Raw genomic sequence first — 113,028 nt, 5'->3', positions numbered from 1 at the left:
CTTTCACGCAGTCGAATACCTCATCGCGCAGCTCCGGCAGCTCCTTGGCGCGGTAGTCGCTGCCAAGCCTGCCGAGCGCATCACACATGCCTTCAAGACGACCGTCGACAGCCTGCAAATGGTCAAGCAACTGGCCAATGGCGCGCGCGACCGGATCAGGCATATCTGCACTGACACCGTAGGCATCAAAGCCGAGCTTCTCGGCCATGGCTTTGCGCCTGGCCTCAACCTCGTCGTCCGACTTGACGATGATCCGCCCCGGGATGCCCACTGCGGTTGCGCCCGCAGGCACAGCCTTGGTGACCACTGCATTGGAGCCGATCTTGGCGCCCGCCCCCACCGTGAATGGCCCGAGCACCTTGGCACCCGCCCCGACCACTACACCATCTTCCAGCGTCGGATGGCGCTTGCCGGCATTCCAGCTGGTGCCACCCAAGGTCACGCCCTGGTAGAGGGTGACGTCATTGCCGATCTCGGCGGTTTCACCGATCACGATGCCCATACCGTGATCGATGAAAAAACGGCGACCTATACGCGCACCTGGATGGATCTCGATACCGGTCATCCAGCGGCCGAAGTTCGACACCACACGCGCCGGCCATTTCCAGCCGGTGCGCCACAGGATATGGGCGAAGCGGTGCAGCCAGATGGCGTGCATCCCCGGATAGCAGGTCAGGACTTCAAAGGCATTGCGCGCCGCAGGATCGCGGTGGAATACGCTTTGAATGTCTTCTCGCAGACGCTCGAACATCACTGATCCTTTCGCTTGTAGGGTTCACCACGTGCGGCTTTCTGGGTTTCGGTGAGCACACCGCGCAGAATACTCAGCTCGGATCGCTCGACTTCGCTACGCCCGTATAGCCTGCGCAGCCGGGCCATCAGATGCCGCGGCTTTTCCGGATCAAGAAAGCCGATGGCCACAAGCGTGGCCTCAAGATGGGTATAGAAACCTTCCATTTCGTCCATCGTCGCCAGCTCGGCATTGTGCGCCGACGCAGGCCTGGAAGCCTCGCCCTGCTCCGTGGCAGCCAGCCAGGCCACGCGCACCTCATAACTGAGCACCTGTACGGCAGCCGCCAGATTGAGCGAGCTAAACGCAGGGTCTGACGGGATGTGCACATGGAAGTGGCAGCGCTGCAGCTCTTCGTTGGTCAGGCCCGCATGTTCGCGACCGAACACCAGCGCCACCTCGGCACCCTCGCCGGCCTGCTCGATGACTTTTTCACCCGAGGCACGCGGATCCAGCATAGGCCACGGCAGGCTTCGATCCCGCGCGCTGGTGCCCAGCACCAGACGGCAGCCGACCAGCGCTTCTTCAAGGGTCGCCACCACCTGCGCGCCCTCGAGAATGTCGGTAGCCCCGGACGCACGCGCATCGGCATCGGGCGAAGGGAAAATGCGCGGATCAACCAGCACCAGACGCGAAAGCCCCATGTTTTTCATGGCGCGAGCAGCCCCGCCGATATTTCCGGGATGGGTAGTGCCGACCAGGACAACACGAATGTTCTGCAACAAAGCGAACGCTCACTGACACGAATTAGGGGGGCAAATCTTACAGAAACGGCTCGGCTAACGCTATGAAGCTGTGCGGAGCGCAACCGCAGAAGCGACCGCACCGGACGCAAAAAAACACACACGAACCCGACAACCGTAACAACGCAAGGCTGGAAATAATTCGAATCAGCCCATAGAATGCCCGGCTCTCTTTAACAACCTTAGGTGAATTATCCATGCAGCCCATGCTGAATATCGCGCTGCGCGCCGCCCGCAGCGCCAGCGAATTGATTTTCCGCTCCATCGAGCGCCTGGATACCATCAAGGTTGACGAAAAAGAAGCCAAAGACTACGTCACAGAGATCGACCGCGCTGCCGAGCAGAGCATCATCACCGCTCTGCGCAAGGCCTACCCGACTCACGGCATTCTCGGCGAAGAAAGCGGCCTGCACGAAGGCAGCGGCGAGGGTACTGACTACCTGTGGATCATCGACCCACTGGACGGCACCACCAACTTCGTTCGCGGCATCCCGCACTTTGCCGTCAGCATCGCCTGCAAATACCGCGGCCGCCTCGAGCACGCCGTGGTTCTCGACCCGGTCCGCCAAGAAGAATTCACCGCCAGCCGTGGTCGTGGCGCAGCCTTGAACGGTCGCCGTCTGCGCGTCAGCCAGCGCAAGAGCCTGGAAGGCGCCCTGCTCGGCACCGGCTTCCCGTTTCGTGACAACCAGATGGACAACATCGAGAACTACCTGGGCATGTTCCGCAGCCTGGTAGGCCAGACCGCCGGCATCCGCCGTGCAGGCGCTGCGAGCCTCGACCTGGCTTATGTCGCTGCCGGCCGCTTCGATGCGTTCTGGGAGTCAGGCCTGTCCGAGTGGGACATGGCTGCAGGCGCCCTGCTGATTCAGGAAGCAGGCGGTTTGGTCAGCGATTTCACCGGTGGTCACGACTTCCTTGAGAAAGGCCACATCGTTGCTGGCAACACCAAGTGCTTCAAGGCGGTACTGACCGCGATCGCACCGCACCTGCCAGCTTCACTCAAGCGTTAAGCTGCAGGCATAAAAAAACCGGCGCAAGCCGGTTTTTTTATGTCTTGTGAAGCCCAGCGGCTGGCGTTACTGCGCCTGACCCAATATCAGCTGACCGTTCTTGTCGACCGGAATCTGGCTACCCGGATCACGCTCCATACGAACCTGACCCACTTTCTCGTTCAACTTGTATTTGACGTTGTAGCCCACAACCTTGTCGCTCACATCGTTGACCGTTGTGCAGCGGTTCTGCGTAGTGGTGTAGGTGTCACGCTCCTGCATGCCTTCCTGAACCTTGTTACCGGCATAACCACCGCCGAGCGCGCCTGCGACCGTTGCGATTTTCTTGCCATTACCACCACCAACCTGATTGCCGAGCAAACCACCGGCAACCGCGCCAATAACGCTACCGACGATCTGATGCTGGTCCTTGACCGGCGCCTGACGGGTAACGGTTACGTCCTTGCAAACTTCACGGGGGGTTTTGATCTGCTGGTTGATCGGCTCTACCGCCAATACATCCGCATACTCAGGACCACCCTTGACCAGGCTATAGGTGGCAACGGCGCCGCCAGCAGTCACGACAGCAGCACCTAACACAGCACCAACAAGCATAGACTTGTTCACTTGAACCTCCTGACCAATCGAAACGCAGCATGGCTGCGCAATGCCTAGCCTTGGAGCATAAAAAAAGGCGCGAGTTCAGCACTCGCGCCTTTTTTATGATGGCCGGACCTACGGGAGGTCGTCAGCCTTCTCGACGACCACTGGAGGAATCAAATCCTCGGTGGTCAGGTTCAGCCAGATCAGCACTACGTTGGCGATGTAGATGGACGAGTAGGTACCCGCCAGTACACCGATGAACAACGCGATGGAGAAGCCTTCCAGGCTGTCGCCGCCAAACACCCACAATGCCACGATCGCCAACAGGGTCGAAACCGAGGTGGCAATGGTGCGCAGCAGCGTCTGCGTGGTGGAGATGTTGATGTTCTCGATCAGCGAAGCCTTGCGCAGCAGGCGGAAGTTTTCACGTACCCGGTCGAAGACCACGATGGTGTCGTTCAGCGAGTAACCGATGATCGCCAGCACCGCCGCCAACACCGTCAGGTCGAAGGTGATCTGGAAGAACGACAGGATACCCATCGTCACCACCACGTCGTGGATCAGCGAGATGATCGCCCCGACTGCGAATTTCCACTGGAAGCGGAATGCCAGGTAGATCAGAACACCGCCCAGCGCCATCAGCATGCCGAGGCCGCCCTGATCGCGCAGCTCTTCACCGACCTGCGGGCCGACGAACTCGACACGCTTGACCACTGCCGGGTTATCGGCACCGGCCTTGCGCAGCGCCTCGGCAACCTGAGTGCCCAGTTGCGGGTCTTCACCCGGCATGCGCACCAAAAGGTCAGTGGTAGCGCCGAAGCTCTGTACAACGGCTTCGTGATAGCCCGCCGAAACCAGCTCCTGACGGACCTTGCCGAGGTCGGCGGGACGTTCGTAGGTCAGCTCGATGAGCGTACCGCCGGTGAAGTCCAGACCAAAGTTGAGCCCTTTATGGAACCAGCTGAACAACGCCAGTGCGGTAAGGAGCATCGTGATGGCGAACGCAACATTGCGAACGCCCATGAAGTTGATGGTACGTAACATGGCAGCCCCTTAAATCCACAACTTCTTGAAGTCACGACCGCCGTAGATCAGGTTGACCATAGCGCGGGTCACCATGATGGCCGTGAACATCGAGGTAAAGATCCCGAGCGACATGGTCACCGCAAACCCTTTGACCGGGCCGGTGCCCATCGCAAAGAGAATGCCGCCGACCAGCAGCGTCGTCAGGTTGGCGTCGAGGATCGCCGTGTAGGCACGATCGAAACCTTCGTTGATAGCACGCTGAACCGTCATGCCGTTGGCGATCTCTTCACGAATCCGCGAGAAGATCAGCACGTTGGCGTCCACCGCCATACCCATGGTCAACACGATACCGGCGATACCCGGCAGGGTCAGTGTGGCCCCCAGCAAGGACATCAGTGCCAGCAGCATGACCATGTTCAGGGCCAGTGCCACGGTCGCGATCAGACCGAAGAAGCGGTAGATCGCCATGATGAACAGCGAGACGAACAGCATGCCCCACAGGGATGCGTCGATACCCTTGGTGATGTTGTCGGCACCCAGGCTAGGACCGATGGTGCGCTCTTCAGCGAAGTACATCGGCGCCGCCAGACCACCGGCACGCAACAGCAGCGCCAGCTCGGAAGACTCACCCTGACCATTCAGACCGGTAATCCGGAACTGACTGCCCAGTGGCGACTGAATGGTCGCCAGGCTGATGATTTTCTTGTCTTCCTTGAAGGTCTGGACCGGCACGTCTTTTTCGACGCCGTTGACCATCTGTTTGGTGTAGGTGGTGGTCGGACGCTGTTCGATGAAGATCACCGCCATGCTGCGTCCCACATTGCTGCGGGTTGCACGGCTCATCAGTTCGCCACCGTGACCATCGAGGTTGATGTTCACCTGTGGACGACCATGCTCGTCGAAGCTGGCCTTGGCGTCAGTCACCTGATCACCGGTAATGATCAGACCACGCTCCACCGCCGCTGCCGGACGACCGCCTTCGCGGAATTCGAACATCTCGGTAGTGCCTTTCGAATCATCCGGGCCTGCACCCAGACGGAATTCGAGGTTGGCGGTCTTGCCCAGAATACGCTTGGCTTCGGCCGTGTCCTGCACACCCGGCAACTCGACCACGATGCGGTTGGCACCCTGGCGCTGAACCAGCGGCTCGGCAACACCCAGCTCGTTGACCCGGTTACGCACGGTGGTCAGGTTCTGCTTGATCGAGTATTCGCGAATCTCGGCCAGCTTGGCCGGCGTCAACGCCATGCGCAGCACCGGGATACCGTTCAGCTCGGCAGGCGTGATTTCGAAATCGGTAAAGGTCTTGCGTACCAGTGCACGCGCCTGTTCACGCTCTGCGTCGTCGGTGAAGCCCAGCTGAATCACATTGCCCAGCTGCGGCAGACTGCGATAACGCACCTTTTCCTTGCGCAACAGGGATTTGACTTCGCCTTCGTAGACTTTCAGACGTGCATCGATCGCCTTGTCCATGTCGACTTCCAGCAGGAAGTGCACGCCGCCGGACAGGTCGAGGCCGAGCTTCATCGGGCTTGCACCCAGCTTACGCAACCAGGTCGGCGTGGTACGCGCCAGGTTCAGTGCGACGACATAATCGTCACCCAACGCCTTGCGCACGACATCCTTGGCTGGCAACTGGTCTTCCTGCTTGCTCAGACGCAACAAACCGCCCTTGCCATTCTCGGCCAGAGAAGAAGCCTTGACCGAGATGCCGGCATCGGCAAGCGCCTTGGCTGCACGATCCACGTCCGCCTGATTGACTTGCAGCGCAGTGCTTGCGCCGCTGATCTGGATGGCAGAATCATCAGGGTAGAGATTGGGTGCGGAATAAATAAAACCGACCACCAGCACCGCCAGGATCAGTACGTATTTCCACAGAGGGTATTTGTTCAGCATCATGCCGCCCGCTTAAAACGCGGGGCGCCTTGCGCGCCCCGTCGATGGGTAAAAAGTTGTTGCTCAGATCGCTTTCAGGGTGCCTTTAGGCAGAGTGGCCGCGATGGCGCCCTTCTGGATTTTCAGCTCAACGGTGTCAGACACTTCGATGACCACGAAGTCATCGGTCACTTTGTTGATCTTGCCCGCGATACCGCCACTGGTGACAACTTCATCGCCTTTCTGCAGGTTGCCCAGCAGGTTTTTCTGCTCTTTGGCGCGCTTGGCCTGTGGACGCCAGATCATCAGGTAGAAGATGACCAGGAAGCCGACCAGGAAGATCCACTCGAAACCACTGCCCGCAGGACCGGCAGCCGGTGCAGCAGCATCCGCAAAAGCGGGAGAGATGAAAAAGCTCATTTGTCGCTCCAGTTACATAATTAGTATAAAAAGCAGGAAAAACTCGTTCTGTTTCAACCCAGAGGCGGCGTTGGAAGGCCGCGTTTGGCATAGAAGGCATCGACGAAGGCGGCCAATGTACCCTGTTGAATAGCCTCGCGCAAACCAGCCATAAGCAGCTGGTAGTGCCGCAAATTGTGGATTGTATTGAGCATGCTCCCCAGCATTTCCCCGCACTTGTCCAGGTGATGCAGATAAGCGCGCGAGAAGTTCTGGCAGGTGTAGCAATCGCAGGTCGGATCCAGCGGCGTATTGTCGTGGCGATGGAACGCGTTACGGATTTTCAATACGCCGGTATCGGTGAACAGATGGCCGTTGCGGGCATTGCGGGTCGGCATCACGCAGTCGAACATGTCGACGCCACGGCGCACACCTTCGACCAGATCTTCCGGCTTGCCTACACCCATCAGGTAACGAGGTTTGTCTGCCGGCATGAGGCCTGGCAGGTAGTCCAGCACCTTGATCATCTCGTGCTTGGGTTCGCCCACCGACAGACCGCCAATCGCCAGACCGTCGAAACCGATTTCGTCCAGGCCTTCCAGCGAGCGCTTGCGCAGGTTCTCGTGCATGCCACCCTGAACGATGCCGAACAGCGCGGCGGTGTTTTCGCCGTGGGCGATCTTGGAACGCTTGGCCCAACGCAGCGACAGCTCCATGGAGACCCGCGCCACCTCTTCGTCGGCCGGGTACGGTGTGCATTCGTCGAAGATCATCACAACGTCCGAACCCAGATCACGCTGGACCTGCATGGACTCTTCCGGCCCCATGAACACCTTGGCACCATCAACCGGCGAGGCGAACGTCACGCCCTCCTCCTTGATCTTGCGCATGGCGCCCAGGCTGAACACCTGAAAGCCGCCGGAGTCGGTCAGAATCGGCCCCTTCCACTGCATGAAATCGTGCAGGTCGCCGTGACCCTTGATGACTTCGGTACCCGGACGCAGCCACAGGTGAAACGTATTGCCCAGAATCATCTGCGCGCCGGTCGCCTCGATATCACGGGGCAGCATGCCCTTGACCGTGCCATAGGTGCCCACCGGCATGAACGCCGGGGTCTCCACCACACCACGCGGAAAGGTCAGCCGACCGCGACGGGCCTTGCCATCGGTGGCCAACAACTCGAAAGACATACGACAGGTGCGACTCATGCGTGATCCTCTGGTGCCGATTCCTGTGGGGCCGTCGGCGCGGGATTGCGGGTGATGAACATCGCATCACCGTAACTGAAGAAGCGGTAGCCGTGCTCGATGGCCGCCGCGTAGGCCGCCATCGTCTCGGGATAACCGGCGAACGCCGAAACCAGCATCAACAGCGTGGATTCAGGCAAATGGAAATTGGTCACCAGGGCATCGACCACGTGAAACGGCCGGCCTGGATAGATGAAGATGTCGGTATCGCCGCTGAACGGTTTCAGTTCGCCATCACGCGCGGCACTCTCCAGCGAGCGCACGCTGGTGGTCCCGACGGCAATCACCCGCCCGCCCCGTGCACGGCACGCGGCGACGGCGTCGACCACGTCCTGGCCAACTTCCAGCCATTCGCTGTGCATGTGATGATCTTCGATCTGCTCGACGCGCACCGGCTGGAACGTCCCTGCGCCGACATGCAGGGTGACGAACGCGGTTTCTACACCCTTGGCGGCAATCGCCTCGAGCAGCGGCTGATCGAAATGCAGGCCGGCAGTCGGCGCAGCCACCGCACCGGCACGCTGCGCGTAAACGGTCTGATAGCGCTCGCGATCAGCGCCTTCATCCGGACGGTCTATATAAGGAGGCAACGGCATGTGGCCGACACGCTCCAGCAACGGCAGCACCTCTTCGGCGAAACGCAGCTCGAACAGCGCATCGTGCCGAGCGATCATCTCGGCCTCGCCACCGCCATCGATCAGAATCGACGACCCAGGCTTGGGCGACTTGCTCGAGCGAACATGCGCCAGCACCCGATGGCTGTCCAGCACGCGCTCGACCAGAATCTCCAGCTTGCCGCCGGAGGCTTTCTGCCCGAACAGGCGTGCGGGAATGACCCGGGTATTGTTGAACACCATCAAGTCGCCCGGGCGCAAATGCTCGAGCAAATCGGTGAATTGACGATGTGCCAGCGCGCCCGTCGGCCCATCGAGGGTCAACAGACGACTGCTGCGACGCTCGGCCAGCGGATGGCGAGCAATCAGGGAATCGGGGAGTTCGAAGGTAAAGTCAGCGACGCGCATGATCGGGTTCGTTTAGCAGGGCCGGGAAGTTTATCCGGTTTGACGGCATTAGTAAAAAACCTGCGTAAATCCCTGTTGACCAACAGAAAACTCATCCTTATACTTCGCCGCCATTGAGCCCTGATGGCGGAATTGGTAGACGCGGCGGATTCAAAATCCGTTTTCGAAAGAAGTGGGAGTTCGATTCTCCCTCGGGGCACCACCAAATTGAAGAAAGACCTTGATTTTCAAGGTCTTTTTTTTCGTCTGGCGTAAATTTGGCGTAAGCACGTTTCATACTACCGAGCAATCTCAGCCTGATCAGCCCCGCAGCCATCCCCCATCACGCCGGCGACCGGGTGCTCGGTGACTACAGATCAAGGACATTGCGGAATGGACTACAAAAAACTCGGCCTGATTTTCTCATCGATAATCCTGCCAATCGTACTCTTCGTCGTCAGCCCTTTGTGGGGCTCCTTGTTCACTGATAAAAAAGAGCTCAGCTATAAGACCCTTTCTAAGCGCGACATATCTACCAGCAGCTCGTTATCTGAACAGTGGCCTGATATTCAGATCTCATATCTTGGAAAAGATGTAAGCAAAGGATCCTTTTTAACGATCGCCATTGTAAATACTGGTAAAATACCTATCAAAAGCGAAGACTTTGAACGCCCTATCACGATCCATTTATCGAATAGCGCTTCTGTTATTTCATCTAAGGTTGTCGAACTCAACCCTACAAACCTTGAAGTCAAAATTCGTGCAACAGATGAAGGCATATCAATTGAAAAACTGCTTTTAAATCCCGACGATGGCTTTGCAATTCAAATATTTTCAAGCGCACCTTTAAAAGTTTTGGACGTCACTACACGAGCTTCTGGACTTTCAAAGCTCGTAGAGCTAATACCGGAAGATCGCAGTGGTTTCTACGTAAAGTACTCATCGCTACTCGATATGGGTAAAACTCTGGAACAAAATATTTTCGTTATTCCGCTGCCTGTAACCATTTTATTTACATTAATCTTGGAAATAGTTTTCCTATTTAACTTATTAAACTCTCTCCTCTCCACTACCAAATTAGGCAAAGCGATCTATGGTTGCTTCAGCGCAGCACTTTACGTATTGACGCTTGGCGGACTTAAAATGACTATAATTTATATTCGAGACTATACTGACTCCAATAAATACGCACTAGTCACGCTGCTTGTTGTTGTAGTATCACTCATCGGGTGGTTAGCTGCGATCCTAAGAAAACGACTCAACCTAACATAGTAGTGGCAGAGCGCACTGCCGCACTCGGGTGACTCCAGTAACTCTAATTATCTGTGACGCCTTAAGGGCGCACAGAACGAATTAATCAATCGTCTTAGCTTAATCACATTTCACAGTCCAAAGTTGATCCAGTCTTGTCGTATAGCTTTGGCTCAACATGTCTCGCCGCATTGCCCATTCTGGCTCCGCAGGTACACTTCCAGATCGAAGAGTCCCCCTCCCCCAGCGCGTATTGATCTGATCCAGCACGCCCATAACCTTCTCGGCCGCGACCGGCTGCGAGGCCGCGAAAAGATCATCTGTAAACTCACCTGGCTGACGAAGATCCAGTAGCAGCACCTCCGCTTTGCTGTACTTGAAGCCCGGCCGGAACAGGCGACTGACAGCCTCGGTCGCAGCTTTCGTCATCAAGCGCACGTCATTTGTGGGATACGGCAGTTCGACCAGCGCGCCATTGGCGTACTTGGCTTCTTCAGGGTTAAACATGCCAGTGCGGATGCTGACCCGGATCTTCTTGCATAGGGAACTCTGGGAGCGAAGCTTCTCCGCAGCACGTTGCATGTAGGTGGCCACCGCTTCCTTGATTGGCTCAATCGCAGTCAGCCGCTGACCAAACATCCGGCTGCAGCAGATCTCCTGCTTGGGAGGCGCGGCCTCGCCCAGCCCCAGGCATGAAGTACCGGCCAACTCACGAGCCGTCTTTTCAATGACAACACTGAACCGGTCGCGCAAGGTACGAGGATCGGCGTTGGCCAGGTCCATTGCGGTGCAGATGTTCATGGCTTCCAGGTGTGCTTTCATCTTCCTGCCTACACCCCAAACCTCGGACACTGCCGTGTTGCGCAGCACCCAGTTCCGTTTGTGCAGATCGCAGATATCAACGACCCCGCCTGTTTGAGCGAGGAGACGCTTGGCTGTGTGATTCGCAAGTTTGGCCAGGGTTTTCGTCGGTGCGATGCCGACCCCTACAGGTATGCCCGTGCACTTGAGAACGGAAGCCCGTATGCGACGACCGAGTGCTGTGAGATCCCCAGGGATACCGGTCAAGTCCGCGAACGCTTCGTCGATACTGTAAACCTCAGTGGCGGGCACCATGGACTCGATGATCGACATCACGCGCTCGCTCATGTCGCCGTAAAGCGCGTAGTTGCTGCTGAACACCTTGATGCCATTGCGGCGCAGCACATCTTTTATCTGGAAATACGGAGCCCCCATTTTCACAAATGGCTTGGCGTCGTAGCTGCGGGCGATAACGCATCCGTCGTTGTTGCTAAGGACCACGATAGGGGTCTTTTCCAAGTCAGGACGGAAGACGCGCTCGCAGCTCGCATAAAAGCAGTTGCAGTCAATCAGCGCGAAAACCGACTCACGCTTTTCCATGACGGCGCATGCTGTAATTCACCACGCCCCAAATGACCAGGTTGTCACCTTCCAGAATATGCCGAGCTGGATATGCGGCATTTTCAGACTGGAGCTTGACGACGCCATCCATCATGAAGAGCCGTTTGCAGATCGGCTCAGAGTTATTCAGCGCCGCAACGACAATCTCCCCGTGCTCTGCGTCTCGGCTGCGGTCGACGACGATCAAATCCCTATCGAAAATGCCAGCGCCTATCATGCTGTCACCGAGGATTTTCGCAAGGTACACATGGGGCGCACGAACCTCAGCCATTTCATCCAGTGAGACGTGCTTCTCAATGTAATCGACAGCGGGCGAAGCAAATCCTGCAGGCACCTGGAATGAGTAAAGTGGGAGCTTGATGCCACCTTCAGACAAAGGGCCGAGAATAACTACGCTCATGTGGGAAACCTTTCGATTGAGATTGCTGTATGCATATACAGTTAACTCTTCAGCCCGCGTGCGGTCAATCGTATAGGCAGGCATTTTCGACGAGTGACATTACGGGTGACATCATGTGCGGACGCTACTCGATCTACGAATCCATGGACCATTACCTCAAAGAGCTTGCGCCAGAGCAGATGGTGATCAATGGCTATGACCTTTGGCCGATAGAGCGATACAACGTCGCACCGACCACCCGCGTAGAGATCATTCGACCGACGGAGGCCGGACTCAGTGTCGACAAGGTTCGCTGGGGATGGGCTCCTTTCTGGGCACAGGGTAAACGCCCCGCACCAATCAATGCACGAGTGGAAACCGTCATGACAGGTAAGTTTTTCAAGGAGCTTTGGCCGAACGGCCGTGCTCTTGCACCTGCAAACGGCTGGTTTGAATGGGTAAAAGATCCGTCGGCCCCAAAAAAGAAGCAGCCGTACTTCATCCGCCTCAAAAGCCAGAGACCTATGTTCTTTGCAGCTCTTGCCCAGGTTCATCCAGGTCTTGAGCCCCACGAGGGCGACGGATTCGTGATCATAACCGCCGCCAGTGATCAGGGGATGGTCGACATCCATGACAGACGACCTTTAGTGCTCAGTCCGGAGCTGGCCCGCGAGTGGACGGACTCGTCAATTGACCCCGCGCGCGCAGCCGAAATTGCTCGGGAGTGTTGCACGCCAGTTGACGAATTCGAGTGGTACAAGGTTGGCAAGGCTGTGGGCAACGTGCGGAATCAAGGGCAGGATCTCATTTGTCCTGACAGCGACGCGGCCTAAATGAAACGGACTATTTGCAGTTAAATCGGCGGGCGCTGGTTTAAACCGGGCTGGCAGTCGGTGGGCTCCGTAAGCTAGGCTAAGCACTTCATTTTTTAAAGCAGGAAGCTGATATGTCTTTTGACGCATTTATGCAGGTGGACGGTGTAGAGGGCGAATCTCTTGATGATGGCCACAAGGGCTGGGTAGAGCTGCTGTCCTATCATTACGACGCGGTGCAGTCGATCAGTACAACTGCTTCTTCTAGCGGTGGCGCGACTGCAGGGGGCGTGACCCTCGGCGACTTTAGAGTGAGTAAATATATAGATAGAGCGACACCAAAACTGTTTGAACTTTGTTGCCGTGGCTCGCACATCAAAAAAGTAACTATTCGTGTACACCGTGCAGGTACGGAAAAATTTAAATATTTAGACATCGTTCTTGAGGAAGTCTTGATATCAACCGTCAGCGGTAATGGCGCGGAGCATGCCGGTTTCCCCGTAGAAATGATCACACTCAACTATGGTCGTATAAAATTCGAATATTCTCAGCAACGGCGTGCTGATGGGGGAAATGCTGGTATCGTCTCAGGGGGATGGGACCGGACCGCAAACAAACCATTTGCGTAATCCAAAACATTAGAAGTTCAGCGGTCATGCTTAACAGATAAAAGCCCGCTCAAAGGAAAGGCGGGCTTCGGAGTTACCTGAACAGCACTAAAGTAGCACCAAGCAAAATAACTGTAACTATTGCTTCTTTTCGAGAAAAGAAAAAGAAAATAGCCAACTGCACAACGATAGATATAGTTACGATCAAGCCCCGAAAAACCGCTCTATCATTAGACTCATCGTGAATCGGTAAGGATAAATTATCAGGTGATGGCGCGAGTCCAGGTGGTGAAGCGAGCATACTAGGATCCATCCAATCATATTCAGACCCCTGAAAGAGTACATACATTAGCAGACAGAAAAAAAATATACCGTACAAAAAAATTCGCAAAAATACACTTTTAATTTTCATATTCATCACATCGTAAGCTGTTTGAGGTGAGACCAAGAATTGACGATAAAATTACCGTAACTCAGATCTTTTTTAAGCTCATCTAAAGACCGACTTGTACCCCAATTATACCGAGCACCGATAATTCGTACCTCCTCCATTCCAATGGTAGAAAAATGATCATAATCAGCAAGCATACGTAGGTGCTTTGCCGCAATATCGATATTATAAATATCAGTTTCAATACAGTTAGCCAAACTCCGAAGCTGACTAATATTCATCTCATCGGGATTCATCCCCAAAGTAACAGCTGCTGTGCGAAGCTGGATGCTCACCCAACCAAAACTGGTTTTAAGTGGGGGGCTAGTAATTAGATGTGGCCGATTACCCAAACGGTCAAAAGCTCTAACTTCAAAGCCAAGCCTGTCCACAAAATTTGGGTCGCCGCCAACCTCAATCCAACATACGCCAGCCAACAATTCAATAGGAAGAGAATACTTGGCCGCCGCCGCCTTTATATATAATTTATTATGAATCAGCCAAGCATCTTTAAATCGTTGCAAATAACCGGGGCCGCCGCCTAGACGCTCCGGCCATGCTTTCCAAATGACTACATCAAGCAGGGTCCAAGTGGGGCTGTTGTTTGACTCTGGCGTGCAAAATTCGTCCATATGTTCATCCATGACCTGCTTGCAAAACCACACTCTAACATTAACCTTCGCCGTAAGTGCAGTCACTAGTGGCCAGCCTCGGACAAAAATCAGAATAACCCTCCCAGCGCAGCAGGCTCCCAATTCATGATAATCAGCTCACCACTGACATCAGCCTTTCCCTGTCTCTGGTTGGCCGTGCTGTAGCGAATGTCCACTGTCTCAAAATGAAAACCGTCAAACACTCCTCGGATATCAGGATGGTCGTTGATGCTGACCATCACCTTCCCTTTGCACGTCCGCATGAAATCAGCCATGCGCTCGTAGTTCTCAAACGGAAAATCCACACCATACCCAGCCGTCTGCCAGTACGGCGGGTCCATGTAGTGGAACGTGTGAGGCCGGTCGTAGCGCTCGGCACATTCGAGCCACGGCAGATTCTCCACGTACGTACCTGACAACCGCTGCCAGGCCGCAGAAAGATTCTCCTCGATTCTCAGCAGGTTGATAGCTGGTCCCGTCGTGGCGGTCCCGAACGTCTGGCCGCTGACCTTGCCCGCGAAGGCATGGTGCTGCAGGTAGAAGAACCGGGCGGCGCGCTGGATGTCGGTGAGGGTTTCGGGGCGGGTCATCTTCTGCCACTCAAACACCTGGCGCGAGCTGAGTGCCCATTTGAACTGGCGGACGAATTCTTCAAGGTGGTTTTGGACGACGCGATACAGCGTCACCAGATCTCCGTTGATGTCGTTCAAGACTTCAACGGGAGCGGCTTGGGGACGCATGAAGTAGAGGGCCGCACCGCCAGCGAACACTTCGACGTAGCATTCATGGGGTGGGAAAAGCGGGATGAGGCGGTCGGCCAGGCGGCGTTTGCCGCCCATCCAAGGGACGATGGGTGTGGACATAAATAGCAAGACCTTTACTGTATATATAAACAGGTGCTAGGCTCGCTCCGCTTTGTGCACGAAGCGGGAGCCTTGGCTGGACTTGCAGGGGTAATCTGCGGGAACAGTGACCAGTCGCGATGTTGGCGCATCTCGACTGGTCGCTCTTTTTCAATCTGCTGCGTTATCTCTTCAGCTCAATCAGACCAGTACCTTCAGGGCCCGCTCGTAAAGCGCCTGACGGTCGGCAAGGCCATTTGTGCCACCGTTGATCCGCTTGGTAATTGTCAGGAAGTCGCCTCTATCTGCGAAGGTATTAAGCCCAGCACGGTGCCAGAACCAAGCAGCTGACATGGCGGCATGCTCCGGACGCTCGAGGAGTTCAGGTTGCTGTAGCAGATCCAGGCCCAATGCCTCGCCGCACTCCGCGTAGTTCGCCCGTCCGGTAATTTGAATAAGCCCCCTGCCCCGATATAACTGACCGTCGCCGTCGTCCTCTGGCGTGTTGCCCAAGCGTTCGGCGAGCCGTCCGGTATCGTATTTTTCGAGGTAGGCATCACTGCCTAATTCCCGCACGTAACGAAGCTGGCCAGACTCATGGCCCACCTGCGCCAGGAAGGCCGCCATACGCAGCTTCGTGACGATGCCATATTTGCTCATCGCAACGTTTAAGACAGGAACAAAAACGCCAGCTCGGGAGCTGGCGTTGGGGAGGATCTGCAGCAATTGCTGCACAGTAATCGACATTCAGATATCTCCTGAATAGGGGTGATTTGTGATGGAGGTAATGGTCAGAGCTGCACGACCTTGACTGGTTTTTTCTCTTTCTTTTTGCCTTTGGCTTTTGCCTTGCCCTTGTTGCCACCATTGCACTCGGCCGTGGTGGACCAGCCAGCTTGGGTAAATACCTGTTCGACCGAATCGGTCAGGTACTCGCCATCAAGCCCCTCCTTGAACCCCTGCACGCTGATCATGCGCTCCGCGAAAAGGTCAGTACGCCCGACCATTTCAAGACGGATGCCTGCAGTGCTGCGATTGAAAGCAGCGAGACGCGCTTTCGCGGCCTGCTCAGCTGCAGATTTGTTGGGGTAGATATGCCGGTCGGTATGAACGGGAGGGAGACCATCCGGGGCCGTGTCGTTATTGAGGGTCACGATCTGGAGCTTCCCGGTCTTTTTGTCCTGATGCTTCGTTGACACGGCTTTGTGTGTCGAACGATCACCCAATCTGAACTGCCATCGACTGACGTCTTGGCGCGTGATGGCCAGAACGTCAAACGCTTTCCCGGACGCGCTGACTCCCTCTTGCCTGGGCATAACGAGCAACTTGCCGTCGGCGACCTTGGCCGTGCAGTCGTACTTTTTTGCCAGCCGTGTAATGAAGTGGTAATCCGACTCGTTGAGCTGGTCAGCACGTGGGACCTTTGTCGCTACGTTGCAGGCTGGAGCCCAGCCATTGCGTGCGGCAATGTCGCTGACAATCTTCGACAACGGCACATGCTCCCAGCTACCGCTGCGCGTGGTCTTACCACTTCCACGCATGCTGCTGGCCTTGCCTTTGATGACCATAGTGTCCGGAGGACCAGACACCTCGATCTCATCAATGGTGTACAGACCGATCTTGGTCAGCTTCTGGCCGTCATAGCCCAGATAAACCTCAACATCGGCCCCTCTCGATGGCAACGCCACTGCACCGTCGCGATCATCAATGCGAAGTTCGAATTCATCTGAGTCCATGTCGGGCTTGTCAGTGGTACGCAGCTGGATCAATCGGTCGTTGATGAGCGCCGTAATGTCGGTGCCGTCGGCAACGATCCGGAAAGTGGGTTTCATGCGCAGATACCAAAAGAAAGCCCCGCACTTGACGGGGCTGGGCAAAAGGAAAAATTCGTTACACGTAACGTCTAGGTCAGCCCCAGAGCATCACGGTTTCATCAGAGGATGCGGGAAGGTCCGGCAGAATGATTATCAGCCCCACCCGGAAGGGTTGAGCCTCATCGGCCAGGCCCTGATTGGCATCAAGCACGGCCTCCACAGAGCCGTTCAAATGGCCGTAATGGTTGAAACAAAGGGTATCGAGGATATCCCCGTCAGACGTTCTGCATATCGTCGCCATAGCGTGTGAACTCCAGCGTGAACGCCTGCTTGCGAGGGATACCCCCTTGCATCAGAGCGCTCTGATCTTCCTGAATTTTCTTCAAGCACCAGTTACCCAAAACTGCCCCATACCCCGTGGTTAGGGCCAGAGGCACGCCCAGACCCGCGATGCCACGCAAGGTATCGAGCTGTTTGATCCCGCCTTTGACGTTGGGGAATACCGCTCCCTTGAGCGTCAGTGACTCATCACCCAGACCGATGTTCTGCTGTGCCGGCCGACGCGTGAGACGCTCTTGCGACGCCCAGCGGAACTCACTGGAACGGCTCAGTTCGTCAAACGCAGCGGTGTCCAGATTGAAGTAGTACGGCTCGGCTTTCGCGTTTAGCGGCTGCAAGATCAGCAGATGTTCAAACGGTTTGACCGCTTCCACAGCCGGGGTTTTCTGCGCGGCAAATGACGAACTGGGCACCACGTTGGCCAGCGCGGGACTGATACTGCCAGCCACCTTGTTGATGGCCGTCCCGGCTTTTGCTGCCTGCTCTTTGAGCACTCCCAAGCGCTCGTCAATCTGCGTCGCCGCCCTTGATGCACGGCTGTACGTCGACACCACAGCTCCGACCTTCGCCTGGGCCGCATTGACACCCCGCATCACGCGTTGAAGCTTGGCCCCGATGGCGGGACCCACGATGGGCAGGCCCTCAAGCTCGGCGGTCGCACCACTGATTTCGCTGATCGCGCCATTGACCGGCGAGAGCATGCCGTCCAGATCGCGACGACCTGACTCGCCTGCAGCCACCAGGTACTTCATACCCGACTGCAGTTGTTCCATGTAAGCCATGTATCCCCCTACTCGACGTGCGGAGCATCAAACAGATTCGACCGTTGCGACTGCTGCGCCGAGTCACGCATAGCTCGCTGAATCATCGGCTCCAGATCTCGCATCAGTTGCTGCGGATCTTTCACATCACCTTGAACGGTCAGTGTTATTGGCGCATTTATCGAAACCTGCTGTTCGTACTTGGGTGTCGGCATCTTGGGTGCCTCGGGCTTGATGACAATCGGCGCGGTAGGACTCGCTGCAGGCTTTTCCGTCATGGCCCGACCTACATCCCCCATCAGCGGCCCGGTAGGAGCCAGCGCTGCAGCTGGTCCCCGAGCCATCAGTGGCACCCGGTCGTTATCGAAAGCCTTGGCCGTCGCACCCAGCGTGGGCACTACTGGGCCGGGCAGTGCGACCGGAACCGGAGGCGCAGCCAGCAACGACACCGGCTTGTTCTCTTTCTCCGGCGTGCCAAACAGCTCTTTGCCCAACAAGCCGCCGACCTCACCGCCGCCCCAAGACCCCAGGGCACCGCCAATGGCCGCGCCTATCGCCGTGCCTACGACCGGCAAAATCATTGTGCCAATCGCCGCACCCGCCGCCGCACCACCCCAGCCACCCAGTGCAGTGCCCGCAACCTCGGTAGCCCCTTCCAGTTTTTTCTCGATAGGGTCATCCGACTGATACAGCTCGACCGCTTTCAGGCCAGCGCTGATTACCGCTTCGCCAGGCAAAACCTTGGCCTTGCCTGCCATCTTGCCCAGTAAAGGCATAATGCTACGTTCAGCAGCCGCAGGAAGCGGCGGCACAGGGATGGGCATACGTGAGGCCGGACGAATACGAGGAGCATCGGTCGGACGCGGTGGCATCGGGCGAATACGCGATTCACCGGCCGGGCTTGGCGGTACCGGGCGGATGCGCGGCTCACCGGGCGGGCCTGGTGGTATCGGACGGATGCGCGGCTCACCGGGCGGGCTTGGTGGTACCGGGCGGATGCGCGGCTCACCGACCGGACGCGGCGGAAAAGGCCTGGTACGCGGTTCACCAGTTGGGCGCGGTGAAACGACGGGCGGACGAGACGCAGCGCCTGCACGACGACGCGCACGGGCTGATCGCCGTCCTCTACGTGATGTCTCGCGCTGGCCCGGCAAACCCGATCCCGCACCTATCTCCGAGGCGTTCACCACGAAGACGCGCTGCAGGCCGCCCCCTTCGCCAGAACCATTGGAGCCACCATCTGAATCGGCACCAGCCTCCAGCGTTTCGCGGTAAGCCTCTAACGCGGTGAACCCAACCCCGAGCAACCCTTTAGGCCTTTTGGTCTCACTGTCTGCATCAGCGCTTTTGGCCTCCGCGTCCTTGGCATCATCACCTTTGGCGTCATCCGGTTTGTCCTTGTCGACCAGCTTCGCACCTGCTTTGGACGCCACTGTCAGGCCAACGCCCAGCAGCGCAGCGACACGCGCTTTGCGCCCAGCGGCTGCAGCCCCAGGCGCGGCCCGTGCGGTACTGCCAACACCTGCAGCTTTTGAGTTGGTGACAAAAACTTGCTGGACCTTCCCAGCTCCGCCGCCGACCGCCCCTCTGGCAAGGTTCATCAGGCCCTTGCCGATTTTGAATGCACCGAAGGCTGACTTTGCAACCAGCAGAGCCCCGATAGCCCCCGTCAGTCCCATAGCCAGGTTCGGCATCTTGTCACTGACTGTGGTGATGCCTTGGGCAACGGTCGTCAAACCTTGAGCCACGGCATCGGTTGCCGGGCGGATCGCATCGCCCACGCTGCGCATGGCATCGTTGGCCGCCTGCGACAGCTCGGCCCACTTCTGCGACGAGCCTTCCCGGCGCTCGGCCAGGTTCTTGTCGAGAATGCCCGACGCGTTGCGGGACTGCGATTTCAGATCGTTGTACAGCTGCTTGTTCTGCAGGTACGCGGTAAGCGCCGCCTTGACCTGCATATCCGCAAAAATGTCGCCGGTTTTCAAAGCCTGCGACAGTGATTCCATCATGGCCTTGGCCTTGGCCGGATCTGTTTCCTTGCTGATTTTGGCCGTGGCGGCCGCCATTGCTTCGGCCTTTTTCGGGTCCGTCTTCTGGATGTACTGCTGGGCCAACGCCATGCTGGACTCCAGCGTGGACATACCTTTCTGCAGGCCGGTTTGCATCGAGCCTTCGTAATCGATACCGGCCTTTTTGTAGGCATCGACCGTATCCGAAGCACCGATTTTGCCCATCCAGTTTTTCAGGTTGTTGGCCGCCTCGTCAGAGCTGCCCGCCGTCTTCATCTGGACCTGCAGCATTGCACCGAGCTGCGTCACCGCGTCCATGCCGGTGATACCGATACTGCCCATGTTGGCCAGCAGTTCGGGAAACCACTTTGCCATGTCGGAGGCTTCGAAGCTGCCCGCCTGCCCTTGATAGGCGATGGCCTCCAGAGCCTGCTGCATTTCCTTGGCGTCGGTGATCTTGGCGTTTTGCCCCAGGGCGTTGATCATCTTCGCTGTGTCGGTCCCTTCGGAACCCTGACCGACCACGAATTTGGCGGCAACCGGCGCGTACTCCAGCGCCTTGCTCAGTTCCATACCGGCACCGACCAGCTGATTGACTACGTCAGCGACCTGATTGCGCTCCATGCCGGTATCACGGGCGGTCGTGATGATGGTTCGAGACATCTCCGCTTCTTGCGGTTTATTGGCAATGCCTGCCTTGATGGCGATGTCGCGAACAATCGCCCCGAAGTCCGCGCTGACTTTCGTCGGAATCGCCAAGGCTCCCGCCGCTACTACGGCCTGGCCAACCGAGCTTTTGACCGTCTCCCGGCCCTCGCTCATTTGCCGTCGGCCTTTGGCCTGCAACTCAGCAGAACGGGCCGTGCGCCCCATTTCCTTGTAGGCTTTGCTCAGCCGCCCGATTTCGACGCCCTGCGCTTTGAGGCTGTCGAGGTTTGAATTCAAACGTGACAGTAGCGCGGTCGCGCCGGCCTGCCCCGTTGCATGGGCTTTACGCCACTCATCGCGCAACTTGATCGTTTCGCCAATCGTGCTCTGCAGGACGCGAGCCTTGGCACCTTTGTCGTCCAGCGCCTTGATACGGCTCTCAACGTCCTTGAAGGCCTTGCCTACAGTTGCACTGACCGCGCCTCCGATGACAAGGCCCAGCTTCAAACTATCACTCATAGACCACCCGAGGCGTTCAAAGGGGGATCAATCCATGATCCACCACAACATTCGATTGAAAGGCATCGCCTCGATCTCAGCAGCGGAAAAGCCCGTCTCCGCTGCCAACTTGCGCGCCGCCTGTCTCATGGTCTCGGGATTACAATTCATCCTCTTCGACCAGGCGAAAATAGCCTTCCTGCAAGCGGCGATAATCGCGCTGTTTCATCCGGTCCAGATCGTCCCTGCCTGCCTCGATCAGGCTGCAGAACAAGTGGAGTTCGTGGGCCTCGGGGCTGCCGTTGGCTGCGGCCGCTGCAGCGCGGGTATCCCTGACGCAAGGTGCGCGCATTGTTACCTTGTCGACTTTCACGGTGTTGATTTCCACCGGGTACTTCAGCGTGATGATCGCGCCTGAATCCGTCAGGACGATCCACGACGGCAGCGGAGTGGGTTCGTTGTTGCCAGTTACTTGAGTCATGTTCGTTCCTTAAAGGCCGAGGGCGGCGCGTTCTGCTGCGAGTTGGTCCACGCCATCGATCACGCGCACCATGTTCACCATGTCGATCTCGTAAACAACACGACCGTCGACTTCCAGCTTGTAGTAGGAGACGGCGAGGCTGTGCTTGATCTCCGCCACGGTGGCGGGCTTCCACTCGCCCGGATCGACTTCTTTCAGCATGCCGCGCAAGGTGGCCACCACCGGTGTGACAACGCCTTTCAGACCCTTGAAAGAGCCTCTGAATGTACCGTTGAAGGCGGTCTGATCAGACAGGCCGAAAAATTTCAGCGACTCGCGGCGCACGCCATTGGTCGTGAAGCTGGCTTCCATCTTTTCCAGGCCCATGTCGACCTCGACCGGACCGGCCATGCCGCCGCCGCGGTACTCCTCGGTCTTGAGCGTCATTTTGGGAAGCGTCAGCCCCGGCACGTCACCGCTGAAATTGATACCGTCGACGAACAGGTTCGTGTTGGAGAGGGTTTGCGGAATCATGTAGAGCGCTCCTTAAGCGGCTTCGAGGACTTCGGTCAGCCACTGATTGGTGACTTCAACGCGGAAATTCGGGTTTTCGGCAGGCGGCACATCGGTGAAACGGATGTTCCAGTACACCTTGCCCTGCTCCAGCTGGCTGGCAGTGTTCAACTCGGTGTCCGCGTAGACCTCGAAATTGATGATCGCCCCTTGGTTTTTCAGGTCGCGCATGAAGGCTTGCAGGCCTTCTGTCACGTCCTTGACGTAGGTTTTGGTGATCGAGCGGTCGACTGCCCACTTGTGCCCTGCCTGGATCGCATCCATGACGATGTCGAGCGTGCGGACCCGCGTCACGAATGCCCACTTCGCATCACTGGACAACGTGCGGTTGCCCCACAGGCGATAGCCGTCGTCGCGGATGATCGTCGCGATATTGGCGTTGTTGAGCAGGTTGGCCCGGCACGTCGCGTCACCGGCTAGGTACTCGATGGACCGTGTGGTGCCGGTGATGCCGACAAAATCCTTGTTCGACGGTGATGCCCAGAAACCGTACTCCGTGTCAGTCCAGGCAAAGAGGCCCGCGACCCAGGCCGACGCAGGCGCATCAATGGTCTCGCTGGCCGTGGTGTCCCAATACTGAACGCCGGGATCACACATGAAGATGCGCTTACTGCCGAAGTTTTTCGCGTAGGCCATCGCCGCTTCATCGGTCGTACCTGGCCCGTCAACAATGGCGATGGCGCGCAACTTGGCAGCCAGACCATCCATCGCGGTGGCCACGGCCAGCGTGGCCGAATGCTTGGGCGCGATCAGCAGTCGCGGCTGGGCATTGAACAAGCTTTTGCCATCGATGAGCGCCTGCAGACCGGTACGCTTGCCGTTCGCAAGAACACCGCCAATGACGGCCGAGGTCAGTTCCGCAGCGGTCGAACCTGCTGCAACGCCACACCCCACAATGACAGCCTTGGCCCGCGTAAAGATCGCCTGGCACGCCTTGGTAATCGGCGCATCTGCACCCCAGGCTGCAATGGCTTCGCGCTCACTGGTGATCAGTTTCAGCTCGTTGACGGCTGCCAACTGGGCGACCTCGGGTGCCGAGCTCGGGGTGAAAACGTCGCAAAGTCCGATGATCGAAGACGACGGCAGCGCGATGGTGCGCGCCCCGGTGTCAACGGTCGTCATGGTGATGCCGTGAAAAAAGCTCATAAAGCAAACTCCAGAAAACAGAAAACCCGCACAGGGCGGGCTATTGGGTTGGTCGGTTGTAGAGGGGTCTATCTGAGGGATTAACGCTTGCAGGCGTCAGTTGGCCTCACTGTTTCGTTTGAATTGCAGGTAGCGCTCGTCGGTATCCTGGAGCTGCGCTTGGTTCGGGTAGTCGGTTTCATCCTGAGCGCAGGAGAACACCGCAACGACTGTTTCACCGTCATCGGAAAGCTGTGCGTAGACCATTGATCACCTCAGAACCTGTAACCCGAAATATTGACTGCACCCTCTTTAAAGGTGCCTGACAGAACACCAGCCAGCCAGAAAATGGTTTGAGCAGTAATTACCTTGAGGTTCGAGAACGAGCCGGTACAGATGTTTTGGACCGTTTCGGACATGCTATTGCCAGCGACCTGCTGGAAACCGATTCCAGACGCAGCCGAGGCAACCGATATCTGGGCGTTTGAGGTATTGAGGCCCGCGACGGACAGCCAACCCGTCACGGCCTTAGCCGCCAAGGGAATCACGGATGCAACACTCAGCGACTTGAATACCGTGATTTGAGCGGTCGTCACTGCCACTTTTTCATAGGCAAAAATCACCTCTCTTCCCTCCATGAATCCGATCTGAAACAGAGAGTTTTTGATTCTCCACACGCTGACCAACGCCGACGCCGTGAACCCTGCGGGCATATTTGCTCCGGTGTACACCTCTCCCATCGCCAACGAGGTGGCGTCAGTAGCCAACAGTGCGGACACTCCGGTGATGGGGTTATAGATTGCGTAGATCGCGACGAAACCATTCGCCGGCACTGCGCCCGTGTCCATGCCTCCGCTACCGACTGCGGTCAGGTTGATCGTCTTGTTAAAATAACTCAGGCGATACCCCATGCCACCCACACCTGCCTCAACGATAAGCTCATCGGCAGTGATGACAGCAGAAGCCGACGCACTGGCCACGCTCATGATCACGTTGCGGGCACTGCCTACGATGGTGGTAGGGACAAGACCGGGATCATCGACAGAGACAACTTCACGCCAGTTGGTCCAGACGCCGCTGGCCTGCGTCCGCCAATACCTGCGACTGCCTCCCCCCAACTGCGTCAACGTTTGCAAACAACCACCATTGTTCCAAGGCACAACCTCGACCGAACAACTCGTGGCACCCGGTTGATTGGCGGTCGCCGGGTTGGTGCGGTAGAGGCCGCCCAATACGGCCGTGTTCAGATCCGACACCAACGAACTATTGACTGTGCCGAGGCCCACCCCGGCGAGGGTTGCCTGAACAAAGGCTGTATTTGCAAGGGACAGATCGTTATCACCCAGCGCAGCCGTCGGGGCTTTGGGATCGCCCGTGAACACAGGACTATCGAGCCCACCCACCTCGCGCCAGACCGTCCAGCCGGCTGCAGCCTGAGTGCGCCAGAACAGGCGAGCGACCCCACCGCTACCCGCCAGTGCCGAAAACAGCTGAAACGCCCCGCCGTCGTTGTATCGCATGTTCAACAGTGTCGCGTTCGCCGCCAGAGGTATATTGGCCGCGTCGGCATTCATCCGAAACAGACCTGCCAAGGCGACACTGTTCGCGTCTCCGACCGTAGTCGCGTTGTCAGTGCCGAGGCCGAACAGCCCTATACACAGCCGGGTAAAACCGGTTGTCGCAACCGACGTATCGTTGTCGCCCGCTGATACAGTTGGAGCCCTTGGGTCCCCGGTGAAAACCGGTGACGCCAAGGGAGCCTTGAGCGCGAGAGCATTGGCCGTACTGGCCGCAAAATTGGGATCATTCCCCATTGCCGCTGCCAGCTCGTTCAGCGCATCCATCGCCCCCGGCGCACCACCCACCAGCGCCGCGATTTTCGCCACAACAAACGCGGTCGTTGCAATCTGTTCGCTGTTCGTTGAGGAAGCTGGAGTCGGGGCTTTGGGCGTTCCGGTAAAAGTCGGAGAATCGACGTTCGCTTTACGCAACAGAGCCGAATCCATCTGCCCGACTGTATAAACATCAGTCAGGCCATAACCGGCAACCGTGGTCGGACTGGTCCCGCCGAGAATCCGCCCATACTTGTCGACGGTGACACTGCGATACGTGCCTGGCTCGACGCCTGTGCGGCCCCACGCCATCTCAAAACTCAGGGCCGTAACACCCACCGAGACAGGCCCGTCCGTAACCAACTGCCAACCGCTGTCACCATTGACAGTCCCTTGCTCGACCTGCACCAGCAGACCCGGCGTGACGCGTAGGTCGGTGTCAGCATCAGCCGCCCGAGCCCAGGCACTGGCAGCCGTTACATAAATGCCGTTCTCACGCGCAGCCGCCTGCTTGGTGACCAGCACGCGACGGCCCGCTGGCACCGTCACCCCGTCAATGGTCTGCAGGCCGCTGAGCGCAATGTTAGCGGTGGTGGCCACAAGAACCGAATGCTTGAAGTCTTGCCGCGCCAGCTCGCTAAGCACGAACTCTTGAGTCGCCAGCACTACGCTCGGGTCAATTTTCAACTCGACGCTGGCAGAGTTGCTGACAATCAGATTCATGCGCACCACTTGGGTCCGGCCGGAGCCTTGAGCCAGCAATGGCTTGAATGATGGCGCGCAATTGGCGACCGCCACGAGATCGTTGTCCGCATCATAAAGGCCGATTTCGCGAATCCATTTGCCACCGATTTCGGCCGGTATAACCTGTTCGGCGATAATGATGGCCGGATTGGTCGGGTCCTGCTTGAGCTGATTCAGGGGCGCTCGACGCCATTCGTTGATCAGCGCTTTTTGCTTGGCGTCCGGCTGCGGGTCTGCGCCGTTGGCATCGCCTACGCCCATCTGGGTAATCTTCCAGCCAATGCCCAGGGCATCGGCATTGGCCTGTTTGGCGACGCCGATATTGGTCAGGATGGCGTAAAACTGCGAGTTTTGATCGATCATGAATACACATCCAGGGTGTCGATAGTTGTTTCACGTCCGCCACGACCGATCACACCCGAGACGACAATGTCTCGCTGTTGCGGTGGGTAAACGTCGATGATGTCGCCTTCTTGCACAGAGGCGCTCAGGTAGGTGCTGCCGGTGGCTTCCAGACTGATGGCAAGGCCGATCAAGTGGCGGGAAACAGGCTTGGCGTCATCGATCAGCGCCGTCAGCTCTTCGTACATCTGTTCCGTAATGCCGGTGTCCAGCACGCCTACTTTCAGCTGGAACGTGCCGGGCTCGCCCAGCGGGTTGAGCTGCCACCATTCCACGATGTCGATGAGATAACCCAAAGGCTCGACCACCCGACGCAACGCGCCGATGGTGCCCTTATGCGCATGGACATAGAACGAAGCCTTGACGGCATTACGCTTGACCGGCTCCGACCACTTCTCGTCCCAGCGGTCGACGGACCATGACGAGGCCAGGTGCGGCAGCAACTCCACCGGACAGGTGTCCGGGTTATAGAGCGTGCGCAAAGGCATGGGCGTGGTATCGACTATCGCAGCCTCAAGGGCACGCTCAAGCTGTGTACTGCTGTTGGGCAATAGACTATTCATGTCAGTCACCCTTGGTCAGCGTGAAGCCTTTGCAATAGGCGGCCTGTGACTTGCTGGGCAGAATGTCGACCCAGTCGCCCAGGTCCACGCGACGAACGCCTGCAATGTGCAGCTGGGCGTCGATGGCCGAGCGAGCCACTTCAATACCCAAACGCCGCCGAGGATTGACCCAGGCCTTCAAGCGCGCTTCGCACTGCGCCAGAATGGTCTCGTTCTCCGAGCCAGTACCCACCATGTGCACCACCGCGTTGATGGTGTAAGGCAGGATTTCAGCGCTCTGCACTATCAACCGATCACCCAGCGGACGGATGTTCTCGTCGCTCAGGTAGTCGCGCACCTCGTCAAGCAATGACTGGGGTGCAATGCCGGTTTCACTCAAAGCCAGAACCGTGACGACCACCGTAGAGGGCGACGGGCTTTCGGCCGTGGCATCAGCAACCAGTCCCGACGAGTTCCGGGCATGCAGGATGTAACTGTTACGCGGACCTGCAGTAGTCAGACCCTCATAGACCAACTGGATACGCTCGCGCAGCGCGTCGTCCTCTTCCTTAACCTCAGCCGTTGGGGGAAAGGTCGTCAGGTCTTCGGCCTGGATCACCAGGCGTTTGAGGTTGACGTTGAACGCCAGCTGATCCAGGTCAGATTTACGGGCGTAAGCCAGCAGCAAAGCCTTGCACCCATCGTTGACACGGGCGCGATTGCCGAGCTTGTTGTAAGCACCCAGTTCAATCAGCTTCGTGACGGGATCGCTCTCAAGCGCAGCAGTCCAGTTGTTACCCATCCAGCCCCGGAAAATGCCCAGCGCTTCCTCATACGCGGTTTCAACGTCCAACGGTTCCAGCACTTGCGGCGCAGGCAGCGCCGACAGATCCACCGCACTCATGCTGTGACCTCCAACGTGAAGCTATCGCCCTGATACGTACCTTTCAAAGCGAACGTGACTTGCCCATCAATCACCGAGATAGCCCGCACGGATTCGAGCTTTACCCGTGGCTCCCATCGTCCGATGGCTCGGCTGACCTCGGCTTGTACCGCGCTGCGCCAACCGGCCGTGACCGGCAAATCAACGAACCGGGCCAGCTTGCTGCCGTACTCCGGGCGGATTCTGCGACTGCCCTCTGGCGTGGTCAGAATGTCCGCAATGGACTGGCGCAGGTGATCGAGGCCCGACAAGGGCAAGCCCGTCTCGCGGTCCATTCCGATCATCGTGATTACTCCAGAGGCTCAAACTCTTCATGCGCTTTCAGGTAGGCCAGCGCGTCGGCATCGGAGGAATCCACCGAGGCAACGCCCTGCGCCACGTCGACCAGGCCGCCGTTGGGCAGCACCACAGTTCGGGAAGTGAAGACCGTGTCACGGAAGCCGATCTGTGCAGGTTCCGCTGCAGGCGAGGACGCACGCGGAGCCACTGTAATAACGAGATCCGTAGACGACGGCTCGGTTTTGGTTTTGCTCATGCTTTTCTCCAGACGCAAAAAACCCGCATAGCGCGGGGATGGTCAAACGATGGGATCAATGCTTGTGGTGATTGCTGTTGCCCAGGGTGTCGAGGATCGTACCCATACCTGTTACGTTGCCGGTGACCAGCAGCGCCCCGTCTATTTTCACGTTGCCCGTGAGGTTGATCGAGGGCGATTGAACGGTCGCGGAGTCATCCGTCACGACCACCGTCGAAGCGCCCACCTTCACCGTTACAGTGCCCGTAGGCAGGCTGATCGTGTAGGTGTGGGCCTGCCAGTCGTAGACGAGAGAACCGCCATCGTCGAAGCGCCATACCTCTACGTGGTCGCGGTTATCAGGCGGCGCACCTGCATTGCCGTAAAGCCCAGGAACAAATGTGCCTTGCGCAGGATCGCCGCTGGGGCTGATGAGGGCACCCTGCTCGCCCAGCGTTGGGACCCGCCAATGGCGCGCCTTGCCAGCTGCCTGGCTGTGCCAACGCACCCAGGCACTGGTCCAGCCAGCGCCATCGGTCACGCGGACCATCGCGGCACCGAGATCAACGGCCTCTACGCGGCAGGGAATGATGAGCGCCGCCAGCATTCGGTCATGCGCTGCGCTCGCGTAGCTCATTCAGCTCCTCCGCAGATCGATAGAACTCTTCACTGCCAGGCCCGATGTCAGGGCTGAAACCCCAGACCAAGCTGCCAGGTGGCTGATCGGGCCACGGCCACTCCTCGTCACCCAGATAGATGCCCTGCGTCCACTCAATCAGCCAGACCGCGTACCCATCCAGTTCGGGACGGGACCAGTCCTGAGCGGCCCGGACAAACTCAGCTTCGTTGACAGGCAGGCCCCACGTCTGTCCGCGCAACAACACCGCCAGTTGGGTCGCGGCAAATGCCGCTTGCTTCTGGCACTCCTCACGCTCTGAACCGACGATGACACGGGCTTCGAACCGTGCGATGAATGCGGACTCGCCAGTGCCTTGATCAATACCGGGCTCAAACTCCGATACCTCCAACAGCACTGCTGGCACGGCTATTTGTTGCAGCATGTCGGGCATGGTACCGACGTACTCCAGCCCGCCAATTGCGTCGCGGATATGGTGCTCAATCGCTGCATAGAGCTGATCAAGGCTAAAAGCTTCGTCAGACACGGGCTGTTCCTCTCAGATACTTCTGCAGTTCGAAGTTGAATTCCTGCTTGAGGATCTCAATCAAACGCGCGTCGGCACGTTTGACCCACTCATCAAAATGCGGCCGCGCCCCTTCGAGCGAGACCTTGGCCTTGGCGAGTGGGAAGCGGCTGCCATTCTCTTCAATGAAACCCGACCGGCGTTTTCCCTGACGAGTTTGCTCGTAATCGCTTGCATCAAAATGCTTGCTCGCCGTGCGGATCCATATGTCGGGACTACCGCCATACACCGTCTTCAGGAACGCCCCTTGATACCGGCGACCCGCGACCGTTACACCGGCACGGCTCTGCCGAGCCCGGCCAATTCGGCTGGCCGACATCGCGTCTAAACCCATCCAGAGTTTTCCCCGCATCGCGCCAGCAGTGACCGGATAAGCACGCAGACGCTGACGCACTGCGGTCACAGCGATGCGCTCTTGCCGGCCGATGGCCCTGGCGATATGCGTACGCAACCAACGAAGCGTCTTGTTGATGGCACGCCGCTGGGCCGCTGCCGCCGCTTTGGGAACCGCTGCCGCAAAGTCCTTGAAGGCATCAAGATCCCCCGCAGAAGGCTGCAGGGTGATCATGCCGTCCTTGGCCGACTGCTTGTAGAAACTGCCTATGCTCATCGCTTTAGCCTCAGGATAAGGGACACCCAGCCTGTACCGTCTGGCTCCAGGCCGACTAGGTCATACCGACCGCCACCGTCCTGCTCAGGCAGGTCGATGGAGACGATCTGACCAATCGCAACAGCAGTAGCGTCATGAACGCGTATCGTGAAGTGCGGTTCCCTGATGCCGGTGTTGATGCGTCCGAGCTTGGGCTGCAACCACGGGATTGAAAGAAACCCCGCGATATCGCGCCCGTCAATGGTTGCGATATCGCCCAGCGACTCAAGGACCTGGGCGTCCATGTCCTCCGCCAGTTCTCGAAAGCTCATGGTCAGTCACCGTCGGTGGCGTCATCAGTATCGCCAGGGCTTGCTGCCTGAGACTGGATAGCCTCTTGCGCCCGAGGGTCCGTGCTCATGGCGATACGCCCTTCTGCAACCAGCGCATCCTCCATCTCTTTGCTGGCCGGGGTGTATGGGCTGCCTCTGAGGATGACATTGCGCCCCTCCTGAATGCAGCCATCCACCACGATATAGCCGGGCTTCTTGGCCATCTCACACCACCTTGGCGTAGATGAATGCGTCCGGCTCCAGCAAACCAGCGAGTGCCGCGCTCTGAAGCTTCAACCAGCGAGCGCTCGGCTCTTGGGTTGTCCAGCTCTTGGGGAAGCGTGCCGCTTCGACCAGCCCGCTCTCGATGGCTTCCAGGTCCTGAATCGCACCGTAAAGCATGGCGTTACGCGTGGACGTCGCGCCCAGGATCAGGCCGCCCGCTGGAATCATGGGCTGCTCATCACCTTCGTCATCCAGATACCACTCGTCATAACCGTAAAGGTCGACGCCCGGATCGTTCAGGTAGCCGAGGTACGTGACGCCGTCCGGCAACTCTTCCGGCTTGATCAGGCCCATGTCCACACGGCGGGTGTTCAGCTGCTTGATGACCGTCAGATTGGACTGGAATGCATCAAGCGCCTCACCACTGAGCGCAGCGGTATTGGCAGTGCGGCCAGAGTCTTTGGCGATCTTGCGTTTCCAAGCGCGCAGATTGCCAATCGGATCAGAGTTGTCAGTGCCCCACTGGCCGGTGCCCAGCGAGATCTTGTGATCGTTAGCCATGAGAAAATCGATGGTGTCATCAACGCCGTCGCCCAGCACGCGGACCTTGCCGGTGGTCAGTGCCTGGGCACACATCCACTCCTCGCGACGAATGATCTCGTCATCCAGATCGCGCAGATCCTTGCCCAGCATCTGGCCTGCCCGCTCCAACGGCGACCGGCTGGAGAAAGGGTTGTCCCCTGCCGAGCGTTTGAGGACCAGCTCAGCGGTCGTTTCACGCTTGGGCTGGATGTAAGGCGGCGCGTAGGAATCAGTCCGGTAACCGTCACGAAGCGAAATGCTGCCGGGCAGGCGAGGATGAACAAACGGCGCCATTTTGCGCTGGCCTTTGACGATATCAATGTCCACCGTTTTGGTGGGGAACGTCACGGGGCTGCCGCCATTGAAGAACGTGTTCAGCAGAAAACGTCGCGCCGTGGGCATCTGCTCGACGGCTTCAAGCATGGTACGGGTGTCAAAAATATCCATCAGAAGCTCCGGTTAACGAATGAACAGGCACAGCGGCCGCAGGGCTGCTTTTGCTTTGGCGAGTGACAGGCCTTCGCCCAACATGAGCTCAGAGCCCAGCACCTCGCCGGTGAGAAGGATCGATGCTGGAAAAGCACCGCCGGTGGTGTCTACGTCTTGGTCGAGCACAGCCTTGGGTGCCTGGGAGCCGTTGTCGGAAGCGGCGGCGCTGAGCACGTACTCGCCCGAAGCGTCGACCTGGCCGAGCACCGCGCCACGCTTGAGCTTCTGGCCTGCCGCAATCATTCCGGTCTCAATCACCACAGGGAATGCACCTGCAGAGAGATGACTGGGGACGTAGGTCTGACGGGTTGGATTACTCATGATGTTCTCCTGATCAGCGACGCGAAGCGCCCGCGACAATGGCTCCGACTACGGCTTTGCGCTCACCCTGAGCGTTGCCATCGGCGGGTGTAGAAGTAGATGCACGGGTGCTATCGGCCTTAATGGCGCTCAACGAAATGCCACGGTCCTGGGCAGCCTTGAACAACTGCAAGGCGGTTGCCTCGACCGAGGCCCCGGAATCGATGGCCGCCGTGATCTCAGCCTCGAAGCCCTTACTGGCCAGACCGTTGATGCCCTTGATGCGCTCCCGCTCAGCGGTGACCGCCTGCGTGCTGGCTTGCGTACGTGCAGTCTCCAGTTCGGACTGGCTGGCCTGGGTAATTTCGATGGTGTTTGGGTCGGTGCCAGCGGCCAGTGCTTCGCGCAGCTGAGCGGTCGAGTTAACGGTGGTCATAGTGAATGTCCTCGGTTGTGTCGCGGCCGGTTTGGCCAGTTCGGTAATTAGTCCTTCCAGCGAGCCCAGGCGGTGAGCAAGGCCCGATTCAACGGCGGCAGCACCTACGCGCAAGCCGCCAAAATCTCCCATTGCTGGAACAGCGTCGGATGCCACGCCAAGGTTGCGGGCGACCTTGGCCACAAACACCTCGCCCATCGCGTCCACGGTTTCACCGACCTTGGCACGCCCCTCTTCGGTGGCCATGTCCAACCGCTTGTTGGGAGCGTTGCGGCTGACGATCTGGTAACGCTTGCGGCCGCTGCTGGCCTCACCCTCGACCACGGCTTCCACCACAACGCCGATGCTGCCGAGCAACGCCGTCTCATCGATGACAATCTCGCTGGCCGCAGACGCCAGCCAGTAAGCAGCGCTGGCACCCGTTCCACCGACGTAGGCCACAATGCGCTTACGCGCACGTCCCGCATGGATCTGGTCAGCCAGCTCGTTGATGCCCGCAGCCACTCCGCCAGGGCTGTCGATGTTGAGGATGATGGACTTGATGCTTGGGTCATCCAGTGCCGACTGCAGGTCGGTGGCCAGCACCTGAGTGCTGGTCGCGCCACTTATCTCGGTAAACAGATTGGCGTAGCGAAAAACTGGACCGACCACCGGGATAATGGCGACGCCGTTGCGAACGCTGACCGTGCGGCTGTTCTCCAACCGAATACCGGTTTTGCTCTCCAACGCACCCGGATCGCCCATGCGGTCGGCAATGGTCAGTAGGTTATCCAGGGCGTCAGGCAGCATCAGCCAAGGCTGCGACGCAGCCAGCTCCAATGCGCGGGGCATGGTTATTCCTCGTTGGATGGTGTGGGTGTCGGGTCGGCGATGACGCCGCCTTTGGGCAACATGTGCAGATTGTCGGAGCGTCGCTGCTCAACTTCGCGAACACGCTGGCGGTAGACTTGCTGCCAGGGCTCGCCCGTCATCGCGGCCGTTTCGAGGGTTTCGTTGCTGACCCCGATTTCGATTCGCTTACCGGCTGCATTGGCCTCTTTGAGCTCATCGATAGCGCCTCGCGCCGGCCCGATCCAGATCCCCTGACAGTAGGCTTTACGCTTTGCAGGGTCCGCGTAACCCGGCAGGTGGATCAGCCCTCTCGCCACGGCCTCATCAATGATCAATTCACGGCTGGGCTGACAGAAGTCACAGGCCAGCCACCAGCGCCGAACGCTGTAGAACCGCCACGCCTGCAACATCGCAGCGCGAGCCGCGCTGTAACTGCTGCTGTAATGCAGAAGCAATTCCTCCATCGGTTGCTCCAGCGCCGCGCCGATCTCTTTCACGACCGCCGTGAAGAAGGGGTCGAACTGGGCATTGGGTCGAGCCGGATTGGCAACCACCGGCTCCTCGCCCATTCCCAGGTCAACAATGGCACCCTCCCCCAATGCCAGCTCACCATCGTCGCTGGTATCCCCACCCGCGCCCTCGTTACCCATGGCGGACATGGGCAAGTTGGAGACGTTGAAGTCGTTGTTCTTTTTGATGAACACGGTGAACATCGCCGAGATAACTGCCGCCATCAACTCAGCACTGCTATAGCGCTCCAGCTTCTGCAACGGCTCTAGCACCGGAGCCAGATAAGGAGCACCTCGCTTCTGGCCTGGCCTTTCCTTGTCCGACATGACGTGCATGACCCGACGTCTGCCGGTCACATCACCGAAAGCAGGCAGTCGCTCCCACGCCAGGCTCTGCCCTGCCAAATACTCGTTGGGATAGCCATTGCAGACGTGATACGCCAAGGGGGCTCCCAACCGGTCAAACTCGACACCTTCAACCATATCTGCGCGGTCCATGCCCCCGTCGGGATTGCAGACACGATCCGATTCAATCAACTGCAAACGGGTGCTGAAGATGCATCCCGGACGCTCATCGTCGGGGCTGGCGATCAGAACGTCGCCGCAGACCATGGCCGATATGAGCACCAGCGCCTGCAGTTGATAGTGATTGAGCGTGGCTTCGGCATCACACTCGCGGGGGTCATCGGCGTACAGCGACCAGATCCTATCCAGTTGAGCATTGAGTTGCTCGGCCTGCTGCTCGTCGATGCCGACAGCGACATGATCGATCTGTGCACGGCAGACCAGGCCGGTGCCGACCACATTGGTGCGCAGACGGGTGATAGCCGCCCGAGCGATCAGATGGTTGCGCATGGCATCACGCGACCGGGCTACCAGCATGCGTCGCTCGCTGTGGTGCAGGTCGCGCCTGGCACTGCCCAATCCAGGAATCCAGCCCGCCATGCTGCGCAGCACACGGGATGCGCCGCGCCAGCGGGTTTCGACTCCGCCACCGCCCCCCTGCGCTTTGGCAGGCTGCCCTTCAGATACCGACTTGGCGAGCTTGAGTGCCTCACGCATCAACAACTCGGCAGGGTCTTTGCGGAAAAAACCCATAATCAGATCACCATGTAGGAGATGCGGTTTCGTCCCCTACCCTGCAGCGACGCCTGTTCCAGCGCGACCTCTTTGGCGTATTGCTGTTCAAGCAAGCGCAGGCTGTCGAGCTCGGCCCGATAGATCTCGCGATCTGCTCTTTTGAGACGCTGACCTTTTTTAAGGACGTCAGAGATCGCCGCCCGTACTTGCTCCAGGCGCATTTGTGCGTCAGTCATGATTGAACCTCTAGTAGCCTGCACGGCTGCGCGTGCCACGACCGCGAGCATTCGCTTTACGTGGCACAGGAGTGACGGCCTGCTCGGTGTTGAAAAGAGTGGGTTGCAGCAGTTGTTGCTCTAACTGATCCCACTCATGCTCGCGTAACAGATGGGTCTTCAAGCTTCTGGCCGCATGCAGTGCATACACTTCACAGTCCAGCGCTTCGTTACGGCGGCCCGCTTTCTTCTGCCACACCATCTTGCTGGGGTTGCGCGCGTGCGGAGCCAGCACTTCATTGGTTAGCTGTTCGTAGTAGTCCGAGCGGATCTCGCTGTACCAGTGCATCCGCCCCGGCCCTGCGCCGGTGAGTCGAAGACGTCCGTCGATCAGCGTCTTTGCCTTGTGGGTTCCGACGATGTAGACGCGCAAGCCATATTTCGACGCTTTGGTGTTGTCCTGAGACGAGTCAACCGACGGGGACGGCCGGGTAAAGATTTCCTTATCACGGCTGTCAATCGATGCACCTTTGATCGCCATGATGTTGTAACGCTGCCGATCCCGAACGTACCCGTAGACCGCGTCGCTGGTGTTGCCGTCCGAGCTGTCGATACTCACGGCGGAAATGATCAACTGCGGGCCGCCCTCTGTCGCCACCGGCTTGGCGATTAGTCGATCCAGCTCCTGCCAGACGGCGTCATGCGGATCGATAGGATTACCGTACAACTCGCCCCAGTACAGTCGCCACGATTCTTCGCCTCGGCCCCAGCCGATGACGACCAGCGCCAGCCGGTCCCCCTGAACGTCGACGCCCACCGTGATCAGCAGCACCCCGTTGGGTGCCGTCAGCTCTGCGTAAGGCTCGGCGCGCTTTTCCAGTTCATCCGTTTTGGGCGCATCGCTTTTGTATTCGTAACTCTCCCCCTTGGAGCTGTTGACGAAGGCGATCATCGGTCCGATGTTCCCGTGGGACGCGGCGTGCTCGGCCTGAAGCTTTTTCTCCATCAGCGCCTGGAAGCGCGATCCCCAGAACGTGGCGTATAGCTCGTTGAGAATGTAACCGGCAATGCCTCTAAACTCGGCCGTCGCGACCCAACGGCCGTTTTTGAGGTTTGCGTTTTTCTGGTTGTCATCCCACGAACAGCCGCAGTGCGGGCAGGCGTAATACGCATGCTCGGGCCGCTTCTTGCCATACACCTCGTGGTGATAATCCGGGTCGTCGGCGCAGAACAGATTGTCGAAGCTCAACGCATGCGACTGGCCACATTCGTGGCAAGGCACAAGCCCTTCGCGCTTGTCCGAGATCTCCAGCTCCGCATCAATGGCCGACAGCCCCTTGATGGTCGGGGTGCCGCCGATGATGATTTTCGAGCGGCGAAACGTCTTCAAGCGTTCCTTGGCCAGCTTGATGCTGTCCCCCTGCCCCCGCAGGTTGAGGTTGCAGTCATCAGGCTCCTCGACAGCGACTCTCGGCACCGGCGTGGACTTCACACTCGCCGGACTGTTGGAGCCCACCATTTTCAGAAAGCCGCCCGGAAATCGCTTGAAGTCCTGACGCTGCTGCAGCTTGCGACTGCGTAGATCGACCTTCTTGCGAAGCCTGGGCGTCGCCTCGATCATCGGCTCAAGCTTCTCGCCCACATACTGCTTGGCGGCTTCTGCTTTGGGAAACAGCACCAGGATCGGAGACGGATCGATATCGATCCACTTACCCAAGGCGTTACCCAGCACACCCGACGTCCAGGCCACCTGCGCGGACTTGCGGCCGACGATTTCTGTAACGTTTGGATCGTCCAGCGCCTCAAGCGGGCCACCTGGCCAGACCAAATGCGGGGTCACATCGAACCGGTATTTACCCGGCCGAGCTGCCTCTTCGGCGGACAGCCAGCGATACTTGTCTGCCCATTCGATGATGCTCATGCGCGGTGGTGGAGCCCACTTTAAACAGGCTTTGTGCAGGGACTCACTCGCCGTCTTCCTCAAGGCCCTCCGGGTATGGCGATTCGTCAGAATCTCCAACTGAGTCAGCATCATTGTCATAGTCCGAAAGCCTTCTCAGGATGGCCTCGATGGGCTCACGAATCAGTAGATCGTCCACCTCTATGCCATACCGGGCTGACAGCTCAGCGGCGAGCACATCTGGAAATGTATTGAGCAGTTCGACCTTGGCCGACATGATCATGGCTTCGAAGCGCTGGATCATGTCGGAGGCGATCACCACCTCCCCAAGCTCTTTGGCCAGCGCCAGCTCTTCACGGTTGGCCCGAACCCGGTCAAGCCTGTCACGGGACGATTCCTTCTTGCCGTTGAGCGAGGCCTGCTGCATCAGCCACTGGACCACCGCTTCGGTGTCGTACTGGTTTTCGTTGCCACGACCCAGACCAAACTCAACCACCGGCATGCCGTCGTGTTGCCACCGAGTTAGGGTGCGTTCGTCCCGGCCAACGATCTCGCTCAAGTCGGCCTTGCTGACTTTCCTGCCCATACACAACCCTTTAGAAAGACGGACATCCCTGCAAAAAACTCAGCTGCACAAGAACCGCGAGTCCACGTACCCGTGTAGGGAGCCCCCCTCAGGGAGGACCCAAAAAACAGGGGGTTGGTGCGCCCCCCAATGGGGCATGAAGCCCAGTGACCTCGACTACTTGCTCTGGCTGCGCAGGATCTGGGCGTCGACCTGATCGGCACAGGTGTCGAGCAGCTTGATGGCCTGATCCTTCAGCTCCCAGACGTCGCCGTTCGAACGAAGGTCAGCCTCATCGGCGTTGATGCGTTCGCAAGGAATCAGCTCAGGGGGTTCGATTCGAACCGCTGACGTTTTTGTGACCACCACCGGCTTTGCCGCGCAGGCCGTCAGGCAAAGGCTGAGAAGCCCAATCACGAACGGGCTTGCTGTTGCGCTTGAGGTCTTCAAATTCTTTCCTCGCCTGTTTGGCTTTGTTCTCGCTGGCCTTGATCCGTTGATTCAAGTCCTTCAGATAGGCAGCGTTACGTTGGGCCTCGGCGCGCAACGTGGTGATGGTGGCCTCGCTTTCGAGGTTGGCGTCGAGCGCTTTCTTCTTGGCCGTCGCTTCCACTTCCACTTCGCCGCGCAATGCGACGACCCGGTACTGCTGAATGCCGACGAGCAGTACACCCACCAGCGCGATGATGATTGCAGCGGCGATAGCCTTCATAGGGAATCCACCTTCCGGCCTATGAAACGGGCCACCAATTCGCGAATGGCCGTAACGCCAAGAAAGCCAATCGTTCCACCTGCAGCTACCGATAAGCTGGGCGGCCAGGTCATCCACTCAATCAGGCTGGACGCGACCAGACTCAACGAACCGCATATCAGCGCTTCGAATAAGATCCGGCGCTTACTGGTTTCTTTGGCGTCGTAGAGGATGCGCAGTAGAGAAACGACGATGGCCATGATCATGCCCTGCCACAGTGGATTTGAAATGGCCGCCACGATCCTGGCCCACGTATCTGGTTTGTCGGGCATGGTGCGCATCCGGTTGCCACCCTTCCGGGGGAGCTGAAATGAAAAACCCCGCCGAAGCGGGGTTGGTGACAGCCTTGGGGATGGCTGGGTGAAGCATGCACAGCGGGTGTTCTGACTGTGATTCAGGCGCAAATCGCAGATCGTGCCCACGTTGTACCGGCGTTCGGAAAAACCGAAAAGGGCTGTTTAACGGTTGGACCAAATGTGGCCGCAATACAGCAAGTATACGACCACAATGCGACAACTGACCCGGACGAACGGTCAGCGCGCCCGAGGGATTGAAGAGCCTGGCGAGGAACCGCTTGCGACCTTCAGGTGACGGTTGGTTTGGGGGCAGACCGGGTAGCCACGTGTCGAGCCGCTGCGCAGTGTGAGAATCAGCAGGACCTGCTGATGCAGGCGATCTACCCAGTTGCGGTAAGTCCGATCAGCGTCTTCGGCAATACCGACCGCTTTCATCTGATCGCGGACCGTCGCCATGACGCAATAACGCTCTATTGCCAACCGTGCCAGCGGTGCACGGCCTGACCGGTCCAATTCAGCCACCGCTGCCTGAACCTCACTGGCAATGTGATCAATTCCGCACCCAGCACCGCCAAGTATCCGAGAACCCGGTGTACCACGCGGCGGCGCACCGCCCCATTCGATGATCGCCCCCATTTGGCTGCCCAATCCACAGCCTTGGCCGCGCTCTCGCATCTGCTCGCCCCAATGCACCATCAACGCTTCGATTTCCTTGATCACTGCCCTTTCCTCTCGAAATCTAAACCCAACACACAAAACGCCCTACCCAACACAGACCCAACACAGTTAAAACCCTTTAAAAACAATGAATTAATAAAGAGTGTGTTAGGTGTGTTGGGTTTGTCGGGTTTATAGGTCCTCGCATGGAGAAAAAATAACTGCGCTTTAACCGCCATAAATAACGTCACGCATGCGCGCACGCGACGCCAAACCCAGCACACCCAACACACACGTCTGCACCCCGCGAAAAATGGGCGTTTGATCTGTGTCGGGTTGCCAAAACCAACCCAAAACAGACCCAACACACCCGACACACTTTTAGAGGTACTCATGCTGCGACCGCCTTCACGTGGTCCCAGCTATCGACGTTCCACCCCGCAAGGCGCGCCTTGGCCCGCCAGGCCTCGACGGCAACGCCCAAGTCCGGCGCTCTCATTGATGGGGGAAGGGAAGCCTCAGGATCATCGGGCACAAAGAAAGCGCCGAAGCGCCGATCATTGCGTTCAGTCCAGGGTATTGACCGGGTCTTCTCCACCTCCGAGCTGATGAATAGCGAAAACTTCGTCTGACTCATGACATGCTCTTTGTTGCGCTGACACCACTCGATGAACAACGCATAAAGATCAGTCGAAAGGCATGCCCCCCAAAGGCCCCGGCCCAACTCGCCATAGCGCCAGAGGTGCAGGAACGTCTGCCACCCTGCCCGGCTGAGCGCAACCAGCCGCTCGCGTGACGCAGTGCTGGGCGGGCGGGTGCGTTCATTGAAGTCCCCCAGATCCACACGCAGCAGCCAGCCGTAAAGCGCGGCGACACCGCCATTCTCCAGCTCGCGGCCGATGGCTTTCTGTCGGGCGACCGGCAAGGTTTCCATTGGCCACATGACCAACATGCGCCGGTCACTGTCGCTGATCGGCCACGGCAGGATCTCGTTGCTGAGGAAGACCGCGTTCATGTGGTTGGCCTCCTCCCAGCCGTTGATGAACTTCGACTCCATGCGCACGGTCTTGCCGGTGACCAAGTGCTTGATCTTGCCGACTTGGTTGTAGCGCTGGTCACGGCTGACCACCTCTTCGAACACGGCCCACATCTTCCTGCTTTGCCAAGCGTTGAAGTTGCTCTCCAGCTGGGTCTGGCCAACAGTCGCGGCGTACTGCCCGTAAAGCGCGCCAAAGGTGTCGGCGAACAACAGGCTTTTGCCCGAACCTTCCATGGTGGAGTGCATCAGCACCGCCGTGTCCATCTTGGCCCCGAGGTGTTGCAACGGATATGCGAGCCACCGAGTCAGCCACAGTGCAGCAGCCTCATCATGGTTGCAAAGGAATGAAATCAGCCAGCGCAGGTTGGCGCACGCCGCATCGTCATTGACCGGCTCCAACGGCAGGCCGTCAAAAGTGTTGATGTATATGCTGGGGTCTTTGGTCATGGTCGGGTCAAAGACGATGTGTTCGACGTCCACCACCCGCCGCTCGCTGCTGTTCAACCAGAGCGCATAGGTGTCGCCCAAGGCCATCTTGACGGCACCCTCGGCGATACGGCGTTTCTTCTCTCGATCCCAAACGTCTTTGGTGCCGTCGATGTAGACGTAACGTTCCGTGGGGCGCATGCCGAGAGCCCCGCCCTTCTTGCCCGCCATTTTCCGGGCTTGCTCAATGTCCTTCACCTGATCGTCAGCAATCAGCTTCTTGTCCGTGGCATCGAGCCAAAGCTTGGCAATGGGCTTGCCCACACGCGCTTCAAAGGCTGACTTCTTCATCGCCCTAGATTTATCGAAGTCCCAAACATGGGTGGTGCCTTCAACCAACGCAAAACGCCGCAGCACCTGCTCGATAGTCAGCTCCTCCCCCGCCCCCCCGTCAGGTACAGGAGCCGCCTCGCTTGGCTTGTCCGGGACTGCTGCATCTGGCGTGTCGCTACCCTCAGTTGGGGCCGGGGGAAGATCGCTTGCGCTGGGTCGGGTCGATTGCATGCCGAGCATGCGCGCCGCTTCTTTCACCGCCTTGGATTGATCACCGCCATGCTCCAGTAAGCAGAACACTTCGAATGCATCGTTTTGGTGACCGTTGGCCAAAGGATCAGCCGCATGATGTGAATACACCTTGCCTTCCGCCACGGTGATCCCAGGGAGTCCAGTACTACTCTGCGGATAAAGCCATTTGCTCCCGCGCTTGGTGTAGCCGTGGCTGCGCAACATCTCTTCGACGTCGTGGCAGTTGTTGAATTCGTCAATGACAGAGGGCCGCTTGCCGCCTGCAGGGGCTGGCTTCGGTTTCGGCTTTCGTTTGCCAGCAGTCTTGGCGTCCTTTGGCAGCCATGGGCACGCAGCTTCCGCGCTCCGCTTGAAGACGTCCCAATTGTTCCAGACATTCAACAGATCGCTTATCAGAACCGGAAGCCCCGAAGCATCAGGCGGCGTTCGCCAGGTGTATGGCTGGCCGGTGCCTGGGTGAATAGAAGGAGGCAGTACGTCCTGCACCAATCCTGCACGCAATTCAAACACTGTGAACCGCTTGTACTGCTCGGCATCTGCTCGATACAAGGCCTCTCTGGCCGTATCGCCCGCCTCGCGAGCAGCGTTTGCCTTCAGCATAATTGACTTGTGCTTTGCCCCGTCCGGGTCGTTTTCATTGGGCCAAGACAGAGAATGCCGAGTCAGCTCTAGCCCTTCCGGGACCTGAAACAGAACCCGGAACCGCAGTGGGTTGCCGACGACAGTCGGGAAAGCCAGGGCAAGCGCATCCAGATCAACGCCCAACAGTTCGTACAGGACGAATCGTGTCCACTGGACATCGTCGACGTCCAGCGAACACACCCGACTCGGGCCCAGCACAACGCCGAGGTTATGGTTTGGATTTTCCGTCCAGAACGCCTCGGCCTTGGCTGGATCAACAATGTACTTGCCGGGCTGGTTCCATCCCCTTCCCTTCGGGCCTTTCTCGCCCGGTTGAATCGGTACTAACGCAAAATTAAATGTCTCACAGTAGCGACGTGCCCAAGCAGAAAGCGGGATTGGACGATCACTCATCTACGCTGCTCCCGCAGCGACTGACAGTGAATACAAGTCTCGCAGCCAACAATGGCGGCACGGCGTGGCTCCGGGATCGGATCGTCGCAGTCCTCACAGAACTGTGAGCTGACCAAACTGGTCGGGATTCGGCGATGCTTAAACAGAGCGACGTCCAACAGGTACTGAGCCTGCTCCGTAGCGCGGTCGATATCGTCAGCCATTGGCACGATCCTCCATCGCCAGACGAGCGCCTGCCATGATGCCCAGCACCGCACGAATGATGTCATTGCCCTGCTTCTCCAGCAGAGCGACTTCGTGCAGTTCCCATACACCGTCGGCAGCACCGCTATGCATGCCTGAAACGAACTCGCCCGTTTCCGTTAGAAGCTTGCCTACCGACTTGAGCGCATCCTGAGTAGCAGCGACAGGCTCCGGCTGGTACCAAACAGCTGCTGCTGGCCGCATCAAGGCGTCGAGCAAAAGCGGGCTGCCGGTAAGACGAATGACATCCTCCAGCTCATCCGGATTAAGCCAGCGCCGCTCCTCGTCGAGTTTCAGCTTTTTTTGAAGAGCGTCGTTTTCCAACACCATGTCATGGGCAAGAGCGGTAACCCCGCCCTTGTAGTCGCGGCCGGCGCGGTAAAGCGCCTGACGCAACGAAAGCACCTGACCAGCGTCAGGTAAAAGATCCATGCGACTCATAACCGTAAAATCCCCGTTTACGGTGTAGCCACAGGCAGGGGCACCCCCTATCCTACGACCACGACCGATGTGCTGTGCTAAACGTGCTGTGCGGCACGGTTCATCGTTCGAGCCAACCAGGTGAATCTTGTGGTGAGAGGACCTGGTGGGCGGAGTTGGCAGTGTTTTGCACTGCCGTTGCTGGGTCGGGGGAATCTTGTGGTGAGAGGTCCCCGGCCCTGCGACTTTTTCGTCAAGCCGCTTTAGGTTTTTTTCTATTACCTATGGGCCTGATCTCGTAGGCAAGACAACTGCCATCAGAGCCGATTCGAACCCTGATATCACGATCAGAGTTCAACATTTGCGATACGGCACTCTGCGATACGTTAAGCAGGCCAGCCAGTTCAGGCTGGGTCTTGCCCTTAGCAAATTCGCAAAGCATCACTCCAATTTCATCCGGCATCCTAGTGTCCTCGAAGGGCGTCTCCTTAAAAATATTAGTGATACTTCTAAATTAGCGCAAGCGAAATATCAGCCCGACTGTTTGGAAAGAATAAGCTTTGCTTATAAATTGATAGCCATGACCTATGACCTGCTGAACCCTACCCCCGAAATCCGCGCCGCTGAGGCTAAGCGGTTGAAAGACTTCTATTTGGCTAAAAAAAGTGAGGACAAATCACTCACGCAGGAAAGGATCGCCGATCTGTGTGGTTGGGCAGGACAGAGCGTTGTGAGTCAGTATTTAAATGGGAAGATACCGCTGAATTTGAACGCTTTATCGAAGTTTTCAAACGTCTTAGGCTTCAGTTACGAGCAGGTGAGCCCACGCCTTGCCAGGTTCATCCAATACCCAGTGGTTGGCGCACCCTTTTCCATGAACCTTCAAGAAGGGTACTTAACAGGTACCCCTTCGACGTCCGCTCATGCGTTGACCCCCATTGAAGAATGGGATGACAAGACCCCTCTCGACCCGGACGAGGTTGAACTCCCTTTTTTCAAAGAAGTAGAACTTTCAGCAGGTAAAGGCTCAGAGGTTATGCTTGAAACGAACGGAAGGATGCTGCGCTTCGGCAAACGGACTTTGCAGAAGAAAGGCATCGATCCGAACACAGCCGGCTGCGTTCCAGTTCACGGAAACAGCATGGAACCGGTATTGCCCGATGGAAGCACCGTTGGGGTTGACACAGCTGTCACCGCAATCCAAGACGGGAAAATGTACGCGATTGATCACGACGGTCAGCTTCGCGTGAAAGTCTTGTACCGGCTTCCAGGCTCAGGATTACGCATTCGAAGCTACAACGCCGAAGAACATCCTGACGAGCGCTACGACGGTGATTACGTGCGCGATCACATCCGAGTGATTGGCAAAGTCTTCTGGTATTCGGTGCTGCTGTAGAAAAATCAGCAGAAAATCTAATTTTGCAGGAAATTATAAGTAATACTGTTGACATAAATAAGCAGTAGTACTAATTTTGTCTCGTACCCCTCTCACCACAGAGTACGAGCCATGCAAACAACACAGCGAAATACCCGCTGCCGGGTGTATCTCCACCCGGCAGCAGCCTCCAACCGCGAATCTATCGCCACCATTCAACGCCAAACCGGCCTTCCCCTGATCATCCCGCCAAAAAGCAGCGACGCCAAAGCAGCACCTGCGCCTGCAATCGATGACTTCGGTCCATGGGGAGGTGATGCGGCATGAAGCAAATCCTTATCGGCCTAACCGGCCCTGCTCGCTCCGGCAAAACAACGGCCGCCCAGCATCTGGCCCACGAGCATGGATTCGAGTGTTACGCATTCGCCGACCCGTTGCGCGAGGGCATCATGGCCATATTCAACCTAAGCCCTGAGGACCTCGAAGGCGAGAAGAAGGAACAGCCTATTGACTGGCTGGGTCGCTCACCTCGCCAGTTGATGCAACTGCTCGGCACAGAGTGGGGCCGACACATGATCAGCGCGAACCTGTGGATCGACCTCGCCGAACAAAACCTTGATTGCCTCAGTGCGGTTTTCGACGGCGTGCCTGGCTTTGTGGTGAGCGATGTCCGCTTCGAAAACGAGGCCGACTTCATCCGCAAACGCGGTGGGACCGTTATTCATCTTTCCCGTCCTGACGCAGCTGAAGTTAATCCTCACATCAGCGAAGCGGGTGTGTCAGTCCACCCGGACGACTTGGTACTTACCAACGAAAGCGGCCTTCAAGAGCTGTATGGCGCACTGGACGAGCTGTATCGCGCCATCCGCTCACGCGGTTTGCTGGCCGTGGCCTGAGGCACTCGTCATGAACAGAACCCTCGACGCTACAGCAACGATTCTGGGCGTGAAGCCTCGGACATTTCGAGCGAAATTGCGAAAAATCGGCGTGCTGACCCAGGCAGGCGAGCTCGCACCTAAGCACCGCGACCAAGGATACCTGTACGAAGATTCGCGCAGCCGCTGGAACAAGAACATCCACGCCTACAGCCACTATGCAGTGGTGATGGTCAAGGAGGCGGGTGTTACCTGGCTTTCGGACCAGCTTGGAATCACCACCATGAAGAAGGACGCCGCAGCATGACTTTGAACGCAATTACTCACGCCGTAGGCGCGCTGAAACTGGTTCCTATGCACCTGAACCACCCAACCATCGTCAGTCGCTCGACATTGATCGGAGCGACGTCAGAGGCACTCAGCATGCTGGATGGTTTGCCGACTGTTACCGCCGAACTGGCGGAAGTTTTTCGGATGGTCGATGCCGTTTTGCTTGAAGGCCAGGTCGCGTATGTCACCCCAACACGCTGCCCAGAACGGCCATACGGCGCTGTGGTGGCAGATTTAAAAGGACGCCTGTGCGCGACTGCAACCGGCAAATCGAAAGAGGGTCTAGCGGAGCTGATTCGCCTTCAGTTGGTGCCCCAAAAGGAGGGGCACGGGGAGGATCCCGCGTGAGTGAGACGTTAAGTCAGCTCCGTGAAGAGTTCGCAACACCCTGCCCCACGCTGAGCACTGTGCGGGAGCGGTATTTCTCGCACATATCGAGTGATCGCTACCTGCTCCGCAAGATCAACGCTGGCCGCATCAACCTCAAGGTGACTCGGCTGGGTGGATCGAATAAGGGCCAGGCAGTGGTGTACCTACACGACCTCGCGGCCTATCTCGATGCACAGGCCAAGTTGAAAGCGGCCTGATTCAAAGGTGGTCACTGCCTCTCAGTGACGACACCCACTACCCCGTTGCCATCATTTCACAACCGAACCAGCGACAGTTTTTTTCAAGGAAATAGCACATGCAAGAACCGCAGATCATCATTTTGACCAGCCTAGCGATCTTCGTTTTGCTCCGCACTATCCTAATCGCGTGCTCCAATACGGCCAGAGACGGTGTTCAATACGACTTGATAGTGGCCGCTGCGACCCCCTGTGTCAGCTCCTATGGCCTATCTGGCTCTGAACCAACCGCCGAAAATCAGATGCTCGCGCATATGAAGGAGGCGGCATGAGAAATTTGACCACGGATTCAAACAGCGCAGACCTGATCGAAACGCTTCGCGACCTAGTATCAGAATTGAGAGCCCCGAAGGTTTCAATAGATGACGAGCTATGGACCTTTGAGGAAATAGCTCGGTACCTTAAGCTTTCCCAATATACTGTAGAGCGTCGCGTGGTCGTCCAGCCAAGCTTCCCTGATGCTCTCCAGCCATGTGCCACCGGCAAAAGCTCAAAAGCCGTAAAGCGCTGGTTCGCAGGTGAAATAATCAAATGGGCGCGACAGAATCGTGCCAAGGTACCAGTGAGTCGCGGAACTCGACGCGCCGCATGAGCAAGTGGTATTTATCACCACCTTACTCATCGAGTGCAGCTGCATCAATGAGAATCACCCATAACCTAGACAAAAGGCTCTGCACGATAGCATTCATGCAGAGGTTGGGCTATTTTGCCTTAACGACAGCAGTAATTACTAACATCAGTTAGTGATCAGGGCCACATAAAAACAGCTACTCATGATGGAAGTTATAATTGTGAAAATTAAAATCACTGCTCAAGTCTATTTTCCAAGAGATAACGACGCCCATGCCTAGATCCTGCCTGTTCTAATGTACTTAGAAGGTTTTCCTTTAATGGCCCCTGGGCATCAAGCAGAAGTGGTAGCAATCGTTCTGCAATGAAATTCTCAGTCGCCGCCGCACCCAAGAAGTTTAAGTGCATCAAGCTAAAATTTTTCTGCCGAGACAAATCTGCCAACAAAAAAGAAACAGCATCATCTTCAATAACATCAGTTGTCAAGTCCATTCTCTGGAGAATAAAATCTAATATAACCTGCCGATATTTAGGCTCAGAATTGAATTTATTCAAAAAATCAGGCTTAGACTGGGTACTGGTATGATTAGCTAAAACATCACCAAGCCTGAACAAGAACCAGTAGTTCGCCCGATCAACAGATAAGACCTGCATCCATTCTAGCCACCAAGTAAGATCTCCTAAATCTAGGAGCTCTAGATTACGAATACGCACAGGAAGCGAGCTGCCAATGACTGAGTCAATAAGACTAAAATCTTTAGTCCTCAGTAGCCTAACGAAAAGCTCCTCTTTTCCTAACCAATCTAAATCGACATGAGACAAAATAACAAACGAAACTTTTTTGCGGTCTTTTTCGTCAAGTGCGAGAATTTGTTCGAGTTCAGAAAAAACAGGCTCCATACTTTTTGGGTCCACGCAATAAAGCAAAGCAGCCTTAAGCAGGCCTTCGCTCAATGCCGCCTCTTCCTTAAGATACTCCGCGATATCTGAGCTTGCGGCACACATGATTTTTAAAGCATCAACCACCCAAGTGTCTTCTATGAGTTCTTTAAGGCGAGAGACGTGACTACGATTGAACCCCCCCCACGAAAGATTTTTATTTCTAACTGAAAACACCGCAATTTTACCTATTGCTGACACAGCATTATCTAGACCTTTCAGTAATAAGTCTCCCGCTACCAAGAGGGACGCGGTGTCCACATGGTCGCCAAGCATATGACACAATATTTTTCCTCGAAACTTATTTATCAGCCCCCCTTCACTTTCGACAGGAAAACCTTGAAGAACTATTGACAAATCCAAGCTACCTAGAAGCTTCCCAAGCGCTATACAGAATCCAATAGATCCGTCCTCGTCCAAGTTCGGACCTGATTCAACTTCACTTTGGACCAAATCAGAAAGAGAAGCTATTGAGGTAATATCTTCATCAGTCACATATTGAACAATAGCATCTGCAGCATTGTAGCAAAAATTAAAGTCCGCTCTATGTTGATAGAGCATCTGAATCACCTCAGCTTTTATACTTTCCCCTCTTATGGACACCAATAAAGTCGTAGCAGTGCCGCCTATAGAATCCCCAAAGTTTATTAATCTCCTCAATAAAGGCTCATGTACATCTGAGACATGCAAACCATTATCTAAAGCCGACTCAACCATGTGGCCCAGTTCAACGCCGTCACTTTTTAGTTCGTACACTTTAGTAAGCAGTTCTGAAACTACTTGATCTCGGCCTGACTCGATGTATTTTGATGCATTGATGGCGAGCGCCATATCGGCCGTCATAACATCCGCAATAAAATCTTTTGACTGATAATCAGACAGAAAGCTTAAAGTTAGAAACAAGGCTTGATCCCACCGCCTCAAAGACAACTTATCTCTAAGCTCGCCAGGATCCAGCGTATAACGTCTCGCTAGCTCGGTAGCAGCTAAGTACTCCGTAACTGACTGATGAACGAATCCGATTCGACCCTTAGAGTAAGGAATCAGAATAGATTCGGATACGAGCCAGTTGGCGATATCTAATGGAGCAACAGAACTGCTAGACGGTAACAGTCCGCTCAAGTTGTTCAGAATGATTGAGATCAGAAACGCCTCTGACCCTTTATCGAGTGCAGCGTACGCCGCACTTGATAGTGCTTTTTCGAGATCTAGATTAAATTGAAAGCGTTCAAAAAATGCAACGCTGACGTTCTCAAACAAGCATCTATAAAAGTCTCTAGGATGGGCATCCACAGGCAACTCTATTTTGCCTGAGAGTATATACTGAAAGTAAAAGGGCCTTTGAATTAATCGCAATACCTCAGCGCTAAACCTACCTTCAAAATTGATACCCAAAGGCAACAGCAAATCAACTACCGCTTTTCGCTCAATATAGTCTAAGCGAAACGTAGGAAGCTCTAATCGAGATAAACCATCTGTAGTTCGAGACCCAATTATAATTGAGGCCTTACCAACCAATGCGATAAAACTTATAAAATCAGCTTCATACGAGCCGCTCTCCAAATACTCCCGAGGCATTTCGTTAAATGAATCAATAAAAATCTTAACTTTGTATGACTTTATTAGCTCATTGAAAGGCAAGCTTTCGGGCAGCAACTGGCTAACCAAAGCATTCAAATCACCTTTATACAACTTCAAATCAACGAATATCGGAACAACAATGTCTTCGGATCTAAGAGAATCAGAAAGGCAAACATTGTTAAGCTGATCCGCTAACTTCGCAGCAGCACGACGGAGAGAGTAGGACTTTCCAGCCCCAGGCAACCCAGTCAAGACTAAACGTTCAGGGCCAGAGTCGAGAAGCGTTTCAACTAAACTATAACTAAATGGATACACTCCGCTTCCGAACATTTTCCTTTGGCCGCCAGAGAATCTCACCCGAATCGGAAACTCAGGTTCACATATCGAATATCGGCTTAGTATCGCGGCGTGTCGAGCCAATGATAAAAGTGTACTAGCAGATTCAGGATCAAAGATGGGAATAGGTTGAGCTTTAGGAACTTGTAACAGAGTATCCAACAATTCTAGCAATGAAGAATGATCTCTTGAGCCAAGCTTACCAGGGAGTGTTTTATACCCTACAAGATGAATGCCGTAATTATTTCTCCAGTAGTCGACTTCTTGCTCATGGACGTCCGCCATTATTGCATAATGATCCCGAACCCCTCCCTTGTATATATTTGCCAGCAAATCCCTGACATACATAAAATCCGGATCACGAAGACCAAAGCCTAGATACAAAACAGGTCTGCTCGCAAGAAGAATTTTCAAAGATTCCAGAGCGGCTTGATTTTCACCTTGTGGCAATAATTGCCTATACTGCTCTCTCGTTAGAATTATACTCTCAATATCCCCAGCGTCGCCATGAGGTTTGAATACAAAGTCGGTAGCCCTTGCCAAGACAATTCCAGCTGTCGCAGTTAACTGCCTATTAGTTATTGGCAAGCCATAAAATCTATCTGGCTGCCATGTACGCAGACTTTCCTCTAGCAAATTGTCATAGTTCGTAGTGATAAAGCATCTTGGGCCCAGCGATACAATTTTCTTATGAATTAGATGGGGTTTGGCTACGCCATAAAGACAGGCCTCACGTATAAACTCGCCAATTTGCTGCTTGGTCAGTTTGTCAAAACCATAGCTCGCTGCTTGCAGTAAGTCGCCCCTGCTTGCCTCGGACCTAACAAGCTCTGCGCTTCCACCTCCTCTCTCCAGAAATTGGGCAAGCTTTTCAATCATTCCTCCCCACGTCGGAAGACCGGACCACAGCGATATTCCGGACCCGACAAAAATAATAGTATCTGATTGAGCCAATATCTTCTTTAGATTTATCGTCATATTAATACTTGATTATTGATTATTGACTGCTAAACTCGCCGCCACTAAATTCTTGATTATTTTTGTTCCTTCAGACCCTGACATACTTGCTGAATGCACATCCCTTGTGAGTCGATACTATTTACTTATCAAATGGGTCGTCACCATACGACAGCCAGATTGCAACGAACCCACACTCAAGAGTCCATCGTGACGTAAAAGCGGCCACCTGTATAGAGTGACAGGTGACATCTGATCGTTATTTTTGCTTGAGACACACTGTGGAAAACAAGCTACTATTTCCTGTGCAGAAATGTAAACACGCCCTAGCCCATTGACACTTTTAGACGAAGCCTCCAATGAGCATTTATGAGCTGTCGTTGGTACCAAGCGGGGTGCTTGGTGTCCCAAGCAAACGTGGCCAGATCAAACTGGGCGATTATCCATTTCGAACTCAATCGAGACGCTCCGCCATCTCCTCGGCGGTAGCATTGTAATACACCATCAACGACCGAGGATCTTTGTGACCTGTAATACGGGCCAGATCCAGCACGTCCACCTTCCGGGCAAGCCTTGTTGTAGCTTCGTGTCGAGTGTCATGAAAATGCAAATCCACGATTTTTAGCTCATCTCTGATTTTCCGAAACATCGCATCAGCCGACGCCGAGCTCAGCCTGAAAACCTCACAGTCCCCATCACGCTCACCGACAAGTATTTGCAACAATTCCCCTGCACGCCTTGTCAGCGGGACGTTGCGACTATCTCCATTCTTGGTCATCGCTAAACGAACATATCGCTCTTTCAGTCGAACGTCTCTGACTTTTAGACCAAGAATCTCCCCCTGTCTCATGGCCGTCTCAAGCGCTAACAAAAACGCATATGCCAGCTCCTGCTGCAAAGTAGAAGGTGCCAGGCCCTCAACGAATCCCATTCGGCGAGTGAGGGCACTTTCTTCCGAAGCTGATACGCGGCGATCTCGGGGGCGACCGTTACTTGGACGCTTAACCTCTCGCACAGGGTTGAAACTGCAGCACTTCCACTCTCGCTTGGCAATCTCGAATACAGAGGACAGCAGAGTCATGTCGCGCCTTACAGAAGGACTGGCCACTTTTTTTAACCGAAGGTCACGCCAATCCGCGATCTGATCAGCTGTGACATCCCCGATCATCTCGCCCACAAAAGTAAGCTCGTTGTCCATTTTATCCAAGCGCAGTTCTTCCCATCGCTGCCCAGCCTTCGTCGGAGATACATCACGCTTGTATCGCCTCAGGGCCTCTGATAGCGTCATTTGGTTGCCAGCTTTTGGCTTGCCAGCTCCCGCCAGAATTTCTGCTTCGCGATGCGTTGCCCATGCGTGAGCAGCTGCCTTTGTCGGGAAGGTCTGAGAGTCCCGAATCCCCAGCTTGACCACCTCGGCTCGCCATCCCCCACTTCGCTTTCTGTATGAGGCCACACCATCCCCCTATTGGCGTAAAAATGGCGTAAAGACTACCACGCCAATGCAACCAAATGCCTCTATCAGCACATATCTCAAAGCAGGAAACCCCATTAAAACAGTAAGTTGCAGCCGTACACACCCTATCGCCGTTTTCTGTACACCGCAGTAAGATTCCCCCTCGGGGCACCACATAGCAGTATCCAGAGGTCCCAACCAGACCCGGAACACCAGATAAACCGGCCCACGAGCCGGTTTTTTTGTGCCCAGCGCTCCCAGCGAATCCCTTGTAAGCCCAGTTTATTGTGAGTAGATCGAGTTCGGTCCAGATTTCTACTCACACTCTGACGGGAAAATCCCCCGCCAGCGCCAGCCCAGAGGGTTTGTCTTGGCTCTCACTGACACAGCCGTTCGTACCGCAAAGCCCCGCGAAAAACTCTACTGTCTGACGGATACCGCTGGCCTTTGCCTTGAGATCACACGTGGGGCTCGAAGCTTTGGCGGTTCCGTTACCGTCTCGGCGGCAAAGCCAAAATGATGGGGCTTGGCGCCTACCCCACCGTGACGCCCGCCAGCGCCACCGAGCCTGTGGGGTACGCCGGTAGTTGTCACCATGGGAATGCCCGAGGGTAAAGCGCTGATTCTCGACATCACCACCGCCATGAGCATCACCAAACCTGAAACGCTACCCAAGCCGATTCAGCGAGCGCTAAACCAGATCGCTCACAGCCGGCCCCTGCTCTACCAGGCAGCCTGCCGCGATCAGATCCGGAAGGAAATCGACACGCTACTGGCCAGAGGCATGAGCCATCAGGACGCGATCGAGCCGCTGCGGGCCTGCCCGCCGACTCTCGAACCGGACTACTAGGCCAAGTGGTTGCCAACCCCGCCGATTTGGTACGAAAACAGCGATTCTGGCAGCGAATGAGCGATTCAAGGCGCTGAAAAACGCCGTTTACGGATTCACTGAAGAGCTTGCTAGGCTGGACCGGTTAGGAATGCCCTAGCTGGCGTCGCCAAGATTCCGGCCATTACAACAGCTGAAATCAGTTCAGCTTAACGTACTTTAAAATCCTTTTTCTAAGGCGCCCCCTAAAAGATCTTTCATTGAGTCGATCAATGCCTGGGGAACTGACTGAAGGCCTCAACCACTCAACGATCAGTAATAGAGCACCGGGCCAGCCGGACAGGACCTGGCCATGACAGGGCGAGGTTTGGCCTCGATAGCGGCTGGTGCACATTTTCCTGACCTGCAGAGTTCCGATTATGACGATACAAGACTTGCTGAATGCGTTGGCGATAAGGCTTGAAAGTGGACCGCTTTCTTTGGATGCGAATCACCTGTGCTGTCTGAAGGTCAACGAACTGGACATGACGCTGGAACGGATTGAACAGCAAAATACGCTGTTTGTTTATCTGTGCGTGGGCACGCTTTCTACTCCAGCCAGCAGCACACTTCTGAGCGATATTCTGGCCGCCAACCTCTTTCATTACGGCTCCAGCGATGGTGCGGCCTTCGGGCTGGACGAAAAAAATAATGAAGTGCTGCTTTTTCAGCGGTTTGATCCGTTACGGATTGATGAGGATCACTTTGTCAGCGCCTGCGTTCAGATGATCGAAGTTGCGAAAATATGGCGGGCAAAGTTACTGCATGGCCATTCTGCTCCGCTCGCCTCCTCAACCAGGCTGACGAAAGCCGGTTTAATGCTAACCATGGCGGGGACTATTCGATGAATATCTCAGGTCCGAACAGACGTCAGGGGACTCAGGCAGAGAACACTGAAAGCGCTTCGTCATCATCGGTAACTAACCCACCGCTACAGCGTGGCGAGGGCAGACGTCTGCGACGTCAGGATGCGCTGCCAACGGATATCAGATACAACGCCAACCAGACAGCGGCATCACCGCAAAACGCGCGCGCGGCAGGAAGATATGAATCAGGGGCCAGCTCATCCGGCGCGAATGATACTCCGCAGGCTGAAGGTTCAATGCCTTCGTCGTCCGCCTTTTTACAATTTCGCCTCCCCGGCGGGCGGAACCATTCTGAGCTGGAAGATTTTCATACAATGATGCTGAACTCACCGAAAGCATCACGGGGAGATGCTATACCTGAGAAGCCCGAAGCAATACCTAAGCGCCTACTGGAGAAGATGGAACCGATTAACCTGGCCCAGTTAGCTTTGCGTGATAAGGATCTGCATGAATATGCCGTAATGGTCTGTAACCAAGTGAAAAAGGGTGAAGGTCCGAACTCCAATATTACGCAAGGAGATATCAAGTTACTGCCGCTGTTCGCCAAAGCGGAAAATACAAGAAATCCCGGCTTGAATCTGCATACATTCAAAAGTCATAAAGACTGTTACCAGGCGATAAAAGAGCAAAACAGGGATATTCAAAAAAACAAGCAATCGCTGAGTATGCGAGTTGTTTACCCCCCATTCAAAAAGATGCCAGACCACCATATAGCCTTGGATATCCAACTGAGATACGGCCATCGACCGTCGATTGTCGGCTTTGAGTCTGCCCCGGGGAACATTATAGATGCTGCAGAAAGGGAAATATTTTCAGCATTAGGCAACGTCAAACTCAAAATGGTAGGAAATTTTCTTCAATACTCGAAAACTGACTGCACCATGTTTGCGCTTAATAACGCCCTGAAAGCTTTTAAACATCACGAAGAATATACCTCCCGTCTGCACAATGGAGAAAAGCAGGTACCTATCCCGGCGACCTTCTTGAAACATGCTCAGTCAAAAAGCTTCGTGGAGAATCACCCGAAAAAAGATACCACCGTCACTAAAGACCAGGGCGGTCTGCATATGGAAACGCTATTACACAGAAACCGTGCCTACCGGGCGCAACGATCTGCCGGTCAGCACGTTACCTCTATTGAAGGTTTCAGAATGCAGGAAATAAAGCGAGCAGGTGACTTCCTTGCCGCAAACAGGGTCCGGGCCAAGCCTTGACTCACGTCCTCTGAAAAAACGCGCCTTATGGTTGGCGCGTTTTGTCCGAGGACAGGTGTTCGAGAAGAATAAAGGTTGTCACCTCAAGAGGCAGGAGGAACGAGTCGAGGCTCGGCTTGCTCAGCAAACGAAAAGCTGGCGTAACGGGTTTGGCCAGCCCCCCTATTGGAGCCGGGGCCGTGTATCGCGGCCTCAGCTCCACTGCAAGACGAATCAGGTTATAGAAAGACGTGCGTCACTTTGCTGAAAGAGCGCCAACGCTGTCAGGACTGCCGAAGAAAAGTCCGCAGATCACGCACACGCAACTCCGCGTTTATATCCTGTAGCGCCTCAAGACTCAGCGTATTCAAGGGCGCACCATTGGACATTTCCGAGACCTGATCAAGAAGATTATTGCGAAACCTGTCAACAGCTGACGCATCCAGATACTCGGCTTTCTCTTTCTTGCTTATTTTCAGCCTTACAAGCAGATCTTCAGGCAGCTTTATATTCTTGAGCTCACATCCCAGAGACAGCGTTACAAGATCGCCAAGGCTTCTGATCTCCACTTCCTCGATTGCCACCGTCTGCCTCCCCGGCCAGGCGATGCTCATTTGCCTAGTACATAAACCTATTATTCTTGCCCGGTATAGAGGTACTGATCTCATGGGCAGAAAGACCTTTGACTTTTTCGAATCCGAAAACCAAGGGCACCACCGTCCCACGATTCAGCAGGCTGTTAAAATGCGGATCAGGCCATCGGGCCACTCCTACTAACGCCTGCTGGCAAGGCATCAATCCGCTCACTTGGGGCCCGTGAAGCTCACCGCACCTTGGCGTCCTGGCTCGTTGATGGACAGAGGATGCCTCTGGAGAGTTTGTATATGATGCGCGAAAGCTGTCCGAAGAAATGACAGATGCTTTTGACGATACGCAACTCTTCGGGCTCACCTTTTTTAACTGTTTAATTTAATGTCAGGCCTGACAAAAGGCCGATATTTGTCAAATAGCCTCGGTTTTTTAGCGTCTAGCGCTAACGCTGTCCATAAACTTTCATGCGGCCGATTAAACAGCTCACACGGATCTGTAGAAATGAAGGCTCAGCATTCAAGGCGTCTGAGCCGATTCAATTCAATCAATGCGCCCTGTCAATCCCGAACTGATCCAGCACCGGGTCAACGTTATGATCAAACGCCTTCTGCGCCTTGTGCTTTTTGACTGCGTCGATAATCGCCGAAATACCAAAACCCAACGCCATAGCGCCGTCGATGGCCCAGCCGATGACCGGGATTGCAGCACCCAGCGCTGCGCCTGCGGCAAGCCCTGTGGCTTCACCGGCAACCAGACCGACAGCGCGGCCGATCATCTGGCCGCCCAGACGACCAAGACCGGCGGATGCCTCGCGGCCCATCATTTTCGCGCCGGTGTCTATGCCGCCCTTGATTGCCTCCGCGCCCAACCTGGAGCTGTCGATGATGCCCTGAGCAGCGCCCAGCTTGTCACCGCTGGCGAGCCTGTCAGACACTGACGCAAAGCCCATGACCGAGTTGAATGCCTTGCCTCCGATACCTTGCTCGGCGAGCTGCTCGGCCAGCGAAGGGCCGCCCTCTTCATCGGTCTTGCCCTCCAGCAACTTGCGGCCTTTTTTGGAGTTCTGCAGTTCGGACAAGGTGCTGGCCGTGTAGCTCTCACGCTCATCATTAACGAAATCAGCGGGCAGCACGCTTTCATACGCCGCTTTCTGGTTATCTGCGGTTTGCAAAGACTCGCCGGCGTCAGACTTTTTCTGGCCAAGCAGTTGTTTCAGAGCGCCCCCCTCGCTGAAATTGCGAACGTAGGAGTCGGCGATCTTCGTTTGCAGTTCATCAGACTGGTTGTTGAATACTTGCTGGGCAGTGGGCACCTGGGCATCGGGAAACAGGTCTTTTTGCAGTTGCAGTTGGGCCGACAAGCCGGTGATGGCGCCGCTGTAATCGGGGTTGGGGTTGTGTTTGTCGACGGCCTTGTCTGCGGTTGCCATGTCGGCTTGCAAGGCCTTTCCGCTGTTGACGTTTTGAGCCTGCTCAGTCACGGCCTTCTGCAGCGCCGAATCGCTGCGAACCAGGCTGCGCTCCTGTTCGGGAATGCTTTTGTTGAGGTACTCCTGAACGTCTGGATCGTCTTGCAACCGGGCAATTCGGTCGTTAAGGCCCGCCTCGGTCTTCTCGGTATTGCGCAAATCCCGCCCGGCTATCACGCTTTGCTGGGTCTGCTGCAACTTGATCATCACAGCGGCTTTCTGCGCGCCGGTGTAAGCCTCGGGCTTCTCGAAAACCTGAGCATTGAGTTTGCTGATATCGATACCGGCTACCGAATTCAACGTCGCGGCATCGCTGAGCATGCTGGCGAACTGGCCACCATTTTTGGGGGCGCTCTTCCTGATCCACTCGCTCATATTGGACGCATCGAACACCTGGTCGGGGCTATGCGCAGCCTTCTTGCGCCCGGTCAGACCGGCTTCATCCACCTGGCTGAGGAAGCCCGCCTGCGACCACATGTTGCAGGACTGTTTGAGCGTACCTGACAACCCGGGGTTACTTTTAATCAGCGCTTTCAGACCCTCGGCGCTGACATTACCATCGACATCGGTTTTGTCCGCCGCCCCGACGGCATGATGAGGGTCGGCTGCCGTCGCCAACGGCATATTGGCGCGCATCACCGCTGCGCTGCGCACCATTTCAAGGGATTGAGGATCAGCGCCGGGGTTATCTTCCATGTACTTGGCCACATCCTTGTCGGCATTGTCGGCCGCCTTCTCCATGTTTTTGGCGAACGCCTTGAGGTCTTTGTTGGTGATTTTGCCATCCGCATTACCGCCATCCTTGCCGACGTCCACCGCCGTCTTCAACGCAGGGTTGGCATTGATGAACGCCATCGCCTTTTCGGCATTGGGACCATCCTCTCTGGCCATCCACGCTGCGGCGATGGGCCGGTTGAGTTCTTTGGCCGCCTGCTCGCGCTCCTCGGGCGGCAGGTTGGCAACCATCGGCTCCCAGCGCTTGAGCGCCTCGGGCGAAGAATATTCGGAGTTATCGAGAAACGCTGCATCGGTAGCGCTTGGGGCATTCGCCGGGCTGGAGGCCGCCGTGGATGCCGAGCTCGCTGTGGCCGAGACCGATGTCATCGGGGACACCTGATCACCGTCCTGATCGACGCTGGAGGTGCTTTCACTGCTGCTGCTGCGAGTCAGCAGACTCATCAGCGATGAACCGCTTTGCTCGGTTCCCGAAAAGGAAGAGGGGCTGTCGTTGGCCTGGCCGAACTGCACAAAAGCCTGACCACCACCTGCGCTGCCCTGCGTAAGCGAAGCTTTGGCCAATGGCGTCTCAGCAGCCAGTTCGCCAGAGGTGGGTTGATTCACGATGCTGCCGAGGGCAGGACTGGGAGAACTGGATATACGCATGGTTGCCATCCAAGTGGTGAGGGATGGCAACTGTGTGGTTTTGCGCGCAAGTTGGTTCCAGACAGATGTTCACTCAGGCGAACGGGTCTATCTGTTGCTTGAGCTGCACCCGTGCCCGGGACAGTCGGGAGCGGACGGTGCCGATAGGAACACCGAGCATGTTGGCGGTTTCCTGATAATTGCCATCCATTTCCAGAGAAACTTCCAGAACCTTCTGCATGTTCGTCGGCAGGCAGTCGATGGCCTCTATGACGCGTGCCAGCTGTCGGTGCCCGTCTACCTGATGGGTGATATCGCCGTTCGACTCCAGGTCCGTATGGACCTCGTCTTCCCAGCTTTCCTGATAGGGCTGACGATACATTTTGCGAAAGTGGTTACGGATCAGATTCAGCGCAATGCCACACAACCAGGTTTGCGGTTTGCTGGCGTGCTGAAACTTGTGCTCATTGCGTAACGCCTCGAGAAACACGCATTGCAGGATGTCATCCACATCATCAGCGTTCTTCACCCGCTTCTGGATGAACGCTCTGAGCATCTGGACCTGATCGGCCGTCAATTGCCGGATACCGGCAGACGACGATGGTTGGCGTGGTTCGGTTGCATCAAGGATCACAAGATTCGGGAGCATGGGCTTGCCTCAATTGATGGAGTGCAAGTCCTATAGCGATAACCATGCCAGTCCAAAAATAATCATAACCACATGATTTATATAAATATTTTAAAATGTGAAATTCTTTGTAATACATTTTTTTGCGCAACACGATTTTTAGCTCTGCAGCTTTTGGCACAAACGCATGAGCCTTCGGCACCAGGGAACCGAACCGGGCCAACGACCCACTCAGCGGTCACACCAGGCCCAGAATCGTCCTATGAAAATTGTCGCCCCGCCTACATTGCCCATTCGTCCGGTAGCGCCGATCCGCGCCATCACACCGGCTGCGCGAGCGATTCCCGGCAGCGGGTTGCCTGATGAAAAAGGCACCTCGTCACTGCAGGTTTCGCGCTTCGCTGCGGCTCTGGTGCAGCACAGCCGGATATTGCGTGAGCGAGAACTGATCGCGAGCAGGAACGCGTTGCAGTCGCGGGCCGTCAAGCTGGGCGAGCTTTATCAGTTGCTGATGAGCACCAGCGACACCGGGCTGGATAACGCCGCCAGACTGCTGCGCAAAAAACTGCTGCAGGACAACGACGCCGATCTGGAACAGGTTCTGGAATTCGCTGACGGCGACGCTGCCAAGGCTCACGTGGTGTTGCAGGCAGCGCGCAAACAGGCAGAAGACGATGGGGCTGAAGCAGAATATGCAGCGCTGACCCAGACGCTCAAACATCTGCGCCGCCGATTCGGCCCGCGCGCACGCGCCGGTATCAATACCGCAAGAGCCTTCGGGCGCCAGAACATCGATAACAAGCGCCGCACGGCCTTGCGCAATCTGTATGGCGTAGCGGTTTCCGGACAACCCAACGTCACGGGCTTGATCGAAGCCTTGATTGGCGAGCAACAGGAACCCGGCGAGTTCGACCTGAACCTGCGCGACATGCGCATCGCCATCGCCGACGATCTTTCGGCGATTACCCCGTCGGCTTCTCATGAACAATTGCGCACGCTGATGCATGGCCTGACCACCGCGCGCCATGTCACTACGCTGTTGCGCGGCTGCGAACACCTGCTGGGGCGCATGCGTAAAAAGAATCCCAAACTGACGGTGGACCCACCGGCCTTCCTCAAACACATGCTGACCCTGACGGCCAATGGCATGAATGTGAATCAGACCTTGCAACTGACCCAGCACATCGGGGGCAACAGGCTCGAACACCAACTGGCGTTTCTTAATGGCCTGCGGCCGATGCTGATGCAGTTGCCGATCCTGCTCTGGCGGGACCTGAAAAGCCGTCAGGCCGCGCTGAATAATCTACTCACGCTGATGGCCGAGCTCACGCATAAGGAACAGAAGCAACTATACGAGGGGCTTGCCTGATGAACCGGGTCATCAACTTTCTGAACATGGTCGCGCTGTCGGCCATGCGCCGCTCGGAACTGGTCGGTGCGTTTTTTGTGATCGCCATCGTGTTCATGATGATCACGCCGCTGCCCACCGGCTTGATCGACGTGCTGATCGCCGTGAACATCTGTATTTCCTGCCTGCTGATCATGCTGGCGATGCACCTGCCCAGGCCACTAGCGTTCTCGACCTTCCCTGCCGTGCTGCTGCTGACCACGATGTTTCGCCTGGCCCTGTCGGTGTCTACGACGCGGCTGATTCTGCTCAACCAGGACGCCGGGCACATCGTCGAGGCGTTCGGGCAGTTCGTGGTGGGCGGCAACCTGGCGGTGGGTCTGGTGATCTTCCTGATCCTGACGGTGGTCAACTTTCTGGTGATCACCAAAGGCTCGGAACGGGTCGCCGAAGTCGGCGCGCGTTTTACCCTGGACGCGATGCCCGGCAAGCAGATGTCCATCGACAGTGACCTGCGCGCCAACCTGATCACCGTTCACGAGGCTCGCAAACGACGCGCCGAACTGAATAAGGAAAGCCAGTTGTTCGGTGCGATGGACGGCGCCATGAAGTTCGTCAACGGCGATGCGATCGCCAGCCTGATTATTGTTGCCATCAACATGATCGGCGGCATATCCATCGGCGTGCTGCAGCACAACATGGCAGCGGGCGACGCCTTGCAGCTGTATACCGTGCTGACCATCGGTGACGGCCTGATCGCCCAGATTCCTGCGCTGCTGATCTCCGTCACCAGCGGCATGATCATCACTCGCGTGCCCAACACCGAGGCAGGGGCGGAAGCCAATATCGGCCGCGAGATCGCCGAGCAGATCACCAGTCAGCCCAAGGCCTGGATAATCGCCTCGGTGGCCATGCTCGGCTTCGCGGCACTGCCGGGAATGCCGACCGGTGTTTTCATCACCATCGCGATTATCTGCGGTGCCGGTGGACTGCTGCAGTTGCAACGGGCAAAACCCAAGGCCGATGAGCAACGTACAGCCGCTGTGGCGCCAGAAATGAACGGCAAGGAAGACCTGCGTACCTTTTCCCCCAGCCGGCAGTTTGTGCTGCAATTCCACCCCGGCCAGGACAGCGCGCAGATCGAAGCGCTGGTCAGCGAAATACGCAAGCGCCGCAACCGTCTGGTGGTGCAGTACGGCCTGACCCTGCCTTCGTTCATCATCGAGCATGTCGATGACATTGCCCCGGACGAGTTTCGCTTCACCGTCTATGACGTACCGATGCTCAAGGCCACCTTCACGCAGAGCCATGTCGCCGTGGAAGCACGCCAGCTGGCAGGCGAAAACCTTCCGGCGGCCATCCCGGGCAACTCCGACCGCCAGGAAGATCAATGGGTATGGCTGCCGGCCGAGCAGTCTGGCGACTTGAACCCGGTCAGCTCCACGACCCTGATCATCGAACGCATGGAGCGCACATTGCAGTCCTGCGCGCCGCAGTTCATCGGCTTGCAGGAAACCAAAGCCATCCTCAGCTGGCTAGAGTCCGAGCAACCGGAACTCGCTCAGGAAATGCAACGGGTCCTCACCCTGACGCGCTTTTCGGCCGTCCTGCAACGCCTGGCCTCGGAGCGTGTGCCGCTGAGGGCGATCCGGGTCATTGCCGAAACCCTGATCGAGCACTGTCAGCATGAACGCGATACCAATGTGCTGACCGACTACGTACGCATTGCGCTCAAGTCGCAGATCTACCACCAGTACTGCGGTGCCGAAGGCCTGCAAGTGTGGCTGCTGACGCCGGAAAGCGAGGGGTTGTTGCGGGATGGCCTGCGCCAGACGCAAACCGAAACATTCTTCGCGCTGAGCAACGAGATCAGCCAGATGCTCGTGCAACAGCTGCACATTGCCTTCCCGGTACGAGCTCCCGAACAGGCGGTTCTGCTGGTGGCACAGGATCTGCGCAGCCCTCTGCGTACCTTGTTGAGGGAGGAGTTCTACCATGTACCCGTACTATCTTTCGCGGAAATCAGCAATGCGGCCAAGGTCAAGGTCATGGGTCGATTCGACCTTGAAGACGATCTCGAGCCGCTGGACAACGAGCATGCTGCTTGAGCCTGCAAGGCCTGAACGCACGGAGACTTTCAGATGTTTGAATTACGCGTACTGAACGGCCAGCACCAAGGCGCGGCATTACCGCTGATCGGTGAGCAATGGTCGATTGGCTCTGCCGGACAACACGATCTGGCGCTTGACGATGCGGGCGTGGAAATCCTGCATTGCCGCCTGCAACGTGTCGACGACAACTGGACACTGAACGCTGAACAAGGCGCGGTCTGCGACGAACAGGGCAACGCCCGGCCGAGCATCGACCTGACGCTGAACAACGCCTTCATGCTGGGTTCGGTGTGGCTGTGCGTTTCGTCTGCGGGCGATGAATGGCCCTCCGTGCCCGCCGTGATTCCCAAACAGCCTGAGGCCGAATCCGGGCCGGCACGCAACGACGTGCCGCTGGAGAAGGTCAAGTCCCGCTCGCAGTTTCTCAACCGCACCACGGGCATCATCGCCGGGCTGCTGGTGGGCGTCATCGGCAGCGCCTGGAGCCTGACCCGCCCGCCCGCTATTGCTATGGATCAGAGCCCGGCACACCTGGCGGCCGCCACGACAGGGGCCTCGCCCGATACACCCAAGGCGCCAGCCAAGGCTGCAAACCCTGTGACCGACAAACGCATACGTCTGAGCAGCGCGGATGACGTCCGCCACCAGTTGAGCACCATGCTCAGCGACCGCCTGCTGACTGACGTCAGCGTAGAAGAGACGCCCGACGGGCTGGTCCTAAACGGCGATCTGAAAGAAGAATCGCTGCTGGTCTACCAGCGCATGCTTCAGCGCTTCAAGACCCTGTACGACTCGCCGGTAACCGTTCTGGACAACGTGGGCAGCAATCGCAACACCCTGCCCTTTGTGGTGGTTCAGATCATGACCGGGCCGCATGCGCATCTGGTGACTGCCGACGGTCGACGGGTTTACGTAGGTGACGAAGTGGATGGCCTGCGCCTCACCCGAATCGATAATCAGCGCCTGCAATTCGACGGTAATCGCCATGTCGAGGTGAACTGGTGAATGCAGCACTGAACCTGTGGAAAGACGCGCACGCCAAGCGTTTGAGCCAGTACTGCGCGGTGCGCGTCATTGGCCGCGTCAGCGCCGTGCGCGGAATTCTGCTGGAGTGCAAGATTCCATCGGCCAAGGTCGGCGATCTGTGTGAAGTGAGCAAAGCCGACGGCTCGTTGCTGCTGGCCGAAATCGTCGGCTTCACCCAGGAATGCACGCTGCTCAGTGCCTTGGGCCCACCCGACGGTATTCAGGTCGGCGCGCCGATCCGCCCGCTGGGCGTGGCACACCGGATCGGCGTCGATGACAGCCTGCTCGGCTGTGTACTGGACGGTTTCGGGCGCCCGCTGATGGGCGATTGCCTCGGCGCTTTCGCCGGCCCCGAGGACCGCCGCACGACTTTGCCGGTGATCGCCGACGCCCTGCCGCCGACCCAGCGCCCGCGTATCACCCGGGCGTTACCCACCGGGATACGCGCCATCGACAGTGCGATTCTGCTCGGCGAGGGCCAGCGTGTCGGGCTGTTCGCCGGTGCGGGCTGCGGCAAGACCACGCTGATGGCCGAACTGGCGCGCAACATGGATTGTGACGTCATCGTTTTCGGCCTGATTGGCGAACGGGGCCGCGAGCTGCGCGAGTTTCTCGACCACGAACTGGACGAAAACCTGCGCCGCCGCTCGGTGCTGGTCTGTGCAACATCCGATCGTTCCAGCATGGAGCGCGCCCGCGCTGCGTTCACCGCGACCGCCATCGCCGAAGCCTTTCGCGCCCGAGGCCAGAAAGTGCTGTTGCTGCTCGACTCGCTGACCCGCTTCGCCCGCGCGCAACGGGAAATCGGCATTGCTTCGGGCGAGCCGCTGGGGCGCGGCGGTTTGCCGCCCTCGGTGTACACCCTGCTGCCACGCCTGGTGGAACGCGCCGGGATGAGCGAGAACGGTTCGATCACCGCGCTTTACACGGTACTGATCGAACAGGACTCGATGAACGATCCGGTCGCCGACGAAGTGCGCTCGTTGCTCGACGGGCACATCGTACTGTCGCGCAAACTGGCCGAGCGCGGGCACTACCCGGCGATCGATGTGTCGGCCAGCATCAGCCGGATTCTGAGCAACGTCACCGGTCGCGAACATCAACGGGCGAACAATCGCCTGCGCCAGTTGCTGGCCGCCTATAAACAAGTGGAAATGCTCCTGCGCCTGGGTGAGTACCAGGCCGGGGCCGACCCGGTCACCGACTGTGCCGTGCAACTGAACGAGGCCATAAACGCGTTCCTGCGCCAGGACCTGCGTGAACCCGTGCCGTTGCAGGAAACCCTCGACAGGCTGCTGCAACTCACCTCTCAACTGCCGGAGTAGCCATGGACGAACCACTGGAAGACGACCCGCAACAGGTCGCTCTGCAGCAGGTGATCGGTCTGCTCACGCCACTGCGCCAACACCGTCAGGCCAGTGCCGAGCGTGCCCATCGCCAGGCGCAGTTGGAACTGAAATCGATGCTCGACCACTTAGCAGAGACAAGGGCGTCGCTGAATCAGGAACGCGACAACCACAAGCGCCGCCGCGAGAGTCTGTCCCATGCGCATTTGCAAAAGACGCTCAGCCTGACTGATGTCGACGGCTGGCACGAAAAGGAAAGAACCATGCTCGACCGCCTGGCTTACATCCGCCAGGACGTGCAGCAACAGCAAATGCGAGTAGCTGAACAACAGGCGTTGCTTGAACAGAAACGGCTGCAAGCCAAGGCGTCTCAGCGCGCGGTCGAGAAACTCGCCTGCATGGAGGAGACGCTCAACGAAGAAGGTTAAGTGACGATGACCGCACCGATCAAACCCCCTGCCAAAGCGCCACCCGCGCCAAGTGCCCCGCCAGCCACCTCGCGCCCCCTGCCTTCGCTGCGTCAGCCCGCCAGGTCCGATGACCAGCCACCAGCCTTTACCGGGGCGCCACGGGGCGATGTGCCGAAGGTTCGTTTCGCGCTGAACCGTTCAGTGGCCGACAGCCCGATGAGCGCCGACGGCATGTTCTTCTCGCAACTGCTGATACCGCAGGTAGGTGAAGAGCCGGATCAGCAGGGCTTCGGAGGCAGCGGTGTGGCCTTCTCTGCACAGTCCGAAAACGTACCGACTCAGCTGATCGACGAGCTGGCGCAGCGTTTGCCCGATCAGCCGGACGGTCCGCTGGCGTTCAGCCTGCTCATGCCCAATCTGGGTAGCGTGCGGGTCAACGCCAGCAAATCCGAAAACCGCTGGAGCATTCAACTGGGCTTTGGCCGACGTGACGTTCTCAAGCGCTTGCAGGGCCAGGTCGGCGCATGCCGGGAATCGCTGGCGCAGGCACTTGGCCAGGACGTCGAGCTGGACATGCATGAAGACTTCACAGCATGAGCGCCCTGCGTCTGCGCAAGGTCGACGCTCTGCTGGCCCAAGCCACACGCGCACTTGGCGCCGGACGGCGCCTGGGCTTCAGCGCCCGCGGTCAGCACGCCGAACTGAGCCTGCTGCCGCAGCACGAAGACGCGCGGATACCGGCAGACGGTGTCTGGTTGAATACGGCGGTCGGCCCCTTGTTGCTAAGCGATGCCGAAGCGTTGCTCAGCCTGCTGGGCGAAGTGCCCTTAACGCTCGGCGGCGAGTACCAGGCCTGGTACTGGCAGTTATTCAACCAGCGCCTGAGCACGGTGATCGCCGATCTGCTGGCGCCTGTTGCGCCGTTTTCAGACGCCCCGACCGAGCCGGCCATCGGCTGCCGGGTTCTCGTGCGACTGGGCAGCGAACGACTCGATGCCCACCTGCACGCCGCACCCGCCACCCTGCTCAGGCTTCTGGGTTCGGCTGACTGGCAAGTCTTGAATCGTAACGTGGACGAATCCTGGTCGGTGGCGACACCACTGATCGTCGGCGAACTGTCACTGACTCGGGAACAAATCGCCTCGCTACGCCCCGGTGACGTGGTGCTACCCGCCCGCTGCCGGTTCGACAGCGCCGGACAAGGGTCCGTGACACTCGCTGGACGTCAATGGGCGGCCCGCACCGACCAACAGGCCCAGCATCTTTTTCTGCAGCTCGGTCATGAGGAGCACAGTCACCATGAGTACTGAAGATCTGTATCAGGACGACGTCGAGATGCTCGACGACTATGAAGAACCGGTGCCTGAACAGGCTGATCAGCAACTGCGTGACGACGAGCACGCCGAGCACGCATTCGGCTATGCGGACAGCGAAGCGGAGCATGAAGAGGCGTCGGGAGAACACAACGAGTCGCCGATGCTCGACTCACTGGAGCTGGCCCTGACCTTGCGCTGCGGCGAGCTCAGACTGACCCTTGCCGAACTGCGCCGACTGGACGCCGGAACCATTCTCGAAGTCAGCGGCATCGCGCCAGGCCACGCCACGCTGTGCCATGGCGAGCAGGTGGTTGCCGAAGGCGAGCTGGTCGACGTCGAAGGCCGCCTCGGTTTGCAGATTACCCGGCTGGTGGCGCGCTCATGATCATGGAGGGCGTCAACCCGATCATGCTGGCGCTGTTTCTCGGCTCGCTGTCGCTGATCCCGTTCCTGTTGATCGTCTGCACCGCCTTTCTGAAGATCGCCATGACGCTGCTGATCACCCGCAACGCGATCGGCGTTCAGCAAGTGCCGCCGAACATGGCGTTGTATGGCATCGCCCTGGCCGCGACGATGTTTGTCATGGCCCCGGTGGCGCACGACATACAGCAGCGGGTTCATGAACACCCGCTGGAACTGAGCAACGCCGACAAACTGCAGAGCAGCCTCAAAGTGGTCATCGAGCCGCTGCAACGCTTCATGACACGCAACACCGACCCGGATGTCGTCGCCCATCTGCTGGAAAATACCCAGCGCATGTGGCCCAAGGAAATGGCCGATCAGGCCAACAAAAACGATCTTCTGCTGGCGATCCCGGCCTTTGTGCTATCGGAGCTGCAGGCCGGTTTCGAGATCGGTTTTCTGATCTATATCCCTTTCATCGTCATTGACCTGATTGTCTCCAACCTGTTGCTGGCACTGGGCATGCAGATGGTCTCGCCTATGACACTGTCGCTGCCGCTCAAACTGCTGCTGTTCGTGCTCGTATCGGGCTGGTCGCGTCTGCTCGACAGCCTGTTCTATTCCTACATGTGAGGCGGTCATGGAAGCGTTGGCGTTGTTCAAGCAAGGCATGTTTCTGGTCGTCATCCTGACCGCACCGCCGCTGGCCGTTGCGGTGCTCGTGGGTGTGGTCACCTCGCTGCTGCAGGCACTCATGCAGATTCAGGATCAGACATTGCCCTTCGGCATCAAACTGGGGGCCGTCGGACTGACCCTGGCCATGACCGGCCGCTGGATCGGCGTCGAGCTGATCCAGTTCATCAATATGGCCTTCGACCTGATTGCCCGCTCCGGGGTCAGTCACTAAATGCCCTTCGACGCGCACAGCGCCTTTCAATTCATGCTGGGCATGGGACTGGCAATGGCACGGCTGATGCCCTGCATGCTGCTGGTGCCAGCCTTTTGCTTCAAATACCTGAAAGGCCCGTTGCGTTATGCCGTCGTGGCGGTGATGGCGATGATCCCGGCACCGGCCATCAGCAAGGCTCTGGAGTCCCTCGACGACAACTGGTTCGCAATCGGCGGCCTGCTGATCAAGGAAGCGGTACTCGGCACGCTACTGGGGCTGTTGCTGTATGCGCCATTCTGGATGTTCGCCTCGGTGGGCGCGCTGCTCGATAGCCAGCGCGGTGCGCTCAGCGGCGGCCAGTTGAACCCGGCGCTGGGCCCTGACGCCACGCCACTGGGCGAATTGTTTCAAGAAACCCTGATCATGCTGGTAATCCTCACCGGGGGGCTGTCGCTGATGACTCAGATCATCTGGGACAGCTACAGCGTCTGGCCTCCGACGGCCTGGATGCCGGGCATGAACGCTGGCGGCCTGGATGTCTTTCTGGAGCAGTTGAACCAGACGATGCAGCACATGCTGCTGTACGCCGCGCCCTTCATCGCGCTGCTGCTGTTGATCGAAGCAGCGTTCGCGATCATCGGCCTGTATGCGCAACAGCTGAACGTTTCGATCCTCGCCATGCCAGCCAAAAGTATGGCCGGCCTCGCTTTTCTGCTGATCTATCTGCCGACGCTGCTGGAACTGGGCACAGGTCAATTGTTGAAGCTGGTTGATCTGAAGTCGCTGCTGACGCTTCTGGTGCAAGTGCCGTGAGCGAAAAAACCGAAAAGGCCACGCCCAAGCAACTGCGCGACGCGCGGGAAAAGGGTCAGGTCGGGCAGAGTCAGGACCTCGGCAAACTGCTGGTGTTGATGGCCGTCAGTGAAATCACTCTGGCCCTGGCTGATGAAAGCGTCAGCCGACTGGAGGCGCTATTGTCGCTGTCCTTTAAAGGCATCGACCGCAGCTTTGCCGCATCTGTCGAGCTGATCGCCAGCGAAGGATTCACCGTACTGCTCAGCTTTACCTTGTGCAGCGTCGGTATAGCGATGCTGATGCGCCTGATCAGCAGCTGGATGCAGATCGGCTTTCTGTTCGCGCCCAAGGCGCTGAAAATCGATCCCAACAAGATCAACCCGTTCTCCCACGCCAAACAGATGTTTTCCGGGCAAAACCTGCTCAACCTGCTGCTCAGTGTGCTCAAGGCCATTGCCATCGGCGCGACGCTGTATGTGCAAGTCAAACCTGTGCTGGGCACCCTGGTGTTGCTGGCCAACAGCGATCTGACGACCTACTGGCATGCCCTGGTCGAGCTGTTCAGGCATATTTTGCGAGTGATACTGGGGCTGCTGCTGGCGATCGCCATGATTGACTTCGCCATGCAGAAATACTTCCATGCGAAAAAACTGCGCATGAGCCACGAAGACATCAAGAAAGAGTACAAGCAGTCGGAAGGCGACCCCCACGTCAAAGGCCATCGCCGGCAACTTGCCCAGGAGATCCTCAATCAGGAGCCCAGTGCTGCGCCCAAGCCTGTGGAAGATGCCGACATGCTGCTGGTCAACCCGACCCACTACGCGGTGGCCCTGTATTACCGACCAGGCGAAACGCCCCTGCCGCTGATTCATTGCAAAGGTGAAGACGAGGAAGCCCTGGCATTGATTGCCCGCGCCAAAAAAGCCGGCATCCCGGTGGTGCAGAGCATCTGGCTGACCCGGACGCTGTACCGCTCCAAGGTCGGCAAATATATCCCCCGCCCCACACTGCAGGCTGTCGGCCACATCTACAAAGTGGTTCGGCAACTAGACGAAGTCACCGATGAAGTGATTCAGGTCGAAGTCGAGCTGTGATGGCTGTTTAGCCACAGGCGTACTTCCGGCCAAGTCACCTGAACCGACGTCATCTGGTGAACGTCGAAACCCGCATGAATAACCGACAGAGTCACACCGGGCCGCATTGCCCATTGTCGGCCTGGATGTTTGGGACTACCTTGTGCACAACCGGTACGGGACACAGCATCGATGCACAAGATAACCCATTGGCCCCTGACCCTCTATTTTGACGGTGAATGCCCACTCTGCGCGCGCGAAATCAAGATCCTGCGTGCGCGCGCCAAACCCGATCGCCTTCGTTTTGTCGATATCAGTGGTGAAGCGTTTGATGCCGGATCTGTGGGGTTCACGCTTGCGCAGATGGAATCATCATTGCACGCCCGATTTGACGATGGGACATGGGTCACAGGCCTGGACGCTACGCTCTGGAGCTGGCGAGCAGCAGGACTGGGTGTCTGGGCTGCACCGTTGTCATGGCGCTTGACCAGGCCGCTACTTGATATCGGCTATCGTCTTTTTTGTCGCTGGCGTCCGCATTTGGCCTGGTTGCCCCATCCGGATGGCAGTGCTCGCTGCCGGGGTGACCGCTGTGCAGTGTCGAAAACCGACCGAGCTCCGCACGACCAGTGACTGCCTGACGCTTGTAGATTGCATCTGCGCAAAAAAAGACCGCCCCATCTGCACTGGGGCGGTCTTTTTTTCATGCGGGTGTTATCTCCTAAACCAGATGATCCAGGCCTGCCAGTATCAATTCGTTTCGCCGGATATCATCGAGGTTGGTGACGGCATGGGGGGCGTCGCTCACCGCGTGCCATACGACGAAATCACGCCGCATATCCAGGAACAGAAAGTAGTCATTGAATCGTTCGGCTTCTGAGAACCTCAGTTGCAGCGCCTCTCTGAGTTGTTCGGGACGCAGCGCTCGCCCCTCGATGTGCAGCGCAATGCCCCAGTCATGATGCTCGCGCCGGCTGACGAAAGAGACTCCGTTTGCCACCGGCCACACCGCAGGACTCTGCGCCGCAACGTTGTAGTAGAACGCTGTTTTCTCCTCGACCTCGATCATGTCTAGTCCCTTAACTTCACGACGGTGTAATCGCGCTCGTGGTCTTGATCGTCAAGACCGTCACGCATGTCCGGAGGCCACCAGATGACCAGTTCACGGCTGGTGGAGTCCGGGCGTTTGCAGGCAGTTCCCGAACAACCGTGGGTGGCGCACCCGGTCAGGGTAGCGAACACCACCAACACGACTGCAACGCTGCTGATCTTCATGGCTTTGCCCCCCGGAGCAGTGATGGCCGACTCTCTTTGGCCATTTTTGATATCTGTGGCTGACGTACCGCGATATACACTTCGCTCTCCTCGCCCGGTTGCAGCCATGCGTGGGGCCAGGCGGCGACGCCGATGACCCAGCGACCACCGCAGCGACTCTCGTCGATGCGCACCGGTTTGTCGGTATTGTTACGCGCTACCACAACGGCCACACCCCAGTCCTTGCGTGCATACCATTGCGAGCGCTGGCCATCGAGGGTCAGGCCCTGGCCCGGGTCACACAGGCTGTCGGTTTCAAAGGGCAGTGTTTCGCCGTCATGCATACCCTCTGGCGCAGCGCCATCGACCATCTGCGTGAAGACTTTCTGAATGTCACCGCGGGTAGGCAGCTCACCGCCGTCACGCCGTTCCTTGATCCTTTTCATCTGGTCATCGACATCGTGAGGGTTGCCGTTCTGCACATAGCGAGCCGGGTTGACCTGGTCGCCAATCAGTCTTGGCGTCAGAATGAACAGGCGCTCGCGCTGGCTCAGTTCACGGCTGCGGGACTGGAACAGCAGCTTGCCGACGTAGGGGATATCGCCCAGCAACGGAACCTTGTGGATCTTGTCGTTGGCTTCAAGGCCATGGAAACCGCCGATGACCAGTGAACCGTGTTCGGCTATGACGGCCTGGGTACTGACATTGCCTTTGCGCACACTTGGCTGCGTGTCATTGATGTCGGAGATGTCGATCTGACCATCCTCGATATCGACGATCAGTTGCACCTGAGGCTTGCCATCGTGATCCAGCGAGCGCGGAGTCACCTGCAGACTGGTGCCAGCGGTGATGGGCTCGATATTGGCCACACGTTCCGACGTCGCAGTGAGGTATTCGGTGCGACTGAAGTCAATCACGGCCGGCTGGTTTTCAAGGGTAAGAATCGATGGATTGCCGATCACCGAGGCTGAGCCGTTACCTTCCAGCGCATGCAGTTCGGCAGCGAACTTGCCGGCGTTCTGAATGAACAGGGTAGAGCTGGTGCCCGCGTCGAACATGTTGGCACCCCCGTTGACACTCCCGGCATTGAAGTTCCAGCGGCTGGACAGTTCTGCCAGCTCGTTGCGATCGATGTCGAGAATCACGGCGTCGATTTCGATCAGGTTGCGCGAAACATCCAGCTCTTTGATGAGCTTTTCGTACATGGCCTTGCGTGAGGGCAAGTCATAGATCAGCACAGCATTGTTACGGACATCGGCCGTTACGCGGATGTTGGCCCGACCGCCAGAGCGGCTTTTTCCACCGCTTTTGCTGCCGCCTCCGCCGCCATAGTGCAGCACCTGATCGAGGCCCTGCTCCAACGCATTGGTATCGAGGCCGCTGGAGCTCATCGGCAGACTCGGAGCGTCCGGGGCGCCACCGCCCGCCAGACCGTTACCGCGACCGCCTCGCCCCAGCAGATCCATACCATTGATGGACCCGCCATGAGAACGGGTATCCAGCAAATCCTGGAGAATGCTGGCGACACCGGCGACCACCAGTTGTTGATCACGATAGCGAATGGTGCGGTCCGCAGCACTGGCGTACTTGAGCGGAAATACGATGATGTCCTGCTTGTCGCCCTTTTCAGGCGCTTCGACTTTCTTGCTGTAATCGCGCACCAGTTCCACATATTTTGCAGGGCCGCGAACCAGCACCACGCCTTCGTTCGGCAGTACACCCCAACCGAAGCGCTTGTCCAGCAGCCCCACATCGGTCAAAGCAGTCTGCAGGTCATCTACCGCGTCGGATGACACTTCGATGCGTGCCGAGGTGTGCTCGCTAGAGGGGCTGACGTACAACGTGTCGTTATACACAAACCACTGGAAGTGATATTCCTGGCCCAGACGGTCGAGAAACTCTTCCGGACTCTGAGCGCGTATCCGGTCATCAAGGACCCCGGGAATGGGCGGCATATCCAGCGCCATGCCGAATTCTTTGGCGAAGTCGGCCAGCGCTGTCGCCAGCTCGGTCTGCCGGGCATCGTAGGCGTAAGCCGTATGTTTCCAGGCTTCGGGGGTCACCGCCCACGTGGCGGGGGACAGCCCGATCAACAATAAAGGCAACCACATCAAGGCCTTGCGCATTTCAAACTCCCGGTTGCCGGTGATTGAGGGTCGTGCGCCCGGCTAAGGCGGGCACAGAATTGACCAGAGTGGTGTGCATCAGGCTGAGCAAGGCCGCGCGCTGATTGGCCAGGCTTTCCAGACGGTTCAGCAGATCGGCAAGGCTGCAGGGGCCAGGCATCCAGCTGACCAGCACCATGCAGCGCGTTTGCGGATCAATGGCGAACGCGCCGTCACAGGCACACGCCAGGCTGGCACCGCCATGACTGAGCAATGCTTCGATACGCTGAGGGTCGTTGGCGTCATAGGGGTCGAGTAACTCGATGCTGCAACGGACTCCGCCACCCACCATTTCCAGCCGTGCGTTGGCGTCGTCGACCCAGCAGTCGAGCGGGCTCGCCGGACGCTGATCACGCCACAGGCCGACGACCTCCTCGAACTCACTGAAATCCATCGATGACATTTTTGGTCATTTTATAACCAGCCTGCTGGCATTGATCAGCGATGTTGGAGCTGACCGCAGCCTGCTGGCTCGCCTCACTGAAGGCATCGATGTCGTCGGCGGTGAAATGCCCATTGCCCCCGTCCAGCACGTCATCCACGTCGGACAACGCGCGAGTGAGCGTGGAATCGAGGTTATTTTGCAGGGATTTGAAATTTATCATGTCCGGATGCTCCAGCAGAAAGGTTCAAACCTTGAGTGGAGCAAACAGGTGGAGCGGTTCCATTTTCGCCGCAAGAGTCTGTTTCAGGCAGCTGGCTCAGTGCCTGCCAGCCCATTGCGCAGCGTTGCCCAATCGATTTCGAACGCGCCGTTGGCGTCGCTCAGGCGCAGGCTTTCAGTGGCCAGCGTCGCATCACGTTTGAGCTCCCAGTGCTCGGCAAAACGACCCTCTGCCAACCATTCGGCGACTGGCTCGGCCATCTCCGGATGAACGCTGAGCGTGGCCACAGCTTCGTTGAGCTGACTGGCTGCCAGGTTCCTGACCAGTGCCCGAGCGCGCTCGGCAAGGGTCGTTTCGTCGAGCAACTGGCGCAATCCCTCAGTCAATAACTCCTCGACAGCAGTCATGGCTTGCTGCTGCAAGGCTTCGCGCTGGACGTGCAGCTCGTCCAGAAAGGCATTGGCGCGCTCCCAGAACTGCGCAAGCGCCTCCTGATGCCGACGATCGGCTTTAGCCTGCTCAAGTACCAGCAACTGCTCCGCCTGACGTTGCGCGTCCATCAGAATATCGCGAGCCAGCAGACTGTTGGCGATGTCTTCACGGCGCAATACCGGCTCGGGCAGCACCGCGTCGGCAGTCAAGGTAATACTGCGTTTGGCAAGCATGGGGAAATTCCTGGTGCAGAGGAAAGCGGATATTCAGGCCGCAGTGACACGCCATAGAACAGCCTGCCACAGCGTCTGAAGTTTATTTTCGGGGGCCGAGCAAGGGCTGTCGGCGACCTCATCGGGCGCCCAGGCCAGACGCAATCGCGGCCAATACTCAGGCCCGAGCCAGGCACCCAACAGCAAGCGCACATCGTCATGTTCCAGATCCAGCCAGACACCGGGGCGCAACGCCTTGGTCAGCGACCAGCACCACTGTCCGTCATGTCCGTCGCTTTCGTTACGGGAAAAACAGATGCGTTGCGCCAGATCCAGCGCCTGATCACGCTGCACGGTCGTCAGTGCCAGCCAGCTCAACACCGGCGCGGCAGGCATCGGCGGTTGACTTGGCGTGATGCCGACACTCTGCAGGAACACGCTGTGACGGCTGACCATAAGGGCCTCACAGTCGCTGACGGTCAGTCCGCAGCGCTCGGCGAACCGGCTTTGCCAGCCCGCATGCGCCCATGGCCAGGGATTGCACCACCACTGAGTCCAATAGTCCTCGGCGGTCAGGTCCATCACGCGCGCGCCGGTACGGTCGAGCGGCTACGGCCGGCAAAACCGATCCGCCGAAGCACCGAGGCGCGCCAGTCACTGCGCAACAGCAGCGCGATGATCAGCAGCAACACCGACAGGCCAACCGGCACCAGCCAAAGCATCAGGTTCCAGAACGGCAGATTGGCGCTGTCCAGCTTGAACGGTCCGAAACTGACCCACTGTGTGGTTTCCTGAAACTCGGTAGCCGGTACGAACACAATGGAAAACTTTTTCGACTCTGCCGATTGCGTCGACATGCCGGGGATACTGCTGGCGACCATCTGTTGAATGCGCCCACGCACGCTGTCCGGGTCAAGCGCTGCGGAGTGTTTGATGAACACCGCAGCAGAGGCAGGTTGCACCGGTTCACCCGGTGCGATGCGTTCCGGAAGTACCACGTGCACCCTGGCCACGATGACGCCGTCTATCTGCGAAAGCGTCGCTTCGAGTTCCTGAGACAGGGCATAGATGTAGCGGGCGCGCTCTTCGAGCGGGGTCGAAATGACCCCTTCTTTCTTGAAGATATCCCCCAGACTGGCGCGAGACTGCCGTGGCAGGCCGGCAGCGTTGAGCACTCTGACGGCGCGGTTCATATCGCTGGTCGCGACGGTGACGACAACGCCGGTTTTTTCCAGGCGTTTGCGCGCGTCGATATGCTGATCGGCAAGACGGGCAACGACCTCATTGGAGTCCTGCTCGGACAAGCCGGTGAACAGATCGGTTTCATCACTGCAGCCGCCGAGCAACACCATGCAAATCAGCAGCAGCCCTGCGCTCAGAAATTTCACGGAAACCTCTACTGCAAGTTAGTCAGCTTGTCGAGCGCCTGCGCAGTCTTGCTCACCACCTTGGTCGTGAGCGCAGTCTGCAACGAACATTGCGACAGGGTCCTGGTCATCGCCGCGATATCCAGCGCGTCTCCCGTGCCGGAAGCTTTTTTCATCGACCGCATCGCTTGCTGAGACATTTTTTCGGTTTCGCCCAGACCGCCGGAAATTGCGCTGGCGATATGCTCGGAAAGCGGCGCTCCGCTCGAAACGCCGTCCGGCTGCGTGGCAGCGGTGAAGATGTCGACATCCGCCTGGGCCGGTTCTGAAACGAGCCCCTGTGGCACATCCTGCCCGAGTTCCGGCGAGATGCTTTTAACATTACCAAGGTGGGAAATGGTCACGTGAGTTCTCCGTCAGGCGGTTGTCGGTCAGGCTGCAGCCTGATTGCGGGTGCCTTGCAGCAGCGTACTGACCAGCAAGGTGGCGATTTGCGCAGCGCTCGACTGCACGTCGGTAGCGGTTTGTCCGGCGTCCTTGAGCGTCGCTTCAAGGCCCTTGAGCAGTAAGCCGCCCAGCAACTGGTCAAGATCCTGAGCGGACTGTCCGCCATTCGCCGCCGTGCCGGTCTGCGGGGTGTTTACGGGTGTGCCCAGTCCACCACCGGCCAATACCGATTGCAGGCCACGGTCGATAAGCTCGCCGATCAGTTGCCCCGCTTCACTACTGCTATTGCCGCTGTCACCGGGACCGGTATTGGCGTCGATCAGCGGATCACCCGTCACGGACGAGTTGTTAGAAAAACTGCTCGGAGTGCCCAGACCTCCACCCGTCCCCGCCAGACCACCAGCGTCACTCTGCTGATTACCCAGTTGCTGGCCGATGATGTCGAGTGCCGAGCGGAACGCAGCTGTTTTGTCGCCATCAAGGAAGTTGCCTCCCTTAAGTTCGTTCACCCAGGAGCCCGAGTCCGGCTTGGGAAACTGTGCGGGATTGTCATCCATGAACTGCGCGATCTTGCTCAGCATCGGCATATCGTCTTCGGAGAAGCTTGACCCGCCGTCCTGCTTGGTCAGAAGATCATCGAGCATAGACTTGGCCAGGCCACTGAGCACCTGAGTCATCAGGTCCTGCTGTCCGGTACCCGAGGCGTTGTCCGCAGACGCGCCGAAGTTGTCACCCAGCTTTTCATGAATCAGCTTGTCCAGCGCAGCGATGACATCCTCGATACCGCCGCCCGCCTTGCCATCCGCAGCCATCGACTTGGCCAGCAGTTTGCCCAATGGCGAGCTGTCGTCGAGTTGACCATTGCGCATCAGTTCCTCGGCCAGCTTCACGACAACTTCCTGAAGCGCCTTGCTCGACGTACTGGCGCCAGTCGTCTCGGTTTCGGGACGTACCAGGACAAGGGCCATTGCCGGGGTTTGCAGCGAGCTGCTGTTAAGACTGAGACTCTGCATCACAACCTCCTCAAAGTAGCAGCCCCCTCAGGTGCGAAGGGGCTTCAAGAAATCAGAACTGGACGACCGAGTTCCGGATCTTGCTTGCGACGATCTGGTTGGAAAGCGCCTCTTTCTTGTCCTCAAAGCCCGCCAGCATGCTCGACTCGCGCAGCAGGCCGTTCTCTTCGTTCGCGGTACCGTCAAGCTCGGCGCTTTTTGCATCGCCTTTGCTGATGCTGGAGCGAGTAGCGTCGATACTGTCAGTGCTGCCGGTGTTGCTCACCAGTGCAGCATTACGGTCGGCACTGCTCTTTACGCTGTTGATGCCTTGAGCGGCACCACCGATCGTGTTGACGACACCGCGACCTGCACCCGCCAGAGAACTCATGATAGTCATAACGTCATACCCCTTCGTCTGTACCAGCGTAATTGCTTGGTACAGCTAGGTGGCATGCGTCCGCGAATCGGTTCCAGAACTTCTGCAAAAAATCAGATGCTCAATTCCTTGATGCGGCGGTAGAGCGTACGACGTGGGATATCGAGCTCCAGGCTGGCCGCGTCGATGCAATTGCAGTGGCGCTTGAGCGCTTGCTGAATCAAGGCCTTTTCGATCGCCCGCAGCTGAAACTTGAGCCCGCACGCCAGGTGCTCTTCGGTCTGCGAGTCCGCCCCCAGCAAGGGAAAGCCCAACACATGGCGCTTTGCAGCGGCCTTGAGCTCGCGGATATTGCCGGGCCAGCGATGCCCCGTCAGTACCTGCTGAAGCAACGGACATACATCGGGAATCGGGACGCTCAGTTCTTTGGCCGACGCCGCCACAAACCGGGTGAACAGCGGCAGGATACGCTCGGGCTGATCGCGCAGCGGCGGCAGTTTGAGGGTCAGCACGTTCAGGCGAAAGTACAGGTCGCGCCGAAACTTGCCTTCTTCGACGGCGTCGTCCAGACAGGCCTGGGCCGAGGCAATCACACAGATATCCAGGTTGATCGTGGAGGTCGAACCCAGACGCTCCAGTGCACGGGTTTCAAGCACCCTCAGCAGCTTGGCCTGCAGGGCGAGCGGCATGCTATCGATCTCATCCAGGTACAAGGTTCCGCCCTGCGCCGCCTCGATGTAGCCCATTCGGGAGCGGTCGGCGCCGGTATAGGCCCCACTCACCACTCCGAACAGCTCGCTCTCGGCGAGCGATTCCGGAATGGCTGCGCAGTTCATCGGGACGAAACGACCCTGGCGCCCGGACATGTTGTGAATGCGCCGGGCAATGGTGTCTTTACCGGTACCGGTCTCGCCCGACAGCAGGACATCAATGCCGAGCTGCGAAATACTTTCGGCGACGATCCCCAGATTGGGTACGCGCTCCGCATCCAGGTGATCGTCAAACTCATCGTCGAGATTCATTTCATGACTCCAATGGCATCAGCGTTGCGCGAGCGCAGCAGCGATTCAGGACTCGGCTACCAGGTCGATATGCGAAGCAACACCCAGCTCTTTCATGCGGTGGTAGAGGGTGCGCCGGGGCAGTTCGAGCTCCTCGAGCACAGCGTCGAAATTGTGCCGATGTCGCTTCAAGGCATCCTGAATGAGCATTTTCTCGATGACGCGCATCTGCATGCGCAGCCCTGTTACCGGGTCACGCGCTTCGACCGGCTCAGCGCCCAGCAACGGCAACCCCAGGACAAATCGCTTGGCAGCCGACTTCAGTTCGCGCACGTTGCCGGGCCAGTCATGGCTCAACAGGATCTGTACACGTCGATTGTCGAGCGTTGGAACGGAGCGGCCGGATTCTGCGGCGACGTCCTGGGTGAACTGGTCGAACAATGGCAAAATCTGCTCGCGACGCTTGCGCAAGGCTGGCAACTGCAGTGTCAGCACATTGAGCCTGAAAAACAGGTCACGACGAAAAAGTCCTTGTTCCACCAGTTCATCCAGCGGACGCTGGGCCGAAGCAATCACTCGCAGATCCAGGGGTATGAAGTCGGTCGAGCCTAGCCGCTCGACGCCCCTGCTTTCCAGCACCCGCAAGAGCTTGGCCTGAAGGCTCAACGGCATGCTGTCGATTTCATCCAGATAGAGGGTGCCGCCGTTGGAGGCTTCGATGTAGCCCTCGCGAGCCCGGCACACGCCGGTGAACGCACCATTGACCACGCCGAACAACTGGCTCTCTGCCAACGATTCGGGGATGGCAGCACAGTTCATGCCGACAAAGGGCCCGGTCCTGCTCGACAGCTCGTGAATCCGGCTGGCCAGGGTATCTTTGCCGGTGCCGGTTTCCCCGCAAAGAAGCAAGTCCATATCCAGTAGCGCGCTGTTCATTGCAATTTGATGACCAGCCGATAATGCAGTTACGTTCCAACACGTTCGAACGTCGTTATCAATGTCTGTGCTCATCGATCACTCTCATAGCGGGAGGAAGGCGGGATATTAATACCACGTCTTACAAGGCACACATATAGCCATTTAGTTCCCCAGCGACTGTGAAAAATTTCACAAACTCGAGAATCACTATCAAGTAGCGACAGCGCCTTAAGATCCAATCGGTATAGCGCAAGCGCTTTGAAATGACCCTATTAATATATCCTTATTCCAAAATTATCATAGACTTACGCTGGCTAATCGTCGCTGCAGCCCCCGTGGCTGCACGGGAATCCAGCCGTATGCCCGATCATGGGTCATAATGAAATCGAAAAATTTGTAACTTGCCAATCGCAGAAAAAACAGATAGCCACTCCGCGAACCTGCTGGTGAACTTAATAGGCGCCGCAGCACCTTAATTATTCACGGCACTATATTTTTCCAAAACAGGAGAGCCAGCAACACGAACTGACTGTATTAACTTTCATGACACTCACAACTAATGCACTCAAACAAAAAGCCTTTACAAGTTTAACTTATTTCACACGTCAGAATAGGGAGTACCGGTGGCCAGACAGTACTCGACCACTGGGCTGATATAAACAAGAGCTCAGTCGGATTTCCGAACGAGGTCGCATCTCTGGCTTGGTTGGATCCTGAAGTGTCCCAGTTTTTGGGGGCATCTCGCGATAGCTTTTTGCCACCCTCGCATTCGGCAAACCGAACGCGTCACCTTTTGAGAATGTGGATGTGCAGGTTTTGAAAATGGCTAATTAGCTGAAAGGATTCACTGTAGGACAATCTGGCAATCCATGCTTATAGCGCTGTGAAGGCCTACCACCATAAGCAGTGCTGATACCTCATCATCACTGAGATTGTTTCAAAAAATGTGTAAGTATTTCCTTACAATTCTTTACAAAGTTTGCGTGAGCCATTGAGAAACATATTTGGTAAAGCTTGGTCCGCCCCCCTTTTTACGCCCCTATAAAGGCAAAAAAAGGAGCAGAATTTTTCATTCGCAGGTTTCGGGCACGCGCTGGTAACGCGAAAAAGCACTAAAAAAGGGCAATTTTCAGGTGCTTTAAGCGATCAGGAGAAAAAAATCGAGAGGTTATTGGCGTGGATCGCTTGCGTACACCACGACACGAGGACCGTTCGGCAGCTCACGCGGCTCATCGCGGTACGCGATCTCGTCGCGCTTGCGTGGCGACGAACGGTCATCAATGTACAGCCTCTTTTGTATACGACGGTCCAGCAGCGAACGCTCGCTTGTCGCCTGCGGTGGCGCCTGACGCGCTGGCTGGATGGATTCGGACACAGTCACCTGTTCGGCAGCCTGAACGGGTTGCGCTGGGCCGGGCAAAGGCTCCTGCCTGGCAATCTGGACGACTTTCGGTTGCGGTTCACGTCTGACCGGTTGTACCGACTCCGGTGCAGGCTCGCGCTCAAGCACTTGCCTCAGGCCTGCCGTCTGCTCGCGCCCTGCTGCTTGCAACGGTCCAGGCACCGGAGCGCGCTCGGCCACCTGTGACGCTGGCTGAGGCTCGATCACACGCTTTCCGGGGCTTGCCGGGATCACAGCGGTTGTCGGCGACTCTCCGGTGATCCGCTCGATACCTGCCGTCAAGACCTGCGTGTGAGTCTTGGGAATCAGCAAACGTCCCGGCCCATCCGGGGTCTTTTTTCGCAGGAATGCCGGGTTGAGGCGCAACAACTGCGCCTCATCTACGCCGGTTGTGGCGGCGAGCTGAGTCAGGTCTACCGTGTGGTTGAGCTCAACCACATCGAAATACGGCATGTTGGCGACCGGCGTCAGTTGCACGCCGTAGGCGCCTGGATTGCGCACCACCAGCGAAAGTGCCAGCAGGCGCGGAACGTAGTCTTGGGTTTCCCGGGGTAAATTCAAATGCCAGTAGTCGACAGGCATGCCACGTCGACGGTTGGCGTCGATCGCTCGTGCAACCGTGCCCTCGCCTGCGTTATAGGCCGCCAGTGCCAACAGCCAGTCGTTATTGAACTGATCATGCAGGCGAGTCAGATAGTCCATCGCCGCCTTGCTTGACGCGACGACATCGCGGCGGGCGTCGTAGGTAGCACTCTGGTTCAAGTTGAACTGGCGACCGGTAGACGGGATGAACTGCCAGAGGCCCGCTGCGGCCGCCGGGGAGTTGGCCAAGGGATTGTAAGAGCTCTCGATCATGGGCAGCAGCGCCAGCTCCAATGGCATGTTGCGCTCATCGAGACGTTCGACAATGAAGTGCAGGTAAGGCGTGGCGCGCTTGCTGGCCCCGGTCAGGAAGCCGCGATTGTTCAGCAGCCAGTCACGCTGGCGAGCGATACGTTCATTGACGCCCTGCCCGTCCACCAGCCGGCATCGCTGCGCCACCCGTTGCCAAACGTCTTCACCGTTGTAGACGGGCAAATCGGAAACAGTCGTTACAGCTCGAGGGTCGGCCTGCGCGTCGTCAGACCTGTGCCCCAGCCCGGCGACCAGTCGCGGCAAGCGGTCAAGGCGCGACTGTGAGTCATCGACTGACTGACAGCCCACGCACAGCGCCCCCAGGGCCAGAACGGCGATCTGTACCGAACGCGCCAGCAAGCGAGGAGACGAAACGTGGAGGGCAACGGCGGCCATGTGCGGAATGTCCTGAACGTGTCCCCCTACGTGGCACGCCCGCCTTTCCAGTTCCCTGCAAGGCATATTTCGCTTGCCTACACACGAACCTGAAACGTTTCAGCCAGCTGTTTTTCTTTGGAACCGGTGCCTTTCCCATGCCACACAGGAACTGAAGGACTTTTCAAAGGGTTACACAATCACCGTCGTCGGGCGGCAAAAGGAAAGGGAGATGCACCGTGCAGGTACCAACGGTCAACCGCAATACCGGAAACGTCATTGCGCCAGAAGCGACAGCAAGAGCCGACAACCCTTCAAATCTCCGGCAGCAAACCGAACAGCCGACCCAGCGCTCCTCACATTCGCTAGGGAATATGGGAAAACGGCTGCTGAAAAGTGTCGGCAAGGTGTTCCAGAAATCCAGGGCACCCCGGCAGTCGGCAGCAAAGCCGCCCAGTACACAACCCAACTCAAGCTCAGCGCCGCGCTCCAGTCGCGAGGCCAGCAGAAACACCGTTCGTGGCACTCGTTTGCCGGATAACCCGCCACCGCACAGCGATCATCTCCCCAAGTCCATTCTGCGCACCCGTACCAACAGGGCGAACGCTTCAGGAACGACGACGCATGAAATAGAAGAAGAATCGACGCGGACAGACACTGCCCCCCGTAACAATCGCCGTGTCACGTTCAATCTTCCGCAGGATCAGCTCACGCGCAGCGCTTCAGAGCAAATCTCCGCAGAGCCCATGACTGACGAAGAGGCCGTCGCCAGCGCTATGCGCGAACGCCGTAACCCCGGCAGCCGCCTGCAAGGCTCCGATGGTACACGCCAGTCAATGCAACCTGTCGACACGAACACGGCAAGCAGTTCCGGCACCAAAGCCGACGATCCTGACGGGCCGCTCGTGCTGCGAAACCCCGGGCTGGAACATGGCACCAGCGGGCGCTCCGAGCTCAGGAGTGAGCATCTGATACGCAATGCGCGACCACAGCCCACTGTCAGGCTGAGTGCCGACGGCAAGCCGGATTTCTCTTCGTTCAAGACGCCCGGCATGGCCGCGCTGCTGGACGACATACTCGCCAAGCCCGTACAAACCTATCTGGCGCAGCAGAGTGAGCAAGGCGCGCAGGGCCACCAACTGTTGCAAGCCAACGGGCATCTGCTGCATCTGGCGCAGGGCGACAGCTCGCTGGCCGTCATCCGCAGCAGTGAGCCAACACTGCCGGTACCGGGCGGAAAACCTCCGCCGGTGAACATGCAGCGTGAAGAAAACCACATTCATCTCGACACCCTTGACGGGCGGCGCAGCCAGGAGTTGCCGGGCAAGGCTCATATCGCTCACCTCACCGACGTCCATCAGACCACCAACGGCGACCGCCTGCGCGTGCACGAAGACCGGCTGTACCAGTTCGAACCGCTCAACGCTCGCTGGAAACCAGTGAATGAAATCGAGGACATCGCTTTCAACCGCCTGATAACCGGAGGCAACGGCTCGGTATACGCCAAAAGTGACGATGTGGTCGTCGATCTCTCCAGCCCGTTCATGCCGCATGCCGACTTCAAAGACCTGAAGTCATTTTCGGTCGCACCTGACGATAGCGCGGCACTGCTCAGTGGCTCGGATGTACAGACCGTCCTGCTGACCGACATGAGTCCGGTGATTGGTGGGCTGACCCCGAAAAAAACCAAAACCCTGGAACTCGACGGAGGTCAGGCACAGGCCGCCGAAGTCGCCCTGAGCAACGACAGGCTATTTATTGCAGACACGCAGGGCAGGCTTTACAGCACTGATCGCAGCGCCTTCGAAAGCAACGACCCGACGTTGCGCCTGATGCCCGAACGAGCCGGCTACAGGCTGGACGACCAACCAATGGGCGGCCACAACAGCGTCAGCGGATTCATCAGCGGCGATGACGGTCGCGTGCACGCACTGATCAGGAATCGTCAGGGCGAGGTGCACTCCCATGCGCTCGACGAGCAGGGTGCGAAACTGGAAAGCGGCTGGAACCTGACCAATGCGCTGGTCCTGGACAACACACGCGGACTGACGGTTATGCCGGCGCCCGTCGGTGCCGACCGCCTGCACCTCGACCGTGCAGGTCTGGTCGGTTTGAGCGCCGGTCGCATCCAGCGTTGGGACGCGACGCCGCAGTGCTGGAAAGACGCAGGCATCAAGGATGTCGATCGCTTGCAACGCGGAGCCGACAGCAACGCCTACGTGTTGAAAGGTGGCAAGTTGCTCAGGCTCGACGTGGCCCCTAAACACCCTAATGTCGCCTTCGACCACAATACGGCACTGGCCCAGATAGCGCGCTCGACCAAAGTGGCGATGGGCAAGGAAATCGCAGGGCTGGAGAATCGGGTCGTGACCGCTTTTGCCATGGTCAGCGACAAGCGCTTTGTCGCGCTCGATGATCAGAACAGGCTGACGGCCCATAGCAAGGACCACAAACCCATCGATCTGGATACGTCCGCAATTGACGGTGACATCACGGAACTGGCACTGGACGAAAAGCACAACCTTTACGCGCTGAGCAGCACCGGCAAGCTGTATTGCATGCCCCGAGAGGCATGGCAGGCAACCCGATTCGGAGGCCAGCTGGCGGCCAAATGGACGCCGCTCACAGCGCCTGACGGGCAACCGGTCAAAGCGCTGTACAGCAATGATGACAATCGCTTGAGCGTCCAGGTCGAGGACGCCGCCGGTCAAGGCCTCATGCAACTCAAAGAGGGGCAGTGGCAAGCGTTCGAACAGCGCCCCGTAGAAAAAAACGGCTTGAACGACGTTTACAACCGCATCACGCGCGCGCACAAGACCTGGCGGATTCCAGGCACCGGGTTGACAGCAAAGCTGGACATCAATGCATTCGGGCGCAGCGGCATGGAGAAAAGCAATCGACCCACCGCCAGCGAAGCCATTCGCGCCAACGTTTACAAGCACACGCTGGAACCGCCTCGCTGGATGAAGAACGTCGGCAACAACATCCAGCATCGCTATCATGGTCGCGAGGGCCTGAAGGAGCTCTACAAGAAAGAGCTGATCGCGTTCAAACAACTCGAACTGATTCATGAAGCCGGCGGCGCACCACCGACTCCGGGCAACGATCTGAAAGCGCGCATTGCGCGCCTGCAGCTTGGCCCTGAGGGCGCTGAGCTGGCAAAAGAACTCGAAGTCTTCCGCGACGAACTGGAAAAGCACGCCAGAACTGCGTTGGAGAACATTGGCAAGGACTACGGCAAGCTCAAAAACCTCAGGCAGAACGACGGTGTGCTCAACCAGCACAGCGCAGTGGCAAAGTCTTCAAAACGCACTCAGCTCGGCAAGAAGCTGGCTGAACTGGGGTCGATGCTCAACTTCAAAAGCTCCGGCCATGATTTCGTGAAAGAGCTGGATGACGCCCTGACGCAAGTCGCCCCATCCGCAGAAAATCCGACGGCCACAACGCTCAAGCGGCTGAAAGACAACGGAGTGAAGCTTTCTCACACCAAAACCGATATCGGTCTGGGCCAGCGCCGCGATGCCAACGAAGATCACGGGCTAAGCAAGGCCCGTCTGGCGCTGGATCTGGTCACCCTGAAAGACCTCGGTGCGCTGATCAGCAAGGTTGAGTTGCTGACACGCAGCAGCGACCTGCCCAGGCTGCAAGCGGAATTGACCTCGTTACGCGATGTGACCTATGGCGAGAACCCGGTCAAGCAGGTCACCGACATGGGCTTTACCGATAACGCAGCACTGGAAGGCGCGTATGACGCAGTCAAGGCGTTCTCGAACGCGCTCAAGAAATCCGACCACGCTGTCAGCGTCAATATGCGCGCGGCAACCGGCAGCCAGGATCAGTCCGAACTGGCCGACACGCTCAAGGCCATGCTCAAAAACCTGGAGCATGGCGACGATGAAATCGGCGTGCAACGCAGTTACGGGCTGAACCTCACCAGCCCGTTCGCCGTCCTTGCCGACAAGTCGACAGGCCCGTGGCCGACCGCCGGCGCTACCGGCAATCGCAACTACCTCTTCAGTGCCGAACGCTGCGAAGGTGGCGTGACCCTGTACCTGATGAGAGAAGCGGCCGGAAATATCAGCGGCGGCGTGGGCGGCGGCAAGGACTACTGGCCTGGCTTCTTCGACGACAACCACCCAGCCCGCAGCGTCGATATCGGCAACAACCGCAAGATGACCCCGAACTTCCGTCTTGGCGGAGACGTGACCGCAACCGCTGCCGCCAGCCAGCGTGCCGGGGTGATCTTCAATGTGGCGGACGACGAAATCGACGGGTTCGTCGACGATCTGTTCGAAGGCAAGCTCAACCCCTTGCAGCTGCTGAACAAGGTCAAGGACCACGAAACCTATGAAGCGCGGCGCTTCAATTTCGATATCACAACAGGCTTCAGCGCTGATATGCGCGTCGGCTTCGGTCTGTCGGAGGCCGACAGCGCGCCGCTCTCCGCAGTTGCGCGTCTGGGCGTGGCGGCGAATGTCACGGTCAACCTGCTGAGCTACACCGATTACTCACTGACACAGAAGAACGACAAGACAGAGCTGCGCGAAGGCGGCAAGAACCGGCCGCGTCTTTTCAACAGCCTGAACGTCGGCGGACAGGTACGCGGTCAGATCGGTGGCACGCATACCAACGCCACAGCGACACCCGCCTCCGCTGCCGGGCCGACGCCAGCGACGCAATCGGCAGCCAATAACCTGGGGGTCGCAGCGAACGTGACCATTGATGACAAAACCGTCAAACGGGTCAAGTTCCGCTTTAACGTAGCGACCCCGATGACCACCGAGAGCCTGGACAAACTATCGAAAAGTCTCGGTGCGGCCTTCAAGGATAAAGCCACGACCGCCCGCCTTGCAGACCTGAAGGATCCGCTGAACCCTCTTTACGCCGACATGAACCCTGAGCAGGCCATTCAGGCTCGACTTGACGGGCTCAAAGCGCTGTTTGCCGACAAGCCGTCGCAGAACGATACGCAATACAAGGCGCTTCGAGACCTGAAACGGGCGGTCGTGCAACACGAAGCGTCGGTCAACAATCACAGCGTGCTGGACAATGCCCGCTTCGAAACCAGCAAGACCAGCCTGTCCGGCCTGAGCAAGGAAAGCATACTCACCAGAATCATGGGTTCGATACGCGAAGCCAGTGCGCCAGGCAACGCGGCGAGGGTCGCCGAGTACATGCGTCAGGACCCGACGCTCAGCGCCATGGTCAAGCAGCTTGAAAACAGCCAGGGCACCCTCGCCCGGGTACGCCTTGAACCAAAAGACTCGCTGATCGACGAGATCGACGAAGGCAGCCGCAGGGGTACGCTGACGCAGACCGAACTCTCCGGCCTTCTGGAGAATCGCAATAACATGAGGATCAAAAGGCTGGTGGTGTTCCATGCCCCACCGCAGACCGAGAATTTCACGTCACCCACGCCACTGATCAGCTACAACAGCGGCGCATCGTTGAGCGTGAACAAGACCCTCGGGCGGATCAATTTCATCTATGGCGAAGACCAGGACAAACCCATCGGCTACACGTTCGACGGGGAGCTGTCGCGGCCCTCGGCGTCGCTGAAAGAGGCGGCAGGCGAGTTGAAACTGTCGGGCTTCGAAGTCAAAAGCTGATAGCTGAAACAACGCAAAAGCGCCGCATGGAAGCGACGCTTTTACGTGCAGCCCCGCCTGTTCAGGCGTGCAGAAATGCGCGGGCTTCGCGTGCCTGAGCAATAAAGCCACGTGTCACGTCACAAAAGGCTGGCTCATCGAGCGACACCAGCTCACGTTGCGCACACAAGCGTACATCGCCCTGATCGACGGCAAACCAGCAACCGTGCAAGCGGGCGACGTCGAAGTTCAGGCTCAACAAGTGCTGCAAATCGGCAGAGCGTTCAGGGCAGCGCCCGACACGGCAATGAAAGATGACCATCTCACTGTGCTCGGGCAACTCGATGACGGCGGCTTCGTTGTCCTGGCCGTCATACAGCGCGCATACCCCGTTCTGCCAGGTAAGCGAAGTGCCAAGCTGGGCACCCAGCGCAGTGATGAAACGGGAAAACTCATGTTGCGAGGTATTCATCGTCATAGTCCTTTAAGAAAAGCCTGAGCTGACCAGGCAGTGAGTGGCTGCCTGGCGTTGTCGGTTCCACAAAAAGGGGCCGCCAGGGACACAGCCCCCCGTGTATTTATCAGCCTCGACGGCCCTCCTCCATCGAACTCAGTTCGACATCGACGGGGTCAGCGTTGTCCGCAGGCAAAGGTGTCTCTGGCGCGTTGCGTGAATTGCGCAAGGCCGAAACACCTTTCGATACGCCGTCCTCCACCCCGCGGAGTGTATCCACTACCAATTGGGTCGGTAATTGCAACGCCCCTCTGCCCATGTGATAAGCGCTTTCAACGGCTCTGGGGACACCACCCAGGGTATCCGGCTGGAACGTATGCGGCAGTGAAGCTCTGTCCGGATGGCGAATAGTGTTCCAGGCGCTTTCAGTACGCGGCAGCATCGGCACTGCGCCACCCATGCCCGCCTCTTTCAAGGCCTTGGCCTCGGCCGTGACCGACTGGTTGGCATACAGGGTCGACAGGTAAGACACCGAACCGGTTGCCGCCAGCGCCATGTTGCGCAGGATATTCCTCGCGCTGAGGGTGCCGGATGCACCTTGGGGCTGGACGGCAACCGGTGGCAGCGCGCCATTCAGCGCTGCGCTCTGCACACCTGAAACAGCCTTGCTGTAGAACGCGGTGCGTACCGCCGGTTCGCGAAGGTCCAGGCCTTTGGCCAGGTCCTTGCCCAGGTCGGCATTGGCGCGGTCCGGGGTGAAGACCGGGATCTTGCGCCCGCGCGGATCGACATAGGTCGAGTTCAGCTGTGCAATGGTCTGGGTGGTGGCTGATATGGCCCCGGCGATCCCGGAGGTCACCGCTCTGGCCGACAGGGTCTGGCCATTGAGCAGATTGAAATCATTGAGCATCTGGCGTACCGCCTGCCCGCCACCAAAGGCGCCGTAGGGGATCATCTCACCCAGTGGATGGGTAGACGAAACCTGAACCTTTTTCTGATTCAAAACCGCTCGCTCGCTTTCGACGAAGGCTTTGTCCTCAGCGGCTTCCTCAGGCGTTTTTCTGACCAGTGCGCCGTTGTCGTTCTTCAACTCGAAAGGGTCGGGAATCACCGAGTCAGTATCAATCCCCTTGAGCGGCACCATATTCAGCCGCTCGTTGAGGCCGGCTTTCTGAAACCCGGCTTGAACCATAGGCTTCAACAGGTTGGTAACGCCCTCGTGAGCCACCCCGGCAGTCAGCCCTACGGCCAAGGCCCTCTTCATGCTCGCGTCGGCGCTTTTTTCGGGAACGGCATCTTTCATCGCGTCACCGGTGGCCGTGCGGATATACCCCAGGTGGAGCATGGACACCATAAACTGCGGCACCGCTGCCGCGACGATCGGACCGAACCCCTTCCAGCCGCCGACCGAGTTGCGATCAACGTTCAGCTTGTCGATCAGAGCATCCATTTGCGTGTGAGCGGCAACGGCATTTAGCCGCTTGGCTTCAGGCGATTTGCAGAAGTCGGCGTGCAGGTCGCTCAGCATCGCCCTGGCCGTTTCCAGCGCCTGCCGGTCCATCAGCAGACCCGGTCTGCTGTCCTCAGTGGCGCCCTCCAACTGGCTGTCCAGCGCGGCGATGCGTTCGTCCAGCACTGCAAGACTGTGGTTCAGCCCCGCTTCGATGGACTTACTCGCCCGACCGGCGTATTCGCCAAGCGCCGCCTGACTGACCGCCAGCGTGTTGCGGTCGCGCAGCCCTCCTGGGCCGAATGCATCAGCCGTCGCGTCATGCATGAGCTGGAAGTGTTCCAGCTGGTCTGCGAGCGACTGGGCAAAGCCCTTGATCAGTTGTTCGGTCTCGGCCTTGCCTGGCTCATGCCCTGGCTCAGCGAATCGTCCGAGCGCTTGCTGCAGGTCGGAGCCGTGAAACTGTTGCAACGCATAACGCTCAGGCGACAAACGGGCGGCCATGACCTCGAAGGGCAGTTTTTCAGACTGCAACAAACTACCGATCAGCAGCGCCGCGTTAGCGCTGATGGTCGGCGTGGAGGTGCCCTTTACGGTGGGCTGTTCGGCACGAAACTTCTCCAATGTCGGCAGATGTCGCGGCGCGACTGGCAGGCGAGCGGCACCGGCCGCCGAGCTTTCCGGCGCTTGTGCGGCTGACTGGCTGGCGGTCAGCGGCGGGTTGCTGCTCGGGCTTACCGCGTGTGGATGAGCCTGGGTGACAGCGGCAGACGGCTGCGGCTGGTTCGCCTGAACGATCTCGGTACTGCCTGATCCGCCGACTCGTATGCCAGTCATTGGAACCTCCCGGAGCTCGCAGGCGTATCACGCATGGTTGCCTTGGAAGCAGGCGTACTGACCGAGGCGCTCGCAGTACCCACCGGTCCCATGAAACCGTGCTCGCGCCACTCTCTGGCCAGGTCGGCAAAGGACTTCATCAGCAGCAGCACGCCCTCGGCTGTCGCTCGTTCAAGGCCTACCGATCCCATCAGCAGCACTCGGCCGGTCTGGGCATTCCAGGAGAAAGCCGGGCTGTGGGCACCCGCAAACATATGAAAGTTGATGTCCATCAACGCCAGCAAGGCGCTGTCACGATTGCGCGCGGGCAGCGCGCCCATATCCCCGTAGATCAGAATCGCACGCCCCTCGTCGCGGTCCTGATAGTGAAGGGTGAAGTCGACGTCGCTGATTTTGAAATTGGCTGACTCGTAAAAACGTTCGGGTTCGGAGATCAGGCTGAGCGTGCAAATCTCATTGATAAGTGTCTGATATTCATCATTTTTGTTCATTTAACAGCCTCTCGGTGCGCTGTGGGTCCACACCATTTTTTTGCTGGCGTGTGCGCACTGAGTCGGAGGGCAAGGCGTTTTGGTTCCTTGGCGCGAGTCGCCCTCTCCAGCCCGGTGCAGCGGAGTCATCGCCAGTCAACGCACACAAACGGGAACCCATCCCCCCGTGCTGCCACTCACTTCGGGCAACGCCAAGGCAGAGTCCTCATCGACCTATAGAACCCGACAAGGACGCGGCGATCAACGCCGGTAACTCCGGAAGACGACGCTGGTTCATATGTCCATCCCATCGAGGTAAAGCACCATGAGCATCGGTATCAACTCCTCCACCTCCTACCAACCCGCTTCAACCCAGCTGGACTTCTCGGCGCTGAGCGGCAAAAGCCCGCAGACCAATACGTTCAGCGAGGAGAGCACTGCACAGGCCGTCGACCCGAGTGCCCTGCTGTTCGACACTGCCAGCCAGAAAGACGTCAGTTTCGGAAAACCCGACAATACGGTTCAAAGCCCCACCGACAGCAGTGCTGCAACTGACCCTCAATCCAACGTCGTCAAGCTGCTCAGCGCGCTCGTCACATCGCTGCTGCAAATGCTCATGAACCTTAATAAAAAACAGGACACGGGTCAGGACGCCAACGAGTGGCAAGACCCGTTTCAAAACAATGGCGGACTCGGTACGCCATCGACCGAAGGCGGTGGCGGTGGTACTGAGGCGGCTTCAAGCGGGGACGACGGCGGAGGCGGTACTGAGGCGACTTCAGGCGGTGACGAGGGCGGCGGCGGTACAACGGCGGCGACGGGTGGTGGCGATGGTGGCGGTACATCCCCGACCACTGAAGGTGACGGCGGCGGTAGTTATGCGTCGACTGGCGCAGACGGCAGCGGCACGCCTTCGACCGAGGACGGAACCGGTGGCGGTGGCGGTGGCGGTGGCGGTGATGGCGTAACGCCTCAAGTCACCCCGCAACTGGCCAACCCTGGCCGCAGCTCGGGCAACGGCACGGTTTCGGATACAACGGGATCCCTTGAGCAATCCGGCAACGTCAATGTCGTGAAAGACACCATCAAAGTAGGTGCTGGCCAGGTGTTTGACGGTCACGGTGCAACCTTTACCGCCGACAAGTCGATGGGCACCGGCGACCAGGACGAACATCAGAAGCCCCTGTTCGAACTGGCCGAAGGCGCTGTGCTGAAAAACGTGAACCTGGGTGAGAACGAAGCCGACGGCATCCACGTGAATGCCAAAAACTCGGAGCAAGTCACCATTGATAACGTGCACGCCCAGAACGTCGGTGAAGACATGATCACGGTCAAGGGCGAAGGAGGCGCAAAAGTGACCAACCTGAACATCACTAACAGCAGCGCCAACGGTGCCGATGACAAGGTCATTCAGCTCAATGCCGATACCCACCTGAAAGTCGACGGTTTCAAGGCCACCGATTTCGGCACGCTGGTCCGTACCAATGGTGGCAAGCAGTTTGATGACATGAGTGTCGAGCTCAATGGCGTGGACGCAACCCACGGCAAGTTCGCACTCGTCAAAAGCGACAGTGACGATCTGAAACTGGCCACTGGCGACATCGCCATGACCGACGTCAAGCACGCCTATGACAAGACCAAGGCGTCTACCCAGCACACCGAGCTCTGATACGACGCATACATGAGGAACAAGCAAAGGGGCGCATTCCGTGTAGGGCGCCCCTTTCCTTTACTGGCTATGGTGGAAAACGCTTATGCGCGTCCTGGCTGGAACGGCACCGCGCTCGGTGAACCCGCTGCAATGCCACCCTCTTCGATGTCCGGCTCACGAGCATTGCGACGACGTAATGTGTCACGCAAGGATGCCCCCGTCGCAGCAATCGCTTCACCACTCGCGTCAATGCCCGCCTTGGCCAGCTTGACAGCCTGGTCAGCGACATAGCTGGTCGAACTCGACGCCGCCGATTTAACCGTATCCTGCAAGAACGACTCGGCTTTTTTTACTGCGGGATCGGTTGCGACCGCTGCGGTGGTCCAGGCCGCAAAAACGCCTGCCGAGCCGGCCATATTGGTCAGTTGGCTGACCGCCGCTTTGGTGGCCGGGTCAGTGATATTTTTGGTCGCTATCTCCTGTAATTTGCCCACGCCGGCAAAGCCGCCTGCCAGGGCCAGCCCGTTTTGCGCAAGACCGGTGGCCGACACCAGGCTTCTCACTGCTTTCAGGCCGTCGGTGGCGACGTCCAGCGGCAGACCCGCCACCCGCTTGCCGGCGTTCAGCGCCGCGCCGGCGTAGCTGGCTGACTTGATCGCATTGTAGGCATCGAGCCAGTCGGTTTCTTCACTCAAGTCTGCCTTGGGTTGCTTGTCCTTGATGCCGAGCACGAATGCACCGCCGCGCAAGTGATCACGCGCCTGCACACTGAGCATCCGATTGCCGAACCCCGCGTTGGCCACCAGGCCGCCTGCCGCCGACACGCTGATGTCGACCGCACCCTGCACGGCGGGTCTGGATGCCAATGCTGGCGCCAGTACGGTACGCACCGCATTACGCGCGCTGTAAGTCTGAACGGCAATGCCCAGATCGACCGCCTGACGCATGACACCCGGCGAATGACGCTTCACGGAAGCCGCCATCGCATCATGCAGTTTCTCAGGCGAGGTGCTCAGGTAGTGCAGGTTGCCCGTGGCGCGATTCATGACCGTGGTGCCGACCTGATCCATGATCCCGGACAGCGCTCCGGACACAAATGGCGTCAGGGGTTTGAGCGGCGTCGGCAGCCAGTCGCCCTTGTTGATGGCAGGCTGCATGTATTGCAGCACTGACGCAGCGGCAAACGGCGTGGCGCGCAACGCGGTCGAAGCGGTGGTTGCCATCCTGTCGAACTTCTCCGCCTTGGCGAAGGTGTCGGCAATGGTGGCAGGCGTTTCGCCCTCGTCCAGCAAACGTCTGGCGCGAGAGTCGATAATGTTGTCGATCTGCTCGTTGTGCGCATGAACGGCATCCTGGTCAACGGCCGACTCACTCAACGGCAGTTTGTGCGCAGCGAACACATGATCTTTCAGGTAATCGGTAATGGAATCCAACATGGTCTGCTCGGCAGGGCTGAGCTCGCGCACGGAACTGGAGGCCAATGATTGCGATGCGGAATAAAAGCGCTCCAGCTCGATGCTGGGCTGCGGGCTGCCGGTTCGGTTGATTTGCATTGAAACTCCCTCTCTATTGCGTAAGTTGCATAGCAACGCGACGAGACGGGTCTGGCCGGACGACTGGCCTGCGAACAGGCAAGGCAATGGGGCGTCGGTCCGAGAGTGGTAACAATTGCAAACGTCCGGGAGCCCGTCAGCGAAGAGGACCGACAAGGCTGTGTGGTCGCAAGGGTGCCGGGGGTTCCAGCTGTTGAAATGGTCAAGACAGGCGTAACTGTTTCGCCACCATGAAGAATTAAGCGAGCTTTAAGCCTCGGTCAGTAAGTTTGCAGCGTGGTGTGTTGATTGACCGCGCCAAACCCCTTCCAACCCAGCAAAGGAGTGCCGCAATGCCTGGTCCTTTTGAAAAAAAATGGCGGTGCATCAGCAGAACGGTCACCTACGTTGGCTGGTCACTGTTCTGGCTTCTGCTCTGGGACGTGGCCGTGACCATGGACTTCATGTTGATCCAGGGTGCGGGGATAGATCTCCCACTGATGCCGCTCACGCTGCTTTGCTCGGCATTGATCGTGCTGATCAGTTTTCGCAACACCAGCGCCTACAACCGCTGGTGGGAAGCTCGCACGTTATGGGGCGCGATGGTCAACAGCTCGCGCAGCTATGGCCGCCAGGTACTGACCTTGATTGAAGGCAATGCCAACGAGCGTGGCAACCCGGTGAAAGAAGTATTGTTCAATCGTCACGTGGCTTACCTGCGGGTACTGCGCGCTCATTTGAAAGGCGATGTCAGCACAGCAAAACTCGAAGGGCTGTTACCGGTTTCCGAGATTCAGCGCGCAAAGGAGAGCAATAACTTTCCCAATGACATCCTCAATGGCTCGGCGGCCATGATCTCCGAAGAATTTGCCGAAGGGCGAATCGACAGCATCCGTCTGGCGCGACTGGAGTCGACCATGGTCGAACTGTCCAACTGCCAGGGCGGCATGGAGCGTATCGCCAATACGCCGCTGCCTTACCCGTATGTCTATTTCCCCAGACTGTTCAGCACGCTGTTCTGCATCATCATGCCGCTGAGCATGGTGACCACTCTGGGCTGGTTCACCCCGGCGATATCCACGGTGGTCGGCTGCATGCTGCTGGCAATGGACCGCATCGGCACTGACCTGCAAGCTCCATTCGGCGCCAGCCAGCACCGGATCCGCATGGAAGACCTGTGCAACACCATCGAAAAAAACCTGCGCTCGATGTTTGACGCACCGGCAAGGCAAAGTCTGGTGATTGACGCGCAAGACCAGCAGGGCAGCGCCTGGCAACCGCATCGGCTGGTGGTTTAGAAGCGCTTGACTGGCGTGCCGATGCTCAACGTCGGTACGCCATCCGGGACATTGAGCATCCCATTGCCAGACCGCAGGCAGCACGGTTCAAAACACAAATCCCTGCCCCAGTTCGCTTTCCATCCATTCAAGAAATCGCCTGACTCTGGGGAAGCTGGAGTGCGCCTTGGGGAATACCAGATGGTGCGCGGCGACCGGTGCAGTCAGGGCTTGAGGGGCAACTTCGATCAGCTCGCCCGTGGCCAAGTACTTTTGCGCCAGCAGCGTACTTTCCAGCGCGAACCCCAGCCCGTGGCTAGCCGCTTCGAGTGTCATGTATGAGCGGTCGAAACTCAGCGCGTAGGGTTTTTCCGGGCGAGCCAGGCCATGCCGGGCAAACCATTCAGGCCACTTCAGCAGTGTGGCCTCGGACAGAATCAATTCGCGGTCGAGCAAGCCAGCGGCGCTCTCCACCGGACGGCGCGCCAACAGCTGCGGAGACGCCAGCACAGCGAATTTCTCATCACGCAAGGTGCGCACTTCATAACTCGGCCAGTTCGGCCTGCCATGCCGGATATCCACGTCGATTTTGTCCCTGCTGAAATGCAGCGACTCGTAAGAACACGACAGGTTGATCTGAATGTCCGGGTGGCTTACCCGAAAGGCTTCCAGCCTCGGCATCAGCCACAGCAGCCCGAAACTGGGCGCAGAATGCAGACGCAGGCAATCGAGGCTGACATCGCTGGCGGCACGCTCGGTGGCGACGGCGAGGCTGTGCAGCACTCCAGAGACATCTTTCAGATACTGCTCACCCACCGGCGTAAGGGTCACACCACGGGCGGCCCGAACGAACAGCTGGCGACCAATCAAGGCCTCCAGACGAGCCAGTTGGTGGCTGACTGCCGACGGCGTCAGGTCCAGCACTTCGGCGGCTCTGGCCAGATTGCCAAAACGCGCCGTCTGCTCGAAGGCCTGAAGCGCTTTCAGCGGTGGCAGGCTCAGAGGTGCCTCGTCATCAGGCCGCATGGATGCTCCGCTGTGTCCGATTATTTGAATTTCGTTCATTCAACCACTCACCTGCCGAATTGACGAGAGGTGAATTTTTTTCAGCATCCAGTGATTTTTGCGGCATTGCTCAGGGCCGGCACCGGGAACACTCTGAAGTCATCGATCACCCGAATCGAACCCATAACAATAATCAGAGGTAACCCTCATGCTTCTTCAAGGCAAAATTGCAGTGATCACCGGTGCGGCATCGGCGCGCGGTATCGGTCGCGCAACTGCGATCACCTTCGCCAACCATGGCGCACGTGTGGTGATCATCGATCTCGACGAGTCCGCAGCACGCGATGCTGCCGCCGCACTGGGCGAAGGTCATCTGGGCCTGGCAGCCAACGTCGCCGACGAACACCAGGTTCACGAGGCCGTCAGCAAAATCATCGCGCACTACGGTCGCATTGACATTCTGGTGAATAACGCCGGTATCACACAGCCCATCAAGACCCTGGACATCCGCCCTGCCGATTACGACAAGGTGCTCGACGTCAGCCTGCGCGGCACCTTGCTCATGTCGCAAGCGGTGATCCCGACCATGCGTGCCCAGTCCTCGGGCAGTATCGTGTGCATGTCTTCGGTTTCCGCCCAGCGCGGCGGCGGCATTTTCGGCGGGCCTCATTACAGCGCCGCGAAAGCCGGCGTGCTGGGACTTGGCAAAGCAATGGCGCGGGAATTCGGACCCGATCAGGTGCGTGTCAACTCCATCGCCCCCGGCCTGATCCATACCGATATCACCGGCGGCCTGATGCAGGACGAGCGACGTCACGCGATCATCGATGGCATCCCGCTGGGTCGTCTGGGCGCGGCGCAGGACGTGGCCAATGCGGCGCTGTTTCTGGCCAGCGACCTGTCGTCCTACCTCACCGGTATAACGCTGGATGTGAACGGCGGCATGCTGATTCACTGACCGCGAGTGGACGGGCTGGCAAACAGCCTGTGTTTGTTCTGGATCGACGATACGCCAGGCGGTTGCCTGGCGATCTATAAAAACAAGAGATCAGACCATCATGATAACCACCATGACCCTCGACGCGGTGTCGACCACGCGCGCCAATGCCTACCGCAAGACCGCCTGGCGACTGATGCCGTTCCTGATGCTGTGCTACCTGTGCGCGTACCTGGACCGGGTCAATGTCGGCTTCGCCAAGCTGCAGATGATGAACGACCTGGCCTTCAGCGAAACCGTCTACGGGCTGGGTGCAGGCATGTTTTTCATCGGCTATTTCCTCTGTGAGGTGCCCAGCAACCTGATCCTTCACCGGGTCGGTGCCAGACGCTGGATCGCCCGCATCATGATCTCCTGGGGGATTATTTCCGCGCTCTTCGCCTTTGTCGAAACTGCCTGGCAGTTCTACGCCCTGCGCTTTCTGCTCGGGGTGGCGGAAGCCGGTCTGGCACCCGGCCTGCTGCTGTACCTGACGTACTGGTTCCCCTCTTATCGCCGCGCGCGCATGACCGTGCTGTGGTTCATCGCCATCCCGCTGTCCGGGATGATCGGCGGCCCGCTGTCGGGCTACATCATGACCCGCTTCGCAGGCGTTCATGGCTGGGCCGGCTGGCAATGGATGTTCGTCCTCGAAGCGATCCCGACGGTGATCGTCGGCTTGCTGGTACTCAGCTATCTGAAGGATGGCGTGCATCAGGCGACATGGTTGTCCGCTGAAGAAAAGGAACTGGTCAACAAAGAGCTGCAGGAGGACAACAGCCAGAAAGTGGTACACGCGTCGGTAGGCGCCTTCATTCGCGACAAGCGTCTATGGCTGCTGGCGTGCATCTACTTCTGCGTGGTGATGGGCCAGTACGCGATCACCTTCTGGCTGCCGACGCTGATTCGCAATGCAGGCGTTTCCGACCCGCTGCATATCGGTCTGATGACCAGCCTTCCCTACCTGTGCGCAATCGTCGTGATGCTGTTGATAGGGCGCAGCGGCGACAAGCATCGAGAACGCCGCTGGCACCTGGTCGGCCCGATGATCGCAGGCGCGCTCGGGCTGAGTCTGGCGGCGCTGTTCGGCGGCAATCTGCTGCTGTCGGTGCTCAGCCTGTGCCTCGCTGCAGCGGGCATTCTCTCGGCATCATCAATGTTCTGGATGCTGCCCACCACCCTGCTGGGCGGGGTATCGGCGGCCGCCGGGATCGCCGGAATCAACAGCTTCGCCAATCTCGCGGGCTTCTGTTCGCCCTATCTGATCGGCTGGATCACCACCACGACCGGCTCAAGCGCCATCGGTATGTACCTGATTACCGGCGTGCTGTTCATCGGCGCGTATCTGGTACTGCGCATCCCTGCCGCCTCGGTCAATCGTTGAGTCAACGGAGTAATCACCATGACAGCCACTACCTTATCTGCGCCTTCCACCTCGCTGGCGCAGCGCGCTCATAACATTCGCCGGCACGCATTACGCATGGGCCAGGTTCAGGGCCAGGGTTATGTCGGACAGGCGCTGGGCGCTGCGGACCTGCTCGCCGTGTCCTATTTTCACGCGCTGAACTATCGCCCTGAAGACCCTGAATGGGAACAGCGCGACCGCTTTTATCTGTCGATCGGCCACTACGCCATTGCGCTGTACGCGGCGTTGATCGAGGCGGAAATCATTCCGCTCGATGAGCTGGAAACCTACGGCTCGGACGACAGCCGATTGCCCATGTCCGGCATGGCCACCTACACCCCCGGCATGGAAATCACCGGTGGCTCACTGGGTCATGGGCTGGGCATTGCGGTGGGGGCCTGTCTGGGCTTGAAGCGCAAGAACTCCAGTGCCTTCGTCTACAACCTGCTGTCGGACGGCGAGCTGAACGAAGGCTCCACCTGGGAAGCGGCGATGTCCGCCTCGCACTGGAAGCTGGACAACCTGATCGCGATCATCGATGTGAACAACCAGCAGGCCGATGGCCACTCCAGTGAAGTACTGGCGTTTGAACCCATTGTCGATCGCTGGCAGGCGTTTGGCTGGTTTACCCAACGGGTCGACGGCAACGATCTGGACGCGCTCGTTGCAGCTTTCGACAACGCGCGCCAGCACGCCGGTACGCAGCCCAGGGTCATCATCTGCGACACAAAAATGGGCAAGGGCGTGGCGTTTCTGGAAACCCGCGAAAAGACCCACTTCATCCGTGTGGATGAGCATGAATGGGACGTCGCACTGAATAACCTCGACGAGGGGAAAACCGTATGAGCTCTGCCAATCACACACCGGCTCCGTCCGGCGCCACGAAGAAAAAACTGACCACCTCGGCGATGATCGCGTCTATCGCGTCCGAGGGTCAGGCCACTCGACCGGCTCCGTTCGGCCATGCATTGGCGGCACTCGCAGAGCAACGTCAGGACATCGTCGGACTGTCGGCTGACCTGTCGAAATACACAGACCTGCACATCTTCGCCAAAGCGCATCCCGAACGTTTCTATCAAATGGGCATGGCCGAACAGTTGCTGATGAGCGCAGCGGCCGGCATGGCCAGGGAGGGTTTTGTACCGTTTGCGACCACTTATGCGGTATTCGCCTCCCGACGCGCGTATGACTTCATTTGTATGGCGATTGCCGAAGACAACCTCAATGTCAAAATCGTCTGCGGCCTGCCGGGCCTGACCACCGGTTACGGTCCCAGCCATCAGGCCACCGACGACCTGGCGATCTTTCGCGCCATGCCCAATCTGATGATCGTCGACCCCTGTGATGCACTGGAAATCGAACAGGCGGTTCCGGCAATCGCAGCGCATCAAGGCCCGGTTTACATGCGCCTGCTGCGCGGTAACGTACCCTTGGTGCTGGACGAGTACGGCTACACGTTCGAGATCGGCAAAGCCAAGACACTGCGCACTGGCAACGACGTGCTGATCATTGCCACCGGCCTGATGACCATGCGTGCACTGGAAGCGGCCAAGCAGCTGCAGGCTGACGGTATCGACGTGGCAGTGCTGCACGTCCCCACCATCAAACCGCTGGACGAGCAGACCATACTCGCTGAAGCCAGAAAACCGGGCCGGCTGGTGGTGACGGCCGAAAACCATTCGGTCATTGGCGGGCTGGGCGAGGCAGTGGCGACGGTGCTGCTGCGCAATGGCGTGACGCCCACGTTCAGGCAGATCGCCCTGCCAGACGCTTTTCTCGACGCTGGCGCGCTGCCTACACTGCATGACCGTTATGGCATTTCCACGCCCGCCGTCTGTACGCAAATCAAGGCGTGGCTTTAAGCACTGGCAGGCGCAGGGGCTGATCTCCCTGCGCCTCGGGAGCACGTATTGAACGCCGATGAATTACTGGACCCGGCCTATCGTTGGTTCATGGACGAGCCGTCGAGCAACTGGACGCTGCACACCCTTGCCGACATCAGGGCTCGCGTCAGCGCCACCTGGGCCACCGCCGCCACAGCGCGCGGCGAGCAACACTGGACCTCCTCCGATTCGGACAATGGCATCAGGCTATGTCTTTATCGCCCGGACCTTTCACACCCTCACACTGACCTCCCGGTCATTTTGTATATCCATGGCGGCGGCTTTGTACTGGGCAGCCCGGAGATGGCCGATGATGACCTGGTCAAGCTGGCCGTCGAGCTCCAGGCAATCGTCATTGCCGTCGATTACCGGCTTGCCCCCGAGCATCCGTTCCCGATCCCGCTGGAGGACTGTTACGCAGCGCTGGAATGGATATTCTGCAACGGAGCGGCGCAGGGCATGAACACCAGCAATCTGGTGATCATGGGCCACAGCGCCGGCGGCGGGCTTGCTGCCGCGCTCGCCCTGCTGGCAAGAGACAGAGGTCTGCGGACCATCGCCGGCCTGGTGCTGATCTACCCGATGCTGGATCACCGCACAGGCACACCCGACGCTCCGCCAGCCAACCCGACTACCGGCACTTTCAGCTGGTCGCGTCAGGCCAATCATTTTTGCTGGGAATGCCTGCGCGGTGCCTACGCAGTGGACGATGATCGCAAGGCCCTGTTCTCCCCTGCACTGGCCACCGACCTGAGCGATCTACCGCCCACTTTCATCTGCGTCGGCGCACTCGATCTGTTTCTGGAAGAGGACCTGTCATTCGGGCTGGCCCTGTCGCGCTCGGGGGTGCCTGTGGAATTGCATGTCTACCCAGGCGTGCCGCATATGTTCGATCAGTTGCCAGGCGAGCAGACCGCGCAGGCTGCGCAAGATATTGCCCGCGCCATGCGCAGGATGATCGCCGCAGGGTTATGCGACTAGAATGACGCACATGTTGCATCAATTCGTAAACAAGGGAATGTATGTTCAAGCAATGCCTGTTACTCGCTACGGCCATCTCACTGAGCGGCTGTTGGAGCCTGATGTATCACCTCGATGGTGAACGTTGCGTCTATCCCGGCACACGACACGGCTGGGCATGGGGTACTAAAGATGTGACATCGACCTGGCCATGGCTGATAGACGTGCCGTTCTCTCTGGCGCTGGATACGCTGTTTTTGCCCTACGACCTCACCGCTTTCCTGCCGGAAAACCTTGGCGGTGATGATCGCGAGTGCCATTTCAATGATGGGCTGAATGTGCTTGGTTGACAGGCACCCATAGAGTAAGGACACGTTGATGCTCGCCACCAGACTTCACCTCCTGTGCGGTAAGATCGCATCCGGTAAATCGACACTGGCAAAATCAATCGCGACCGAACATTCAGCGATCCTGCTGAGTGAAGATCAATGGCTCTCTCGGCTCTACCCTGACGAGATCACATCAGTGGCGGACTACGTGCGCCTGGCCCATCGGATTCGCGACATCATCGGCCCTCTGGTCATCGACATGCTGAATTCGGGCATGTGCGTGGTTCTGGATTTCCCTGCCAATACGCTCGCCGACCGCCGGTGGCTTCGCAGCCTGGCTGATGACGCGCAGGTCAAGCATCGACTGCACTATCTTGATGTGGAGGACGATATTTGCCTTGCCAGACTGCATGCCCGCAACGAAAGAGCCGAGCATGACTTTGCGGCTACAGATGCGCAGTTCAGGCTCATCACCCGCTACTTCCAGATTCCACACACTGACGAGGGGCTGGATATTCTGGTTCACGGCCTGTAATTCATCAGAGGGCGCGTGACGACGTCCTTTCAACAGTCTGATTTCTGATGTTCCTGCAACAGGCACCCTGCGTAACCGGTCGACGAAAACCGGAACAAACGGATGCCTTAACGCCACTACCCAACGATGCCTGCCATATGAACCTTCGGCCGATATGGCGCTCACTTTATAGGTTGCCTTGTCTCATTGCCGAAAGGAATTCGCATGCTTTCGACCTCACCATCGACCCCTCTTGCCAGCCCTGTCGAGCGTGAGCTCAGTCTACGCGCGGTCATTACCGGGGTTGTGCTCGGTATCCTGTTGACGCCTTCCAATGTGTACGCCGGGTTGAAGATCGGCTGGTCGTTCAACATGTCGATCATTGCGCTGTTGATCGGTTATGCGATCTGGCAAGGGCTTTCGAAGCGTTCCTCCGGGCAGCTGCCGTGGACGCTGCATGAGAGCAACATCAATCAGACGGTCGCCTCCGCCGCTGCCTCGATCATTTCCGGCGGGCTGGTCGCGCCGATTCCGGCTTATACCTTGCTGACCGGCCAGCAACTGGATGCCATCCCGATGATCGCCTGGGTTTTCTCGGTGAGCTTTCTGGGGATCTGGATCGCCTGGTATTTGCGGCCTTCGCTGCTCAATGACACATCGTTGAAGTTTCCCGAGGGCATGGCCACTCTGGAAACCCTCCTGCACATCTACAATCATGGCCGTGAAGCCGCGACGCGCCTCAAGGTGCTGCTCAGTACCGCGTTGCTGTCGGCGCTGGCCAAGTGGGTCGACACGTTCGTGTGGGCGTTCCCGCGCTGGTCGCCGAGCGCTCAGTTGGAGCGCCTGACCTTCAGCGCTGACCCCTCGCTGCTGCTGGTGGGGTTCGGGGCGATTATCGGTATTCGCGTCGGCTTGACCCTGCTGATCGGAGCCTTGCTAGCCTGGGGTGGCCTGGCGCCGTGGCTGCTGGAACAGGGGCTGGTGACGCTACCGGCCGACAGCAGCGGCCCGCAGTTCGCCGCGCTGGTGGAATGGTTGCTGTGGCCGGGCGTTAGCCTGATGGTCTGTTCGACGCTGGCCTCATTGGCCATCCGCCTGTGGACACTGCACGCTTCTACCAAAGCCAGCGGCGGAACACCCTGGTCAATGCCCAAGCCCGGGCCGGCCGCCGGTTTTGCGCTGGCGATCCTGCTGGTCGTCAGCCTGCAGGCGCTGTTGTTCGGTATCAACCTGTGGATGGCCCTACTGACCATTCCTCTGGCGATCTGCCTGGCGGCCGTGGCGGCGCGCGTGGTCGGTGCCACGGGTATTCCGCCCATCGGCGCAATCGGGCAGTTATCGCAACTGAGCTTCGGCATCGTCGCGCCGGGTCAGGTGCCGATCAACCTGATGAGCGCCAACACGGCCGGCGGTTCAGCCGGGCAATGCACCGATTTGATGAACGACTTCAAGGTAGGCCGGGCGATTGGCGCCACGCCGCGCAAACAGTTGATTGCCCAGACCCTGGGGATTTTCGTCGGCAGTATCGTCGGGGTCCTGGCCTATATGGCGCTGATCCCGGACCCGCAATCGATGCTGCTCACCGAAGAGTGGCCAGCCCCGGCAGTGGCGACCTGGAAAGCCGTGGCGCAGACGCTGACGCACGGTCTGGACTCGCTGTCGGCGAGCATCCGCTGGGCAATTTTCATCGGTGGTCTGGCCGGTTTGCTGCTGGGCATCCTCGACAGCACACTGCCCGCGCACCGCGCCCGGTACCTGCCCAGCGCCGCAGCACTGGGCCTGGCCTTCGTACTACCCGCCTCGGTGTCGTTGATGATGGCGCTCGGTGCAGTGCTCACCTGGCTGGTGAACTGTCGCTGGCCATCGCTTACCGAACGCTTCGCCATCACCGCAGCGGCTGGCCTGATTGCCGGCGAGAGCATTACCGGCGTTGGTGCTTCGTTGTGGCAGATGGTTCAGAACGGCGGGTAGTCGCATGCATGGCGCGACAGGCAAACTGCTATGCTTCGCGCCTGTGCAAGCGAGTTGAAGAACATGAATCGTCGCAAGAAAATCCAGCAGTTGCTCAAGGCCCATGCCAAAAAGGCCAGCGCCAAACTGGCCCCGCAGAGCAAGGAAAAATACATCAGCAAGGCCGACCGCGTGAAGCTGGCGGCCGAAGCGGATCAGGACTCCAACAGCCCGTCTGAAGGCTGACCCGCCACGTAAGCGCCATCGTGCGACGCAGAGCGTACGGAACTGCATTGCCACGCTGGAGCGTGAGGAACGATCAGCCCGAATATCAGGCACCGCGGTTACTTGGCGAAAGAATATTCCCCGCCCTGCTCCAAAGCCTTGCGGTACGCAGGTCTGCCCTGCAGTCTTTCAACCCACGCGGTCACGTTCGGGTACGGCTGCAGCATTGCCTGGGCCTTGGCGAACTCGCCGATGAAGCTCATCTGAATGTCCGCACCACTTAGCTCGTCGCCAAGCAGATACGGAGTCAGCCCCAAGGCCTCGTTCAGATAGCCCAGGTAGTTGGCCAGTTCCGACTGGATACGCGGATGCAGTGGCGCACCTGCGTCACCCAGACGCCCAACGTACAGGTTGAGCATCAGCGGCAGAATCGCCGAGCCTTCCGCGAAGTGCAGCCATTGCACGTATTCGTCGTAGGTTGCGCTGGCAGGGTCCGGCTGCAGACGACCGTCGCCATGGCGGCGAATCAGGTAGTCGACAATGGCACCGGACTCGATGACCACATGCGGGCCATCTTCGATGACAGGTGATTTGCCCAGCGGATGCACCGCCTTGAGCTCGGGTGGCGCAAGGTTGGTTTTCGGGTCGCGTTGATAACGTTTGATTTCGTAGGGCAGGTCGAGCTCTTCGAGCAGCCACAGAATACGCTGCGAACGTGAGTTGTTCAGGTGATGGACAGTGATCATGTCGGGCTCCGCCGGGTGAGAGTGTCTAAAAAAGACTGCGCTACCACCCCGGAGTGCCCTGAAATGATTTTACTTCGATGAACGTACTGGAATCGTTCAGGTAGCTCTATCACTCGAAACGCTCGCCGCTTCGCCACGAAGCTCGCGCTCCACTGCCGCTTTATCGATGATCGACCAGACGCCGACGATCTTGCCGTCGCCAAAGGTGTAGAACACGTTTTCGCTGAAGGCAATGCGCTTGCCAAGCGCCTCCAGCCCGAGAAAACGGCCTTGCGGAGAGCAGTTGAAGAGCAGACGGGCGGCAACCTGTGGTGCTTCGACCACCAGCAGGTCGATATTGAAACGCAGGTCGGGGATGATCCTGACGTCGTTTTCCAGCATCGCCCGGTAACCGGCCAGACTGATCCGCTCGCCGTTGTAGTGCACGCCGTCGTCGACGAAATTGCCCAAGTCCTGCCAGCGACGGTCATTGAGGCAGGCGATGTAGGCACGGTACTGCTCAGCCAGGTTCATATGGCGCCCTCCTTTTCAAACGATACCGACGCAGCCTCGTTGAAAAGGCTGCGAACAATTGCGGCCTTACTGTAGCGCTTATGAGCAGCGCAGAGAGTGAGTAATGACAGCAGCGTATGTGCCAGATAAAAACGGCTTGTAAATCAATGAAAAGCATCTTTTACCAGTCAAAAAAACTGAATTTCATTGACAGCAAAAGGGGAAAACAGGGGCGTTATGACAAGCAAAAGTTAATCGTTTCAGCAGTCTCACGCTCAAGGCTTTCGCCAGGAAAACAATCCTGAGCGGGTTTGTAGGGAACTAGCACGGCCGACACCGCCCTAAGCGTGACATCCACGTACTGGCGCAACGCTGGTTTCAAGCCAAGGACTTCAGATTCATGTCTTCTAGTAGCACCTCAGCAGCGGCGGGTCAGCAAGGCCGGCAACGCGCTGCATCGAATCGACTCATCTTTATCTCTGTGCTTGTGGCGACCATGGGCGCGCTGGCGTTCGGGTATGACACTGGCATCATCGCCGGTGCCCTGCCGTTCATGAGCCTGCCCGCCGATCAGGGAGGCCTGGGTCTGGATGCGTACAGCGAAGGGATGGTCACCGCGTCACTGATTGTCGGCGCCGCGTTCGGCTCGCTTGCCAGCGGCTATATCTCCGACCGCTTCGGACGCCGCCTCACATTACGCCTGCTGTCAGTGCTGTTTATCGCCGGCGCACTGGGCACCGCCATTGCGCCGTCGATTCCGTTCATGATTGCAGCGCGCTTCGTGCTGGGTATCGCAGTGGGCGGCGGCTCTGCCACAGTGCCGGTGTTCATCGCCGAGATCGCAGGCCCGTCACGGCGTGCGCGGCTGGTCAGCCGTAACGAATTGATGATCGTCAGCGGCCAGTTACTCGCCTATGTGCTGAGTGCGGTCATGGCGGCCTTGCTGCATACACCGGGGATCTGGCGTTACATGCTGGCCGTCGCCATGGTGCCAGGGGTGTTGCTGCTGGTCGGTACGTTCTTCGTACCTGCGTCGCCGCGCTGGCTGGCCTCCAAAGGCCGTTTCGACGAAGCGCAGGATGTGCTGGAGCAACTGCGCCCCAGCACACAGGACGCGCAGCGTGAAATCGACGAGATGAAAGCGCAGGACGAAGAAGCTCGCCATCGTCCCAAAGCAAGAGAATTGCTGCGTCAGCGCTGGGTCATCAAGTTGTTGCTGATCGGTGTAGGTCTGGGCTTTACCGCGCAGTTCACCGGGGTGAACGCGTTCATGTACTACACGCCGATCATTCTCAAGAACACCGGGATGGGCACCAACGCTGCGCTGACCGCGACGATCGGCAACGGCGTGGTGTCAGTCATCGCAACCTTGCTGGGCATCTGGGCCATCGGCCGTTACGGGCGTCGGCATTTGCTGATGACCGGTCTGGTCATCGTGATTCTGATGCAGGCAGCGCTCGGTTGCGTGTTGCAGTTCATGCCGCAGAACATGACCCAGAGCTACACCGCCCTCGCCTGCATTCTGGTGTTTCTGCTGTTCATGCAGATGTGCATCTCGCCGGTCTACTGGCTGCTGATGTCAGAACTGTTCCCCATGCAGGTGCGCGGCTTGCTGACCGGCACAGCGGTATCGATGCAGTGGTTGTTCAACGCATCGGTAGCGTTCACATTCCCGATTGCAGTCGATACCATCGGCAACCCGACGTTCTTCATCTTCGCCGCCATCAACATTGGCTCGTTGATTTTCGTGTTCCTGTGCCTGCCGGAAACCAAGGGCAAGTCGCTGGAGCAGATCGAAAAGCATTTGAAGAAGGAGCTGTAACGGCGACCGGATGAGGTCGTCAACGGCCTCATCCGCCCTCCAGGCAGATCAGCGCACCAGCATCGAAGCTGCCGCCGCGACCATGATTGCCGCCGCACCACGAAACAGTTTTCTTTGCGCACTCTCACTCGACAGCAAATGTCGAATGCGCAAGGCGGCAAATATGAACACGGCCCCGACCGCCAGCAGTACCAGCACCGTCAGCGGCACCAGAACCAGCCCCCACGTCTGCAAAGAGACCGTTTCAAGATTGATGACCAACGGCAAAAGCGCCAGATAAAAGGCAATGGTCTTGGGGTTGCCCAAGGTAATGGTCAGTCCGGACGCGGCCGCGGACAGCAACTCTTTTTTCTTCGCTGATTTTCCGATTTCGATGGCTTGATGATCTGCGAACCAGAACTGCCAGGCCAGATAGCACAGATAAATCGCGGCCCCCCAACGCACGACCTGAAACAACGCATTGAAGTGCTCGGCGATCATGGCAAGACCAAACACTGCAAATGAAAGATAGGTCAAATCACCCAGAATCAGCCCGGACAGCAGGCAGAAGCCTGACACCGCCCCGCCGCTGACACTCCGTGCGACGAGCGCTGCCATACCGGGGCCAGGAATGGCGGCGGCAATACCCAACGCTGCCGAATACGTAAGAACCTGAGTCAGATCAAGCATGTTGCACTCCTTGAGACTTGACGCTGATTAATGAGCTTGCTTGAGATCCAGAAGGCAAACCCCTGTGTCGAAAAATATTACGTGTTTCCACGCGGAAAGAATCATCTGTTCTTACTAGCTGGATGGCTAAAACCGGTATAAATTTCCTGCAACATGAGGAGTAACGGTATTTATGACCCAACCGACATTAAGCCCGATAGATGTAAGGATCCTGACGGCGCTGCAGCAGGATGGCCGTATCACCAACCAGACCCTGGCCGACCAGATCGGCATGTCTGCCTCGCCCTGCTGGCGACGGGTCAGGCAACTGGAAGAACATCGCTATATCCAGGGTTACAGAGCCGTACTGGACCGCCGCAAGATAGGGCTTGGCGTCATGGTGTTCATTCGTATCAGCATCGACAGTCATAGTGAGGCCGAGGCCAGAAAGTTCGAGAAGGAAGTCATGCAGCTGGAGGATGTCGTGGCGTGCTACAGCATCGGTGGCGATGCGGACTTTCTGCTTCAGGTCGTAGCGCCCGATCTGGATTCCTTTGCTGACTTCGCCATGACCGTGGTCAGACGATTACCCGGCATCAAGGAAATGCAGAGCATGTTCGTGCTCAAGGAAATAAAACCGTTCGTCTCGTTCCCGGTAAAGCAGCCCGCATAGCATAAATGCGTGCATTGGCATCAATGACTGCACGCCCATCATTTCAAATAAAGGAATAGCCATGCCCGCGACCGAGCCAGCCACCGTGACCTTCACCAGCGCCATCCCGATCCTGCGGATCTTCGATGAACGCAAAGCGCGTGAGTTTTACATCGACTTTCTCGGTTTCAGCATCGAGTTCGAGCACCGCTTCGAAGCGGATCTGCCGTTGTATCTGGGCATCAGCCGTAACGGGTTGAACCTGCACCTCTCCGAGCATCACGGTGACGCCTGTCCAGGTGCGGCGGTGTTCATCCCGACGCAGAATATCGAGCAATTGCGCGATGAGCTGATCGGCAAGCAGTACGGCTATGCCCGCCCGGACATCGTCCAGCAAGGTTGGGGGAAAACCCTGGAAGTCTGCGACCCGTTCGGTAACCGGCTCAGGTTCTGCGAGAGCTGAGAAACCTGCATTGATGTCAGCCGTGCGGCGATACATTCGCCCTGCGGCTGACACGACCCATCTTTGTGCACACAGACACGTTCAAGCGCAAACATGACGCATGACTGCTGAATAACACCCTGCCAATTGCCGGTAACCTCCCTGTAAATCGCCCTCTGACCAAGCTTGGCCCGTAACGTGCAAACCCGTCAGTTCATCTTGTATACATGAATGAACACCACCATGACTGCACTCGATATCCCTGAACTTCAGTCGGCGCTCCGCTCGGGCGACACCACGCTGACGACACTGGTGCACACCCTGACCGCACACATCGATGCGGATGACCGGGCAGAGGTCTGGATTCATCGCGTCCCGCTGGCACAGCTTGTCGAGCGGGCAAAGGCGCTGGAGAGTATCGCCGAACAACTGGGCGATGCGCTGTATGACCGGTTGCCGCTGTTCGGCGTGCCCTTTGCGGTCAAGGACAATTTCGACGTGGCGCACATGCCGACCACGGCTGCTTGCCCGGCGTTCGCCTACGTGCCCGAGGACAATGCTCACGTTGTGCAACTGCTGCTCGACAGCGGCGCGATACTGATGGGCAAGACCAATCTCGATCAATTCGCCACTGGCTTGGTGGGCGTCCGTTCGCCCTACGGCGCGGTGCGCAATGCGCATGATCCGGCCTACGTCAGCGGCGGCTCGAGTTCCGGCTCGGCAGTGGCGGTAGCGCGTGGCTACGTCAGTTTTGCACTGGGCACGGACACCGCAGGTTCAGGCCGCGTGCCGGCCGGCTTCAACGGCATCGTCGGGCTCAAGCCCAGCCTCGGCCTGTTCAGCAGCCGCGGAGTCGTGCCTGCCTGCCGCACGCTGGACTGCCCATCCATCTTTGCCAAGGATGTCATGCAAGCCTGGCAGGTAGCGCAGGTCATTGCAGCTTACGACCCGCTGGATGCGTCCAGTGTGGCCGTGCAGGCATTGCCGGTGCAGCGCAGGGTTCGGCGTGTCGCCGTCGCGCGGCACTGCGAGTTCTTCGGCGATGAGCAGGCCAAGGCGGCTTACCTCAAAACCCTTGAAGCCCTGCAGAACGACCCGTTGGTGACGGTCAGCACCATCGAGTTCGACGTGTTCGCCGAGGCGGCTGCCCTGCTGTATCAAGGCCCGTGGGTGGCGGAACGCCGCGCTGCGATCGGCGAATTCTTCGCCAGCAACGCGGCCGATATTCATCCTGTGGTACGCGGCATTGTGCAGAGCGCGGATTCATTCGACGCCGTGGACACGTTCAACGCGCGCTATCGCCTGGCAGAGCTGACCCGCGCTGCGCAGCAGTTGCTGACCGACATCGATGTGCTGGTGGTGCCGACCGCGCCGTGCATGCCGACCATCGAAGCGGTGCTCGGCAAACCGGTCGCGCTTAACTCACAGCTCGGCTATTACACCAACTTCGTCAACCTGATGAACATGTGCGCCATCGCCATCCCGACAGATCGTCGCGCGGACGGATTGCCCGCGGGCATCACGCTGATTGGCCCGGCCGGTGCCGATCAGCGCCTGGCAGAGATCGCCGCCGCCTGGCAGCCGCTGTTCGGCCAGGCTGACCAGCGTGACGCCGTGGCGATGGCCCCCCTGCCCTATAACAGCCCGACCGTGCAGGTTGCGGTGGTCGGTGCCCACCTCGTTGGCCAGCCACTCAACTGGCAATTGCTCGAAGGCGGCGCGCGTCTGCTGCGCAGCACAACCACCAGCGCGGATTACCGCCTGTATGCGCTGGCAGAAACGACGCCGCCGAAGCCGGGACTGGTGCGCGTCGCTGAACAGGGCGCGAGCATCGAGATAGAAGTCTGGGAAATGCCGCTGAGCCAGTTCGGCGCTTTCGTCGCGGCCATTCCCGCGCCACTGGGCATCGGCTCCCTGCAATTGGCCGACGGCCAGTGGGTCAAGGGTTTCATCTGTGAACCTGGCGGCCTTGAAGGCGCGCTGGACATCACCGGCTACAAAGGCTGGCGCGCCTACCGCGCCGCGCACACATCTTCCATCGCTCAATGACCCGAGGTAGCACACATGTCGAATGTTGATCGTCGCAGTTTCATCAAGTTGGCGGGCATTATCGGCCTGAGCGCAGCGCTGCCTTTCGGTCGCGCCTATTCAGCCGATGCGCCGCTGGTAGTGGGTTTCATCTACGTCGGCGCTCGCGACGACTTTGGTTACAACCAGGCCCACGCTCAGGCAGCGGCCATCATCAAGACGCTGCCCAACGTCAAAGTGATCGAGGAAGAAAACGTTCCGGAAACCGTGGCCGTACAGAAGACCATGGAAGCCATGATCCGTCAGGACGGCGCCACGTTGATTTTCCCGACCTCGTTCGGCTATTTCGAACCGCACGTGGTCAAGGTCGCCAAAAAGTACCCCGACGTCCGTTTCGCGCACTGCGGCGGTCTCTGGCAGAAAGGTCGCGACCCGATGAACGCGGGGAGCTTTTTCGGTTACATCGACGAAGCGCAATACCTCAACGGCGTGATCGCCGGGCACATGAGCAAGAGCAAAAAGCTCGGTTTCGTCGCCGCCAAACCTGTGCCGCAAGTGCTGCGCAACCTGAACGCGTTCGCCATGGGTGCCCGCTCGGTCGACCCGAGCATCGTCACCACAGTGATCTTCACCGGTGACTGGTCGCTGCCGGTCAAGGAAGCAGAAGCTGCCAACGGCCTGATCGACCAGGGTTGTGACGTGCTGACCTGCCATGTCGACGGGCCCAAGGTGATCGTCGAGACGGCTGAAAAACGCGGCGTGATGACCTGTGGCTACCACGCCAGCCAGGCTGCGCTGGCGCCCAAGGGCTACCTGACCGGTGCCGAATGGAACTGGGAGACGCCTTATCGTGCTCACGTCGCAGCAGCCCAGAGCGGCGCGCCGATGATCAACTTCCTGCGCGGCGGGCTGAAGGAAGGCTTCGTGAAAACGTCTGCCTACGGGTCTGCTGTCACGGCCGACGCCAGGCAGAAAGCCGATGCCATCAAGGCGCAGATGATGGCCGGTCAGTTCGTGATTTTCAAAGGCCCGCTCAAGGACAACAAGGGCAACGTGGTGATTGCCGATGGTGTTGCCCAAGGCCAGACCGACATTGCTCTGGAGAGCATGAATTACCTGGTCGAAGGCGTGCTTGGCCAGCTCTGAGGAACGTTCATGAGTTCATCGACAAGTCTGCGCCGCGTGGCCAGCGCGTTGTTGCCAGGGTTGCCTACAGTGCTGGCGGTGTTTTCCTCGTGCATGCTGTTCGGGCTGTTTCTGGCGGTTCAGGGCAAGCCTGCCTGGCAGGCGCTGCAGCTGGTCGGCGAAGGCGCGTTCGGCTCGTGGTTCGCCCTGGAAAACACCTTGCAACGCGCCGCGCCGCTGATGCTGACCGCGCTGTGCGTCGCCCTGCCCGCACGGGCCGGGCTGATCATCATCGGCGGTGAAGGCGCGCTGGTACTGGGCGGCCTGGCTGCCGCAGTGACACCCTTGTGGCTCAGCCATCTGCCAGCCGCTTTGATGCTCGCCTGCATGGCCGTCGCGGCAATGA

At 58.1% G+C, this 113,028-nt stretch carries 118 protein-coding genes, 1 tRNA gene and 2 pseudogenes (2 of these 121 running past the window's edge); 46 read left to right on the top strand and 75 right to left on the bottom strand.

The genetic code is table 11. The features are described 5' to 3' along the window. On the bottom strand, positions 1 to 751 hold the 5' portion of the coding sequence (gene cysE, locus JOE39_RS26015; protein WP_016567376.1) for a serine O-acetyltransferase. It extends 26 nt beyond the left edge of the window; 751 of the gene's 777 nt are visible here — the first part of the coding sequence; the start codon lies at positions 749 to 751; its stop codon lies off the left edge, out of view. Beyond that, entirely contained in the window at positions 751 to 1,515 is a 765-nt protein-coding gene (gene trmJ / locus JOE39_RS26010; RefSeq protein WP_003339760.1) for a tRNA (cytosine(32)/uridine(32)-2'-O)-methyltransferase TrmJ, read from the bottom strand. The genes cysE and trmJ overlap by 1 nt, the downstream gene beginning before the upstream one ends. Before the next feature lie 215 nt (positions 1,516 to 1,730). Between trmJ and suhB the strand changes: the two genes are divergently transcribed. Then, positions 1,731 to 2,546 (top strand): inositol-phosphate phosphatase, encoded by an 816-nt coding sequence (suhB, locus tag JOE39_RS26005; RefSeq protein WP_003314166.1) that lies wholly within the window; start codon positions 1,731 to 1,733, stop codon positions 2,544 to 2,546. A gap of 66 nt (positions 2,547 to 2,612) precedes the next feature. On the opposite strand, the gene JOE39_RS26000 is transcribed toward suhB, so the two are convergent. From JOE39_RS26000 to queA, 6 genes are all read right to left on the bottom strand, one after another. Continuing rightward, positions 2,613 to 3,152 (bottom strand): glycine zipper 2TM domain-containing protein, encoded by a 540-nt coding sequence (locus JOE39_RS26000; protein ID WP_003421912.1) that lies wholly within the window; start codon positions 3,150 to 3,152, stop codon positions 2,613 to 2,615. A gap of 108 nt (positions 3,153 to 3,260) precedes the next feature. Further along, positions 3,261 to 4,172: a protein translocase subunit SecF gene (secF, locus tag JOE39_RS25995; RefSeq protein ID WP_003314165.1), complete on the bottom strand. Its 912-nt coding sequence runs from the start codon at positions 4,170 to 4,172 to the stop codon at positions 3,261 to 3,263. A gap of 9 nt (positions 4,173 to 4,181) precedes the next feature. Next, positions 4,182 to 6,050 (bottom strand): protein translocase subunit SecD, encoded by a 1,869-nt coding sequence (gene secD, locus JOE39_RS25990; protein WP_003421910.1) that lies wholly within the window; start codon positions 6,048 to 6,050, stop codon positions 4,182 to 4,184. Positions 6,051 to 6,113: 63 nt separating this feature from the next. Continuing rightward, positions 6,114 to 6,449, bottom strand: a complete 336-nt coding sequence (gene yajC / locus JOE39_RS25985; RefSeq protein WP_002552468.1) for a preprotein translocase subunit YajC — start codon at positions 6,447 to 6,449, stop codon at positions 6,114 to 6,116. Between the two features lie 53 nt (positions 6,450 to 6,502). Then, on the bottom strand, positions 6,503 to 7,618 hold the full coding sequence (tgt, locus tag JOE39_RS25980; protein ID WP_161421222.1) for a tRNA guanosine(34) transglycosylase Tgt: 1,116 nt from the start codon (positions 7,616 to 7,618) through the stop codon (positions 6,503 to 6,505). 14 nt (positions 7,619 to 7,632) lie between these two features. After that, entirely contained in the window at positions 7,633 to 8,697 is a 1,065-nt protein-coding gene (queA, locus tag JOE39_RS25975; RefSeq protein ID WP_003421908.1) for a tRNA preQ1(34) S-adenosylmethionine ribosyltransferase-isomerase QueA, read from the bottom strand. A gap of 117 nt (positions 8,698 to 8,814) precedes the next feature. On the opposite strand from queA, the gene JOE39_RS25970 reads away from it, so the two are divergent. Further along, positions 8,815 to 8,899: transfer RNA gene (locus JOE39_RS25970), tRNA-Leu, on the top strand. A 170-nt stretch (positions 8,900 to 9,069) separates the two neighbouring features. Beyond that, the gene (locus JOE39_RS25965) at positions 9,070 to 9,948 is read left to right on the top strand and encodes a hypothetical protein (protein ID WP_210078081.1); all 879 of its coding nucleotides are present in this window, start codon (positions 9,070 to 9,072) and stop codon (positions 9,946 to 9,948) included. Positions 9,949 to 10,047: 99 nt separating this feature from the next. Here the strand turns inward: JOE39_RS25965 and umuC are convergent, their stop codons facing one another. Then, positions 10,048 to 11,328 carry a translesion error-prone DNA polymerase V subunit UmuC gene (umuC, locus tag JOE39_RS25960; protein ID WP_210078083.1) on the bottom strand — a complete coding sequence of 427 codons (1,281 nt, stop codon included), beginning with the start codon at positions 11,326 to 11,328 and terminating at the stop codon, positions 10,048 to 10,050. Next, positions 11,315 to 11,749, bottom strand: coding sequence for a S24 family peptidase (locus JOE39_RS25955; RefSeq protein ID WP_054988591.1), 435 nt, complete (start codon positions 11,747 to 11,749; stop codon positions 11,315 to 11,317). Before JOE39_RS25955 ends, umuC begins: the two co-directional genes overlap by 14 nt. Positions 11,750 to 11,862: 113 nt before the next feature. Here JOE39_RS25955 and JOE39_RS25950 point away from each other — a divergent pair, with 113 nt between their 5' ends. Both JOE39_RS25950 and JOE39_RS25945 read left to right on the top strand, forming a co-directional pair. Beyond that, positions 11,863 to 12,561, top strand: coding sequence for an SOS response-associated peptidase family protein (locus JOE39_RS25950; protein ID WP_210078085.1), 699 nt, complete (start codon positions 11,863 to 11,865; stop codon positions 12,559 to 12,561). Positions 12,562 to 12,674: 113 nt separating this feature from the next. Then, positions 12,675 to 13,169 (top strand): type VI secretion system tube protein Hcp, encoded by a 495-nt coding sequence (locus JOE39_RS25945; RefSeq protein WP_046719850.1) that lies wholly within the window; start codon positions 12,675 to 12,677, stop codon positions 13,167 to 13,169. A gap of 73 nt (positions 13,170 to 13,242) precedes the next feature. On the opposite strand, the gene JOE39_RS26605 is transcribed toward JOE39_RS25945, so the two are convergent. The 37 genes and pseudogenes from JOE39_RS26605 to JOE39_RS25760 all read right to left on the bottom strand — a co-directional run bounded on the left by JOE39_RS26605 (position 13,243) and on the right by JOE39_RS25760 (position 43,447). Then, positions 13,243 to 13,566, bottom strand: coding sequence for a hypothetical protein (locus tag JOE39_RS26605; protein WP_010425579.1), 324 nt, complete (start codon positions 13,564 to 13,566; stop codon positions 13,243 to 13,245). Next, positions 13,566 to 14,210, bottom strand: a complete 645-nt coding sequence (locus JOE39_RS25940; RefSeq protein ID WP_111522513.1) for a hypothetical protein — start codon at positions 14,208 to 14,210, stop codon at positions 13,566 to 13,568. The genes JOE39_RS26605 and JOE39_RS25940 overlap by 1 nt, the downstream gene beginning before the upstream one ends. Before the next feature lie 89 nt (positions 14,211 to 14,299). After that, positions 14,300 to 15,094, bottom strand: a complete 795-nt coding sequence (locus JOE39_RS25935; protein WP_210078087.1) for a DNA adenine methylase — start codon at positions 15,092 to 15,094, stop codon at positions 14,300 to 14,302. A gap of 180 nt (positions 15,095 to 15,274) precedes the next feature. After that, entirely contained in the window at positions 15,275 to 15,820 is a 546-nt protein-coding gene (locus tag JOE39_RS25930; RefSeq protein WP_210078089.1) for a glycoside hydrolase family 19 protein, read from the bottom strand. A gap of 44 nt (positions 15,821 to 15,864) precedes the next feature. Beyond that, positions 15,865 to 16,905, bottom strand: a complete 1,041-nt coding sequence (locus tag JOE39_RS25925) for a contractile injection system protein, VgrG/Pvc8 family (protein WP_210078660.1) — start codon at positions 16,903 to 16,905, stop codon at positions 15,865 to 15,867. Between the two features lie 76 nt (positions 16,906 to 16,981). Further along, positions 16,982 to 17,188: a tail protein X gene (locus JOE39_RS25920; RefSeq protein ID WP_065088411.1), complete on the bottom strand. Its 207-nt coding sequence runs from the start codon at positions 17,186 to 17,188 to the stop codon at positions 16,982 to 16,984. Beyond that, complete coding sequence (locus JOE39_RS25915; protein ID WP_065088410.1) at positions 17,163 to 18,008, bottom strand: phage tail protein; 846 nt, start codon at positions 18,006 to 18,008, stop codon at positions 17,163 to 17,165. Before JOE39_RS25915 ends, JOE39_RS25920 begins: the two co-directional genes overlap by 26 nt. 8 nt (positions 18,009 to 18,016) lie before the next feature. Further along, entirely contained in the window at positions 18,017 to 21,163 is a 3,147-nt protein-coding gene (locus JOE39_RS25910; RefSeq protein WP_210078091.1) for a phage tail tape measure protein, read from the bottom strand. A gap of 139 nt (positions 21,164 to 21,302) precedes the next feature. Then, entirely contained in the window at positions 21,303 to 21,623 is a 321-nt protein-coding gene (locus JOE39_RS25905) for a phage tail assembly protein (protein ID WP_024692796.1), read from the bottom strand. 9 nt (positions 21,624 to 21,632) lie between these two features. Next, positions 21,633 to 22,136 (bottom strand): phage major tail tube protein, encoded by a 504-nt coding sequence (locus JOE39_RS25900; protein ID WP_004663012.1) that lies wholly within the window; start codon positions 22,134 to 22,136, stop codon positions 21,633 to 21,635. A 12-nt stretch (positions 22,137 to 22,148) separates the two neighbouring features. Continuing rightward, on the bottom strand, positions 22,149 to 23,321 hold the full coding sequence (locus JOE39_RS25895; RefSeq protein WP_210078093.1) for a phage tail sheath family protein: 1,173 nt from the start codon (positions 23,319 to 23,321) through the stop codon (positions 22,149 to 22,151). 96 nt (positions 23,322 to 23,417) lie between these two features. Beyond that, a complete protein-coding gene (locus tag JOE39_RS25890) occupies positions 23,418 to 23,567 on the bottom strand; it encodes a hypothetical protein (RefSeq protein WP_158227275.1) in 150 nt (49 codons plus the stop codon). 1,877 nt (positions 23,568 to 25,444) lie between these two features. Continuing rightward, positions 25,445 to 26,239: pseudogene (locus JOE39_RS26450) on the bottom strand (phage tail protein); the annotation flags it as partial. Next, entirely contained in the window at positions 26,236 to 26,841 is a 606-nt protein-coding gene (locus tag JOE39_RS25875) for a phage tail protein I (protein ID WP_032703973.1), read from the bottom strand. The pseudogene JOE39_RS26450 and the gene JOE39_RS25875, both read right to left, overlap by 4 nt. 1 nt (position 26,842) lies before the next feature. Further along, positions 26,843 to 27,724, bottom strand: a complete 882-nt coding sequence (locus JOE39_RS25870; protein ID WP_210078095.1) for a baseplate J/gp47 family protein — start codon at positions 27,722 to 27,724, stop codon at positions 26,843 to 26,845. After that, a complete protein-coding gene (locus JOE39_RS25865; RefSeq protein WP_003342400.1) occupies positions 27,721 to 28,047 on the bottom strand; it encodes a GPW/gp25 family protein in 327 nt (108 codons plus the stop codon). The genes JOE39_RS25870 and JOE39_RS25865 overlap by 4 nt, the downstream gene beginning before the upstream one ends. A 5-nt stretch (positions 28,048 to 28,052) precedes the next feature. Next, positions 28,053 to 28,298 carry a hypothetical protein gene (locus tag JOE39_RS25860; RefSeq protein ID WP_210078098.1) on the bottom strand — a complete coding sequence of 82 codons (246 nt, stop codon included), beginning with the start codon at positions 28,296 to 28,298 and terminating at the stop codon, positions 28,053 to 28,055. A 55-nt stretch (positions 28,299 to 28,353) separates the two neighbouring features. Next, positions 28,354 to 28,914 carry a phage baseplate assembly protein V gene (locus JOE39_RS25855; RefSeq protein ID WP_096115467.1) on the bottom strand — a complete coding sequence of 187 codons (561 nt, stop codon included), beginning with the start codon at positions 28,912 to 28,914 and terminating at the stop codon, positions 28,354 to 28,356. Further along, on the bottom strand, positions 28,889 to 29,440 hold the full coding sequence (locus JOE39_RS25850) for a hypothetical protein (protein WP_210078099.1): 552 nt from the start codon (positions 29,438 to 29,440) through the stop codon (positions 28,889 to 28,891). Before JOE39_RS25850 ends, JOE39_RS25855 begins: the two co-directional genes overlap by 26 nt. After that, a complete protein-coding gene (locus JOE39_RS25845; RefSeq protein ID WP_210078100.1) occupies positions 29,433 to 30,089 on the bottom strand; it encodes a phage tail protein in 657 nt (218 codons plus the stop codon). The genes JOE39_RS25850 and JOE39_RS25845 overlap by 8 nt, the downstream gene beginning before the upstream one ends. Beyond that, a complete protein-coding gene (locus JOE39_RS25840) occupies positions 30,086 to 30,400 on the bottom strand; it encodes a hypothetical protein (protein WP_210078101.1) in 315 nt (104 codons plus the stop codon). The genes JOE39_RS25845 and JOE39_RS25840 overlap by 4 nt, the downstream gene beginning before the upstream one ends. Positions 30,401 to 30,402: 2 nt before the next feature. Next, a complete protein-coding gene (locus JOE39_RS25835) occupies positions 30,403 to 30,624 on the bottom strand; it encodes a hypothetical protein (RefSeq protein ID WP_116894011.1) in 222 nt (73 codons plus the stop codon). Position 30,625: 1 nt separating this feature from the next. Then, on the bottom strand, positions 30,626 to 31,654 hold the full coding sequence (locus JOE39_RS25830) for a major capsid protein (protein WP_210078102.1): 1,029 nt from the start codon (positions 31,652 to 31,654) through the stop codon (positions 30,626 to 30,628). Positions 31,655 to 31,666: 12 nt separating this feature from the next. Beyond that, entirely contained in the window at positions 31,667 to 32,017 is a 351-nt protein-coding gene (locus JOE39_RS25825) for a head decoration protein (protein ID WP_210078103.1), read from the bottom strand. A gap of 13 nt (positions 32,018 to 32,030) precedes the next feature. Beyond that, entirely contained in the window at positions 32,031 to 33,263 is a 1,233-nt protein-coding gene (locus JOE39_RS25820; RefSeq protein WP_210078104.1) for a S49 family peptidase, read from the bottom strand. Between the two features lie 2 nt (positions 33,264 to 33,265). Continuing rightward, positions 33,266 to 34,870, bottom strand: a complete 1,605-nt coding sequence (locus JOE39_RS25815; RefSeq protein ID WP_210078105.1) for a phage portal protein — start codon at positions 34,868 to 34,870, stop codon at positions 33,266 to 33,268. Between the two features lie 2 nt (positions 34,871 to 34,872). Continuing rightward, positions 34,873 to 35,088 carry a hypothetical protein gene (locus JOE39_RS25810; protein ID WP_004663043.1) on the bottom strand — a complete coding sequence of 72 codons (216 nt, stop codon included), beginning with the start codon at positions 35,086 to 35,088 and terminating at the stop codon, positions 34,873 to 34,875. Between the two features lie 10 nt (positions 35,089 to 35,098). Then, positions 35,099 to 36,988: a terminase gpA endonuclease subunit gene (locus tag JOE39_RS25805; RefSeq protein WP_210078106.1), complete on the bottom strand. Its 1,890-nt coding sequence runs from the start codon at positions 36,986 to 36,988 to the stop codon at positions 35,099 to 35,101. A 43-nt stretch (positions 36,989 to 37,031) separates the two neighbouring features. Then, positions 37,032 to 37,553: a terminase small subunit gene (locus tag JOE39_RS25800; RefSeq protein WP_004663046.1), complete on the bottom strand. Its 522-nt coding sequence runs from the start codon at positions 37,551 to 37,553 to the stop codon at positions 37,032 to 37,034. A gap of 156 nt (positions 37,554 to 37,709) precedes the next feature. Next, the gene (locus JOE39_RS25795) at positions 37,710 to 37,898 is read right to left on the bottom strand and encodes a hypothetical protein (RefSeq protein ID WP_004663048.1); all 189 of its coding nucleotides are present in this window, start codon (positions 37,896 to 37,898) and stop codon (positions 37,710 to 37,712) included. Next, positions 37,858 to 38,244 carry a hypothetical protein gene (locus JOE39_RS25790; protein WP_004663049.1) on the bottom strand — a complete coding sequence of 129 codons (387 nt, stop codon included), beginning with the start codon at positions 38,242 to 38,244 and terminating at the stop codon, positions 37,858 to 37,860. The genes JOE39_RS25795 and JOE39_RS25790 overlap by 41 nt, the downstream gene beginning before the upstream one ends. Beyond that, positions 38,241 to 38,564 carry a phage holin, lambda family gene (locus tag JOE39_RS25785; RefSeq protein ID WP_003377395.1) on the bottom strand — a complete coding sequence of 108 codons (324 nt, stop codon included), beginning with the start codon at positions 38,562 to 38,564 and terminating at the stop codon, positions 38,241 to 38,243. Before JOE39_RS25785 ends, JOE39_RS25790 begins: the two co-directional genes overlap by 4 nt. Before the next feature lie 252 nt (positions 38,565 to 38,816). Then, entirely contained in the window at positions 38,817 to 39,299 is a 483-nt protein-coding gene (locus JOE39_RS25780) for a hypothetical protein (protein ID WP_210078107.1), read from the bottom strand. Between the two features lie 328 nt (positions 39,300 to 39,627). Beyond that, positions 39,628 to 42,321: a bifunctional DNA primase/polymerase gene (locus JOE39_RS25775; protein WP_210078109.1), complete on the bottom strand. Its 2,694-nt coding sequence runs from the start codon at positions 42,319 to 42,321 to the stop codon at positions 39,628 to 39,630. Beyond that, positions 42,318 to 42,524: a TraR/DksA C4-type zinc finger protein gene (locus JOE39_RS25770; protein ID WP_004407080.1), complete on the bottom strand. Its 207-nt coding sequence runs from the start codon at positions 42,522 to 42,524 to the stop codon at positions 42,318 to 42,320. Before JOE39_RS25770 ends, JOE39_RS25775 begins: the two co-directional genes overlap by 4 nt. Further along, a complete protein-coding gene (locus JOE39_RS25765; protein WP_210078111.1) occupies positions 42,517 to 43,005 on the bottom strand; it encodes a phage regulatory CII family protein in 489 nt (162 codons plus the stop codon). The genes JOE39_RS25770 and JOE39_RS25765 overlap by 8 nt, the downstream gene beginning before the upstream one ends. A 232-nt stretch (positions 43,006 to 43,237) precedes the next feature. Next, entirely contained in the window at positions 43,238 to 43,447 is a 210-nt protein-coding gene (locus tag JOE39_RS25760; RefSeq protein ID WP_104652975.1) for a Cro/CI family transcriptional regulator, read from the bottom strand. Positions 43,448 to 43,564: 117 nt separating this feature from the next. Here JOE39_RS25760 and JOE39_RS25755 point away from each other — a divergent pair, with 117 nt between their 5' ends. From JOE39_RS25755 to JOE39_RS25730, 6 genes are all read left to right on the top strand, one after another. Beyond that, the gene (locus JOE39_RS25755; RefSeq protein WP_210078113.1) at positions 43,565 to 44,380 is read left to right on the top strand and encodes a helix-turn-helix transcriptional regulator; all 816 of its coding nucleotides are present in this window, start codon (positions 43,565 to 43,567) and stop codon (positions 44,378 to 44,380) included. Between the two features lie 302 nt (positions 44,381 to 44,682). Continuing rightward, on the top strand, positions 44,683 to 45,255 hold the full coding sequence (locus JOE39_RS25750; protein ID WP_210078115.1) for a deoxynucleotide monophosphate kinase: 573 nt from the start codon (positions 44,683 to 44,685) through the stop codon (positions 45,253 to 45,255). Positions 45,256 to 45,304: 49 nt separating this feature from the next. After that, the gene (locus tag JOE39_RS25745) at positions 45,305 to 45,541 is read left to right on the top strand and encodes a hypothetical protein (RefSeq protein WP_210078661.1); all 237 of its coding nucleotides are present in this window, start codon (positions 45,305 to 45,307) and stop codon (positions 45,539 to 45,541) included. Beyond that, positions 45,538 to 45,912 (top strand): hypothetical protein, encoded by a 375-nt coding sequence (locus tag JOE39_RS25740; protein WP_210078117.1) that lies wholly within the window; start codon positions 45,538 to 45,540, stop codon positions 45,910 to 45,912. Before JOE39_RS25745 ends, JOE39_RS25740 begins: the two co-directional genes overlap by 4 nt. Beyond that, positions 45,909 to 46,151: a pyocin activator PrtN family protein gene (locus JOE39_RS25735; protein WP_210078119.1), complete on the top strand. Its 243-nt coding sequence runs from the start codon at positions 45,909 to 45,911 to the stop codon at positions 46,149 to 46,151. The genes JOE39_RS25740 and JOE39_RS25735 overlap by 4 nt, the downstream gene beginning before the upstream one ends. Before the next feature lie 98 nt (positions 46,152 to 46,249). Then, positions 46,250 to 46,462, top strand: a complete 213-nt coding sequence (locus JOE39_RS25730) for a hypothetical protein (protein WP_210078121.1) — start codon at positions 46,250 to 46,252, stop codon at positions 46,460 to 46,462. 532 nt (positions 46,463 to 46,994) lie between these two features. Here JOE39_RS25730 and JOE39_RS25725 read toward each other — a convergent pair. Both JOE39_RS25725 and JOE39_RS25720 read right to left on the bottom strand, forming a co-directional pair. Next, the gene (locus tag JOE39_RS25725; protein ID WP_210078123.1) at positions 46,995 to 50,594 is read right to left on the bottom strand and encodes an SIR2 family protein; all 3,600 of its coding nucleotides are present in this window, start codon (positions 50,592 to 50,594) and stop codon (positions 46,995 to 46,997) included. A 433-nt stretch (positions 50,595 to 51,027) separates the two neighbouring features. Next, complete coding sequence (locus tag JOE39_RS25720; RefSeq protein WP_348529904.1) at positions 51,028 to 51,984, bottom strand: site-specific integrase; 957 nt, start codon at positions 51,982 to 51,984, stop codon at positions 51,028 to 51,030. A 412-nt stretch (positions 51,985 to 52,396) separates the two neighbouring features. Between JOE39_RS25720 and JOE39_RS25715 the strand changes: the two are divergent. The 4 genes and pseudogenes from JOE39_RS25715 to hopZ3 form a co-directional block, all read left to right on the top strand. Further along, a pseudogene (locus JOE39_RS25715) lies at positions 52,397 to 52,575 on the top strand (Arm DNA-binding domain-containing protein); the annotation flags it as partial. A 46-nt stretch (positions 52,576 to 52,621) separates the two neighbouring features. After that, entirely contained in the window at positions 52,622 to 52,876 is a 255-nt protein-coding gene (locus JOE39_RS25710; protein ID WP_229699123.1) for a hypothetical protein, read from the top strand. Between the two features lie 398 nt (positions 52,877 to 53,274). After that, a complete protein-coding gene (locus tag JOE39_RS25705; protein ID WP_024664423.1) occupies positions 53,275 to 53,742 on the top strand; it encodes a type III secretion system chaperone in 468 nt (155 codons plus the stop codon). Continuing rightward, the gene (gene hopZ3, locus JOE39_RS25700) at positions 53,739 to 54,974 is read left to right on the top strand and encodes a type III secretion system YopJ family effector HopZ3 (protein WP_024664424.1); all 1,236 of its coding nucleotides are present in this window, start codon (positions 53,739 to 53,741) and stop codon (positions 54,972 to 54,974) included. Before JOE39_RS25705 ends, hopZ3 begins: the two co-directional genes overlap by 4 nt. Positions 54,975 to 55,237: 263 nt before the next feature. Here hopZ3 and JOE39_RS25695 read toward each other — a convergent pair whose 3' ends face one another. The 4 genes from JOE39_RS25695 to hrpL form a co-directional block, all read right to left on the bottom strand. Beyond that, positions 55,238 to 55,567: a hypothetical protein gene (locus JOE39_RS25695; RefSeq protein WP_004403102.1), complete on the bottom strand. Its 330-nt coding sequence runs from the start codon at positions 55,565 to 55,567 to the stop codon at positions 55,238 to 55,240. A 4-nt stretch (positions 55,568 to 55,571) separates the two neighbouring features. Continuing rightward, the gene (locus JOE39_RS26445; RefSeq protein ID WP_259639677.1) at positions 55,572 to 55,904 is read right to left on the bottom strand and encodes a hypothetical protein; all 333 of its coding nucleotides are present in this window, start codon (positions 55,902 to 55,904) and stop codon (positions 55,572 to 55,574) included. Positions 55,905 to 56,088: 184 nt separating this feature from the next. Further along, positions 56,089 to 58,395 carry a type III effector HrpK domain-containing protein gene (locus JOE39_RS25685; protein WP_210078125.1) on the bottom strand — a complete coding sequence of 769 codons (2,307 nt, stop codon included), beginning with the start codon at positions 58,393 to 58,395 and terminating at the stop codon, positions 56,089 to 56,091. Positions 58,396 to 58,468: 73 nt separating this feature from the next. Further along, positions 58,469 to 59,023, bottom strand: a complete 555-nt coding sequence (gene hrpL, locus JOE39_RS25680) for an RNA polymerase sigma factor HrpL (protein ID WP_003314155.1) — start codon at positions 59,021 to 59,023, stop codon at positions 58,469 to 58,471. A 241-nt stretch (positions 59,024 to 59,264) separates the two neighbouring features. On the opposite strand from hrpL, the gene sctW reads away from it, so the two are divergent. The 13 genes from sctW (at position 59,265) to JOE39_RS25615 (ending at position 70,351) form a co-directional block, all read left to right on the top strand. Beyond that, positions 59,265 to 60,371 (top strand): type III secretion system gatekeeper subunit SctW, encoded by a 1,107-nt coding sequence (gene sctW, locus JOE39_RS25675; RefSeq protein ID WP_003421896.1) that lies wholly within the window; start codon positions 59,265 to 59,267, stop codon positions 60,369 to 60,371. Then, positions 60,371 to 62,458, top strand: coding sequence for a type III secretion system export apparatus subunit SctV (sctV, locus tag JOE39_RS25670; RefSeq protein ID WP_122220538.1), 2,088 nt, complete (start codon positions 60,371 to 60,373; stop codon positions 62,456 to 62,458). The genes sctW and sctV overlap by 1 nt, the downstream gene beginning before the upstream one ends. 33 nt (positions 62,459 to 62,491) lie before the next feature. Beyond that, a complete protein-coding gene (gene sctD / locus JOE39_RS25665) occupies positions 62,492 to 63,466 on the top strand; it encodes a type III secretion system inner membrane ring subunit SctD (protein ID WP_122220539.1) in 975 nt (324 codons plus the stop codon). Continuing rightward, positions 63,463 to 64,812, top strand: a complete 1,350-nt coding sequence (gene hrcN / locus JOE39_RS25660; RefSeq protein WP_003421890.1) for a type III secretion system ATPase HrcN — start codon at positions 63,463 to 63,465, stop codon at positions 64,810 to 64,812. Before sctD ends, hrcN begins: the two co-directional genes overlap by 4 nt. Positions 64,813 to 64,814: 2 nt before the next feature. Further along, the gene (locus JOE39_RS25655) at positions 64,815 to 65,261 is read left to right on the top strand and encodes a hypothetical protein (protein ID WP_003339800.1); all 447 of its coding nucleotides are present in this window, start codon (positions 64,815 to 64,817) and stop codon (positions 65,259 to 65,261) included. A 6-nt stretch (positions 65,262 to 65,267) separates the two neighbouring features. Next, complete coding sequence (hrpP, locus tag JOE39_RS25650) at positions 65,268 to 65,840, top strand: type III secretion system protein HrpP (protein WP_198705940.1); 573 nt, start codon at positions 65,268 to 65,270, stop codon at positions 65,838 to 65,840. Then, positions 65,837 to 66,553 carry a hypothetical protein gene (locus JOE39_RS25645; RefSeq protein WP_003421884.1) on the top strand — a complete coding sequence of 239 codons (717 nt, stop codon included), beginning with the start codon at positions 65,837 to 65,839 and terminating at the stop codon, positions 66,551 to 66,553. The genes hrpP and JOE39_RS25645 overlap by 4 nt, the downstream gene beginning before the upstream one ends. Further along, positions 66,543 to 66,944 (top strand): FliM/FliN family flagellar motor switch protein, encoded by a 402-nt coding sequence (locus tag JOE39_RS25640; protein ID WP_024959577.1) that lies wholly within the window; start codon positions 66,543 to 66,545, stop codon positions 66,942 to 66,944. The genes JOE39_RS25645 and JOE39_RS25640 overlap by 11 nt, the downstream gene beginning before the upstream one ends. After that, positions 66,941 to 67,594, top strand: coding sequence for a type III secretion system export apparatus subunit SctR (sctR, locus tag JOE39_RS25635; protein WP_003409078.1), 654 nt, complete (start codon positions 66,941 to 66,943; stop codon positions 67,592 to 67,594). The genes JOE39_RS25640 and sctR overlap by 4 nt, the downstream gene beginning before the upstream one ends. A gap of 7 nt (positions 67,595 to 67,601) precedes the next feature. Next, complete coding sequence (gene sctS / locus JOE39_RS25630) at positions 67,602 to 67,868, top strand: type III secretion system export apparatus subunit SctS (RefSeq protein WP_003339811.1); 267 nt, start codon at positions 67,602 to 67,604, stop codon at positions 67,866 to 67,868. Continuing rightward, complete coding sequence (gene sctT, locus JOE39_RS25625) at positions 67,869 to 68,663, top strand: type III secretion system export apparatus subunit SctT (protein ID WP_003339813.1); 795 nt, start codon at positions 67,869 to 67,871, stop codon at positions 68,661 to 68,663. Next, positions 68,660 to 69,739, top strand: coding sequence for a type III secretion system export apparatus subunit SctU (gene sctU / locus JOE39_RS25620; protein WP_003409076.1), 1,080 nt, complete (start codon positions 68,660 to 68,662; stop codon positions 69,737 to 69,739). Before sctT ends, sctU begins: the two co-directional genes overlap by 4 nt. 171 nt (positions 69,740 to 69,910) lie before the next feature. After that, positions 69,911 to 70,351 carry a DUF393 domain-containing protein gene (locus JOE39_RS25615; protein ID WP_003339815.1) on the top strand — a complete coding sequence of 147 codons (441 nt, stop codon included), beginning with the start codon at positions 69,911 to 69,913 and terminating at the stop codon, positions 70,349 to 70,351. An 88-nt stretch (positions 70,352 to 70,439) separates the two neighbouring features. Here JOE39_RS25615 and JOE39_RS25610 read toward each other — a convergent pair whose 3' ends face one another. The 14 genes from JOE39_RS25610 to JOE39_RS25545 all read right to left on the bottom strand — a co-directional run bounded on the left by JOE39_RS25610 (position 70,440) and on the right by JOE39_RS25545 (position 82,182). After that, positions 70,440 to 70,787, bottom strand: a complete 348-nt coding sequence (locus JOE39_RS25610) for a hypothetical protein (RefSeq protein ID WP_003314145.1) — start codon at positions 70,785 to 70,787, stop codon at positions 70,440 to 70,442. 2 nt (positions 70,788 to 70,789) lie between these two features. Continuing rightward, positions 70,790 to 70,993 (bottom strand): HrpT family type III secretion system protein, encoded by a 204-nt coding sequence (gene hrpT, locus JOE39_RS25605; RefSeq protein WP_003314144.1) that lies wholly within the window; start codon positions 70,991 to 70,993, stop codon positions 70,790 to 70,792. Continuing rightward, complete coding sequence (sctC, locus tag JOE39_RS25600; RefSeq protein ID WP_003421878.1) at positions 70,990 to 73,098, bottom strand: type III secretion system outer membrane ring subunit SctC; 2,109 nt, start codon at positions 73,096 to 73,098, stop codon at positions 70,990 to 70,992. The genes hrpT and sctC overlap by 4 nt, the downstream gene beginning before the upstream one ends. 1 nt (position 73,099) lies before the next feature. After that, complete coding sequence (locus JOE39_RS25595) at positions 73,100 to 73,540, bottom strand: type III secretion system protein HrpG (protein WP_017277760.1); 441 nt, start codon at positions 73,538 to 73,540, stop codon at positions 73,100 to 73,102. Then, entirely contained in the window at positions 73,518 to 73,742 is a 225-nt protein-coding gene (locus JOE39_RS25590; protein WP_003314139.1) for a type III secretion protein, read from the bottom strand. The genes JOE39_RS25595 and JOE39_RS25590 overlap by 23 nt, the downstream gene beginning before the upstream one ends. 83 nt (positions 73,743 to 73,825) lie before the next feature. Then, on the bottom strand, positions 73,826 to 74,407 hold the full coding sequence (gene sctL / locus JOE39_RS25585; protein ID WP_004403076.1) for a type III secretion system stator protein SctL: 582 nt from the start codon (positions 74,405 to 74,407) through the stop codon (positions 73,826 to 73,828). A gap of 33 nt (positions 74,408 to 74,440) precedes the next feature. Then, positions 74,441 to 74,968 (bottom strand): hypothetical protein, encoded by a 528-nt coding sequence (locus JOE39_RS25580; RefSeq protein ID WP_004403075.1) that lies wholly within the window; start codon positions 74,966 to 74,968, stop codon positions 74,441 to 74,443. Beyond that, a complete protein-coding gene (gene sctJ, locus JOE39_RS25575) occupies positions 74,968 to 75,774 on the bottom strand; it encodes a type III secretion inner membrane ring lipoprotein SctJ (protein WP_004403074.1) in 807 nt (268 codons plus the stop codon). The genes JOE39_RS25580 and sctJ overlap by 1 nt, the downstream gene beginning before the upstream one ends. Positions 75,775 to 75,782: 8 nt before the next feature. Continuing rightward, on the bottom strand, positions 75,783 to 76,157 hold the full coding sequence (gene sctI, locus JOE39_RS25570) for a type III secretion system inner rod subunit SctI (RefSeq protein WP_003314135.1): 375 nt from the start codon (positions 76,155 to 76,157) through the stop codon (positions 75,783 to 75,785). A gap of 27 nt (positions 76,158 to 76,184) precedes the next feature. After that, the gene (gene hrpZ, locus JOE39_RS25565) at positions 76,185 to 77,213 is read right to left on the bottom strand and encodes a type III secretion system effector HrpZ (RefSeq protein WP_057446037.1); all 1,029 of its coding nucleotides are present in this window, start codon (positions 77,211 to 77,213) and stop codon (positions 76,185 to 76,187) included. A 52-nt stretch (positions 77,214 to 77,265) separates the two neighbouring features. Then, complete coding sequence (locus tag JOE39_RS25560; protein ID WP_003314134.1) at positions 77,266 to 77,592, bottom strand: Hrp pili protein HrpA; 327 nt, start codon at positions 77,590 to 77,592, stop codon at positions 77,266 to 77,268. A 92-nt stretch (positions 77,593 to 77,684) separates the two neighbouring features. Beyond that, positions 77,685 to 78,593: a transcriptional regulator HrpS gene (gene hrpS / locus JOE39_RS25555; RefSeq protein WP_004403063.1), complete on the bottom strand. Its 909-nt coding sequence runs from the start codon at positions 78,591 to 78,593 to the stop codon at positions 77,685 to 77,687. A 45-nt stretch (positions 78,594 to 78,638) separates the two neighbouring features. Further along, positions 78,639 to 79,583, bottom strand: coding sequence for a transcriptional regulator HrpR (gene hrpR, locus JOE39_RS25550; RefSeq protein ID WP_004418833.1), 945 nt, complete (start codon positions 79,581 to 79,583; stop codon positions 78,639 to 78,641). A 1,075-nt stretch (positions 79,584 to 80,658) separates the two neighbouring features. Continuing rightward, the gene (locus tag JOE39_RS25545; RefSeq protein ID WP_004403059.1) at positions 80,659 to 82,182 is read right to left on the bottom strand and encodes a transglycosylase; all 1,524 of its coding nucleotides are present in this window, start codon (positions 82,180 to 82,182) and stop codon (positions 80,659 to 80,661) included. A 218-nt stretch (positions 82,183 to 82,400) separates the two neighbouring features. Between JOE39_RS25545 and JOE39_RS25540 the strand changes: the two genes are divergently transcribed. Beyond that, positions 82,401 to 87,770, top strand: coding sequence for an AvrE-family type 3 secretion system effector (locus JOE39_RS25540; RefSeq protein ID WP_122220540.1), 5,370 nt, complete (start codon positions 82,401 to 82,403; stop codon positions 87,768 to 87,770). 61 nt (positions 87,771 to 87,831) lie between these two features. On the opposite strand, the gene JOE39_RS25535 is transcribed toward JOE39_RS25540, so the two are convergent. The 3 genes from JOE39_RS25535 to JOE39_RS25525 all read right to left on the bottom strand — a co-directional run bounded on the left by JOE39_RS25535 (position 87,832) and on the right by JOE39_RS25525 (position 90,981). Beyond that, positions 87,832 to 88,221, bottom strand: coding sequence for a type III secretion system chaperone (locus tag JOE39_RS25535; protein WP_003314129.1), 390 nt, complete (start codon positions 88,219 to 88,221; stop codon positions 87,832 to 87,834). 109 nt (positions 88,222 to 88,330) lie between these two features. Beyond that, positions 88,331 to 90,490 carry a hypothetical protein gene (locus JOE39_RS25530; protein ID WP_032658662.1) on the bottom strand — a complete coding sequence of 720 codons (2,160 nt, stop codon included), beginning with the start codon at positions 90,488 to 90,490 and terminating at the stop codon, positions 88,331 to 88,333. Then, on the bottom strand, positions 90,487 to 90,981 hold the full coding sequence (locus JOE39_RS25525) for a CesT family type III secretion system chaperone (RefSeq protein ID WP_004403055.1): 495 nt from the start codon (positions 90,979 to 90,981) through the stop codon (positions 90,487 to 90,489). The genes JOE39_RS25530 and JOE39_RS25525 overlap by 4 nt, the downstream gene beginning before the upstream one ends. Positions 90,982 to 91,285: 304 nt before the next feature. On the opposite strand from JOE39_RS25525, the gene JOE39_RS25520 reads away from it, so the two are divergent. Next, on the top strand, positions 91,286 to 92,629 hold the full coding sequence (locus tag JOE39_RS25520) for a pectate lyase (RefSeq protein WP_210078126.1): 1,344 nt from the start codon (positions 91,286 to 91,288) through the stop codon (positions 92,627 to 92,629). An 83-nt stretch (positions 92,630 to 92,712) separates the two neighbouring features. Here the strand turns inward: JOE39_RS25520 and JOE39_RS25515 are convergent, their stop codons facing one another. After that, positions 92,713 to 94,164 (bottom strand): type III effector, encoded by a 1,452-nt coding sequence (locus JOE39_RS25515; protein WP_210078127.1) that lies wholly within the window; start codon positions 94,162 to 94,164, stop codon positions 92,713 to 92,715. A 332-nt stretch (positions 94,165 to 94,496) separates the two neighbouring features. Here JOE39_RS25515 and JOE39_RS25510 point away from each other — a divergent pair, with 332 nt between their 5' ends. Beyond that, the gene (locus JOE39_RS25510; RefSeq protein WP_003421865.1) at positions 94,497 to 95,441 is read left to right on the top strand and encodes a bestrophin family ion channel; all 945 of its coding nucleotides are present in this window, start codon (positions 94,497 to 94,499) and stop codon (positions 95,439 to 95,441) included. Between the two features lie 87 nt (positions 95,442 to 95,528). Here the strand turns inward: JOE39_RS25510 and JOE39_RS25505 are convergent, their stop codons facing one another. After that, complete coding sequence (locus JOE39_RS25505; protein WP_044311879.1) at positions 95,529 to 96,446, bottom strand: LysR substrate-binding domain-containing protein; 918 nt, start codon at positions 96,444 to 96,446, stop codon at positions 95,529 to 95,531. A gap of 187 nt (positions 96,447 to 96,633) precedes the next feature. Here JOE39_RS25505 and JOE39_RS25500 point away from each other — a divergent pair, with 187 nt between their 5' ends. From JOE39_RS25500 to JOE39_RS25460, 9 genes are all read left to right on the top strand, one after another. Continuing rightward, positions 96,634 to 97,383, top strand: a complete 750-nt coding sequence (locus tag JOE39_RS25500; protein WP_003314121.1) for an SDR family NAD(P)-dependent oxidoreductase — start codon at positions 96,634 to 96,636, stop codon at positions 97,381 to 97,383. Positions 97,384 to 97,483: 100 nt separating this feature from the next. After that, positions 97,484 to 98,785, top strand: coding sequence for an MFS transporter (locus JOE39_RS25495; protein WP_210078128.1), 1,302 nt, complete (start codon positions 97,484 to 97,486; stop codon positions 98,783 to 98,785). An 18-nt stretch (positions 98,786 to 98,803) separates the two neighbouring features. Then, a complete protein-coding gene (locus JOE39_RS25490; RefSeq protein WP_024664439.1) occupies positions 98,804 to 99,652 on the top strand; it encodes a transketolase in 849 nt (282 codons plus the stop codon). Next, entirely contained in the window at positions 99,649 to 100,668 is a 1,020-nt protein-coding gene (locus JOE39_RS25485) for a transketolase family protein (RefSeq protein WP_003339860.1), read from the top strand. Before JOE39_RS25490 ends, JOE39_RS25485 begins: the two co-directional genes overlap by 4 nt. Positions 100,669 to 100,716: 48 nt before the next feature. Then, positions 100,717 to 101,670 carry an alpha/beta hydrolase gene (locus JOE39_RS25480; protein ID WP_210078129.1) on the top strand — a complete coding sequence of 318 codons (954 nt, stop codon included), beginning with the start codon at positions 100,717 to 100,719 and terminating at the stop codon, positions 101,668 to 101,670. 41 nt (positions 101,671 to 101,711) lie between these two features. Beyond that, entirely contained in the window at positions 101,712 to 101,999 is a 288-nt protein-coding gene (locus JOE39_RS25475) for a YceK/YidQ family lipoprotein (protein WP_003314115.1), read from the top strand. A gap of 28 nt (positions 102,000 to 102,027) precedes the next feature. Continuing rightward, the gene (locus JOE39_RS25470) at positions 102,028 to 102,513 is read left to right on the top strand and encodes an ATP-binding protein (RefSeq protein WP_010424391.1); all 486 of its coding nucleotides are present in this window, start codon (positions 102,028 to 102,030) and stop codon (positions 102,511 to 102,513) included. A gap of 204 nt (positions 102,514 to 102,717) precedes the next feature. Then, positions 102,718 to 104,463: an OPT family oligopeptide transporter gene (locus tag JOE39_RS25465; RefSeq protein WP_057419598.1), complete on the top strand. Its 1,746-nt coding sequence runs from the start codon at positions 102,718 to 102,720 to the stop codon at positions 104,461 to 104,463. A gap of 63 nt (positions 104,464 to 104,526) precedes the next feature. Next, positions 104,527 to 104,688: a DUF2986 domain-containing protein gene (locus JOE39_RS25460; protein ID WP_065087521.1), complete on the top strand. Its 162-nt coding sequence runs from the start codon at positions 104,527 to 104,529 to the stop codon at positions 104,686 to 104,688. Between the two features lie 98 nt (positions 104,689 to 104,786). On the opposite strand, the gene JOE39_RS25455 is transcribed toward JOE39_RS25460, so the two are convergent. Together JOE39_RS25455 and JOE39_RS25450 are read right to left on the bottom strand one after the other, a co-directional pair. Beyond that, positions 104,787 to 105,413 carry a glutathione S-transferase gene (locus JOE39_RS25455; protein WP_003314111.1) on the bottom strand — a complete coding sequence of 209 codons (627 nt, stop codon included), beginning with the start codon at positions 105,411 to 105,413 and terminating at the stop codon, positions 104,787 to 104,789. 96 nt (positions 105,414 to 105,509) lie between these two features. Next, positions 105,510 to 105,926 carry an ester cyclase gene (locus JOE39_RS25450; RefSeq protein ID WP_003314110.1) on the bottom strand — a complete coding sequence of 139 codons (417 nt, stop codon included), beginning with the start codon at positions 105,924 to 105,926 and terminating at the stop codon, positions 105,510 to 105,512. Positions 105,927 to 106,305: 379 nt separating this feature from the next. Between JOE39_RS25450 and JOE39_RS25445 the strand changes: the two genes are divergently transcribed. Continuing rightward, positions 106,306 to 107,727: a sugar porter family MFS transporter gene (locus JOE39_RS25445; protein WP_210078131.1), complete on the top strand. Its 1,422-nt coding sequence runs from the start codon at positions 106,306 to 106,308 to the stop codon at positions 107,725 to 107,727. 48 nt (positions 107,728 to 107,775) lie between these two features. On the opposite strand, the gene JOE39_RS25440 is transcribed toward JOE39_RS25445, so the two are convergent. Continuing rightward, positions 107,776 to 108,396: a LysE family translocator gene (locus tag JOE39_RS25440; protein ID WP_003339882.1), complete on the bottom strand. Its 621-nt coding sequence runs from the start codon at positions 108,394 to 108,396 to the stop codon at positions 107,776 to 107,778. Between the two features lie 172 nt (positions 108,397 to 108,568). Here JOE39_RS25440 and JOE39_RS25435 point away from each other — a divergent pair, with 172 nt between their 5' ends. From JOE39_RS25435 to JOE39_RS25415, 5 genes are all read left to right on the top strand, one after another. Beyond that, on the top strand, positions 108,569 to 109,048 hold the full coding sequence (locus tag JOE39_RS25435; RefSeq protein WP_011266867.1) for an Lrp/AsnC family transcriptional regulator: 480 nt from the start codon (positions 108,569 to 108,571) through the stop codon (positions 109,046 to 109,048). A 61-nt stretch (positions 109,049 to 109,109) separates the two neighbouring features. Beyond that, positions 109,110 to 109,490, top strand: coding sequence for a glyoxalase superfamily protein (locus JOE39_RS25430; RefSeq protein ID WP_010424410.1), 381 nt, complete (start codon positions 109,110 to 109,112; stop codon positions 109,488 to 109,490). A gap of 222 nt (positions 109,491 to 109,712) precedes the next feature. Then, positions 109,713 to 111,518, top strand: coding sequence for an allophanate hydrolase (atzF, locus tag JOE39_RS25425; protein WP_210078133.1), 1,806 nt, complete (start codon positions 109,713 to 109,715; stop codon positions 111,516 to 111,518). 15 nt (positions 111,519 to 111,533) lie between these two features. Then, the gene (locus JOE39_RS25420) at positions 111,534 to 112,643 is read left to right on the top strand and encodes a BMP family ABC transporter substrate-binding protein (RefSeq protein WP_210078135.1); all 1,110 of its coding nucleotides are present in this window, start codon (positions 111,534 to 111,536) and stop codon (positions 112,641 to 112,643) included. A gap of 9 nt (positions 112,644 to 112,652) precedes the next feature. Continuing rightward, positions 112,653 to 113,028 carry the beginning of an ABC transporter permease gene (locus tag JOE39_RS25415; RefSeq protein WP_210078137.1) on the top strand. Its footprint extends 734 nt past the window's final position, so only the first 376 of its 1,110 coding nucleotides appear in the window; it begins with the start codon at positions 112,653 to 112,655; its stop codon lies off the right edge, out of view.

The sequence above is a fragment of the Pseudomonas sp. PvP100 genome, from assembly GCF_017833055.1.
GTDB classification, from domain to species: domain Bacteria; phylum Pseudomonadota; class Gammaproteobacteria; order Pseudomonadales; family Pseudomonadaceae; genus Aquipseudomonas; species Aquipseudomonas syringae.
Note: the sequence above shows the minus strand (reverse complement) of the source record. Positions and strands in the feature narration are given on the sequence as shown.

Coding starts and splice junctions, on each gene's coding strand:
- secF (WP_003314165.1), bottom strand. CDS start 4,172: ATGTTACGTACCATCAACTTCATGGGCGTTCGCAATGTTGCGTTCGCC.
- JOE39_RS25705 (WP_024664423.1), top strand. CDS start 53,275: ATGACGATACAAGACTTGCTGAATGCGTTGGCGATAAGGCTTGAAAGT.
- JOE39_RS25440 (WP_003339882.1), bottom strand. CDS start 108,396: ATGCTTGATCTGACTCAGGTTCTTACGTATTCGGCAGCGTTGGGTATT.
- umuC (WP_210078083.1), bottom strand. CDS start 11,328: ATGGAAAAGCGTGAGTCGGTTTTCGCGCTGATTGACTGCAACTGCTTT.
- JOE39_RS25790 (WP_004663049.1), bottom strand. CDS start 38,244: ATGAAGGCTATCGCCGCTGCAATCATCATCGCGCTGGTGGGTGTACTG.
- JOE39_RS25935 (WP_210078087.1), bottom strand. CDS start 15,094: ATGTCCACACCCATCGTCCCTTGGATGGGCGGCAAACGCCGCCTGGCC.
- JOE39_RS25465 (WP_057419598.1), top strand. CDS start 102,718: ATGCTTTCGACCTCACCATCGACCCCTCTTGCCAGCCCTGTCGAGCGT.
- queA (WP_003421908.1), bottom strand. CDS start 8,697: ATGCGCGTCGCTGACTTTACCTTCGAACTCCCCGATTCCCTGATTGCT.
- JOE39_RS25920 (WP_065088411.1), bottom strand. CDS start 17,188: ATGGCGACGATATGCAGAACGTCTGACGGGGATATCCTCGATACCCTT.
- JOE39_RS25710 (WP_229699123.1), top strand. CDS start 52,622: ATGGGAATGCCCGAGGGTAAAGCGCTGATTCTCGACATCACCACCGCC.
- JOE39_RS25890 (WP_158227275.1), bottom strand. CDS start 23,567: ATGGTCTACGCACAGCTTTCCGATGACGGTGAAACAGTCGTTGCGGTG.
- hrpL (WP_003314155.1), bottom strand. CDS start 59,023: ATGCTCCCGAATCTTGTGATCCTTGATGCAACCGAACCACGCCAACCA.
- JOE39_RS25560 (WP_003314134.1), bottom strand. CDS start 77,592: ATGACTATCATGAGTTCTCTGGCGGGTGCAGGTCGCGGTGTCGTCAAC.
- JOE39_RS25515 (WP_210078127.1), bottom strand. CDS start 94,164: ATGCAAATCAACCGAACCGGCAGCCCGCAGCCCAGCATCGAGCTGGAG.
- JOE39_RS25930 (WP_210078089.1), bottom strand. CDS start 15,820: ATGTCGATTACTGTGCAGCAATTGCTGCAGATCCTCCCCAACGCCAGC.
- JOE39_RS25545 (WP_004403059.1), bottom strand. CDS start 82,182: ATGGCCGCCGTTGCCCTCCACGTTTCGTCTCCTCGCTTGCTGGCGCGT.
- JOE39_RS25955 (WP_054988591.1), bottom strand. CDS start 11,749: ATGAGCGTAGTTATTCTCGGCCCTTTGTCTGAAGGTGGCATCAAGCTC.
- JOE39_RS25640 (WP_024959577.1), top strand. CDS start 66,543: ATGAGTACTGAAGATCTGTATCAGGACGACGTCGAGATGCTCGACGAC.
- atzF (WP_210078133.1), top strand. CDS start 109,713: ATGACTGCACTCGATATCCCTGAACTTCAGTCGGCGCTCCGCTCGGGC.
- JOE39_RS25860 (WP_210078098.1), bottom strand. CDS start 28,298: ATGAGCAAAACCAAAACCGAGCCGTCGTCTACGGATCTCGTTATTACA.
- JOE39_RS25590 (WP_003314139.1), bottom strand. CDS start 73,742: ATGATAAATTTCAAATCCCTGCAAAATAACCTCGATTCCACGCTCACT.
- JOE39_RS25825 (WP_210078103.1), bottom strand. CDS start 32,017: ATGAGTAATCCAACCCGTCAGACCTACGTCCCCAGTCATCTCTCTGCA.
- JOE39_RS25770 (WP_004407080.1), bottom strand. CDS start 42,524: ATGGCTGACGATATCGACCGCGCTACGGAGCAGGCTCAGTACCTGTTG.
- JOE39_RS25730 (WP_210078121.1), top strand. CDS start 46,250: ATGCAAGAACCGCAGATCATCATTTTGACCAGCCTAGCGATCTTCGTT.
- JOE39_RS25530 (WP_032658662.1), bottom strand. CDS start 90,490: ATGACTGGCATACGAGTCGGCGGATCAGGCAGTACCGAGATCGTTCAG.
- sctD (WP_122220539.1), top strand. CDS start 62,492: ATGTTTGAATTACGCGTACTGAACGGCCAGCACCAAGGCGCGGCATTA.
- JOE39_RS25785 (WP_003377395.1), bottom strand. CDS start 38,564: ATGCGCACCATGCCCGACAAACCAGATACGTGGGCCAGGATCGTGGCG.
- JOE39_RS25740 (WP_210078117.1), top strand. CDS start 45,538: ATGACTTTGAACGCAATTACTCACGCCGTAGGCGCGCTGAAACTGGTT.
- JOE39_RS25500 (WP_003314121.1), top strand. CDS start 96,634: ATGCTTCTTCAAGGCAAAATTGCAGTGATCACCGGTGCGGCATCGGCG.
- JOE39_RS25520 (WP_210078126.1), top strand. CDS start 91,286: ATGAGCATCGGTATCAACTCCTCCACCTCCTACCAACCCGCTTCAACC.
- JOE39_RS25845 (WP_210078100.1), bottom strand. CDS start 30,089: ATGAGCATAGGCAGTTTCTACAAGCAGTCGGCCAAGGACGGCATGATC.
- hrpR (WP_004418833.1), bottom strand. CDS start 79,583: ATGAGCACAGACATTGATAACGACGTTCGAACGTGTTGGAACGTAACT.
- JOE39_RS25910 (WP_210078091.1), bottom strand. CDS start 21,163: ATGAGTGATAGTTTGAAGCTGGGCCTTGTCATCGGAGGCGCGGTCAGT.
- JOE39_RS25815 (WP_210078105.1), bottom strand. CDS start 34,870: ATGGGTTTTTTCCGCAAAGACCCTGCCGAGTTGTTGATGCGTGAGGCA.
- sctS (WP_003339811.1), top strand. CDS start 67,602: ATGGAAGCGTTGGCGTTGTTCAAGCAAGGCATGTTTCTGGTCGTCATC.
- JOE39_RS25915 (WP_065088410.1), bottom strand. CDS start 18,008: ATGGCTTACATGGAACAACTGCAGTCGGGTATGAAGTACCTGGTGGCT.
- JOE39_RS25655 (WP_003339800.1), top strand. CDS start 64,815: ATGGACGAACCACTGGAAGACGACCCGCAACAGGTCGCTCTGCAGCAG.
- JOE39_RS25875 (WP_032703973.1), bottom strand. CDS start 26,841: ATGAATAGTCTATTGCCCAACAGCAGTACACAGCTTGAGCGTGCCCTT.
- JOE39_RS25755 (WP_210078113.1), top strand. CDS start 43,565: ATGACCTATGACCTGCTGAACCCTACCCCCGAAATCCGCGCCGCTGAG.
- JOE39_RS25525 (WP_004403055.1), bottom strand. CDS start 90,981: ATGAACAAAAATGATGAATATCAGACACTTATCAATGAGATTTGCACG.
- JOE39_RS25765 (WP_210078111.1), bottom strand. CDS start 43,005: ATGAGTCGCATGGATCTTTTACCTGACGCTGGTCAGGTGCTTTCGTTG.
- JOE39_RS25800 (WP_004663046.1), bottom strand. CDS start 37,553: ATGGGCAGGAAAGTCAGCAAGGCCGACTTGAGCGAGATCGTTGGCCGG.
- hrpT (WP_003314144.1), bottom strand. CDS start 70,993: ATGAAGATCAGCAGCGTTGCAGTCGTGTTGGTGGTGTTCGCTACCCTG.
- yajC (WP_002552468.1), bottom strand. CDS start 6,449: ATGAGCTTTTTCATCTCTCCCGCTTTTGCGGATGCTGCTGCACCGGCT.
- hopZ3 (WP_024664424.1), top strand. CDS start 53,739: ATGAATATCTCAGGTCCGAACAGACGTCAGGGGACTCAGGCAGAGAAC.
- JOE39_RS25865 (WP_003342400.1), bottom strand. CDS start 28,047: ATGATCGGAATGGACCGCGAGACGGGCTTGCCCTTGTCGGGCCTCGAT.
- JOE39_RS25925 (WP_210078660.1), bottom strand. CDS start 16,905: ATGAAACCCACTTTCCGGATCGTTGCCGACGGCACCGACATTACGGCG.
- JOE39_RS25510 (WP_003421865.1), top strand. CDS start 94,497: ATGCCTGGTCCTTTTGAAAAAAAATGGCGGTGCATCAGCAGAACGGTC.
- JOE39_RS25455 (WP_003314111.1), bottom strand. CDS start 105,413: ATGATCACTGTCCATCACCTGAACAACTCACGTTCGCAGCGTATTCTG.
- JOE39_RS25610 (WP_003314145.1), bottom strand. CDS start 70,787: ATGATCGAGGTCGAGGAGAAAACAGCGTTCTACTACAACGTTGCGGCG.
- JOE39_RS26605 (WP_010425579.1), bottom strand. CDS start 13,566: ATGAATATGAAAATTAAAAGTGTATTTTTGCGAATTTTTTTGTACGGT.
- JOE39_RS25445 (WP_210078131.1), top strand. CDS start 106,306: ATGTCTTCTAGTAGCACCTCAGCAGCGGCGGGTCAGCAAGGCCGGCAA.
- JOE39_RS25805 (WP_210078106.1), bottom strand. CDS start 36,988: ATGAGCATCATCGAATGGGCAGACAAGTATCGCTGGCTGTCCGCCGAA.
- hrpS (WP_004403063.1), bottom strand. CDS start 78,593: ATGAATCTCGACGATGAGTTTGACGATCACCTGGATGCGGAGCGCGTA.
- JOE39_RS25900 (WP_004663012.1), bottom strand. CDS start 22,136: ATGATTCCGCAAACCCTCTCCAACACGAACCTGTTCGTCGACGGTATC.
- sctV (WP_122220538.1), top strand. CDS start 60,371: ATGAACCGGGTCATCAACTTTCTGAACATGGTCGCGCTGTCGGCCATG.
- JOE39_RS25820 (WP_210078104.1), bottom strand. CDS start 33,263: ATGCCCCGCGCATTGGAGCTGGCTGCGTCGCAGCCTTGGCTGATGCTG.
- JOE39_RS25870 (WP_210078095.1), bottom strand. CDS start 27,724: ATGAGTGCGGTGGATCTGTCGGCGCTGCCTGCGCCGCAAGTGCTGGAA.
- JOE39_RS25595 (WP_017277760.1), bottom strand. CDS start 73,540: ATGTCATCGATGGATTTCAGTGAGTTCGAGGAGGTCGTCGGCCTGTGG.
- JOE39_RS25645 (WP_003421884.1), top strand. CDS start 65,837: ATGAGCGCCCTGCGTCTGCGCAAGGTCGACGCTCTGCTGGCCCAAGCC.
- JOE39_RS25685 (WP_210078125.1), bottom strand. CDS start 58,395: ATGCGTATATCCAGTTCTCCCAGTCCTGCCCTCGGCAGCATCGTGAAT.
- JOE39_RS25750 (WP_210078115.1), top strand. CDS start 44,683: ATGAAGCAAATCCTTATCGGCCTAACCGGCCCTGCTCGCTCCGGCAAA.
- hrpZ (WP_057446037.1), bottom strand. CDS start 77,213: ATGCAGAGTCTCAGTCTTAACAGCAGCTCGCTGCAAACCCCGGCAATG.
- secD (WP_003421910.1), bottom strand. CDS start 6,050: ATGCTGAACAAATACCCTCTGTGGAAATACGTACTGATCCTGGCGGTG.
- JOE39_RS25940 (WP_111522513.1), bottom strand. CDS start 14,210: ATGGACGAATTTTGCACGCCAGAGTCAAACAACAGCCCCACTTGGACC.
- JOE39_RS25435 (WP_011266867.1), top strand. CDS start 108,569: ATGACCCAACCGACATTAAGCCCGATAGATGTAAGGATCCTGACGGCG.
- JOE39_RS25840 (WP_210078101.1), bottom strand. CDS start 30,400: ATGAGCTTTCGAGAACTGGCGGAGGACATGGACGCCCAGGTCCTTGAG.
- JOE39_RS25835 (WP_116894011.1), bottom strand. CDS start 30,624: ATGGCCAAGAAGCCCGGCTATATCGTGGTGGATGGCTGCATTCAGGAG.
- JOE39_RS25420 (WP_210078135.1), top strand. CDS start 111,534: ATGTCGAATGTTGATCGTCGCAGTTTCATCAAGTTGGCGGGCATTATC.
- sctR (WP_003409078.1), top strand. CDS start 66,941: ATGATCATGGAGGGCGTCAACCCGATCATGCTGGCGCTGTTTCTCGGC.
- JOE39_RS25505 (WP_044311879.1), bottom strand. CDS start 96,446: ATGCGGCCTGATGACGAGGCACCTCTGAGCCTGCCACCGCTGAAAGCG.
- JOE39_RS25760 (WP_104652975.1), bottom strand. CDS start 43,447: ATGCCGGATGAAATTGGAGTGATGCTTTGCGAATTTGCTAAGGGCAAG.
- JOE39_RS25945 (WP_046719850.1), top strand. CDS start 12,675: ATGTCTTTTGACGCATTTATGCAGGTGGACGGTGTAGAGGGCGAATCT.
- sctT (WP_003339813.1), top strand. CDS start 67,869: ATGCCCTTCGACGCGCACAGCGCCTTTCAATTCATGCTGGGCATGGGA.
- JOE39_RS25695 (WP_004403102.1), bottom strand. CDS start 55,567: ATGAGCATCGCCTGGCCGGGGAGGCAGACGGTGGCAATCGAGGAAGTG.
- JOE39_RS25775 (WP_210078109.1), bottom strand. CDS start 42,321: ATGAGTGATCGTCCAATCCCGCTTTCTGCTTGGGCACGTCGCTACTGT.
- JOE39_RS25895 (WP_210078093.1), bottom strand. CDS start 23,321: ATGAGCTTTTTTCACGGCATCACCATGACGACCGTTGACACCGGGGCG.
- sctC (WP_003421878.1), bottom strand. CDS start 73,098: ATGCGCAAGGCCTTGATGTGGTTGCCTTTATTGTTGATCGGGCTGTCC.
- tgt (WP_161421222.1), bottom strand. CDS start 7,618: ATGTCTTTCGAGTTGTTGGCCACCGATGGCAAGGCCCGTCGCGGTCGG.
- JOE39_RS25490 (WP_024664439.1), top strand. CDS start 98,804: ATGACAGCCACTACCTTATCTGCGCCTTCCACCTCGCTGGCGCAGCGC.
- JOE39_RS25485 (WP_003339860.1), top strand. CDS start 99,649: ATGAGCTCTGCCAATCACACACCGGCTCCGTCCGGCGCCACGAAGAAA.
- JOE39_RS25460 (WP_065087521.1), top strand. CDS start 104,527: ATGAATCGTCGCAAGAAAATCCAGCAGTTGCTCAAGGCCCATGCCAAA.
- JOE39_RS25430 (WP_010424410.1), top strand. CDS start 109,110: ATGCCCGCGACCGAGCCAGCCACCGTGACCTTCACCAGCGCCATCCCG.
- JOE39_RS25580 (WP_004403075.1), bottom strand. CDS start 74,968: ATGGACCTGACCGCCGAGGACTATTGGACTCAGTGGTGGTGCAATCCC.
- suhB (WP_003314166.1), top strand. CDS start 1,731: ATGCAGCCCATGCTGAATATCGCGCTGCGCGCCGCCCGCAGCGCCAGC.
- JOE39_RS25470 (WP_010424391.1), top strand. CDS start 102,028: ATGCTCGCCACCAGACTTCACCTCCTGTGCGGTAAGATCGCATCCGGT.
- JOE39_RS25965 (WP_210078081.1), top strand. CDS start 9,070: ATGGACTACAAAAAACTCGGCCTGATTTTCTCATCGATAATCCTGCCA.
- JOE39_RS25855 (WP_096115467.1), bottom strand. CDS start 28,914: ATGAGCTACGCGAGCGCAGCGCATGACCGAATGCTGGCGGCGCTCATC.
- JOE39_RS25725 (WP_210078123.1), bottom strand. CDS start 50,594: ATGACGATAAATCTAAAGAAGATATTGGCTCAATCAGATACTATTATT.
- JOE39_RS25615 (WP_003339815.1), top strand. CDS start 69,911: ATGCACAAGATAACCCATTGGCCCCTGACCCTCTATTTTGACGGTGAA.
- JOE39_RS25450 (WP_003314110.1), bottom strand. CDS start 105,926: ATGAACCTGGCTGAGCAGTACCGTGCCTACATCGCCTGCCTCAATGAC.
- sctW (WP_003421896.1), top strand. CDS start 59,265: ATGAAAATTGTCGCCCCGCCTACATTGCCCATTCGTCCGGTAGCGCCG.
- JOE39_RS25830 (WP_210078102.1), bottom strand. CDS start 31,654: ATGGATATTTTTGACACCCGTACCATGCTTGAAGCCGTCGAGCAGATG.
- JOE39_RS25535 (WP_003314129.1), bottom strand. CDS start 88,221: ATGAATACCTCGCAACATGAGTTTTCCCGTTTCATCACTGCGCTGGGT.
- JOE39_RS25950 (WP_210078085.1), top strand. CDS start 11,863: ATGTGCGGACGCTACTCGATCTACGAATCCATGGACCATTACCTCAAA.
- sctL (WP_004403076.1), bottom strand. CDS start 74,407: ATGCTTGCCAAACGCAGTATTACCTTGACTGCCGACGCGGTGCTGCCC.
- JOE39_RS25905 (WP_024692796.1), bottom strand. CDS start 21,623: ATGACTCAAGTAACTGGCAACAACGAACCCACTCCGCTGCCGTCGTGG.
- JOE39_RS25810 (WP_004663043.1), bottom strand. CDS start 35,088: ATGACTGACGCACAAATGCGCCTGGAGCAAGTACGGGCGGCGATCTCT.
- hrpP (WP_198705940.1), top strand. CDS start 65,268: ATGACCGCACCGATCAAACCCCCTGCCAAAGCGCCACCCGCGCCAAGT.
- JOE39_RS25495 (WP_210078128.1), top strand. CDS start 97,484: ATGATAACCACCATGACCCTCGACGCGGTGTCGACCACGCGCGCCAAT.
- JOE39_RS25475 (WP_003314115.1), top strand. CDS start 101,712: ATGTTCAAGCAATGCCTGTTACTCGCTACGGCCATCTCACTGAGCGGC.